Annotated in this window: 93 protein-coding genes and 1 pseudogene (1 of these 94 running past the window's edge); 58 read left to right on the forward strand and 36 right to left on the reverse strand. The window is 59.1% G+C overall.

What is annotated here, in order from left to right; translation table 11 throughout:
• Nucleotides 1–222: 222 nt before the first annotated feature.
• Nucleotides 223–852 (forward strand): PTS sugar transporter subunit IIB, encoded by a 630-nt coding sequence (locus AB5Z14_RS00005; protein ID WP_368129809.1) that lies wholly within the window; start codon nt 223–225, stop codon nt 850–852.
• 162 nt (nt 853–1,014) lie between these two features.
• Nucleotides 1,015–1,356 (forward strand): sugar phosphate isomerase family, encoded by a 342-nt coding sequence (locus AB5Z14_RS00010; protein ID WP_368129810.1) that lies wholly within the window; start codon nt 1,015–1,017, stop codon nt 1,354–1,356.
• A 37-nt stretch (nt 1,357–1,393) separates the two neighbouring features.
• On the opposite strand, the gene AB5Z14_RS00015 is transcribed toward AB5Z14_RS00010, so the two are convergent.
• The 3 genes from AB5Z14_RS00015 to AB5Z14_RS00025 form a co-directional block, all read right to left on the reverse strand.
• The gene (locus AB5Z14_RS00015) at nt 1,394–2,626 is read right to left on the reverse strand and encodes a Fic family protein (protein ID WP_368129811.1); all 1,233 of its coding nucleotides are present in this window, start codon (nt 2,624–2,626) and stop codon (nt 1,394–1,396) included.
• A gap of 367 nt (nt 2,627–2,993) precedes the next feature.
• Nucleotides 2,994–4,415, reverse strand: coding sequence for a 6-phospho-beta-galactosidase (lacG, locus tag AB5Z14_RS00020; RefSeq protein WP_197032106.1), 1,422 nt, complete (start codon nt 4,413–4,415; stop codon nt 2,994–2,996).
• Between the two features lie 76 nt (nt 4,416–4,491).
• Nucleotides 4,492–6,309: a PTS lactose transporter subunit IIBC gene (locus tag AB5Z14_RS00025; RefSeq protein ID WP_368129812.1), complete on the reverse strand. Its 1,818-nt coding sequence runs from the start codon at nt 6,307–6,309 to the stop codon at nt 4,492–4,494.
• Nucleotides 6,310–6,593: 284 nt separating this feature from the next.
• On the opposite strand from AB5Z14_RS00025, the gene AB5Z14_RS00030 reads away from it, so the two are divergent.
• Nucleotides 6,594–7,595 carry a LacI family DNA-binding transcriptional regulator gene (locus AB5Z14_RS00030; protein WP_195919826.1) on the forward strand — a complete coding sequence of 334 codons (1,002 nt, stop codon included), beginning with the start codon at nt 6,594–6,596 and terminating at the stop codon, nt 7,593–7,595.
• 413 nt (nt 7,596–8,008) lie between these two features.
• Here the strand turns inward: AB5Z14_RS00030 and AB5Z14_RS00035 are convergent, their stop codons facing one another.
• Nucleotides 8,009–9,769 (reverse strand): PTS lactose transporter subunit IIBC, encoded by a 1,761-nt coding sequence (locus AB5Z14_RS00035; RefSeq protein ID WP_006234821.1) that lies wholly within the window; start codon nt 9,767–9,769, stop codon nt 8,009–8,011.
• A 176-nt stretch (nt 9,770–9,945) separates the two neighbouring features.
• Entirely contained in the window at nt 9,946–11,388 is a 1,443-nt protein-coding gene (gene lacG, locus AB5Z14_RS00040) for a 6-phospho-beta-galactosidase (RefSeq protein WP_055310581.1), read from the reverse strand.
• A 350-nt stretch (nt 11,389–11,738) separates the two neighbouring features.
• Between lacG (AB5Z14_RS00040) and AB5Z14_RS00045 the strand changes: the two genes are divergently transcribed.
• A complete protein-coding gene (locus AB5Z14_RS00045) occupies nt 11,739–12,767 on the forward strand; it encodes a LacI family DNA-binding transcriptional regulator (RefSeq protein WP_055310566.1) in 1,029 nt (342 codons plus the stop codon).
• A 264-nt stretch (nt 12,768–13,031) separates the two neighbouring features.
• Here the strand turns inward: AB5Z14_RS00045 and lacG (AB5Z14_RS00050) are convergent, their stop codons facing one another.
• On the reverse strand, nt 13,032–14,471 hold the full coding sequence (gene lacG, locus AB5Z14_RS00050; RefSeq protein WP_368129813.1) for a 6-phospho-beta-galactosidase: 1,440 nt from the start codon (nt 14,469–14,471) through the stop codon (nt 13,032–13,034).
• A 66-nt stretch (nt 14,472–14,537) separates the two neighbouring features.
• Nucleotides 14,538–16,313: a lactose/cellobiose PTS transporter subunit IIB gene (locus AB5Z14_RS00055; protein WP_368129814.1), complete on the reverse strand. Its 1,776-nt coding sequence runs from the start codon at nt 16,311–16,313 to the stop codon at nt 14,538–14,540.
• A gap of 357 nt (nt 16,314–16,670) precedes the next feature.
• Here AB5Z14_RS00055 and AB5Z14_RS00060 point away from each other — a divergent pair, with 357 nt between their 5' ends.
• The 7 genes from AB5Z14_RS00060 to AB5Z14_RS00090 all read left to right on the forward strand — a co-directional run bounded on the left by AB5Z14_RS00060 (nt 16,671) and on the right by AB5Z14_RS00090 (nt 22,858).
• Nucleotides 16,671–17,675, forward strand: a complete 1,005-nt coding sequence (locus tag AB5Z14_RS00060; RefSeq protein WP_368129815.1) for a LacI family DNA-binding transcriptional regulator — start codon at nt 16,671–16,673, stop codon at nt 17,673–17,675.
• 213 nt (nt 17,676–17,888) lie between these two features.
• Entirely contained in the window at nt 17,889–18,227 is a 339-nt protein-coding gene (locus AB5Z14_RS00065; protein WP_055252615.1) for a PTS lactose/cellobiose transporter subunit IIA, read from the forward strand.
• A 282-nt stretch (nt 18,228–18,509) separates the two neighbouring features.
• On the forward strand, nt 18,510–19,523 hold the full coding sequence (locus AB5Z14_RS00070) for a hypothetical protein (protein ID WP_055252625.1): 1,014 nt from the start codon (nt 18,510–18,512) through the stop codon (nt 19,521–19,523).
• Nucleotides 19,524–19,848: 325 nt separating this feature from the next.
• Nucleotides 19,849–20,277 (forward strand): galactose-6-phosphate isomerase subunit LacA, encoded by a 429-nt coding sequence (gene lacA, locus AB5Z14_RS00075; protein ID WP_006234830.1) that lies wholly within the window; start codon nt 19,849–19,851, stop codon nt 20,275–20,277.
• Nucleotides 20,278–20,340: 63 nt separating this feature from the next.
• Nucleotides 20,341–20,865: a galactose-6-phosphate isomerase subunit LacB gene (gene lacB, locus AB5Z14_RS00080; RefSeq protein WP_006234831.1), complete on the forward strand. Its 525-nt coding sequence runs from the start codon at nt 20,341–20,343 to the stop codon at nt 20,863–20,865.
• A 119-nt stretch (nt 20,866–20,984) separates the two neighbouring features.
• Nucleotides 20,985–21,866: an aldose 1-epimerase family protein gene (locus AB5Z14_RS00085; RefSeq protein ID WP_368129816.1), complete on the forward strand. Its 882-nt coding sequence runs from the start codon at nt 20,985–20,987 to the stop codon at nt 21,864–21,866.
• A gap of 56 nt (nt 21,867–21,922) precedes the next feature.
• Nucleotides 21,923–22,858, forward strand: coding sequence for a hexose kinase (locus AB5Z14_RS00090; RefSeq protein WP_368129817.1), 936 nt, complete (start codon nt 21,923–21,925; stop codon nt 22,856–22,858).
• Between the two features lie 108 nt (nt 22,859–22,966).
• Here AB5Z14_RS00090 and AB5Z14_RS00095 read toward each other — a convergent pair whose 3' ends face one another.
• Both AB5Z14_RS00095 and AB5Z14_RS00100 read right to left on the reverse strand, forming a co-directional pair.
• A complete protein-coding gene (locus tag AB5Z14_RS00095; RefSeq protein ID WP_368129818.1) occupies nt 22,967–24,595 on the reverse strand; it encodes a UDP-glucose--hexose-1-phosphate uridylyltransferase in 1,629 nt (542 codons plus the stop codon).
• Entirely contained in the window at nt 24,586–25,791 is a 1,206-nt protein-coding gene (locus AB5Z14_RS00100; RefSeq protein WP_346977188.1) for a galactokinase, read from the reverse strand. Before AB5Z14_RS00100 ends, AB5Z14_RS00095 begins: the two co-directional genes overlap by 10 nt.
• Before the next feature lie 383 nt (nt 25,792–26,174).
• On the opposite strand from AB5Z14_RS00100, the gene AB5Z14_RS00105 reads away from it, so the two are divergent.
• Together AB5Z14_RS00105 and AB5Z14_RS00110 are read left to right on the forward strand one after the other, a co-directional pair.
• Nucleotides 26,175–27,161 carry a LacI family DNA-binding transcriptional regulator gene (locus tag AB5Z14_RS00105; protein ID WP_195521222.1) on the forward strand — a complete coding sequence of 329 codons (987 nt, stop codon included), beginning with the start codon at nt 26,175–26,177 and terminating at the stop codon, nt 27,159–27,161.
• 129 nt (nt 27,162–27,290) lie between these two features.
• On the forward strand, nt 27,291–28,451 hold the full coding sequence (locus AB5Z14_RS00110; protein WP_368129819.1) for an FprA family A-type flavoprotein: 1,161 nt from the start codon (nt 27,291–27,293) through the stop codon (nt 28,449–28,451).
• A 59-nt stretch (nt 28,452–28,510) separates the two neighbouring features.
• Here AB5Z14_RS00110 and AB5Z14_RS00115 read toward each other — a convergent pair whose 3' ends face one another.
• On the reverse strand, nt 28,511–29,314 hold the full coding sequence (locus tag AB5Z14_RS00115) for a DeoR/GlpR family DNA-binding transcription regulator (RefSeq protein WP_368129820.1): 804 nt from the start codon (nt 29,312–29,314) through the stop codon (nt 28,511–28,513).
• Nucleotides 29,315–29,649: 335 nt separating this feature from the next.
• Between AB5Z14_RS00115 and AB5Z14_RS00120 the strand changes: the two genes are divergently transcribed.
• On the forward strand, nt 29,650–30,507 hold the full coding sequence (locus AB5Z14_RS00120) for a class II fructose-bisphosphate aldolase (protein ID WP_195521209.1): 858 nt from the start codon (nt 29,650–29,652) through the stop codon (nt 30,505–30,507).
• Nucleotides 30,508–30,938: 431 nt separating this feature from the next.
• Here the strand turns inward: AB5Z14_RS00120 and AB5Z14_RS00125 are convergent, their stop codons facing one another.
• The 3 genes from AB5Z14_RS00125 to vsr all read right to left on the reverse strand — a co-directional run bounded on the left by AB5Z14_RS00125 (nt 30,939) and on the right by vsr (nt 34,035).
• The gene (locus AB5Z14_RS00125; protein ID WP_368129821.1) at nt 30,939–31,562 is read right to left on the reverse strand and encodes an HAD family hydrolase; all 624 of its coding nucleotides are present in this window, start codon (nt 31,560–31,562) and stop codon (nt 30,939–30,941) included.
• A 56-nt stretch (nt 31,563–31,618) separates the two neighbouring features.
• Nucleotides 31,619–32,548: an AraC family transcriptional regulator gene (locus AB5Z14_RS00130; RefSeq protein ID WP_368129822.1), complete on the reverse strand. Its 930-nt coding sequence runs from the start codon at nt 32,546–32,548 to the stop codon at nt 31,619–31,621.
• A 497-nt stretch (nt 32,549–33,045) separates the two neighbouring features.
• The gene (gene vsr / locus AB5Z14_RS00135) at nt 33,046–34,035 is read right to left on the reverse strand and encodes a DNA mismatch endonuclease Vsr (protein ID WP_368129823.1); all 990 of its coding nucleotides are present in this window, start codon (nt 34,033–34,035) and stop codon (nt 33,046–33,048) included.
• A gap of 148 nt (nt 34,036–34,183) precedes the next feature.
• Here vsr and AB5Z14_RS00140 point away from each other — a divergent pair, with 148 nt between their 5' ends.
• Together AB5Z14_RS00140 and AB5Z14_RS00145 are read left to right on the forward strand one after the other, a co-directional pair.
• Nucleotides 34,184–34,969: an ABC transporter ATP-binding protein gene (locus AB5Z14_RS00140; RefSeq protein ID WP_275689291.1), complete on the forward strand. Its 786-nt coding sequence runs from the start codon at nt 34,184–34,186 to the stop codon at nt 34,967–34,969.
• Nucleotides 34,959–37,196: an FtsX-like permease family protein gene (locus AB5Z14_RS00145; RefSeq protein WP_368129824.1), complete on the forward strand. Its 2,238-nt coding sequence runs from the start codon at nt 34,959–34,961 to the stop codon at nt 37,194–37,196. Before AB5Z14_RS00140 ends, AB5Z14_RS00145 begins: the two co-directional genes overlap by 11 nt.
• Before the next feature lie 765 nt (nt 37,197–37,961).
• Here AB5Z14_RS00145 and AB5Z14_RS00150 read toward each other — a convergent pair.
• From AB5Z14_RS00150 to AB5Z14_RS00165, 4 genes are all read right to left on the reverse strand, one after another.
• Nucleotides 37,962–38,993: a 3-deoxy-7-phosphoheptulonate synthase gene (locus tag AB5Z14_RS00150; RefSeq protein WP_118258846.1), complete on the reverse strand. Its 1,032-nt coding sequence runs from the start codon at nt 38,991–38,993 to the stop codon at nt 37,962–37,964.
• Nucleotides 38,994–39,561: 568 nt separating this feature from the next.
• The gene (locus AB5Z14_RS00155) at nt 39,562–41,418 is read right to left on the reverse strand and encodes an ABC transporter ATP-binding protein (RefSeq protein ID WP_368129825.1); all 1,857 of its coding nucleotides are present in this window, start codon (nt 41,416–41,418) and stop codon (nt 39,562–39,564) included.
• Complete coding sequence (locus tag AB5Z14_RS00160; RefSeq protein ID WP_368129826.1) at nt 41,418–43,784, reverse strand: ABC transporter ATP-binding protein; 2,367 nt, start codon at nt 43,782–43,784, stop codon at nt 41,418–41,420. Before AB5Z14_RS00160 ends, AB5Z14_RS00155 begins: the two co-directional genes overlap by 1 nt.
• Nucleotides 43,781–44,230, reverse strand: a complete 450-nt coding sequence (locus AB5Z14_RS00165) for a MarR family winged helix-turn-helix transcriptional regulator (RefSeq protein WP_089572358.1) — start codon at nt 44,228–44,230, stop codon at nt 43,781–43,783. Before AB5Z14_RS00165 ends, AB5Z14_RS00160 begins: the two co-directional genes overlap by 4 nt.
• A 252-nt stretch (nt 44,231–44,482) precedes the next feature.
• On the opposite strand from AB5Z14_RS00165, the gene AB5Z14_RS00170 reads away from it, so the two are divergent.
• From AB5Z14_RS00170 to yihA, 13 genes are all read left to right on the forward strand, one after another.
• The gene (locus tag AB5Z14_RS00170) at nt 44,483–45,232 is read left to right on the forward strand and encodes an SDR family NAD(P)-dependent oxidoreductase (RefSeq protein WP_368129827.1); all 750 of its coding nucleotides are present in this window, start codon (nt 44,483–44,485) and stop codon (nt 45,230–45,232) included.
• Between the two features lie 108 nt (nt 45,233–45,340).
• The gene (locus AB5Z14_RS00175) at nt 45,341–46,354 is read left to right on the forward strand and encodes a 2-keto-3-deoxygluconate permease (protein WP_117564719.1); all 1,014 of its coding nucleotides are present in this window, start codon (nt 45,341–45,343) and stop codon (nt 46,352–46,354) included.
• A gap of 471 nt (nt 46,355–46,825) precedes the next feature.
• Nucleotides 46,826–48,877: a formate C-acetyltransferase gene (gene pflB / locus AB5Z14_RS00180; protein ID WP_117629918.1), complete on the forward strand. Its 2,052-nt coding sequence runs from the start codon at nt 46,826–46,828 to the stop codon at nt 48,875–48,877.
• Nucleotides 48,878–48,962: 85 nt separating this feature from the next.
• Entirely contained in the window at nt 48,963–49,214 is a 252-nt protein-coding gene (grcA3, locus tag AB5Z14_RS00185; RefSeq protein WP_117583521.1) for an autonomous glycyl radical cofactor GrcA3, read from the forward strand.
• A gap of 298 nt (nt 49,215–49,512) precedes the next feature.
• A complete protein-coding gene (locus AB5Z14_RS00190) occupies nt 49,513–50,523 on the forward strand; it encodes a LacI family DNA-binding transcriptional regulator (protein WP_349089803.1) in 1,011 nt (336 codons plus the stop codon).
• 183 nt (nt 50,524–50,706) lie between these two features.
• The gene (locus AB5Z14_RS00195; protein WP_368129828.1) at nt 50,707–52,089 is read left to right on the forward strand and encodes a family 43 glycosylhydrolase; all 1,383 of its coding nucleotides are present in this window, start codon (nt 50,707–50,709) and stop codon (nt 52,087–52,089) included.
• Between the two features lie 45 nt (nt 52,090–52,134).
• The gene (locus tag AB5Z14_RS00200; protein ID WP_368129829.1) at nt 52,135–53,586 is read left to right on the forward strand and encodes a PTS transporter subunit EIIC; all 1,452 of its coding nucleotides are present in this window, start codon (nt 52,135–52,137) and stop codon (nt 53,584–53,586) included.
• Nucleotides 53,587–53,687: 101 nt separating this feature from the next.
• Nucleotides 53,688–55,130 carry a glycoside hydrolase family 32 protein gene (locus tag AB5Z14_RS00205; protein WP_368129830.1) on the forward strand — a complete coding sequence of 481 codons (1,443 nt, stop codon included), beginning with the start codon at nt 53,688–53,690 and terminating at the stop codon, nt 55,128–55,130.
• Between the two features lie 266 nt (nt 55,131–55,396).
• Nucleotides 55,397–56,251, forward strand: a complete 855-nt coding sequence (locus AB5Z14_RS00210; RefSeq protein ID WP_368129831.1) for a DegV family protein — start codon at nt 55,397–55,399, stop codon at nt 56,249–56,251.
• A 185-nt stretch (nt 56,252–56,436) separates the two neighbouring features.
• Nucleotides 56,437–57,255 (forward strand): pyruvate formate-lyase-activating protein, encoded by an 819-nt coding sequence (gene pflA, locus AB5Z14_RS00215; RefSeq protein ID WP_368129832.1) that lies wholly within the window; start codon nt 56,437–56,439, stop codon nt 57,253–57,255.
• Nucleotides 57,256–57,449: 194 nt separating this feature from the next.
• Complete coding sequence (locus AB5Z14_RS00220; RefSeq protein ID WP_368129833.1) at nt 57,450–58,565, forward strand: serine hydrolase; 1,116 nt, start codon at nt 57,450–57,452, stop codon at nt 58,563–58,565.
• A 137-nt stretch (nt 58,566–58,702) separates the two neighbouring features.
• Nucleotides 58,703–59,461 carry a 5'-methylthioadenosine/S-adenosylhomocysteine nucleosidase gene (gene mtnN / locus AB5Z14_RS00225; protein ID WP_368129834.1) on the forward strand — a complete coding sequence of 253 codons (759 nt, stop codon included), beginning with the start codon at nt 58,703–58,705 and terminating at the stop codon, nt 59,459–59,461.
• Nucleotides 59,462–59,499: 38 nt separating this feature from the next.
• Nucleotides 59,500–60,090 carry a ribosome biogenesis GTP-binding protein YihA/YsxC gene (gene yihA / locus AB5Z14_RS00230; protein WP_195362208.1) on the forward strand — a complete coding sequence of 197 codons (591 nt, stop codon included), beginning with the start codon at nt 59,500–59,502 and terminating at the stop codon, nt 60,088–60,090.
• 258 nt (nt 60,091–60,348) lie between these two features.
• On the opposite strand, the gene thrB is transcribed toward yihA, so the two are convergent.
• Nucleotides 60,349–61,230, reverse strand: a complete 882-nt coding sequence (gene thrB, locus AB5Z14_RS00235) for a homoserine kinase (protein ID WP_368129835.1) — start codon at nt 61,228–61,230, stop codon at nt 60,349–60,351.
• A gap of 201 nt (nt 61,231–61,431) precedes the next feature.
• Nucleotides 61,432–62,949, reverse strand: a complete 1,518-nt coding sequence (thrC, locus tag AB5Z14_RS00240) for a threonine synthase (protein ID WP_368129836.1) — start codon at nt 62,947–62,949, stop codon at nt 61,432–61,434.
• 103 nt (nt 62,950–63,052) lie between these two features.
• Here thrC and AB5Z14_RS00245 point away from each other — a divergent pair, with 103 nt between their 5' ends.
• From AB5Z14_RS00245 to AB5Z14_RS00265, 5 genes are all read left to right on the forward strand, one after another.
• Nucleotides 63,053–64,441: an aspartate kinase gene (locus AB5Z14_RS00245; RefSeq protein ID WP_368129837.1), complete on the forward strand. Its 1,389-nt coding sequence runs from the start codon at nt 63,053–63,055 to the stop codon at nt 64,439–64,441.
• Nucleotides 64,442–64,614: 173 nt separating this feature from the next.
• Complete coding sequence (locus AB5Z14_RS00250; RefSeq protein ID WP_368129838.1) at nt 64,615–65,640, forward strand: aspartate-semialdehyde dehydrogenase; 1,026 nt, start codon at nt 64,615–64,617, stop codon at nt 65,638–65,640.
• A gap of 643 nt (nt 65,641–66,283) precedes the next feature.
• Entirely contained in the window at nt 66,284–66,862 is a 579-nt protein-coding gene (locus AB5Z14_RS00255) for a methylated-DNA--[protein]-cysteine S-methyltransferase (RefSeq protein ID WP_368129839.1), read from the forward strand.
• 229 nt (nt 66,863–67,091) lie between these two features.
• The gene (locus AB5Z14_RS00260) at nt 67,092–67,781 is read left to right on the forward strand and encodes a response regulator transcription factor (protein WP_368129840.1); all 690 of its coding nucleotides are present in this window, start codon (nt 67,092–67,094) and stop codon (nt 67,779–67,781) included.
• Complete coding sequence (locus AB5Z14_RS00265) at nt 67,778–69,151, forward strand: sensor histidine kinase (protein ID WP_368129841.1); 1,374 nt, start codon at nt 67,778–67,780, stop codon at nt 69,149–69,151. The genes AB5Z14_RS00260 and AB5Z14_RS00265 overlap by 4 nt, the downstream gene beginning before the upstream one ends.
• 287 nt (nt 69,152–69,438) lie before the next feature.
• On the opposite strand, the gene AB5Z14_RS00270 is transcribed toward AB5Z14_RS00265, so the two are convergent.
• On the reverse strand, nt 69,439–70,077 hold the full coding sequence (locus AB5Z14_RS00270; protein WP_368129842.1) for a GyrI-like domain-containing protein: 639 nt from the start codon (nt 70,075–70,077) through the stop codon (nt 69,439–69,441).
• 270 nt (nt 70,078–70,347) lie between these two features.
• Between AB5Z14_RS00270 and AB5Z14_RS00275 the strand changes: the two genes are divergently transcribed.
• Together AB5Z14_RS00275 and AB5Z14_RS00280 are read left to right on the forward strand one after the other, a co-directional pair.
• Nucleotides 70,348–71,049, forward strand: a complete 702-nt coding sequence (locus tag AB5Z14_RS00275) for an ABC transporter ATP-binding protein (RefSeq protein WP_099432161.1) — start codon at nt 70,348–70,350, stop codon at nt 71,047–71,049.
• A gap of 5 nt (nt 71,050–71,054) precedes the next feature.
• Nucleotides 71,055–73,820: an FtsX-like permease family protein gene (locus AB5Z14_RS00280; RefSeq protein ID WP_368129843.1), complete on the forward strand. Its 2,766-nt coding sequence runs from the start codon at nt 71,055–71,057 to the stop codon at nt 73,818–73,820.
• A gap of 116 nt (nt 73,821–73,936) precedes the next feature.
• On the opposite strand, the gene AB5Z14_RS00285 is transcribed toward AB5Z14_RS00280, so the two are convergent.
• From AB5Z14_RS00285 to AB5Z14_RS00305, 5 genes are all read right to left on the reverse strand, one after another.
• Entirely contained in the window at nt 73,937–74,188 is a 252-nt protein-coding gene (locus AB5Z14_RS00285) for a hypothetical protein (RefSeq protein ID WP_368129844.1), read from the reverse strand.
• A 168-nt stretch (nt 74,189–74,356) separates the two neighbouring features.
• Nucleotides 74,357–74,734, reverse strand: a complete 378-nt coding sequence (locus tag AB5Z14_RS00290; protein WP_368129845.1) for a MerR family transcriptional regulator — start codon at nt 74,732–74,734, stop codon at nt 74,357–74,359.
• A gap of 489 nt (nt 74,735–75,223) precedes the next feature.
• Nucleotides 75,224–76,126: a helix-turn-helix domain-containing protein gene (locus AB5Z14_RS00295; RefSeq protein WP_368129846.1), complete on the reverse strand. Its 903-nt coding sequence runs from the start codon at nt 76,124–76,126 to the stop codon at nt 75,224–75,226.
• 369 nt (nt 76,127–76,495) lie between these two features.
• Nucleotides 76,496–77,575: a 6-phosphofructokinase gene (locus tag AB5Z14_RS00300; protein WP_368129847.1), complete on the reverse strand. Its 1,080-nt coding sequence runs from the start codon at nt 77,573–77,575 to the stop codon at nt 76,496–76,498.
• A gap of 139 nt (nt 77,576–77,714) precedes the next feature.
• Nucleotides 77,715–78,800 carry a carcinine hydrolase/isopenicillin-N N-acyltransferase family protein gene (locus tag AB5Z14_RS00305; RefSeq protein ID WP_368129848.1) on the reverse strand — a complete coding sequence of 362 codons (1,086 nt, stop codon included), beginning with the start codon at nt 78,798–78,800 and terminating at the stop codon, nt 77,715–77,717.
• 161 nt (nt 78,801–78,961) lie between these two features.
• Here AB5Z14_RS00305 and AB5Z14_RS00310 point away from each other — a divergent pair, with 161 nt between their 5' ends.
• The 3 genes from AB5Z14_RS00310 to AB5Z14_RS00320 all read left to right on the forward strand — a co-directional run bounded on the left by AB5Z14_RS00310 (nt 78,962) and on the right by AB5Z14_RS00320 (nt 81,429).
• Complete coding sequence (locus AB5Z14_RS00310; RefSeq protein ID WP_368129849.1) at nt 78,962–80,347, forward strand: M18 family aminopeptidase; 1,386 nt, start codon at nt 78,962–78,964, stop codon at nt 80,345–80,347.
• A 214-nt stretch (nt 80,348–80,561) separates the two neighbouring features.
• Nucleotides 80,562–80,942, forward strand: coding sequence for a translation repressor RelB (locus AB5Z14_RS00315; RefSeq protein ID WP_117584152.1), 381 nt, complete (start codon nt 80,562–80,564; stop codon nt 80,940–80,942).
• Nucleotides 80,943–80,958: 16 nt separating this feature from the next.
• Nucleotides 80,959–81,429 (forward strand): PIN domain-containing protein, encoded by a 471-nt coding sequence (locus tag AB5Z14_RS00320; RefSeq protein WP_368129850.1) that lies wholly within the window; start codon nt 80,959–80,961, stop codon nt 81,427–81,429.
• Nucleotides 81,430–81,662: 233 nt separating this feature from the next.
• On the opposite strand, the gene AB5Z14_RS00325 is transcribed toward AB5Z14_RS00320, so the two are convergent.
• From AB5Z14_RS00325 to AB5Z14_RS00335, 3 genes are all read right to left on the reverse strand, one after another.
• On the reverse strand, nt 81,663–82,598 hold the full coding sequence (locus tag AB5Z14_RS00325) for a D-2-hydroxyacid dehydrogenase (protein WP_368129851.1): 936 nt from the start codon (nt 82,596–82,598) through the stop codon (nt 81,663–81,665).
• 134 nt (nt 82,599–82,732) lie between these two features.
• Entirely contained in the window at nt 82,733–83,620 is an 888-nt protein-coding gene (map, locus tag AB5Z14_RS00330) for a type I methionyl aminopeptidase (RefSeq protein ID WP_195535546.1), read from the reverse strand.
• A 160-nt stretch (nt 83,621–83,780) separates the two neighbouring features.
• Nucleotides 83,781–84,557 carry a radical SAM protein gene (locus AB5Z14_RS00335; protein ID WP_117766558.1) on the reverse strand — a complete coding sequence of 259 codons (777 nt, stop codon included), beginning with the start codon at nt 84,555–84,557 and terminating at the stop codon, nt 83,781–83,783.
• A gap of 225 nt (nt 84,558–84,782) precedes the next feature.
• On the opposite strand from AB5Z14_RS00335, the gene AB5Z14_RS00340 reads away from it, so the two are divergent.
• The 8 genes from AB5Z14_RS00340 to AB5Z14_RS00375 all read left to right on the forward strand — a co-directional run bounded on the left by AB5Z14_RS00340 (nt 84,783) and on the right by AB5Z14_RS00375 (nt 91,678).
• Nucleotides 84,783–85,580: an alpha/beta fold hydrolase gene (locus tag AB5Z14_RS00340; RefSeq protein WP_368129852.1), complete on the forward strand. Its 798-nt coding sequence runs from the start codon at nt 84,783–84,785 to the stop codon at nt 85,578–85,580.
• 212 nt (nt 85,581–85,792) lie between these two features.
• Nucleotides 85,793–87,673 (forward strand): diguanylate cyclase, encoded by a 1,881-nt coding sequence (locus tag AB5Z14_RS00345; protein ID WP_368129853.1) that lies wholly within the window; start codon nt 85,793–85,795, stop codon nt 87,671–87,673.
• Between the two features lie 24 nt (nt 87,674–87,697).
• Nucleotides 87,698–88,054 (forward strand): Hpt domain-containing protein, encoded by a 357-nt coding sequence (locus AB5Z14_RS00350; protein WP_368129854.1) that lies wholly within the window; start codon nt 87,698–87,700, stop codon nt 88,052–88,054.
• Nucleotides 88,055–88,305: 251 nt separating this feature from the next.
• Nucleotides 88,306–88,845 carry a hypothetical protein gene (locus tag AB5Z14_RS00355; RefSeq protein ID WP_368129855.1) on the forward strand — a complete coding sequence of 180 codons (540 nt, stop codon included), beginning with the start codon at nt 88,306–88,308 and terminating at the stop codon, nt 88,843–88,845.
• An 8-nt stretch (nt 88,846–88,853) separates the two neighbouring features.
• Nucleotides 88,854–89,183, forward strand: a complete 330-nt coding sequence (locus tag AB5Z14_RS00360) for a helix-turn-helix domain-containing protein (protein ID WP_368129856.1) — start codon at nt 88,854–88,856, stop codon at nt 89,181–89,183.
• Nucleotides 89,184–89,329: 146 nt separating this feature from the next.
• Complete coding sequence (locus AB5Z14_RS00365; RefSeq protein ID WP_368129857.1) at nt 89,330–90,055, forward strand: ABC transporter ATP-binding protein; 726 nt, start codon at nt 89,330–89,332, stop codon at nt 90,053–90,055.
• Entirely contained in the window at nt 90,052–90,876 is an 825-nt protein-coding gene (locus AB5Z14_RS00370) for a hypothetical protein (protein ID WP_117584142.1), read from the forward strand. Before AB5Z14_RS00365 ends, AB5Z14_RS00370 begins: the two co-directional genes overlap by 4 nt.
• Nucleotides 90,860–91,678 (forward strand): hypothetical protein, encoded by an 819-nt coding sequence (locus AB5Z14_RS00375; protein WP_368129858.1) that lies wholly within the window; start codon nt 90,860–90,862, stop codon nt 91,676–91,678. Before AB5Z14_RS00370 ends, AB5Z14_RS00375 begins: the two co-directional genes overlap by 17 nt.
• Before the next feature lie 111 nt (nt 91,679–91,789).
• Here the strand turns inward: AB5Z14_RS00375 and AB5Z14_RS00380 are convergent, their stop codons facing one another.
• From AB5Z14_RS00380 to AB5Z14_RS00400, 5 genes are all read right to left on the reverse strand, one after another.
• The gene (locus tag AB5Z14_RS00380; protein ID WP_368129859.1) at nt 91,790–92,599 is read right to left on the reverse strand and encodes a gamma-glutamyl-gamma-aminobutyrate hydrolase family protein; all 810 of its coding nucleotides are present in this window, start codon (nt 92,597–92,599) and stop codon (nt 91,790–91,792) included.
• An 86-nt stretch (nt 92,600–92,685) separates the two neighbouring features.
• Nucleotides 92,686–93,450: an amino acid ABC transporter ATP-binding protein gene (locus AB5Z14_RS00385; RefSeq protein ID WP_368129860.1), complete on the reverse strand. Its 765-nt coding sequence runs from the start codon at nt 93,448–93,450 to the stop codon at nt 92,686–92,688.
• Nucleotides 93,451–93,486: 36 nt separating this feature from the next.
• Nucleotides 93,487–94,320, reverse strand: a complete 834-nt coding sequence (locus AB5Z14_RS00390) for an amino acid ABC transporter permease (protein ID WP_161115083.1) — start codon at nt 94,318–94,320, stop codon at nt 93,487–93,489.
• Nucleotides 94,317–94,976, reverse strand: coding sequence for an amino acid ABC transporter permease (locus tag AB5Z14_RS00395; protein ID WP_368129861.1), 660 nt, complete (start codon nt 94,974–94,976; stop codon nt 94,317–94,319). The genes AB5Z14_RS00390 and AB5Z14_RS00395 overlap by 4 nt, the downstream gene beginning before the upstream one ends.
• Nucleotides 94,977–95,115: 139 nt before the next feature.
• Nucleotides 95,116–96,111 carry a glutamate ABC transporter substrate-binding protein gene (locus AB5Z14_RS00400; RefSeq protein WP_368129862.1) on the reverse strand — a complete coding sequence of 332 codons (996 nt, stop codon included), beginning with the start codon at nt 96,109–96,111 and terminating at the stop codon, nt 95,116–95,118.
• 270 nt (nt 96,112–96,381) lie between these two features.
• Between AB5Z14_RS00400 and AB5Z14_RS00405 the strand changes: the two genes are divergently transcribed.
• On the forward strand, nt 96,382–97,584 hold the full coding sequence (locus tag AB5Z14_RS00405) for an iron-containing alcohol dehydrogenase (RefSeq protein WP_368129863.1): 1,203 nt from the start codon (nt 96,382–96,384) through the stop codon (nt 97,582–97,584).
• 282 nt (nt 97,585–97,866) lie between these two features.
• Here the strand turns inward: AB5Z14_RS00405 and AB5Z14_RS00410 are convergent, their stop codons facing one another.
• Nucleotides 97,867–99,648: a 1-deoxy-D-xylulose-5-phosphate synthase gene (locus tag AB5Z14_RS00410; protein ID WP_368129864.1), complete on the reverse strand. Its 1,782-nt coding sequence runs from the start codon at nt 99,646–99,648 to the stop codon at nt 97,867–97,869.
• Nucleotides 99,649–99,876: 228 nt separating this feature from the next.
• Here AB5Z14_RS00410 and AB5Z14_RS00415 point away from each other — a divergent pair, with 228 nt between their 5' ends.
• The 9 genes and pseudogenes from AB5Z14_RS00415 to AB5Z14_RS00455 form a co-directional block, all read left to right on the forward strand.
• Nucleotides 99,877–100,410 carry an HD domain-containing protein gene (locus tag AB5Z14_RS00415; RefSeq protein WP_368129865.1) on the forward strand — a complete coding sequence of 178 codons (534 nt, stop codon included), beginning with the start codon at nt 99,877–99,879 and terminating at the stop codon, nt 100,408–100,410.
• Between the two features lie 3 nt (nt 100,411–100,413).
• Complete coding sequence (locus tag AB5Z14_RS00420; protein WP_368129866.1) at nt 100,414–101,433, forward strand: putative ABC transporter permease; 1,020 nt, start codon at nt 100,414–100,416, stop codon at nt 101,431–101,433.
• 198 nt (nt 101,434–101,631) lie between these two features.
• Nucleotides 101,632–102,909 carry an ammonium transporter gene (locus AB5Z14_RS00425; protein WP_368129867.1) on the forward strand — a complete coding sequence of 426 codons (1,278 nt, stop codon included), beginning with the start codon at nt 101,632–101,634 and terminating at the stop codon, nt 102,907–102,909.
• A gap of 48 nt (nt 102,910–102,957) precedes the next feature.
• Nucleotides 102,958–103,296 carry a P-II family nitrogen regulator gene (locus tag AB5Z14_RS00430; RefSeq protein WP_117629936.1) on the forward strand — a complete coding sequence of 113 codons (339 nt, stop codon included), beginning with the start codon at nt 102,958–102,960 and terminating at the stop codon, nt 103,294–103,296.
• Between the two features lie 99 nt (nt 103,297–103,395).
• Nucleotides 103,396–104,253, forward strand: coding sequence for an HAD family hydrolase (locus AB5Z14_RS00435; RefSeq protein WP_368129868.1), 858 nt, complete (start codon nt 103,396–103,398; stop codon nt 104,251–104,253).
• A gap of 121 nt (nt 104,254–104,374) precedes the next feature.
• Nucleotides 104,375–105,085 carry a TetR/AcrR family transcriptional regulator gene (locus AB5Z14_RS00440; protein ID WP_117785895.1) on the forward strand — a complete coding sequence of 237 codons (711 nt, stop codon included), beginning with the start codon at nt 104,375–104,377 and terminating at the stop codon, nt 105,083–105,085.
• Between the two features lie 11 nt (nt 105,086–105,096).
• Nucleotides 105,097–109,878, forward strand: a complete 4,782-nt coding sequence (locus AB5Z14_RS00445) for an acyl-CoA dehydratase activase-related protein (protein ID WP_368129869.1) — start codon at nt 105,097–105,099, stop codon at nt 109,876–109,878.
• Nucleotides 109,879–110,294: 416 nt separating this feature from the next.
• Complete coding sequence (locus AB5Z14_RS00450) at nt 110,295–111,254, forward strand: 3-hydroxyacyl-CoA dehydrogenase (protein ID WP_368129870.1); 960 nt, start codon at nt 110,295–110,297, stop codon at nt 111,252–111,254.
• Nucleotides 111,255–111,351: 97 nt separating this feature from the next.
• Nucleotides 111,352–111,813: pseudogene (locus AB5Z14_RS00455) on the forward strand (aryl-sulfate sulfotransferase); the annotation flags it as partial.
• Between the two features lie 12 nt (nt 111,814–111,825).
• Here AB5Z14_RS00455 and AB5Z14_RS00460 read toward each other — a convergent pair.
• Nucleotides 111,826–112,965 (reverse strand): DUF389 domain-containing protein, encoded by a 1,140-nt coding sequence (locus AB5Z14_RS00460; protein ID WP_368129871.1) that lies wholly within the window; start codon nt 112,963–112,965, stop codon nt 111,826–111,828.
• Nucleotides 112,966–113,180: 215 nt separating this feature from the next.
• Nucleotides 113,181–114,884 carry an OPT/YSL family transporter gene (locus tag AB5Z14_RS00465; protein WP_368129872.1) on the reverse strand — a complete coding sequence of 568 codons (1,704 nt, stop codon included), beginning with the start codon at nt 114,882–114,884 and terminating at the stop codon, nt 113,181–113,183.
• 215 nt (nt 114,885–115,099) lie between these two features.
• Here AB5Z14_RS00465 and AB5Z14_RS00470 point away from each other — a divergent pair, with 215 nt between their 5' ends.
• Nucleotides 115,100–115,343 carry the beginning of a type III pantothenate kinase gene (locus tag AB5Z14_RS00470; protein WP_368129873.1) on the forward strand. The gene runs 608 nt beyond the window's last position, so the window shows 244 of its 852 coding nt (coding positions 1–244); the start codon lies at nt 115,100–115,102; its stop codon lies beyond the right edge, outside the window.

Consider the following 115,343-nt stretch of genomic DNA (forward strand, 5'->3'; position numbering starts at 1 on the left):
GCCGGCCCCGACGGAGGGGAGGCGCCGCGCGCTCGGGCGGCGCGCCAGGGAGATAGTGGACGAGATAGTCGAGAAGCACGGCCTCAAGAAGGAGTAACATCGGGACTTGCAGCGACGGACCTCAGGACGCTCTTACACCACGTCTGCGCGCGCGACCCCGTTATCTTCGGTATGCCGATTGTTCTCAATCCCTATATGTTCGTGCCCTTCCTAGTGGCTCCTATGGTCAACGCCATTATCGGTAAATTTTTCATTGACGTCATTGGAATGAACGCCCCCATGTATACCATGCCGTGGGCGCTTCCCGGCCCAATTGGTGCGTTCCTCACCACGGGTCTCGATCTGCGTTCTCTCGTATTGATGGCAGTGCTGTTGGTCGTCGACTTTGTGATTTACTATCCGTTCTGCAAGGCGTATGACCATCAGCTTTGTTTGGAAGAGTCTGCAAAGGAGACTGCAGGAACCTCGGATGCAGATGCTATTGCCGCACAGGAAAATGTCGCAAAAGCTCTCGAGGCGGTAAAGGACAAGGCGGAGCAGATCCGCGTGCTTGTGCTTTGCCAGGGTGCCGGCACTTCGACTCTCTTGGCAAATGCTCTTCGCGAAGGTGCCGCTGCTAAGGGTATCGATCTGGTTTCTCAGTCCGGTGCGTACGGAAGCCACTATGAGACGATGGATCAGTACAACGTGATTGTTCTGGCGCCCCAGGCACGCATGTACTATGACGCTATGAAGGCCGATACCGATCGCCTTGGAATTAAACTGCTCACCACAAGGGGCAAGGAGTATATCGACCTTACCAACGATCCCGAAGGTGCAATTGACTGGATCGTTCAGGAGCTGGCCAAATAGTGGATGCACTTCGTCGTTGATTCGTCGGTGTATGGTACGGCCCCGCAGCTTATTGAGCTGCGGGGCCGTATTTCGTTGAGTATCTAATTGAGACAATGCGCGCAACCGTCGTGAGATCGCATTGGCGCTCTCCGAGTCACCGACAAACTGTCTTCCATCTATGTGACCAATTCGCTTTCGGCCTTTAGCCTGCTCGAGGCGCGCGAGGATTGCGAGCTGTGCCCGGTGGGCGGCATGTACCGTCGCCGCACCGCCGCCTTTGTGGGCCCCATGGCCGAGGATACCCTGCGCGCACTGGGGATCGACGCAGCCTTTATCGGCGCAAACGGCATTTTGGACGGCGACGTGTCTACGTCCAACATGGACGAGGGCCGCATCCAGCAGCTCGCCTTTAGCAAGGCCGACTCGCGCTATCTGATCGCCGATTCCAGCAAGATCGGCAGGCGATACTTCTGCCCCCCCCTGCCGGCGCAGGGGTACCGCTTTAAAATGACGCGTAAATGACTTTGGGCAACAAGGATGAGGCTATTCTGAGATATGACTAGACTCCGTATTTCGTCTTTATGTCCATTGAGAATGAATCGTAGTCTTCATAGAGCCCTTCTCTGCTTTCATCCTCGGCGTGGTTTACACGTTCAAGGAGTTTATCCTTTGGAGCCTCTTTTGTTATTGCGGCCTCGCCATCGGGTATTGTGGCTTGTAAGAATAGTTCTAGAGCATGGGCGTCTTTGAGTATGTAGCCCGTCGAACGACCAGCTCCTGTTTTTTCGATTGCGCTGCAACTAACAAGCTGACCGAGGGTTCGTTTAACGGTTACCTCGCTGATATCGGGGCAGTTGGACCGGATGTCGGATTTCTTAATGACGCCGGGTCTCTGTTGAAATAGAACAGCGATGCGCGCTTGCTTCGACATGGGACGAGTGCTTGATTCAATTAAGGTACGCTGCTCGAGCTGTCGGTAGGCGGCCAGGGTTGTTCCGAGCATGAAACGGATAAAGGGTACTTCGGTGTTTTGATTTTCATTCCATCCAGTGGAGCTTGCAGCGAGGGCGTTGTAGTAAAGCGCTTTGTTGTCTTCAATAAGTCGCTCGATGCTGATGTAACGCGCAACGTCGTATCCAGTCTTTTCGAGCAGCAGCGTTGTAAGGAGCCGACTCATCCTGCCATTGCCATCGTTGAAGGGATGAATGCTAACAAAATCGAAGATAAAGCGGAGCGATATAAGGAGGGGATCGCAAACTTGGCGAGATAAAGCATCGTTGAGGGACTGGCAGGCTTCTTTAATAAGTCCCGGGGTTGCTAGAGCCGAAGGGGGCCTAAAGCGCACAAATCGATTACCTTGATCGCCAATGGAGACGATTTCGTTATCGCCATCTTTCCAATGGCCTCCATACGAGATTGCCGTGTGCGCCATGAGGTCACGATGCAACTGCAGAATGACCGATGGCGATACGGGAATGGAATCGTGTTGCTCGTGAATAAGCGACAGCACATCTCGGTATCCAGCGATTTCTTCCTCTGCGCGGGAGCTTGGCTTGGCGGAATACGCCATGATCGCTTTGAGTCTTTTTTGGGTGGTAACAATTCCTTCAAGTCCGTTGGAGGATCGGGTGCTTTGGATCTTAGCCTCCTCCATTAGGGACGATAGAAGCTCGGGTTTGACTTGACTCAGAGCAAGCTGACGGCCTTTATGCTCGCGTATCGAGAGGAGGAGGTTGGTGATTGGAGTTGCTTCGAGTTCCGCTGGGACTGTGGTGTAATCGAACTGGCGCATGCGGCTCCTTTCGGTATCACGAACACACTTTCGATATCATAATACCATTAAATGATACCGAAAGTATGTTCGTGATACCGAAAACTAGAAACCATGCTTCATAACTGCTTGGAAAGTTTGGATTTGACTATCTTATTGTCTCGATCTGTAACAGTTAGACGGTTAAAAGTGGGCTACGTGTTACAGATTGAGATCTTTCAGCCCTGGTCGCCCGTTCGTCTAAATCTATAACAGTTAGGATTGAAAATCCCTGCTAGATGTTACAGATCGAGATAAACGGCCTGCTCGGGCTCACCAAAAACAAAAAGGCCGCATGCGAACCCGTGGAGGGATTCGTATGCGGCCGACAGGGGATACGCGGCTGAAGTTAGGCCATGAGCAGGCCGGTCTCCGCGACGTTCTTGTACCAGTACGCGCTCGCCTTGGGATAGCGCTTCTGGGTCTCAAAGTCGATGTAGAACAGGCCATAGCGCTTGTTGTAGCCGTTGGTCCAGGAGAACTGGTCCTGCAGCGACCACACAAAGTAACCGTCGACGTTCACGCCGCCGTCGATTGCCTTGAGGATCCACGCGAGATGCTGACGCATGTAGTCGATACGAGGGGCGTCGTCGATAAAGCCATCCTCGAAGTCGTCCTTATAGCCCATGCCGTTCTCGGTGATGTAGATCTTCTTGTAGTTGGGGTAATCGTTTTTAATGCGGAGCAGTAGGTCGTAGAGACCCTCGGGATAGATGATCCAGTCCCAATCGGTGGTGGGTACGCCTTCGCGCACGCATGACTCGCCCACGCCCTTGAGGAACCAGCGCGAGGAGCCCTTGTCGCCGGTGCCATTGTGGTTGATGTCGTTTTCGCCCTCGGCGGCACGCAGGAACTGGCACTTGTAGGTATTGACGCCCAGACAATCGTTGTAGGGGAGCGCGGCGGTCAGCGCGGCGATGTCCTCGTCGCGGACGTCGAGCTCGCCGCCGGCGATATGGGCCAGCTTGGTTGCGGCTTCCATGGTGTCGGCTGCATAGTGGCCGCGGAAAGTGGCGTCGAGCACCCAGCGGTTGTTGATGACATCGGCCATGCGAGCTGCCTCGCAGTCGGCAGCACTGTTGGGATCGAGGGGATACTTGGGCTCCAGGTTCTGGACAATGCCGATCTCGCCCTCAAAGCCGCCCTCATGGAAGGCGACGACAGCCTTGGCGTGGGCCACCATCATGTTGTGCATGAGCTGGAAGGCCTTGTCCAGGCGATACTTCTCGCCGTGCGGCCAGTTGCCGACGATAAAGCTGCCCTCGGCGGTCGCGGGAATCTCGTTAAAGGTAAACCAGTGCTTGACCTCGGTGAACTCGGCAAAGCAGAACTTGGCGTACTCGACAAAGGCGTCGATCGTCGTGCGCGTCAGGAAGCCCTCGCCGCCGTTCTGGTAAAAGGCCTCGGGCGTATCGAAGTGATCGAGCGTGACATAGGGGATAACGCCAGCTTTGTTGCAGGTGGCGAAAAGCTCGTGATAGAAGGCGACGCCCTCGGGGTTAATCTCACCAGTGCCGCTGGGGAAGATGCGGCTCCAAGCGATGGAGACGCGGATACCGTTGATGCCGAAACGCTGGCACAGGTCGATATCGACCGGGTACTTGTTGTAGAAGTCGCTCGCGGGATCGGGGGAGAAGCGACCCTGAGCAGCCAGGAAATCGTCCCAGGGCACTTTGCCCTTGCCGTGCGTACGGGTCTCGCCCTCAACCTGGTAAGCAGCGGTGGCGCCGCCAAACACAAAGCCGTCGGGGAACTGCATGGGGTTGGTCATGAGTCATCCTTTCTGTGGGATACGAATAGGGAGCGGTGCCCGAACTGGGGATCCGGGCACCAACAGAGGGAGGAACCTAGTCGAGGTTCTCGCGGAGCCATTTAATGGCGCCAGCGGGGTCGCGGGTAAGGTCGATATATTCCTTGCCGCGGGGAGCGAGCAGCTTAATGCCCAGACGATCGGTGTCGGCCTTCATGTCGTTGTAGTAGCTACGAACCTGCGGGGCGAGCACGATGACGTCGTACTGATCCATGATGGCAGTGTGCTGACCATAGGCGCCTGCGGAGGAAGCGATGTTCTCTCCGGTCTGCGCAGCACCTTCCTTGATGGCATTGGCAAGCATGGCAGAGGTGCCGGCGCCGGCGCACAGGACGAGGACCTTCAGACCGTCGACGTCCTTCTTAGCGGATGCGTCGGCGGCGGGCTCGGGCTGATCGGCGACAGGCTTGCTGTCGGCGGCAGCGGCGGTCGGCTCGACGGAAGCGGTGACAGCGGCGGTCGGCTCGACGGAAGCGGTGACAGCGGCGGTCTGCTCGACAGCGGGCGCAGGGGCGTTGGCAGCGATGGTGGCAGCACCATCGGATTCGAGACCCAGCTCGGCGGCGCGCTCGGCCTCCTGGTCGCAGAGCAGCTTATCGTATGCCTTCAAGAACGGCAGGTAGATGATAGCGTCCAGCAAGATGATGATTGCAACAAACACCAGGGCGATAAGCTGGAAGTTTGTGGTGATGAAGATGCCGATGGGGGCAGGGGTAGCCCAAGGCACCACGAAGGAGAAGCCGTTCATGCCCACATTGTCGATAAAGAACTTGGCAACACTCACGTTGACGCAGCCGGCGGCAACAAAGGGGATGAGCATGTAGGGGTTAAGGATCATCGGCGCGCCAAAGAGCAGCGGCTCGTTGACAGCAAAGGCAACAGGAACAATCGAGGCCTTACCGACGGCTTTGAGCTGCTTGGACTTCATAAAGAGAATCAGCAGAAGCGGCACGATGAACGTAGCGCCAGTGCCGCCGAACTCACCCACGAGCGACATGTTAAAGGTGAGGGAGTGGGCGGGGTGGCCACCGGCCAGCAGAACCTGCAGGTTCTCGGCCTGGTTGGCAAGACGGATGGGGTCGATGCCCGGCTGGACAATCGAAGGGCCGTGGACGCCGATGAACCAGAAGAACGCGGTGGCTGCCTGGATAAGGATGAGGCCAGGATAGGTTTCTGCCGCAGTGAAGAGCGGGGAGAGCAGCTTGATGAGCAGCTCGGAGAACGGAACGCCCATGAGGTTGCGCACAACCACATCGATGATGCCGCAGATAATGACAGCGCCGCCAAAGGGGATAATGTCGCGGAAGTTCTGAGCGATGGCGCCCGGGACCTCCTTGGGCAGCTTAATGGTCAGATCGCGCGAGACGCAGAATTTGTAGACCCACACGGTGATGAACGCGGCGATATAGGCCGAGAACAGACCGCGCGTACCCATGCTGGTGCAGTCGAAGACCGAAAGCTCGGAGCCGTTGAACTTGGTGGTGAACTGCGTAACGGCGAGCAAAAGCATACTGCACTGGGCGGCCACCATGGTGGAGCCGTCGTTGAGCACCTTGCCGGCGGGCATGCGACGGTTCATGGAAGCCGTAAAGTTCTTGGCAGTGGTGCCGGCAACCATGATGCCCATGACGCCCATGGTGAAGTTGTACAGCTTGTTGCACCAGTCGATGAGCGGCTGGGGCAGCGTGATACCGACTACGCCGGGAAGGGTGGCAATGAGCAGAAAGATCGAAGAGGTGAGGACGATGGGCATGCACCCAAGGAATCCGTCCTTAATAGCCTGGAGGTAGATGTTCCTCGAGATCTTCTCAAAGAACGGCTGATGCTTTTCGAGCATCTTTACGATGGCGTCCATAGAGCTCCTTTGCTACTTGATGCGCGATGCATGTGGATGGAACTGGTCGTCGATGGATGGTCAGGACTGCCCGGAAACCTTCCTGCTCAAGGAAGGCATTGCGAAATGACAACGTTGTCATTTCGTTAATGACAACGTAAGACATTTTTGGAAGAGCAACAAGGATATACGGGTGAGTGGTCGATATTGTCCGGTAAACGGTTGATTTATCAGTCAGGCAGGTAGTATATGCTAGAACACAAAAAACAAGCGATAGAGAACCGAGCGGAGAAGCAGTGGCAACGATGGACAAGAAAAATGTCTCGATGAACGATGTGGCAGTTGCCGCGGGTGTTTCTCTCAAGACGGTTTCGCGTGTGATCAACGAGCCCGATAGCGTGCGAGAGTCGACACGCGATAAGGTTCATTCGGCCATGGAGGCGCTCGGGTTTCGAGCCAACTTTGCCGCGCGTTCGCTCAAGTTGGGCCGTTACGGGTGCATCGGCGTCGTGCTGTTCCACTTGTCGGGCGGTGCCGTGGACATGATCGACGGTATCGCCGATGCCGCCGAAGAGCGAGGCTTTGCTCTTACGATGATCAAAAAGCGGGCGGGGGAGAAGATGACCCTTGCCGAAGCGGCGCGTAGGATGTCGCAGCTCCCCGTCGACGGCATGATTTTCAACCTGCGCCAGATGGTCGATGACTTTGATACCTTTGAGGCGCCGAAAGACCTCAAGACGGTGATTATCACACCGATGGAACATCCTACCTGCTCTACCGTCAGTGACGACCAAGAGGGCGGCGCGCGCATGGCGTGCGAGTACTTCTTGAACCACGGGCACAAGAACGTGTACTTCGTCTCTGGTAAGAAAGAGTCACTGTCGAGCCAGTGCCGTATGAAAGGTTGGCGAGCGGCACTCGAGGCACGTGGCATTGAGCCGCCCGAGCCTCTGCAAGGCGATTGGAATGCGGATAGTGGCTATGCCGCGGGCCTTGTGCTTGCCGATAAGCCCGATTGCACGGCGGTCCTCGCTGCTAACGACTGCATGGCAAACGGCGTGATGATGGCTCTACGTGACAAAGGGCTCAATGTGCCCGACGACGTGTCCGTGATCGGCTTCGACGATGAGCTCTACAAGACGATTCCCAACTCGATTCTGACGTCGGTGAAGTTTCGCCACCGCGAACTGGGCATCCGTGCGCTTAACGAGGTCGTCGCAGGTCTGGAAGCCCCGAGCTCCAGAAGCCGTACGCTCGTCTCGGGCGTGTTGGTCGAGCGTTCCAGCGTAAGGGATCTGCGGGCGTAGACGTGCTCGGCCTGCTCGTCTAAATCTGTAACAGGTGGGACCCGAAAACTCGGCTAGATGTTACAGATTTAGACAATTCGGCCCGGCTTATTCCGTTTGTCTCGATCTGTAACAGTTAGGAGTGAAATGACCAGCCAGGTGTTACAGATCTAGATTGATTGGATTGACCCATCTGTTTGTCTCGATCTGTAACATCTAAGCGGTCAAAAGCGGTCTACATGTTACAGATTGAGATTTTTGGCTTGGCCTGTGCGTTCACCTCGATCTGTAACAGCTAGGATCCAAAAACTCGGCTAGATGTTACAGATTGAGATGAACAGGAGGGCGGGTGCGGTCTAAACAAAATGGCCCGCGCATCACGCATCGATGCATGGGCCATTTTTTGTCTGCGAGCGGCAGGTGGCGTCAGCGTCTTATGCCTTGAGGTTTTCCTCGATCCAGGCGACGGCACCCTTGGGATCCTTAGTGAGGTCGATGTACTGTTTGCCCTTGGGCGACAGCAGCGTGATGCCCAGGCGGTCGGTGTCGGCCTTCATCTCGTTGTAATAGGTGCGAACCTGCGGAGCCAGGACGATGACGTTGTACTGGTCCATGATGGCGTAGTGGCTGCCGTAGGCACCGGCGTTGGCGGTAATGTCGATGCCCAGCTCGTCGGCGCCTTCCTTAAGCGCGTTGGCGAGCAGTGCAGAGGTGCCGGCGCCAGCGCACAGAACCAGAACCCTCAGATCCTTGCCCTTAAGGGCGGACGGAGCTGCGGAGGCCTCGGTGGCAGAAGCGGTCTCGACAACAGGAGCCTCAACGGCGGGGGCGGCAGCGGTCTTGACGGCCTTGGTCTCCTCGGCCTCTTCTTCGGCCAGGGTCTCGGCCTCCTGCTTGCACAGGACGTTGTCGTAGGCCTTGCAGAACGGGTAGTAGATTAAGAAGTCAACGACCAGCAGGACGACAACCAGGACCAGAGAGATCGGCTGGAAGTTGGTGTCGATGAAGGTGCCGATCGGTCCGGGGAGTGCCCACGGCATGGCATAGATAAAGCCGTTCATGCCCAAAAAGTCGATGAAGAACTTACCAATGAGGACGTTGGCCACGGGGGCAAACAGGAACGGGATCAGGAAGTACGGGTTGAGGATGATGGGCGCGGCGAACAGCAGCGGTTCGTTGACGGCGAACATCACGGGTACGACAGAGGCTTTGCCGACGGCCTTGAGCTGCTTGGAGCGCATAAAGAGCAGGAAGATGATCGGGACAATGAACGTGGCGCCGGTGCCGCCGAGTTCGCCGATGTAGTTACCGAAGTTCTCGGTCAGGGCGAGGGCGGGGTGACCGCCGGCCTGCAGCGTGGCGAGGTTGGTGGTGATGTTGCCAAACAGCGCGGCGTTGAGGGCAGGCTTAACGACCGAGGGGCCGTGGATGCCCATGAACCAGAACAGCGGGATCATGAACCAGATGAGGGCGAGGCCGGCGTAGGAATCGGCAGCGGCGAACAGCGGGCTCACCAGCGTGGAGATGACGTTGGCAAACGGGACGGCCAAGCAGGTGCGGCAGATAACGTCGATGACGGCGACAAACAGGATGGAGAAGCTGAAGGCGAAGATGTCGCGGAAGTTCTGGGCGATGGCGCCGGGGACTTCTTTGGGCAGCTTGATGGTGATGTCTCGCTTAATGCAGAAGGCATAGATGTTGACCGTGGCAAATGCGGCGACAAAGGAGCTCAGTAGGCCCTTGGTGCCCATGTTGTCGGTAAAGAACACCGAGACATCGGCGCCGTCGATCTTGGCACTCGTCTGGGTAACGGCCAAGATGAGCATAGCGCACATGGCGGCGACCATGGTGCTCGTGGCGTTGATGGCCTTGCCGGCAGGCATGCGGCGGTTCTTGGAGCCGGTCAGCGCGCTTGCGGTGGTGCCGGCGACCATGATGCCCACGACGCCCATCGTGAAGTTGTAAACCTTGTTGCAGAAGTTCACGACGTCGACGTTCCACCAGTCGGGCAGCGTAAAGCCGCCGACCGTGGCGACAACGCCCGGCAGGGTCGAAATAAGCAGGAAGACAGAAGAAGACAGGATGATGGGCATTGCTGCCAAAAAGCCGTCTTTAATGGCCTGAAGGTAGATGTTCTTAGAGACCTTGTCGAAGTACGGCTGACCTTTCTCCAAGAACTTAACGATCGATTCCATAGTTCACGCTCCTCTTTGCATGAAATCTTAATGGCATGGACGTTGAAAACCTATATGGTCTCCCGCTTGCTAAAAGCCCGGGTGCAGGCGGGGTCGGTCCCAGGGGGAGAGAGGGGAGCGGCTGGGTTTGTATCGCATAGGGCCGCTCCCTTCTCGGGGGAAAGCGAGGCGATGCGCTACTGCGCGTCCGCCATAGTGTCGGCGAGCTCCTTGTACCAGAGTGCCGACTGCTTGATGTAGCGTTTTTGCGTGTCGAAGTCGATGTAGAACAGGCCGTAGCGCTTGTTATAGCCGTTGGCCCACGAGAACTGGTCCTGCAGGCTCCAGATAAAGTAGCCCTGGACGTCGACGCCCTCGGCGCGCGCCCGGAGCACCTTCTCCATGTGCTGGTCGACAAAGTCGATGCGCTCGGGATCGGCGACGATGCCGTTTGCGTCGGGCTCGGGGTCCTTGTGGCCCAGGCCGTTTTCGGTGATATAGATGACGGGGAGGTTGGGATAGGTGGCGCTGATGTGCTTGAGCGTGTCGTAGAGGCCTTGCGGGTAGATGAGCCAATCCCAGTCGGTGGTGGGGATACCCGGCATATCGACCTGCTGCCCGACGCCCTTAAACTTAAAGCACGAGGTGCCCTTGTCTCCGGTGCCGTTAAAGCTGTTGGTGGACTCGCCATCGTAGGCGGCGATAAACGCCGACTGATAGTAGTTGAGGCCGAACATATCGTTGCGGGGCGCCGCCTTGGCGAGCTCCTCCATGTCGCTGTCCTCAACCGTAAGCGTGGCGTTGTTGGCACGCAGAATCTCGTTGATGAGTGAGAGGGTGCGCGCGGAGTAGTGACCCAGGAAGGCGCCGTCCATGATGAAGTCGGTGTAGAAGGCGTTGTACAGGTCGGCGGCGTGCTGGTCGGCGGGCGAGTCTGTGGCAGGATATGCCGGCGTCAGGACGTTGACCATGCCAATGCGTCCGCCCAGGTGCTCGGTCTCGTCAAGATCCTTATACAGGTTGACGGCGCGGGCGTGGGCAACGAGCTCGTTGTGCTGGCTCTGGATGCCGCTCGTCACATCAAAGTGATGGTTGGGCGGGAAGTTGCCTTGGATGTATTGGGAGTGCGAGAGACTGATGAGCTCGTTGATGGTGAACCAATTCTTGACCTCGCGGAACTCGCGGAAGCAGAACTCGGCATAGCGCACATAGGCGTCGACGGTCTTGCGGTTGAGCCAGTCGCCCTGGTTGAACAGGGCGGCGGGGGAGTCAAAGTGATGCAGGGACACATAGGGCTCGACGCCATACTTTTTGCAGCAGGCGAACAGCTCGTGGTAGTGCTTAACGCCCTCGGCGAGGGGCTCGGCATCGTCGCCGTTGGGGAAGATGCGGGTCCAGGCGATGGACACACGGATGGCGTTGAGTCCATGCTCGGCAGAAAGGCGGATATCCTCCTCGTAGCGGTTGTAGAAATCACTGGCCGGGTCGGGCAAAAAGCGACCCTGGGCGACAAGGTAATCGTCCCACATGGTCTTACCCTTGCCTGCCACCTTCGTGGAACCTTCCGTTTGGTACGCGGCGGTTGCGGCGCCCCAAACAAAGCCCTTCGGCAGCTGCTGTACGCGGTTTAGCAAAGACATATGCATACACCCTCTCGTCTCGCTGTTCGATATTGTGCGTTTGCGCTCAGGAGGCTCCCTGGTTAGCGTTCAGCGGTGAAAAAGCCCGATAAACACTATCTTAAAATGATTAGAACCAAAATGAGCACGTGAACATTTGACAATGAGCACGTTAACATCCGGCTGGGATGTATAGAAACAAAACAACTTCAAACAGCCGCGAACGGTTGTATTTGTTCGGTAAGCGGTTTTGATTGACAGAAGTTTTCATGTTGTGGTATATGGCTCGGGTATCATGAGCACGTTATCGATGTATGTACGATGCGCCATGGGCGCGGGGAATAGTTGGGAAGCAGGTTAGCGTGGAAGGCATGGCTCAGCAGACAAGGAATGGTCATTCGGCGAGCGCGGCAGAGGTTGCGGCGCTCGCTGGCGTGAGCCGCCAGACTGTGTCTCGCGTGGTCAACGGTATGCCCAACGTGACGGAAAAGACGCGCAAGCGTGTGCTGGCCGCCATGGAAGAGCTGGGCTTTCGTCCCAATTTTGCTGGAGCGGCGTTGCGCGGCGGGTCGTATCGTTCTATTGGCCTGTGCATGTACAACATCACACGTGTCGGTAACCTGGCGACGCTCGAGGGTATCATGCAAGCGGCGCGCGAGCACGATTTTGCCGTCACTATGATCGAGATGGGCGGCGACAAGCCCTATACACTTGCCGATGCCTCGCGCCGCATGGTCGAGCGACCCGTCGACGGCATGATTCTCAACATGAACCGCATGGCTCCCGATTTTGAGGAGTTTGTTCCCCAGCCGGGAGTGCGAACGGTCATCCTGTCCATGTATGCGCATCCGCGCTGCACGACGATCGACTCCGACCAGTATGGTTCGTGCGAGCTGTTGACCAATTATCTGCTGGAACATGGTCACTCGAATATGCGGTTTGTGGCGGGTCCGGAAAACTCGATTTCCTCGCGTTTTCGTGAGGCCGGTTGGCGCGATACGCTGGGTCGTGCTCATGTCGATGCCGCTCCGATGCTGCGTGGCGATTGGAGTGCGGACAGTGGGTACGCCATGGGCGAGCGGATTGCGGCCGAGGTGCTTGCCGGCGGGTCGCAGGCGCCGACTGCCGTGCTTGCGGCAAATGACCAGATGGCGCTGGGCGTTATCGCCGCGCTCGAGAACGCGGGCCTGTCCGTGCCCGACGACGTGAGCGTGGTTGGTATCGACGACGCACTCGAGGGACTTGTTCCTCACAATCGACTGACGACGCTGCGATTTGATTTGCGCGGTGTCGGTAAGCTTGCGTTTGAGGCGGCGATTGGAGAGAGCTCGTCTATCGAGGCGATTCATGTGCCGAGTACGCTGGTCGAACGCTCGACTGTTAGGGACATACGGGGTTAGGTCCTACTCCGTTTGTCTCGATTTGTAACAGGTAGACGGTCAAAAGCGGGCTACGTGTTACAGATTTAGATTCTTCGGAAAGAGCAATTCTGTTCGTCTCAATCTGTAACAGCTAGGACCAAAAAACTCGGCTAGATGTTACAGATCGAGACAAACGTGCGACACGGTCCGCCCAAAAAAGACCGGGGGCGGCGCGCCGTGTGACGTGCCGCCCCCGGCTGAGAAATGGGGACAGGTTATGTGGGCAGGCGACCCCGCCAGCCGCTAGTCCAGACGACGGGTCTGCGCCACGTGCTTATACCAGTATGCGCTTGCCTTGGGCGTGCGCTTCTGGGTTTCAAAGTCAACGTAGAAGAAGCCGTAACGCTTGTTGTAGCCATTGGTCCAGGAGAACTGATCCTGCAGGCTCCACAGGAAGTAGCCGCCCACGTTGACGCCCACCTCCATGGCCTTGAGCAACCAGCGCAGGTGCTGCTCGATGTAGTCGATGCGCGGCTGGTCGTCCACAAAACCGTCCTTGCAGGGGTCCTTGTAGCCCATGCCGTTCTCGGTGATGAAAATCTGCTTGTAGTTGGGGTAGCGCTGCTTAATGTAGACGAGCAGATCGAACAGGCCCTCGGGATAGATGATCCAGTCCCAGTCGGTGGTGGGGATACCAGGCTTGTTCACATGCTCGCCAATACCCTTAACGCGCCAGCGGCCGGTGCCCTTCTCGCCCGTACCGTTGTGGTGCAGGTCGTTCTCGCCATCGTAAGCCTTCAAAAAACGGCACTGGTAGTTGTTAACGCCCAGGTAGTCGTTGTAGAGCGCTGCCTCGCGCATAATCTCGAGGTCCTCGTCCAAGATCTCGATGGTGCCGCCCGAGACGGCAGCCAGGCGGTTGGCGCACTCGAGGGTGTCGGGGGCATACTCGCCGCGGAACGTCGCGTCGAGCAAAAACTGGTTTTGCAGCACGTGCTCGTTGTTGGCGGCTTTGATGTCGGCGGGGTCGTTCTCGTTGAGCGGGTACTTAAACTCCAGCGACTGGATGACGCCGATTTTGCCCTTAAAGCCGCCGTTGTGGAAGGCCAGCACGGCCTTGGCGTGGGCGAGCATCATGTTGTGCTCGCACTGGAAGGCCTCGGCCAGATGCGCCTTGACGCCACCGGGGAAGGTGCCCTCGATGTAGGTGTTGGAGGCGTCGGCCCAGATCTCGTTAAAGGTGAACCAGTAGGTCACCTGGTCGGCGTACTCCTTAAAGCAGAAAGTGGCAAAGTCCACAAAGGCGTCGATGGTCTCGCGGTTGAGGAAGTCGCCCTTCTCAAAGAGGGGAAGCGGCGTGTCAAAGTGATGCAGCGTGACGAACGGCTCAACGTGGTGCTTGTGGCACTCGGCGAAGAGATCGTGGTAGAACTGGACGCCCTCGGGGTTGATTTCGCCGGTGCCGTTGGGGAAGATGCGGCTCCAGGCGATGGAGAGGCGAATGCCGTTGATGCCGAACTCCTCGCACAGCTCCAGGTCGACGGGGTACTGGTTGTAGAAGTCCGAAGCGGGATCGGGGGAGAAGCGCCCCTGGGCCTCCAGAAAGTCGTCCCAGGCAACCTTGCCCTTACCGTGAGTGCGGGTCTCGCCCTCTACCTGGTAGGCAGCGGTGGCGCCGCCAAAGACAAAGTCCTCGGGAAACTGCGCGGGCGGGTTGGTGACGCTAGCAGGATTAACGGACATGATGATCCAATCGTCTAAATCGAAGGGCCAGCCGGTCTTGGATGGTCGGCTGGCCCTGGGCGTTACTTACTTCGAAAGTTGCTCACTCACGAAGGCGAGAGACTTGTCGCCGTTCTGGGAGAGCTCGATGTACTGCTTGCCACGGCAGGCGACGCACTTGTTGCCCACGCGCTCACAGTCCTTCTGCAGGTCGGCCAGGTAGCTTGCGGCCTGCGGGGCCAGGACGACCAGGTCAAAGTCGGGGAGCATGTCCACGTGGTTGCCATAGGCCTCGGCAGCGGTCTCGAGGTTAATGCCGCGCTCCTTGGCGGCCTTGGCCAGCGCGTTGGCGAGCAGGCCCGAGGTTCCGCCGCCCTGGCAGAGCACGAGCACGCGCTTGCCGTTGAGGTCGCTGGCGGTCGTTGTCTCGGCAGCGGGTGCTGCGGAAGCGGCGGGGGAGTCGGCCTTCACGGCCTCGGCAGCAGCGCCGGCGGCAACGCTCTTGGCGTCAGCCTTGCCCTGGAAGGCATCGTTGAGCTTGGCGGCCTTCTCGGTGTTCTTGGCGGCGAGCTCCTCCTGGGAGATCTCGGCCTCCTCGGCGCACTTCTGGGCGTCATAGGCACGGAAGAACGGGTAGTACAGAACGAAGTCGACGACCAGGATAAGGGCGAGCATCACAAAAGCGAGCGGCTGGAAGCCCAGGCCCATGATGGTGCCGATGGGGCCGGGGACGGTCCAAGGCAGGGTGTACATAAAGCCGTTCATGCCCAAGAAGTCGATAAAGATCTTGAGGATCCAGATGTTGGCGATCGGGGCAAAGACAAACGGGACAAAGAAGACGGGGTTGAGCACGATGGGCGCGGCGAACAGCAGCGGCTCGTTGACGGCAAAGCAGACGGGGACGATGGCGGCCTTACCGACGGCGCGCATCTCCTGAGACTTGGCCAGGAAGCAGAACATAAAGACCAGGACGAGCGTGGCGCCGGTGCCGCCCATGCAGACGACGAAGTACTGGGCACCCTGGGTTAGGACAGCGGAAGCGTGCTGGCCGGCCTGGAACGCAGCCAGGTTGTCGGTCATGTTGGCAACGAGGGCGGCGGCGATGGCGGGCTCGACGATCGAGGGGCCGTGGACGCCCACGAACCAGAACAGGCTCATAGCGCCGTAGATCACAGCGAGGCCGATGTAGCCGTCGGCAGCGGTGAACAGGGGCTGGAACACCTGGATGACGCCCTGGGCAAAGCAGAAGCCAAAAGCAGCGCGGAAGGCTATGTCAAAGACCCAAAAGACGGTGATGCAGACGGAGAAGGGGATGATGTCCTTAAAGGTCTGCGAGATGTTGGGCGGAACCTGCTCGGGCATCTTGACGGTGATGTTGCGCTTAATGAAGAACTTGTAGATGATGCCGGTCACAAACGCAGCGATAAAGGCGGTCAGCAGGCCTTTGGAACCAAGGTAGGTGGTGTTGAAGCCGCTGGCAGCGTCCGTGGCGATCGTGTCGCTCGAAAGGAGCAAGAAGCCGATGATGGCCGCGCACATGCACGAGATGAAGTTGATCTGGTTGTTCTTGGGCAGATCGCGGTTCTGAGCGTCGGCGAAGTGCTTGGCCGTGGTGGCGGCACAGGCGATGGCCAGGATGCCCATGGAGTAGTTGTAGCACTTCCATAGGGCGTTGTTGATGTCATCGGGCCAGTAGAAACCCCAGATATTGGGAACCGAGGCTACCAGGCAGAAGATGGACGAGAAGATGATGATGGGGATGACGGAGATAAAACCGTCGCGGATCGCCTTGAGGTACTTGTTGCGGGCGATCGCGTTGAAAAAGGGCTGGCCCTTTTCGATGATGGCGATGAGTTGCTCCATGCAATGCTCCTAAGAGTCGGTGGGTTAGCAACGATGGTAGCTTTTGGCGTTCAGTTGCCAAAATGTTGACGTTGCCATTTTGCGACACAAAAAAAGACGCGAACCGGTGGTTCCTGTGCCTGCGAACCGTCGATTCCCTATGCGTAAACGTTTGAGCCGCCCGGTGGCTCTGTGTTTGCGCAATGGCAACGTTAACATTTGGGCGTCAAAAGCCGTTTGGGGAAGCAAAAATGTCGGTGAACGGTAGGTTTTGGGTGGTGAGCGTATGGTGGGGGAGGCGTTGGATATACTTGAAGGCGTTAAAAATGACTGCGTAGGGTGCCACCAATGGCATCGTCTACATAGAAAGATCGACCTATGGCCGCTGTTAAAAAATCGGTTTCCGTTAAGGATGTGGCGCGTCTCGCGGGCGTCTCGGAGCAGACAGTCTCGCGTACGGTGCACGATTCGCCCAGTGTGCGCCCCGAGACCAAGGAGCGCGTGCGTGCCGCCATGCGCGAGCTGGGGTATCGCCCCAATTTTGCCGGTCGATCGTTGCGCCGCGGTAAGTTTAAGACCGTCGGCGTCGCCATGTTCAACATTACCGGCACCGGCAACCTCGACCGTATGGAGGGCTTTGCCGCCGCCGCCGACAAACACGGCTACGCCATCACCCTCACTAAAGTAGATGGACACCCCTATACCCTCGAGAGCGCATCGTCGCGTATGAGCGCACTGCCGGTGGACGGTATTGTCGTGATTATGAACCGCATGCCGGCGGACTTTGGCACTTTTGAGCCGCTGCCCGGCATGCAGACGGTGCTCGTTACGATGTTGGAGCACCCGCTCTGTTCAACGGTCGATAACGACCAGTTCGATTGTTCGCGCCAGGTGGTCGAGTACTTGCTGGGGCGGGGGCACAAAACCGTGCACTTTATCTCGTGTCCCGAGCGCTCGCTTTCGGGCATGCGGCGCGAGGAAGGCTGGCGCGAGACATTGCGTGCGCATGGCATTGAGCCCCCGCAGCTCGTGCGCGGCGATTGGACGGCACAGAGCGGGTATGCTGCCGGTCAGGCTCTGGCGGACGATCCGACCTGTACGGCCATTTATGCCTCCAACGATGCCATGGCATATGGCTGCATCCGTGGGCTCGAGTCGCGCGGGAAGCGCGTGCCCCAGGACGTGAGCGTGGTGGGTGTTGACGACAGCCTGGGCGATATCGTGCCCGACCGTCGCCTGACCACGGTGCGCTTTGACAACAAGCGCGTCGGCATGTGGGCGGTCGACAAGATTGCCGGCGCCGATGGGGGTGCGTCTGGCGTGGAGCACATGCTGATTCCCGGTGTGCTCGTAGAGGGCGATACGGTGCGCGATTTGCGTTAGGGTGCGGTCCTGTTTGGGTTGCCGCTAACTGTGTTCGATATTGTTAAATTTGTTTAAAAACCGTTCACGGGCGAAAAGTGACCGTTCATAGCTCGAAATTACGTTTTGAGCTGTTCTATTTTGTTTGAATGTTATTGTTTCTGTCATATACAACGCAGCGCGTATGCCCGGACGCGATGCTCTCCATTGGTTCATATGTGAAAGGAACGCAACATGGCAACCAAAGAAGAAATCTCGATGGTTGGATTCGAGATTGTCGCATACGCAGGTGACGCCCAGACCGATCTGCTTGCAGCGCTCGATGCTGCTCGCGAGGGTGACTTTGAGAAGGCCGAGCAGCTGCACAAGGATGCCAGCGATGCGCTCATCGGTGCCCACGACACGCAGACCAAGCTGCTTTCGCAGGAGGCCGGCGGTGGCGAGATGGAGATGACCTTCATCATGGCTCACGCTCAGGACACTCTCATGACCACTATGATCCTGGAGAAGCAGGCCCGCTTTACCATCGATGCCTACAAGCGCATCGCTGAGCTCGAGGCCAAGCTCGCCTAACGAGCCCTCACAACCAAGTTCCCTTCCAAAAGCCCTGCCGCACCCGCGACAGGGCTTTTTCTGTCCTCCTCCAAGTTGCGGTGAAATAGGGACTGAATAGGGGCCGGCGGGCGCAAAACAATCCCTATTCCACCGCAACTCATCCCGAGATAGTCGTTGGACGTTCTTAAACGACTGGTCATTGGGGACAGTCTTGGTGCGCTCCGTTCGTCCTCCCGTTCGATTTTTGCTCGGTGGGTATACTTCCATCCGCAATACAGGCCGGAATGAGGAGGTATCCAAATGCCGGACAACGGATTGATTCAAAAGAAAGATGCGCACGAGATGGCTCATGGGCGTCCTGTCCAGATAACCGAGCACACGGCGGTAACCGAGCTGCAGCCCAGTCTGTCCGATGTCGTGTGCGCAAACAAAAAGCTGCAGATTGGCTTTATCGTTGCGCTCGTGGTCCTGGCGCTGCTGTCGGGCTTTGTAGCTCGTCCGCATTTCGCCGATACCAAAACTTGGGACTCCACCATCGAGGTCATCGACCAAAAGAAGGGTAACGTACTGGCGCTCACGACCTCGTGCGTGGCGCTATCTGCGGGCATTACCGCGCTACCTGGTGATACGGGAACGCCGGTTGCCGAACAGCTCGCGCAGCTTTCAGGCAACCTTGGTATCGTGCTTGCCGTGCTATACCTGGAGAAATATTTGCTCACGATTTTGTGGTCGGTTGGCTTGGGCATCTTAATCCCGTTTGCGTTGGTGCTCTTTGCGGTGTCGCTCGGCATTCACGGGCGCTGGAGCACGAGCGCTGTCCTGCGCCGTGTGGCGACACGCGTGCTGGTAGTTGCCGTGATCGGCATGGCGTTGGTGCCTGCAAGCGTTTGGGTGTCGCAGAAGGTCGATGAAACGTATCGCGTAAGTATTGAGCAAGCTGAGCAAAAGGCTGCGGACGCTGCGGACGCGGCCGACACCACGGACAAGTCAGCCGAGACCAGCTCAAAATCGAATAAGAAAAAATCCGAGGCCACAGAGTCCAAAAACGTGCTCGAGCAGTTGACTGATGGGGCCTCGAGCCTTGTTACGTCGGTGACCAGCGGTGCCAAGCAGATGACCGACGAGATCGTGCAGCAGGTGACCGACCTCATCGAAGGCGTCATCGTGATGATCGTGACTTCGTGCGTTATCCCGCTGCTGGTGCTCGTGGCGTTCCTGTGGCTGGGACACGTACTGCTAGGGATCGATATTTCCGGCCCGGCGAACTATTTGACGGGCCGCTTTCTGAGTGCTCCGTCCAAGCACGCCAAATAGGGTGGGCAGTCCGAGTAGCTAAAACAGCTGTATATACCGGGGAATACCGCCGAAGGGCGGCCGAGACACGTTCTTGGCCGCCCTTTTGTTTGTTGAACACGTGGTCGCTACGTCCGCGCCCGGCTCAAACGGTCAGCAATCATCCGTGAACGATATTTGTTCAAAAAAGAACAAAGATAAACAAATAGTTGTTGCAGTTACTGTTCGAATGTGTTCAAATAAACATGAACAGTGAAGAACCGCACATTCAGATGCCCGGACCTGAACGCGATTCAACACTTCCAAACAGAAACTACGCACCTGCGTATCTCTCAAGGAGGATGTCATGAGGGTTGTAATCGCTTCCGATGCCGACGGTATGTCGATGAAGGAGTCTATCAAGGAGATGCTCATCGCCGACGGTCACGAGGTCGTCGACTATTCCGAGACCCCTGCCGCGGACTTTGTCGATTCCGCGACCGCCGTTGCCAAGGACCTGCTGGAGCACAAGGATTCCCAGGGCTTCGCATTCGATAAGTACGGCGTCGGCTCCTATATGGCCGCCGTCAAGATCAAGGGCATGGTCGTCGCCAACATTTCCGACGAGCGTTCCGCTTACATGACCCGCGAGCACAACGGCTCGCGCATGGTCACCATGGGCCCGGGCGTTGTGGGCACCGAGGTCGCCAAGAAGATCGCCCGCGAGTTCCTGCGTGCACAGTACGCCGGCGGCCGTCACCAGATCCGTGTCGACATGCTCAACAAGATGGCCTAACGAGAGCCACCGAGAACTCGAACTTCTACCTCAACTTGTGAATTCAGACGAAAGGACGTTCTGATGAAGAAGACCATCGCAATCGGTTGCGACCATATCGTTACGGACGAGAAGATCTATCTGGCCGACCGCCTGGAGCAGGCTGGTTACAAGGTGCTCGACTGCGGCACCTACAGCCACACCCGTACGCACTATCCCATCTACGGTAAGGCCGTGGGCGAGGCTGTTGCCAGCGGCAAGGCCGACTTTGGCGTGGCCCTGTGCGGCACCGGCATCGGCATCACCAACGCCGTCAACAAGGTTCCCGGCGCCCGCTGCGCCCTGGTCCGCGACATGACCTCTGCCCTGTATGCCCGTCGCGAGCTCAACGCCAACATCGTGGGCTTTGGCGGCAAGATTACCGGCGAGTTCCTGATGGCCGATATCATGCTTGCCTTCCTGGAGGAGCCCTACGAGAAGACCCCCGAGCACGATGCCCTGATCGCCAAGATCGATGCCTGCAATAAGGCCGACGCCGAGGCTCAGGCTGACCCGCACTTCTTTGACGAGTTCCTCGAGAAGTGGGACCGCGGCGAATACCACGATTAGCGGGTATCCGGCGTAATTAACTAGTCCGTTGACGGCTCGCGTTTCTGTGATGGGGCGCGGGCCGGTTTGCTATCAGCCCCACTGACTTGGCGGGCTGTCGTAAGAAAGGGAAGGCTCCTATGGAGTTTGTTCTTGATAACGGCTCTGTCCGCATTGCGTTGAGCACGGCTGGCGGATCGTTCACTTCTATTGCGGCCAACGGCCGTGAGTACCTGTGGCAGGGCGACCCGGCGGTGTGGTCGGGCCAGGCACCCATTTGTTTCCCGATCTGCGGCGGCCTTCGCGACGGTCACGCAATGACCATGGGCGGCCGCGAGGTTAAGCTCGCCCGCCACGGCTTTGCGCGCAAACAGGAGTGGAAGCTCGAGGAGCAGAGCGACAACATGGTTGCGCTGAGCCTAAGCTCTGCCGACCATGCCGAGTTGCTCGAGCAGTACCCGTATCCGTTTAAGATCGTTGCTCGTTACATGATCGATTCGGAAAAGGTGGCCGTGTCGTACGAGGTGACCAATGAGGGCACCGAGGACATGCCGTTCTTTGTGGGCGGTCACCCTGGCTTTAAGTGCCCGCTTGACGAGGGCGAGTCCTATGACGACTACGAGCTCCGTTTTGAGCAGCGCGAGGCCGCCGAGCTCTGTACTGCCGTTCCCTCAACGGGCCTGATTGATGTTGAGCATCGCAGCAAGAACCCGATGGTTGGCCATGACCTGCCGCTGACCCACGAACTCTTTGACTTCGCGGAGACCATCTTTGACGTGCTCGAGAGCCGCGTGGTTACGCTGACCAAGAAGACCGAGGACAAGGGCGTGCGCCTGACGTTCCCCGATATGCCGTACCTGATTGTGTGGAGCAAGCCCGAGGGCGACTTTGTGGCCGTGGAACCGTGGGGCGGCCTCTCCACCTGTTCCGACGAGGACGATATTCTGGAGCACAAGCGCGGCTGCCTGGTGGTCAAGCCGGGGGAGACCGTTACCCGCGGCTTTGAGATCGAGATCCTTTAACGAGCTATCGTATGTTTGGGGCCGCGCGTGTCGTGCCCCGGAAACAGGAGTTCAATATGATTCTGACCGTTACCATGAACCCGTCGATTGATACGCGCTATCAGCTCGACAAGTTGATCATCGACGATGTTAACCGTGTGACGCCCGAAAAGACCGCTGGCGGCAAGGGCCTCAACGTGAGCCGCGTGCTGCTGCAGTTGGGCGACGATGTGCTCGCGACCGGTCTGCTCGGCGGCCATATGGGTGCCTATATGGCCGAGCTCATGGATGCCGATGGCGTCAAGAACGACTTTGTGCCCATTGCCGGTGAGACGCGCATTTGCCTGAATATTCTGCACGAGGGCAATCAGACCGAGCTGCTGGAGAGCGGCCCGCAGATCGCCCCGGCCGAGCTCGAGGCCTTTACGGCCAAGTTTGCCGAGCTTGCAGCGAAAGCGGACGTTGTGACGCTTTCGGGCTCGCTGCCGCGTGGTGTCGATGCCGGCTACTATGCCGAGCTCGTTAAGATCGCCGAAGAGGCGGGCGCCAAGGTGCTGCTCGACACCTCGGGTGCATCGCTGGAGGCCGCGCTGGAGTCCGACGCTAAGCCTGAGCTCGTAAAGCCCAACCTGACCGAGATTAACGGCCTGCTGGGTACGTCCTTTACGACCGATGATGTCGATGCCCTGCGCGAGGCGCTCGCCGCTGATGGCCGCTTTGCCGGTATCCCCTGGGTTGTCGTTTCGATGGGCGCTGCCGGTTCGGTGGGCTTCCATGAGGGTCGCGCGTTCCGCGCCAAGACGCCCGCGATTGCGGCTGTGAACGCGACGGGTTCCGGCGACTCGACCATCGCCGGCTTTGCGCATGCCATCGCTGCCGGTGCCGACGACGTCACGGTGCTCAAGACCGCCAATACCTGCGGCAAGCTCAATGCCATGGATCCCAAGACCGGCCACCTGGTCATGGACTGCTGGGACGAGGTCTACAACAGTGTTGTCGTGACTGAACTCTAGGAGTCGCGACGCCGAACACTCAAAAACGGCGCCCGTCGGCGATGTTGCCGGCGGGCGCCGTTGCCTTGAGGACGAAATGATCCGTTTTCCTCCGTCCCCAAGGGATCATTACAGTGAGTCGATAAAGCGCTGTTGGGCGGCGCGGCCGGCTTCGTCCCACTTAAAGACGCCGGCGTTGTCGAGCACGTGGCCAAACACCACGCCGACCTCCTCGTGCAGGATGTCGATGGCGTTGTCTACCGTAAGCTCGTCGGCGCGGCGGGCAAAGACATCCTTGGCCCATGCGGCGTGGCTGCGGCAAAGGTCGTCGCCCTCGAGCGCGCCGGCAAGGTCGTAGCTGGCATCGGCCTTGGCTGCCAGCAAGTGCTCGCGGACGGCGCCGAGCTCGGGAACCAGGCGCGGCGGCAAGATCGCCAGACCCATAACCTCGATCAGGCCGATGTTCTCCTTCTTAATGTGGTGATACTCGGCATGCGGATGGAACACGCCCAGCGGATGCTCGTCGGTTGTGATGTTGCAACGAAGCGCAAGGTAGGCCTCGTAGATTTCGCCGCCGGCATTGCCGCGGGAGTCTACGCGGCGAATGACGGGCGTCACGGTGTTGTGCGCCACGCCGTCGGCTGTGTGCGCGATGACGCCCACGGACTCGTCGGTCCACTCGCGCCAGGCGAGGATAATCTTCTCGGCAGCGTCGAGCAGCTGAGCGCGGTCATGCGAGCGCAGGCGCAGCACCGAGAGCGGCCACTGCAGCACGGTACCGCTGACCTGGTCAAAGCCGGGCACGCTGAACTGCGAGACTTCGGCGGCATGCATCATGGGAAACTCGTGTGCGCCGCCCTGGAAGTGGTCGTGCGACAGAATCGAGCCGCCCACGATGGGTAGGTCGGCGTTGGAGCCGATGAAGTAATGCGGGAACAGGTCGACAAAGTCGAGCAAGCAGGTCAAGCCCTTGCGGTCGACGTGCATCGGACGATGCGCGGAGCTCATGGCAATGCAGTGTTCGTTAAAGTACGCGTACGGGCTGTACTGGAAGCCCCAGCGCTCGCCGTCGAGCTGGATGGGGATAACGCGCAGATTCTGGCGGGCGGGGTGAGCGCCGCCGTCGGCTGCAGCGGAGCGTCCGGGATAGCCCTCGTTTTCGATGCAGAGCTGGCAGGCGGGATACTTCTCGCCCGTGTTCTTGGCTGCACCTGCCGCGGCGATATCGCGTGGGTCCTTCTCAGGCTTGGACAGATTGATAGTGATCTCCAGGTCACCCCAGTTGGTGGAAGTGCTCCATTTGATGTTGCGCGCGATGGCGGCGCGGCGCACGTAACCGGCGTCACAGCACAGGCCGTAGAACCAGTCGGTCGCGGCGTGGGGCTCGTGGACGCCCATACGTCCGTTGAACTCCTCGTTTACAACCGAAGGCCTCGGCATGAGCCCGCCCATGATGCGCATGGCGATCCGGTCGCGGCCCGACGCCGTGTCCTCGGCAGCACCGTTGGCCACGGCGGCCTCGGAAAGCACGGCAAGCGTGCCCTCCAGGTCAAAGTCGGGGAGTGTATCGGGGTGCAAGAGAGAAATCTTCTCGGTCTTGAGCGCCCAAGCCATGTCGAGTGCGGGACCCGTGGCGCCGATGCACTCCAAAATGGTGTTGTATGCCCAGATGCGATCGTCCTGGCCGATCATCGATCGGTGAATAGCGTACTCGATCAGGTTCTGCGCGGCCTCGCGCACGTCAGTCATTACAGCCATGCCGCGTAAGCCCCCTTGTCAGAGATGGCATAGTGACGGGCAGAGCCCTCGCCCAGCCAGCTGTTCATCTTGGTGATGAAGGTGTCGACCAGATCGAGCGGCACGAAGGCCTGGATGGTACCGCCAAAGCCGCCGCCGTGAATACGAACGGCGCCACGGCCGTCTAGCACATGCTCGGCAAGAGCAAGCGCGTACATGGAAGGCTGCTCGGCACCCAGTTTGGCAACAACATTCTGCAGGTACATGGCAGAGCTGGCGCCGGACTCGCGCGTCAGGACCAGGAACTGGTCAATGTCGCCGGCGTTCAGGGCCGCCCAGCGCTTATCGACCAGGCCGTTCTCGTACCAGTAGTGAACGGCGCGCAGGCAGGCACGGTCGCCCAGCTTGGCGCGCAGCTCGGGGAGCTTGGCGTCAAAATCGGCAACGTTTACCTCGCACAGGCGTGCCTTGCCAAACTCGGCGGCGACGTCTTGCATCTCGCGCGGAACGGCGGCGTAGTCGTCGGTGGCTGCCACGTGGTCGGCGCCGACCTTAACGAGCACGAGCGCATAGCCGTGATCCTCAAAGTTGAGCTCGAGCTTCTGGGTCTTAGGCTGAGCCTGGTCCTCAAAGTCCATGTAGGCAAGGCCGCCCAAGCAAACGGCGGCCTGGTCCATAAGACCGCAGGGCTTGCCATAGTAGTTGTTCTCGGTGCGCTGGCTCATCTGGGCGAGTGCGACGGGCTCAATTGCGGGTGAGCCCCAGAGGGTTTCCATGGCGCGGCCGTATGCCGCCTCGACAGCAGCAGAACTCGAAAGACCGCCGCCCGAAGGGACGGAGCAGGTAAAGGCAAAGTCGAAGCCCTTGGGCTCAACACCAAGCGCTGCGACCTCGTGGGCCATACCACGCACGAGGCTTGCGGACGTGCCCTTCTCGGACTCCTGAACATCCAGCGTGTCGAGCGTGATCTCAAACGTAGGATAGCCCTCGTCGGCGACACGGACCTTGTTGGAGTCGGTTGCCACGGCGATGCCGTCGACGGCGACATCGAGCGAGCCGGCGATAACGTGACCGCCCTCGTGATCGGTGTGATTGCCGCTGATCTCGGAACGCCCGGGCGCGTGTACGTAGAGCACCTGGCGGTCGCCGATGGGGCCAAACTCCTCCTCGAACAGCCTGGTGAGCGTGGTGAGTGTCTTTTCGTCGGGGGCGGTCATATGGGTCCTTTCCTTGACGCGGGAGAGATTGGTCCGTGTCATTATGAGTACGTTAATAATTTTGAGCACCACAAACCAGACGGTCGCAGCGCTGCACGTTAATGGGTATGTTAACGTACTCATAACACAACGCATATCTATTTCTGAGAATCTGGTAATCGGTAGATTTTCGGCCGTGAACGGTGTAGCCGTATGGACATATGGAGCAAAAGAACCGCTGATAGAAAAAGTAGAGTACGTTAACATGCGTCCGACGATAGCGGGCCTCGGTGCGGGGCGTGCTTCCGCTCGGGCCGACATTCACGCTATTCAGATCTTGCGAGAGCGAAGGTGATTTTGTGGCAAGGCGCCCTTCCAACGATACAGGTACGCGCCCGGTTTCCATGGCCGACGTTGCCCGCGCTGCCGGTGTTTCGCAGCAGACGGTTTCGCGCGTTGCCAACGGCCTTCCTAACGTCAACGAGCAGACGCGCCAGCGCGTGCAGGCCGCTATGCAAGAGCTCGGATTTCGTCCGAGTTATGCCGGTCGCTCGCTGCGCGACGGCCGTTACCATTCGGTCGGTCTGTGCGTCAACGATGTCACCAAGTTTGGCAACCTCTCAATGATCGACGGGATCGCCAGCGCTGCTCGCGAGCATAATTGCGCCATCACGCTGGTCGAGATGTCCAAGACCGAGGAGTTTTCGCTTGCCGAGGCCACGCGTCGTATGGCCGCGCTGCCCGTGGACGGCATCATTATCGGCATGAGCCGTATGGCTCCCGATTTTGAGACGTTCAATCCACTGCCGGGCATTGGCACGGTTATCGTCACCATGTACGCGCATCCGCGCGTGACCACGGTCGATTCCGACCATTACGGCTGCTCGCTATTGCTTATGGATCACCTGTTTGAGCTGGGACACGAGCAGATTCGCTATATCGGTGGCCCGTCGTTCTCGGTCGACGAGCAATTTCGTCGCGCCGGTTGGCAGGATGCACTCGAGCGTAAACACATCGAGCCGGCAGAGCCGCTCGAGGGCGACTGGTCTGCCAACAGCGGTTACGAGGCCGGCAGATATCTGGCCGAGAACGACCGCACCATGACGGCGATCTATGCGGCAAACGACCAGATGGCAAATGGCGCGATTGCAGCGCTGCGCGATAGCGGTCTGCGCGTGCCCGAGGACGTGAGCGTGGTGGGCGTCGATGACTCGCTCGACGACTTTGTCGCGCATAACGAGCTCACGACTGTGCGATTCGATCTGCATCAGCGCGGACGCGAGGTATTCGAGCATGCGGTTCCCGAGGCAGGTACGGCGGGCAAAACCGTTGCTATTCGTATTCCCGGCCAGCTCATCGTTCGACATACCACGGCAGCTCATCGCGTATAGTTTTTGCAGGTCAACGGCGGTATATTCCGCCTAAATAACAATCGGTAAGGTTGCCGGCAGATAGCTGTGGCTCTAAAGACGAGTGCTATGATAGACGGGCTCTTTTGTCTATCTAGGAGGCTTTGCCTGATGGAGATCACCAAGGATATCCGCTACGTTGGCGTCGACGATCACGACATTGACCTGTTCGAGGGCCAGTACGATGTGTCCGAGAACGGTATGGCATACAACAGCTACGTTATCGTGGGCGAAAAGATCGCTGTCGCCGATTCGGTCGACGGCGGTTTTGTTGACGAGTGGCTCGGTAACATCGAGGCCGCGCTCGATGGCCGTACGCCCGACTACCTGGTCGTCCATCACATGGAGCCCGATCACTCCGCCGGTATCGCTGCCTTTATGGAGCGCTATCCCCAGGCGCAGATCGTGGCCAGCATGGGTGCTTTCCGCATGATGGTCAACTACTTTGGCACCGACTTCCCCGAGCGCAAAATGGTCGTCAAAGAGGGCGATGTGCTCGATCTGGGCGGCCACAGCCTGACCTTTATCGGCGCCCCCAACGTTCACTGGCCCGAGGTGCTCTTCTCCTACGAGTCCACCGACAAGGTGCTTTTTAGTGCCGACGGCTTTGGCAAGTTCGGCGCCAACGACATCGAGGACCCGGAAGGCTGGGCTTGCGAAGCGCGCCGCTACTACTTTGGCATCGTCGGTAAGTTCGGCAAGTTCGTGCAAACTGTGCTCAAGAAGGCCGCCGACCTGGACATCCAGATCATCTGCCCGCTTCACGGCCCCGTACTGACCGAGAACCTGGGCTATTACCTCGATACCTACAACACCTGGTCGAGCTATCAGCCCGAGGACGAGGGTATCACCATTGCCTATGCGAGCGTGTATGGCCATCTGAAGGCTGCCGTTAAGGAGCTCGCCGCAGCACTCGAGGCTCGCGGCCAGAAGGTTTCCGTCTTTGACCTGGCTCGCGACGACATGGCCGAGGCGGTTGAGGATGCGTTCCGCTATGACCGTCTGGTGCTCGCTTCCATTACCTATCAGGGCGAGATCTTCCCGTTCGTGAGCACCTTTATCCATACGCTTGCCGAGCACGCCTATCAGAACCGTACGGTGGCACTCGTCGAGGCCGGCTCCTGGGCGCCCACCGCTGCCAAGGTTATGACCAAGGAGCTCGAGGGCATGAAGGACATCACCCTGGCGCAGAACAAGGTGACCGTGCTGGGTTCGCTCAACGACGCCTCGCGCGCTCAGATCGAGGTCCTTGCTGACGAGCTGTCCAAGTAGCGATATCTCGCTTTTAACGAGCAAAACCACCACAAAGGTACCTTTGTGGTGGTTTTTGTTTAAGCGCCGGCGATGACGAGATTCGGGCGGGCGTCGTCGGCGGTCTCGGCGATTGAGGTGGCGACGGCGCCATCGGGATCACAGTCCATCACGATGGTGTCGACGTCGGCAAGCTCGGCAAAACGATACATACCGCGTCCGTTAACCTTGCTGGCGTCCATGAGGGCGACGCTTTGATGGGCTGCGGCGATCATAGCCGTTTTGGTCTCGGCCATCTGGGGAAAGTCGGTCGTAAAGCCGCAGCCGGGAACAAAAGCTCCAGGGCACATGACGGCAAGATCGGCGTGGACCATTTGGAGCGCCTGCATAGTGAGCGGTCCGTACAGATAACGATGGCCTTTGCGCAGCGCCCCGCCCGGCATGACGACATCGACTGAGGGCATGCTCTCGTCGATGTAATCGGCAATGGTAATGTCGGCCGTGATGACGGTGATACCGTCGCGCTGATCGAGGAGCCGGACGAACTCGAGCGCCGTGGTGCCCGAGTCGACGAGCAACGTGTCGCCGTCACTGACGAGCTCGATGGCGCTTTGCGCGATGGCCTGCTTGGCGGCGACGTTGACATTGATGCGGCGATCCTGCGTGGAGACGGTTAGGCGTTTGTGGAGCGACACAGCGCCGCCATGTGTGCGGCGCAGCTTGCCGGACTCGGCGAGGGCGTCCAAGTCGGCGCGCGCCGTGACGGAGGACACGCCAAAGGTCTGGGCGATTTCTGCTACCTGCACCGAGGCGTTGTGCTCGAGCATCTCCATGATGGCGGCACGACGCTCATCGGCGAAAGCGCGGTTTGTTGCGTGGGTCATTGCTGCTCCATCCTGAACCGAAATTTGCAGGAATTATGTTGAAACTATTTTCGTTCATTTTCTTTTTTAGTAAGAAAACGCCTTTCGATTACTTATCTTTTCTATAAAAGAAAGATGATTCGCTTGAAAACTGCAATGTCGTATAGAGGAATCCGGTGCGAATCTCTTCCGTTTGCTTTTCAAAAACGAGCGTCTTGACCTGTGTGCCGGTGATATCTCATGCGTGCGACACCATCGATTTTCATACAATGAGCGCAGCAAAACGCAAGGTAAAACGCCTTGTGAACAACTACGCCCGATGTCCAGATGCGGGCGAGGGAGAGGAGCAAACGCTCATGGCACTTGTTACCACCGAAAAGATGCTCAAGGACGCTCAGGCCGGCCACTACGCCGTAGGCGCGTTCAACGTCGAGAACCTCGAGTTTGTTATGGCCGTTCTGGCTGCTGCCGAGGAGACCAAGTCCCCCGTCATCATGCAGACCACCCCGGGCACCATCAAGACCGCTGGTCTGGACTACTTCTACGGTATGGTCAAGGCTGCCGCCGAGCGCGCTTCCGTGCCCGTCGCTCTGCACCTCGATCACGGCGATGGCTATGACCGCTGCATGCAGGCTTTCCGCACGGGCTACACCTCTGTCATGATCGACGGTTCGCACGAGTCCTTCGAGGACAACATCGCCCTGACCAAGTCCGTCGCCGACGCTGGCTGCGCCATGGGCGTGCCCGTCGAGGCCGAGCTCGGTAAGGTTGGCGGCAAGGAGGACGACGGTCCCGCGGTTGAGGGCGAGAGCCCCTACACCGATCCTGCCGAGGCTAAGGAGTTCGTCGAGCGCACTGGCTGCACCTCCCTCGCTATTGGCGTTGGCACCAGCCACGGTGTGTACACGAGCGATCCGCACATCGAGCAGTCCGTGGTCAAGGCCATCCGCGACGCCGTTGACGTGCCGCTGGTTCTGCATGGCACCTCCGGTGTGCCCGATGAGCAGGTCGCCGAGGCCGTGAAGAACGGCATCTGCAAGGTCAACTACGCCACCGAGCTGCGTCAGGCCTACACCAAGGGCTTCATGGCCTACATGGCCGAGAACCCTGCCTGCTTCGATCCCAAGAAGCCGGCCAAGGAGGGTATGCGTGAGATCACCGAGCTGGTTAAGATCCGCATGACCAACCTCAACTCCGTGGGCAAAGCAGAGTAACAGCAAGGGTACTCCGGCTCGCTACATATCCCGGGGAGGGACGAGGGCTTAGTCCCCCAATCGTCCTCGGGCATGCAAAAAGCCTCGCTGCGCACTTCGTGCGGCGAGGCTTTTTGCCCCCTGCGGAAAGATTGGGGGACTAAGCCCTCGTCCCTCCCAAGTTGACCTTCTCGAGGTCGTCGCCCTTGTGGCGTTAGGGCGGAAAAATAATAAGAAGCCTTCGCGCTGCGGAATGATTTTGGAAACTAAGTACGGGACCCGCCCAAACCGTCCTGCTCAATCGCCCTTGTGGCGTTAGTGTCGGAAAAATAAGACGTTGCTTTTTGCCCCCTGCGGAAAGATTGGGGAGCTAAGCCCTCGTCCCTCCCAGGTTGACCTACTCGAGGTCGTCGCCCTTGTGGTGTTGGGGCTGAAAGGGTGGGGCGCGGGGGTTACTTGGTTGTTAGGGTTAGCAGGTCGTTGGGGGTTTCGAGGTTGTAGGTGGCATTTGGGATGTCTTGGTGTGATCCCCATGCCGCTCTGGCAAAACTGACCCCTGCCGAAGTTGCGCATTGTTCGTCGTAGACGGTGTCGCCAACGTAGACGACGTTGCCAGGATTCGCGCCCGTACGCCGGAGATATTCGAGCATGGGAGCGGGTGCGGGTTTATGTTCGGTTGTGTCTTCGACAAGGATGATGTGCTCAAAATACCTATCGAAACCAAGGGGTGCAATTTCTTTTGCGTATTCGTCGCGCGCACGTGAGGAGACGATGCCAAGTTTGCAGCCGCTATCGGCGAGTGTTGCGATGACTTCAAGCAAACCTGGAAACACGCTGATGGTGCTTTTAAAGCTGGCGGCAACTTGGCACCAGCGATCCAACGTTGCCTGCGAGTAGATCCCAAGTTTCTCAAGGGCATCCTTGCCGGGTATGCCGAGGGCAAAGTCAAGCTCGTGTCGGGGAAGCGTTTTGCCGGTTTCTTCTTGGACAATCTGGCCAAGCGATGACAGCACGCTTTCTTCTGTATCTGCCAATGTCCCATCAACGTCAAACACGATATAGTCAAAGTACTTCATATAGTAGCTCCTATCCGTTGTTTGCCTGCAAGTTTGATGCAGTGACAGAAAAAGGGCTAGCGGGATTTCTGCCTGGTACTATCGAGATTCTGCCTCGCTGCTCGATAGCTCGAAGGAGTGCATCCCATTTGTTCTTTAAATACCTGGCCAAGATGGCTTGCTGTCGCAAAGCCGCATTGGCGCGCGACTGTCTGGACCGTTCGCGTGGTGTGTGCCAAAAGTTCGCAAGCACGGTTTACGCGGTATGTGCGCAGATATGCCGCCGGGGTCGTTCCTGCGCAAGCTTCGATAATGCGGTAACACTCTCTTTCGCTTACGCCGGCTGCAGATGCCATCTGGGGCACATCTATAGCGGCTGCATAGTTTGCGCGGATATAGTCCAGGATTGCCTTGAACTGTACGTCGCGGCTGGTCATCCAAGAGGCGTTGTCGGAGGAAAAGAGCGGTTCGGCCTTGGCGTAAATCTGAATCCAGAGCTCTGACAAGCTATTCCGAAGCGCCATCTCGTTCTGCGGCCGTTGAAGGTCGTGGCTAAAGGAGCTCTTCAGCAAATCGATAAAGGGCATATCGTCGGGGTTGGTGGGCGACCATTTGAGCACATCGACGCCTCGACATTGCAGCAAAGGATTGATATAGCGCTTTTGAAGGCGTCCCGCGGGATCGCCGAGCATCGACGGCTGAAAGATATGCAGCATTTGAATGGCTGGCGCCGAATTGGGTGATTGCAGCGTGCTGTGCAAAACGCCGCCGTTGATAAAGCCGGCGGACCCTTCCTCAAAGCGTACGTGCTCATGAGCCGCGCGCGTTCGATAGTCAATCGCTCCCTGCTCCATGTAGAAAAGCTCAACTTCGGAATGCCAGTGCCAGGGGACGGAATTGCCCGGATAGCGAGCGAATTCTGCGCGTTCGGCAACATAGGGCCAGTCTTCGGCGGTCTCGGGAAACGCTTCCTCGCGTCCTCCGCGGTGCAATTCTATGTGATCCATGTTTCGCATGGCATCAGTATAAAGCGCGATGGGCTTAGATTGCTCTTGCCTGTTCGGGGAACGCCTTGTCTAGGGATGCTTGGAGCTTTTCGAACGATGCTCGTAAGTTGAGGCTCTGATCGGCTGAGCGCTTAGTTTTTGTGGTGGGGGAGTCGAGGAGACCGTTTCTCTGTGTCGGGGGGAAGGGGAAAAGGTTTGCATGTTTTAGGGATGGCTGCTGTGCTGCGTCATTGGAAGAATGCATGCTTATGCGGCCTCCTCGATGTCCACCAAAAGGTTGCGCACAGGGTGTGCTGCTAGGTCCCGTGCGTTGGCAGTATTATGCAGCGGACCGTTCAAAGAAGCGCTAAAGAAAGGCTTAACCTGGTTTGGTGTTACGATGAAACCGCAGGTCAGAGGTATTGAGTAACACTCTTGAAAGGTTTTGGGCTTAAGGGCTTTCTAAGGTTTGTGACGTGGATGTGGCGCGGACGTACGGAGCGTGTGAATGCACGCTGTTAGCGCTGCAGCTCTGCGGCGCGCACCTGCTCGATGACCTTTTCCATCGTGGCGTCGATGCGGTCTTTTTTGAGCTCGCATTCCCAGATGGTTATGGGTGTCCAGCCCATTTGAGTGAGTGCTGCCACGGCAGCGCGGTCGCGCTCGACGTTGCGACGGAACTTTGCCTCCCAAAACTCAACGTTGCGCTTGGGCTGGCTAGGGTTGCACTTGGGGCAGCGGTGCCAAAAGCAGCCGTTGACGAAGATGGCGATCTTGCGCCCGGGAAAGGCGATGTCGGGCTTGCCGGGAACCTTCCATTCCAAGCGATAGCCCGTAAGGCCCGCTGCCCGCAGGCGCTGGCGAACGAGCAGCTCGGGCTTGGTGTTGGCGCGCTTGTTGCCCTTCATGGACTTTTTGATGGCGGCGCGACGGCGCACGAGCTCACGCTCGTCGGCGGAAAGGTCCGAGGTATCGATGCCGTCGAGCAGGCCGGGCTTGGGACGCTTCTTGCTGCGGCGCTTAGGTGCGCGCTTGGGCTTGGTGGAGGGCTCGTCGGTCGCGGTGGCGTCGGCGTAGTTGGCAGTGCCGTTGGCCTCAAGCCGATCTTCCCTCAACTCAATCAGAGCATCGATAAGCCCTTTGTCGGCGGGCATCCACTCAACGGTGGCAAGCGAGGTGCGCGGAATCCAGCGGATATCGAGCTGGCGGTCGTGCTTCTGGGGCTCATCGGATTCATCGGCGAGCGAGCAGTAGTAGCACTCCATGGAGAGATGGAAATCGGGGTAGTCGTACTCAACGGTATAGAAATCGCGCAGGTTGGTGACTTTTACCTGCAGCTCTTCCATGAGCTCGCGGCGTACGGCGTCCTCGGGTGTCTCGCCGCGCATGAGCTTGCCGCCGGGAAACTCCCAAAGTCCCTGCATGTCGCCATAGCCGCGCTGCACGGCAAGCAGCTCGTCGGATCCTTCCTTGCGAATGATCCCAGCGGCAACATGAACAGTCTTCAACAGGAGTCCTCTCTCAACATCAACACGTGACAGGGTAGCTACCCCTACCTTACACAACGGTAAGGCAAGCGTAAGCCATATCGATGGTAGCCGACTCGTCTTCTTGCGACTATAGATGCCGTAGACTAATTGCAAGAAAGGACTCGGTATGCAAACCACGCACATGGCGACCCCGGTACTGGAGGTCGCGCATCTCGAAAAGGTATATGGAGCGCTGGGCAACGTGACCCGTGCGCTCAACGACGTCAGCTTTACCGTCAACCGCGGCGAATTCGTTGGCATCATGGGTGCCTCGGGCTCGGGCAAGTCGACGTTGCTCAACTGCGTGTCGACCATCGATAGCGCCACAAGTGGCACGATCCGCATCAACGGCCAGGACGTGACGCGCATGAAGCAGGCCAAGCTTTCGCAGTTCCGCCGCGAGGAGCTCGGCTTTATCTTCCAGGATTCCAACCTGCTCGATACGCTCACGGCACGCGAGAACATCGCCCTGCCGCTCACCATCGCCCGCGTGAATTCGGCCGAAATCTCGACCCGCGTGCAGGATGTGGCCGCGCGCCTGTCCATCAGTCAGGTGCTCGACAAGTATCCCTACCAGATGTCCGGCGGTCAGCAGCAGCGCGTTGCCGCGGCCCGCGCACTCGTCACCGACCCCACCATGATCATGGCCGACGAGCCCACCGGCGCCCTCGATTCCAAGAGCGCCCGTCTGCTGCTCGAGAGCCTGGAGGCCCTGAATCGCCGCTTGCGCGCCACGGTGCTCATGGTCACGCACGACAGCTTTGCCGCCAGCTACACGAGCCGTGTGCTGTTTATTCGTGACGGCAAGATCTTCACCGAGCTGCGCCGCGGCGACACCGACCGCCGAGAGTTCTTCGACCGCATTATGGAGGTCGTTGCCATGATGGGCGGTGAGGGCTCCGATGCTCTGTAAACTCGCTTGGGGCAACGTCCGCCGCGCCGGCCGCGACTACCTCGTCTACCTTTTGACGCTCACCCTGGGCGTCACGGTCTTCTATGCCTTTAACACCATTTCGATGCAGGTCGACATCGCCGGCATCGATGAAGAGGGCTTGGCACAGGTTATGGGCAGCATGCTCGGCTACCTGACGTACTTTTTGGCCGGCGTCATGGCCTTTTTGATGGTGTATGCCAATAACTTCATCATGAAACGCCGCAAAAAGGAGTTTGGCCTGTACCAGGTGCTCGGCATGGGCCGCGGGCGCGTCGCCACGATCATGGCGCTCGAGACGGTGATCGTCTCGGTCGTGGCCTTTGTCGCCGGCATTGTGCTGGGTGTGGGACTCTCCCAGCTCATGACATTCTTTACGGCCTCGCTCTTTAAGACACAGATCGCCAATTTTCACTTCTTCTTCTCAGTGCATGCGTTCAACCTGACCCTTGCCTGCATGCTCGTGATGTTCGTACTCACGTTACTGCTGAACCTGCGCGCCGTTCGTCGCACTAAGCTCATCGAGCTTATGGGTGCCGAGCGTCGCAACGAGAGCATCAAGACACGCAACCCCTGGATCGCGATTGCCATCTTTGCCGTGGGCGTGGCGCTTGTGGGCGTGGCCTATTACCGTCTGCTACGTGATGGGCTCCCGCTAACCGCGACGGACAGCAAGCTGCAAGAGGCCATGAGTCAGTTCGGCATTACGACCGCTATGGTTACAGTGGGCACCTTTGCCCTGTTCTGGGGACTCTCGGGCATGCTTATCAAGCTGTTGCAGAGCCTGCGCGGCGTGTATTGGCGCGGCCTCAATATGTTTACCGTGCGTCAGCTTTCGGCCAAGGTCAATACGGTGTGCTTTTCGATGGGCGTCATCGCGATGATTCTGTTTTTGGCCATTACCTCGGTGACCTGCGGTATGTCGATTGCCAATGTGATGAACGAGAATCTGGAGCGCTATAACCCTGTTGACGTGTCTCAGACGTATGTCTATTACACGCCCGAAACGCTCGACTACTACAAGGAGTATGTCAATCCGTCTGAGGCCGATCGCATGGTGCTGGCCGATGCAACGGTCGATTTGTACGCTGCATGGCATGGCGATCGTAAAGATCCCGATAACGTTGCAGACGGTATTAAGGGCAAGTCGGCGGACAACAACGACGAGACCGGCAAAAAGGTCAATATCGCCGATGTTGCCGGTGAGCATGTGCAGATCGATTCGTATCTGAGTTACCCGCTTGGCGGCTCGGGCCCCTCGGTGGTGGCGGGTGAGATGTGCAAGGCCATGGGCGAAAAGCTTCCCAAGGCGCTCGAGGGAAGCAACGCCGATGCGATGGGTCTGTATGTGACGCCGGCGAGCCAGTACAACAAACTGCGCCAGATGATGGGCGAGGAGCCGGTGCACATTGGCCGGGACCAGTACTTGCTTACGTGTGATATGGGCGGTGAGCTGGGCGACCTGTACACCAAATACATGGCCGGCGGCCATACCCTCACCTTGGGCGGGCATGAGCTCAAGCCCGCAACCGATAAGTCGGACGAGGACACGGCGGCCATCGCCAACTCGGCGATGGGCAGCAATCCCGGTACCGTGGTCGTAGCCGATGAGCTGCTGTCCCAGCTTAATCTGCAGCCGTATTCCAGTAATCTGCTCGTTAACTACAAGCAGGGGATGGATGTGACCAAGGCAGACGAGAGCATTAAATACACCATGCTCGACATTCTGCTCGTTGACGGCAAGGAGCCGGGGGGATGGGGAGTCTTCATCACGCGTTCCGAGATGTATACGCAGGCAGCGCAGATGAACGGCATGATTAGCTATCTAGCCATCTACATTGGCTTTGTGCTGGTCGTTGCATGTGCGGCGATTCTGTCGATCCAGCAGCTCTCCAATGTGGCCGACGGCAGCCGCAGCTATCGTGTGCTGGCACAGATCGGCTGTGACGACCGTCAGATCCGGCATTCGGTGATGGCGCAGCAAGCGGTGTTCTTCCTGTTCCCGCTGGCAGTGGGCTTGGCGCACTCCTTTGTGGCGCTCAAGGTGATCATCGAGCTGGTGAGCGTATTCGGCGATATGAGCATCGCCGGCACCGTGGGCCTCACCTGCGCGATTTTCCTGGCGGCCTATGGTGGCTACTTCCTGGTGACGTACCTCATGAGCGCCGGCATGGTGCAAGCTGCCATCGCCACCCGCTACAGCGAGTAACAAGCGAGCAAAACAGTCGCAAAACCAGAGCAAATAACCGCCGCGAAGGGGGCCAGGCGCCTTTCGCGGCGGTATTTTTTGCCTATCTGGTGCGTCTCGGATGCAAGTGAGTAGACTTATTTAGATATGCTGAGCACATCGCGACAAATGATCAATAAAACCGCAGGTCAGAGCCGTGGTGTTTTGGGGTGTGCTTGGCTTCCTGCTAAAAGCCTACTCACTTGGTTTTTCTGCTAGAAGACCGCCGCGAGGGAAGGCAGCTCCCTTACGGCGGTTTTAACGTTTGCCCAGATAAAACCTACCTAAATAAACTTGTCCCTTTTTGGCAGGTGGTTTCAGCTGAACGGCGGGCCGTGCGCCCTGGGCGTGCGGGCTCACAATCTGGGGAAACCGAACAGATTGGGGGCTTGTATGATCGATTCGAAGGGAACCGTGCGACCCGAGGGCATGTTTAACAGGGTGCGCCTGGCCCCCGAAGCCCGGCGCGCATACGATACGCAAGGGGTAGTCGTTGGGGACGTTCTTAAACGACTAGTCAAACAAGAACGTCCCCAATGACTACCCCAAAAGGAACGTCCCCAAGTGCCAGCTCTGGCAACGACGCAGGTAGAAAAACATCAGCGAAAACCCGCCAGAGCGAGCAAGGTGCCTTGAAGCGAGGCGGCATTGACCTTTTGGTCATGCCGTCGAAGCTGAAAGGCAGATTGCCGCTCTGGCGGGCTTGCAGCGTCGAGCCGTTACGCGGTTTGGTAAAACCGCGTAACTCTAAATACGTTCCGCGATCTCGTGGATGAGGTAGTCGGTCTTTTCCCAGCCCAGGCACGGGTCGGTGATCGACTTACCAAAGACACCGCCATCGACCGGCTGGTTGCCGTCCTCGAGGTAGGACTCGATCATAAAGCCCTTGACCAGCTTGGAGATGGACTCGTTGCGGCGGCAGCTGTCGAGCACCTCCTTGCAAATGCGGTACTGCTCCAGCGGGCGCTTGCCCGAGTTGTCGTGGTTGCAGTCGATGACCGCCGCCGGGTTGGCGTAACCGGCATGCTCGGTGTAGCGCTCGGCCAGGCGCTCCAGGTGCTCGTAGTGGTAATTGGGGTAGGTACGACCGTCGAGACCGATGTAGCCACGCATAACGGCGTGCGCGAGCGGGTTGCCGTCGCACTCGACCTCCCAGTTGCGGAAGATAAAGCTCTGATGTGCCTGGGCGGCGTAGATGGAGTTGAGCATAACGGTGGTGGAACCGGCGGTGGGGTTTTTCATGCCCACAGGCACCGAAATGCCGCTCGACACCAGACGATGCTCCTGGTTCTCGACCGAGCGCGCGCCCACGGCGACGTAGCTCAGCAGGTCGACGAGGTACTGGTAGTTGGACGGGTAGAGCATCTCGTCGGCGGTAAAGAAGCCAGTCTCCTCGATGACGCGCAGGTGCATGTGGCGGATGGCCTTAACGCCTTCAAGCAGGTCATCGGGCGCCTCGGGGTCGGGGTTGTGCAGCAGCCCCTTGTAGCCGGTGCCCTTGGTGCGCGGCTTGTTGGTGTAGACACGCGGAATGATGATGAGCTTGTCCTTGACCTCTTCGGCGACCTTGGCCAGTCGGTTCATGTACTCAAGCACCGAGTCCTCGCGGTCGGCAGAGCACGGGCCGATGATGAGCACCTTGCGTGCGTCCTCGCCGGTAAAGACCTTGGCGACCTCGGCGTCGAATGCCTGCTTTTTGGCGGTAAGCTCGGCGGAAAGCGGCATTTCCTCGCGGATCTCCATGGGGATCGGCAGCCTGCGCTTGAATTCCATGGCCATAGGGGCCTCCTTTATCAATTAACGGCAACAATTGGCGAATTCTCGAATGCTCGGCATTATCCGCTGTCGCACGCTAAAGTGCAAGTGAAACCTGCCGAAAAGGGACAGGTTTATTTTGGTCGGTTTTATCTGGGGAAATGTCGGCGCTCGCCGGAAGGGGAGGGCCAACGTACGGCACGCTGGAGCAAGTTGGATCTTCTGCGGCATACCCTGTGGACAAAAAATGGCAAATATGAGTACTGTTGCTAGCGTAATATCATATCGATCTTACAAGATAATAGACACAACAGTAAATATGTTCATTAACGTTGGCACACAGAAGCATGCTACCGGGCATTTTGATCAATTTGAAGGCATATCTAGGCCGCAATGAGGTCGTTTGGGGCAGTTTTGGCTGTTACTAAAAAGGTGACAGTACTCATATTTGCCATTTTTTGTCCACGGGGCCTTGAGGGAGGGCGTCAATCAGGTCCCAGGGGAGGCGGTTCGAGGGCTGCAAAACAAAAACGGGGACGCAGATTGTCCTGCGTCCCCGTTCTCGGGCGTTATTCGTTCCCTGCGGCAGAATTTACGCCGCTTCGTCGAACTGCGAATTGTACAGGTCGGCGTAGAAGCCGCCTTGGGCGAGCAGCTCGTCGTGCGTGCCCTTCTCGACGATGTCGCCGTCGCGAATCACCAAGATCACGTCGGCGTTGCGGATCGTGGACAGGCGATGCGCGATGACAAAGCTCGTGCGGCCCTGCATCAGCGCATCCATGGCGCGCTGAATAAGCTCCTCGGTACGGGTATCGACGTTGGAAGTCGCCTCGTCCAAAATCAGCGCCGGACGGTCGGCCAAAATGGCACGGGCGATGGTCACGAGCTGGCGCTGACCCTGCGACAGGTTGGTGCCCTCCTCGTTGATCATAAAGTCGTAACCGCCGGCGAGCGTGTGGATAAAGTGGTCGCAGCGTGCGGCGCGTGCGGCGGCCTCGACTTCGGCATCGCTCGCATCGGGGCGTCCGTAGCGGATGTTCTCGCGGATGGTGCCGTTAAACAGCCAGGTATCCTGTAGCACCATGGCAAACTCGCCGCGCAGCGCCGCGCGGTCCCAGTCACGCACGTCGATGCCCTCGACGCGCAGCGAGCCGCCGTCGACGTCGTAGAAGCGCTGCAGCAGCTTGATGAGCGTGGTCTTGCCGGCGCCGGTGGGACCGACGATGGCAATGGTCTGGCCGGGTTTAGCCTCGCAGCTAAAGTCGTGGATGATGGTCTTGTCGGGCGTGTAGCCAAACTTGACGTGGTCGAACTCCACGTGACCGGGGCGCTTCTCGGGGATCTGCGCGTCTGCCTTCTGCTCCTCCTCGGGGGCAGCCAGGAACTCAAAGACGCGCTCGGTGGCAGCAGCCATCGACTGCATCGTGTTGCTCACGTTGCCCAGCTGCTGCACCGGCTGCGTAAAGTTGCGCACGTACTGGATAAAGCTCTGGATGTCGCCGGGCGTGGCGTTTCCGGTCAGCGCGAGCTGCGCGCCCACCACGACAACGCCCACGTAGCCCATGTTGCCCACCAGGCTCATGAGCGGCATCATCAGGCCCGACAGGAACTGCGAGCGCCAACCACTAATAAACAGGCGGTCGTTCTGGCGGTCGAACTCCTCGATCGAGGCCTCGGCGCGGTCGAACACCTGGATGACGTTCTGGCCGGCAAAGTCCTCCTCGATAATGCCGTTGACGGTGCCCAGGACCTGCTGCTGCTCGCGGAAGTACGGCTGCGAGAAATGAATCATCACGGCCAGGATAATCGCGGCGGCCGGCAGCGTGAGCACGGTGACGCCGGTGAGCGGCAGGCTGATCGACAGCATCATGACGAGCACGCCGATAATCTGCGTGACGGACGTAATAAGCTGCGTCACGCTCTGGTTGAGCGACTGACCGAGCGTGTCGACATCGTTGGTGATGCGGCTGAGCACGTCGCCCTTGCTGTGGCCGTTGAAATAGCTCATCGGCACGACGGCAATCTTGGCGGCGATCTCCTTGCGCATGCGGTAGCAGATCTTTTGCGTGACGCCGGTCATGAGCCAGCCCTGGATCAGACTGCAGGCAGAGCTCGCCAGGTACAGGCAGAGCAAAAAGCCGAGCGTCTTGGCGATCCAGTCAAAGTCGACATCGCCGGTACCGTTGACCTTGGCGACCAGGCCCTCGAACAGCTTAGTCGTAACCTGGCCGAGCACCTTGGGCCCCACAATGTTAAAGATGACCGAGCACACGGCAAAGGCGACGGCGGCAAACACGGCAATCTTGTGCTGGCCGATATAGCCGAGCAGCTGCCTCATGGTACCCTTAAAGTCCTTGGCCTTTTCGCCACGGCGCATGCCACCCATGCGGCCCATGGGACCACGCTGGCGGGTGGGCTTGGGAATCTGAGTCTTGGTCTCGTCGGCCATTAGCGCTCGCCTCCTTCCATGACGGCTGCAATTTCTTCTTGGGTAAGCCCCAGCTCCTCGGCGGAAAGCTGCGACTGTGCAATCTCCAGGTACGCCGGGCAGCCGTGCAGCAGCTCCTCGTGCGTGCCGGTGCCCACTACGTGACCGTCGTCGAGCACGATGATCTGGTCGGCGTGCATGATGGTCGCGATGCGTTGGGCCACGACCACGAGTGCGGCGTCGGTGACGTTTTTGGCGAGCTCCTCGCGCAGGCGCGCGTCGGTCTTGTAGTCGAGCGCGCTAAACGAATCATCGAAAACCACGACCTCGGGCTTCTTGGCCAAGGCGCGGGCGATGGCCAGGCGCTGACGCTGACCGCCCGAGACATTGGAGCCGCCCTGGCTGATGGGGGAGTCGTAACCGCCCTCACGTTCGGCGATAAAGTCCTCGGCCTGTGCGATGCGCGCTGCCTGGTGCATGTCATCATCGCTCACCATGTCGCCGGCAAACTTGAGGTTGCTCTCAACGGTGCCCGAGAACAGGCGACCCTGCTGCGGGATGTAACCGATGCGGCGGCGCAGCTCGGAAAGGGTCATGTCGCGCACGTCGATGCCGTCGAGCGAAATGCTGCCGCCCGTGACGTCGTACAGGCGCGGAATCAGCTGCACGAGCGTGGACTTGCCCGAGCCCGTGGAGCCAATGATGCCGAGCATCTGGCCGGCGTGCGTGGTGAAGTTCACACCGCTGATGACATCGGCGCGGGCATCGGGGTACTGGAAGCTCACGTCGCGGAAGGTGAGCTCACCGCGCGGTGCGCTGGCTGCGGGCAGTTTGGGCGAGGCAGGGTCGTTGATGCTCGTGGGGCAGGTGATGACCTCTTCCACGCGCTCGGCTGCGACCTCGGCGCGGGGCAGGATAACCGAAACCATGGTGAGGATCATAAACGCCATGACGATCTGCATGGTATAGGAGATAAACGCCATCATGTTGCCGACCTGCATCACGCCGTCGGACACGCCCTGCGCGCCAAACCAGACGATAAGCACGGTGATGCAGTTCATGACGAGCATCATGAGCGGCATCATAAAGCTCATGGCTCGGTTGGTGTAGAGCTGCGTGGTCATCAGGTCGAGCGAAGCCTTGTCAAAACGCTCGAGCTCATGCTCCTCGCGGTTGAACGAGCGGATAGGCATAAGGCCGTCGAGCAGCTCGCGGGCGGTAAGGTTCACGCGGTCCACAAAGCTCTGCATCTTTTTGAACTTGGGCATGGTGAGGCCCATAAGCACGCCGACGACGGCCGAAACCGCGATGATGGCCACGGCGATGGTCCACTCCAGGCCGGTATGGTTGGCCAGGACGCGCATGACGGCGACGATGCCCATGACGGGGGCCATCAGACACATGCGGATAAACAGGGTTGCCGCCATCTGAATCTGCTGAATGTCGTTGGTGCAGCGGGTGATGAGCGAGGCCTGGCTAAATTTGCCCACCTCGGCCGGCGAAAAGTGCATGACCTTGTTGAAGGTCTCGCGGCGCAGGTCGCGGGCAATGGAGCAGGCGGTGCGCGAAGCCACGGCGCCGGTCAGGATGGTGGCGACAAGCGAGATCAGGCACAGACCAAACATCGTGGTCGCCATGCGGCCCAGGTAGGCGTTCTGCACGTCGGCGGGGGCGATACCCTGCGCCTTGTACTCGTCTTGCACATAGCTCACGGCGCGTTGGGTCACGATGGAGCCCGACATGGAGCCCATTTTGTCCGCCATTTCATTGGCGCCCTCGACGAGCTTGCTTTGGTCTACCAGACCGCCCTCGATGCCCAGACGCAGGCTCTTCATGGTGATCTTACCGCCGTCGGCATCAATCTGCTTTTGCATGTTCTGCGCCGCTGCGGCCTTCTGCTGCATCTCGGCGAGCTGCTCGGGCGTCATCGCTGCCATTTGCTCGGGGGTGGGCATGGCCTGGGCAGCGTTACTGTCTTTCTCGCTGGACGAGCCCATCATGTCGCCCATGGAGTTGGCGTCAATGCCCTGGTTGAGCGAAAGAACGACAGTCTCGGGCAGGCTCATAATGTCGGCAATCTTGCCTCCATCGGCACGCTCTTCCTCGGTGCCCTTGTACGTTCGAATGCCGTTTTTGTCAGCCTTGCTAAACACGGCCTCCACAGCCTTGGCGTCCTTGGCGCTCATAAAGAGTTCGAGGTCGTCGAGCGATTCGGCGCGGATGGTGTCGGGCACGGGCGAGGCGATGCCGCCTTGCTGCACGCCCACGTCGACGATGTCGCTCATATAGGTAGGCAGCGCCAGATCGGCGTTGCAGCTGATTACGATAAGCACGATAGCTGCGAACAGTGCCAGGACATGCTTTTTAAAGAGCTTGAGAATCCTCACTTGGCATTTCTCCTTTCTTGATTGCAGTCGATAATTTCGTTGAGACGCCTTAGAAGGCGCACCATCTCTTGGGTATCTGTTTCGCCGAGCTGCTCGAGGAAGGCCGCGGTGCGCTCCTCGAATTCCCGACGTTTGATTTCGAGATTCTGGAATCCCTTGTCGGTCATCGTGACGTGTACACGACGACGGTCGGTCTTTGAGTGCTCACGCTCGACCCAGCCCTTGGCTTCGAGAGTGCGTAAGATATTGGCGATGCGGGCACTCGAGACCCAGGCGCGATTTGCGAGTTCGCTCGGCGTGAGCGAACCGCCAGCGAGCATGAGGGCGCGCATGACAGCCATCTCGCCGCCAAGGGCTTTGTCCGCAGAGCGTGAAATGCGATGATGCATGCTGCCAAACTCAGTTAAGAGCTGACGCCCAAGCTCATGGAAATCGGTATCTTCCACCGAAAACCCCTAACACTAGAAACTATTTTCGGTGAAAGATGATACCCGCATATTTGGGCCTCATGCAGTGGGCAATATAAAGAGCGCATAAAGACTTAAAATCATTCAATTGCTGAAGCGTTTCAAAGAACTATTATGCCCGCGGTTAGGCGAGGGGTTGTCACCACCATGACGACTGGGACTCATATAATCGCCACGTGCGATGCTCCAACTTCCCGCAAGGAGACACCTTACATAAAGGGGGATGGAGTCATGGCATTTGACTTCACGGGCAAGACCGCGATTGTCACGGGCGGCACTCAGGGCATTGGCCTCGAGATCGCCAAGGGCATCGTCGCGGGCGGCGGACATGTCGCGCTCATCGCAAGGAACGCTGCTAAGGGCGAGGCCGCTGTGGCCGAGCTTGGCGAGGGCAACAAGTTCTATCAGCTCGATGTCGCCGATGCGCCCAAGGCGCGCGAGACCGTCGAGCAGATTTTTACGGACCTGCCGCAAACCAACATCCTGATCAACTGCGCTGGCGTCATCAGCACCAAGAAGTTTGACGAGATCGACGACACCGAGTGGCGCCGTACCATCGACATCAACCTCAACGGCACCTTTACCATGATGAACGCCGCGTACCCGCACTTTAAGGCGGCCCATGCCGGCACTATCGTCAACGTGAGCTCTGTTGCTGGCAAGATCGGTGGTGGCCTGCTCGGCACCGCGGCTTACGCGAGCTCCAAGGCCGGTGTTAACGGTCTAACCAAGGCAGTCGCCAAGGAAGGCGGCAAGTTTGGCGTCCGCTGCAACGCCGTGTGCCCGTCGCTCACCCTTACCGATATGACCTCGATTCTCTCTGACGAGAACTCTCAGCGCATCATCAACGGTATTCCTCTGGGCCGTGCCGCCCAGGCAAGCGAGCCCGCGCAGATGGTGCTCTTCTTTGCCTCCGACCTTGCCAGCTTCGTGAACGGCGAGATCGGTGACTGCGACGGTGGCATCGTTCTGGATGGGTAATACCCCGCGACGATAATTCGGCGACGGCTCCTGCGACTCGGGACCGTCGCCTTCTTTCTGACAAAGGCGCGTGCGGCTACGATTCGCATGCATCCAAAGGAGATATATATGAGTGAATCGACTGCGGTGGAGGCGCCGGCGGCAAAGGAGCCGTTCTTTAAGATGTCCTCCATCCCGGGTGCCAATATTTTGGTGCCGCTTTTGTTGGGCTGCCTGCTCAACACGCTGTTCCCCGACCTGTTCAAAACGCTCGGCAGCTTTACGCTCGGCATGACCCAGCAGGGCGCAGGCCCGCTTGTTGGCGCTTTTTTGCTCATCGTCGGTACGACGATTTCGTTTAAGAGCGCTCCTGCCGCCGCTGCCCGCGGCGCCATCATCATCGCCGTCAAGCAGATCGTGGTCGTTGCCGTGTCGCTGCTCATCCTTTATGTGTTCAACGACAACCTGTTTGGTATCTCGGCCATGGTGATGCTGGCCGCTTGCACGGGTGCCAACAACGCTATGTACGCCGGACTGATGGGTACCATGGGCAACGAGGCCGAGCGTGGCGCTGTCGCCATCACCACGCTGGTTGTCGGCCCTCCGGTCACGATGATCGTGCTCGGCGCTGCCGGTCAGGCTCCGATCGGCTGGTCGCTCGTGGGCGCCATCCTGCCGATCGTCGTCGGCATTATCCTGGGTAACCTCTTCCCCAGCTTTAAGAAGATGATGGCACCGGCACTTTCCGCCATCATCGTGCTCGTCTTCTTTGCCATGGGCTCGACCATGACCTTTGGCCAGCTTATCAACGGTGGTCTTCCCGGCATCTTGCTCGGCGTGATCTGCTCGGTGGTCTTTGCAATTCCCGTCATCGCGGTCGATAAGCTCACGGGCGGTACGGGTGTCGCAGGTGCGGCCATTTCGAGCTGCGCCGGAGCCAATGTGGCCACGCCTGCTGCCATGGCAAGCGTCAACGAGGCCATGTACGGCGGCGCGGTGCTCGCGACGGCTACGGCGCAGGTTGCAGCATGTGCTATCGTGACGGCCATTTTGACCCCGCTGGTCACCAGCTGGTGCTACAAGCATTTTGAGGGTCAGGGCCACAGCAAGGCAACGACCGACAAGGCCGCCGCAGCCGCCTAATGCCAAGCGGCAATCAAAGCTAAATAACTAACCATGCCACAGGGCGGTCCTGGGGGGAAATCCCGTGGCCGCCCTGCAGTTTCTGCGGGGTCTCTGGGGCACTTTACCCTGCTAAAGCTGGCATAACAGCTAGAGTGAACGTCGTACAAAGGCAAGGAAAAATACCAAACAAATCGGTGAACGGTAGTTGTTCGCGCTCGCATTTCCTGCGGATTTGTTAAAAACGCCATAATGGTATAAAAAAAGAAACATATAACAGCACTGATGAAGGGGGTAGCTATGTTATCCTTCTCAAACGGGTGAAATCTTGGGTTTTGGGTTGCAGTTCCAAGGTGGACAAACGTTTTTCCCTGTACCAACGTGTGGTGAAGAACGGAAGAAGCCGGTAGTGCAAGCCGATAATTCAAGAATTCAATAAGCAGCGGTGTGAGAGAGCGCCGCATTACACGTAACTAGGAGCGTGGTTACACAATGCAGGAGGCATGGGAAGGCTTCAAGGAAGGCATCTGGACGGGAGAGGTTGACGTCCGAGACTTCATCCAGAAGAACTACACCCCCTACGAGGGCGACGAGTCGTTCCTCGCCGGCCCGACCGAGCGTACCAAGGAGCTGTGGGGCGAGGTTCTCGACCTGCTGCTCAAGGAGCGCGAGCAGGGCGGCGTCCTCGATATGGACACCAAGACCGTCACGGGTATCGTGAGCCACCCCGCTGGCTACATCGATAACGCCCACCGCGAGAAGGAGACCATCGTTGGCCTCCAGACCGACAAGCCGCTCAAGCGCGCACTGCACGTCAACGGTGGTATCCGCATCGCTTGCCAGGCTGCCAGCCAGCACGGCTACAAGGTCGACGAGAACGTTGTCGAGCGCTACACCTTCGAGCGCAAGACCCACAACGCCGGCGTCTTTGATGTCTACACCCCCGAGATGCGTGCTTGCCGCTCGGCTCACATCATCACCGGTCTGCCCGATGGCTATGGCCGCGGCCGCATCATCGGCGACTACCGTCGTGTCGCCCTGTACGGTGTCGACTACCTGATCAAGGACAAGGAGGCCCAGAAGGCTTCCACCCCGACGGTCATGACCGCCGACAACATCCGTGATCGCGAGGAGCTGCAGGAGCAGATTCGTGCCCTCGGCGAGCTCAAGATGATGGCCGAGACCTATGGTTTCGACATTTCCAACCCTGCTACCAACACGCAGGAGGCCATCCAGTGGATGTACTTCGCCTACCTCGCTGCCGTTAAGGAGCAGAACGGCGCCGCTATGTCCATCGGCCGTACCTCCACGTTCATCGACATCTACGCTGAGCGCGACCTTGCCAACGGTACCTTCACCGAGGAGCAGATCCAGGAGTTCGTGGATCACTTCATCATGAAGCTCCGCATGGTCAAGTTTGCCCGTACCCCCGAGTACCAGGCCCTGTTCACCGGCGATCCGCAGTGGGTCACCGAGTCCATCGGCGGCATGGGTGTTGACGGCCGTACGCTCGTTACCAAGATGAGCTACCGCTACCTGCACACGCTCGAGAACATGGGCACCAGCCCCGAGCCCAACATGACCGTTCTGTGGTCGACCCGTCTGCCCGAGAACTTCAAGAAGTTCTGCGCCAAGACTTCTGTCGCCAGCTCCTCGATCCAGTACGAGAACGACGACCTCATGCGCGTTTACCACGGCGACGACTACGGCATCGCCTGCTGCGTGTCCTCCATGCGCATCGGCAAGGAGATGCAGTTCTTCGGCGCCCGTGCCAACCTGGCCAAGTGCCTGCTCTACGCGCTCAACGGCGGTGTTGACGAGGTCTCCAAGAAGCAGGTCGGCCCCAAGTATCGCGCCGTAGAGGGCGATACGCTCGATTACGACGACGTTGTGGCCAAGTACAACGACATGATGAAGTGGCTCGCTGGCGTGTACGTCAACTCGCTGAACATCATTCACTACATGCACGACAAGTATTGCTACGAGCGCATCCAGATGGCTCTGCACGACAAGCACGTGCACCGCTGGTTCGCTACGGGCATCGCTGGCCTTTCCGTCGTGGCTGACTCCCTGTCCGCCATCAAGTACGCCAAGGTCCACCCCGTCCGCGATGAGAACGGCATCATCGTCGACTTCGAGACCGAGGGCGAGTTCCCCAAGTACGGTAACGACGACGACCGCGTCGACCAGATCGCTCACGACGTTGTGCACCAGTTCATGGAGTACATCCGCATGAACGACACCTACCGCAACTCCGTGCCCACGACCTCGGTTCTGACCATTACCTCCAACGTCGTGTACGGTAAGAAGACCGGTTCCACGCCTGACGGCCGCAAGGCTGGCCAGCCGTTCGCCCCGGGTGCTAACCCCATGCACAAGCGCGATAGCCACGGCGCCATCGCTTCGCTGTCTTCGGTTTCCAAGCTCCCGTTCCGCGATGCTCAGGACGGCATCTCCAACACCTTCTCCATCATCCCGGGTGCGCTCGGCAAGGAGGACCAGGTGTTCTTTGGCGATATCGACCTTGATCAGCTGGGCGAGTAACTATTGTTAGTGCTATACTAACAATAACGATTACTGATTAGCGCGCCGGTTTCGGCCGGCGCCTATCGATCGAAGGAGACACATTATGAAGGTTTCTGAAGTTTCCGAGACTCAGGCCGATAACCTGGTCCACATGCTCGACGCTTACGCCGAGAAGGGTGGCCATCACCTGAACATCAACGTCTTCAACCGTGAGACGTTGCTCGATGCTCAGGCTCACCCCGAGAAGTACCCGCAGCTGACCATCCGCGTTTCCGGCTATGCCGTGAACTTCCACACGCTCACCAAGGAGCAGCAGGACGAGGTCATTTCGCGTACCTTCCACGACAAGTTCTAAAGGGGTTTAACTCCCGCAGGATCGCCGGGCCGCTTTGGGTCACTTTCCAAAACGTCCTCGGACATGAAAGTGCCCCGCCGTGCGCTTCGCGCGGCGGGGCACTTTCGTCCTGCGGAATGTTTTGGAAAGTGACCCAAAGCGGCCCGGCGGGGGTCCTGTGTAGTCACCCTTTAGGCGGAACTCTCCTAATTATTTGGATGAGTCGTTTACTTACTTGTGCTGTTACCGTCTTCCCGCTGTTGTTGGGGTATGCTTTGTTCGTATGTAAACGTATGACATGTTGATGGGTGAGGGTGCTATGGCTCGCGAGGGTGCTCGTTCTAAGGATACGGCTAAGCCTGGTATCAAGGAAGTTGCAGCGGTGGCGGGGGTTTCGCCTACTACGGTATCTCGCGTGCTTAATAATCGCGGCTACATTAGCCAGGAAACCCGCGATAAAGTCCATGCGGCGATGGAGCGCATCAATTACACGCCCAACGATATCGCCCGTGCCATGCTCAATGGCCGCCTGAACCTTATCGGCATGATTGTTCCCTTTGTGAGCAGCCCGTTCCATGCTCAGGTTGTGCAGGCGGTCGAGCGCACGTTAGCGGAAAACGGCTTTAAGATGTTGCTGTGCAACAGCGCCAATCGACCCGATCTTGAGCGTTCCTATATCGACATGCTCCGCCGCAATATGGTCGACGGCGTCATCGTCAACTCCCTCAATATCGGTGCCGAGGCATATGCCGAGATGGGCTTGAGCCTGGTTGGCATCGACTGCGATCTTGGCGAGGGCTCTGTCCAGATTGCAAGTGACAGCTATGGCATCGGCGAGCTCGCCACGCGCCGTCTGATTGATGACGGCTGCAGGCGTATCCTGTGCCTGCGCAGCAATAGCCGCATGCGCATGCCTGCCAATAAGCGTACCGATGCCTACCTCGATGTTGTTGAGCAGGCCGGTTTGTCCGCGCTTGTCCGTGAGGTCGAGTTCGTTAAGCCCGACGACGAAAAGGGCGCGGTCGTTGCGAAGATCCTCGATGAGAACCCCGATATTGACGGCATCTTTGCGGGAGACGATACGATGGCGGCCATCTGTCTCAACGTGATGAAGCAGCGCGGCTTGAGCGCTCCAGACGACATTAAGGTCGTGGGCGCGGATGGTGCCCGCCGCACTATGACGTTTATGCCTGACTTAACAACCGTACGTCAAGATATCGATCGCATCGGAGAGCTCGCGGCGCAATCCATCATCGCTCTTATTAACGGCGATAATCCCGAATCGAATATCAAGCTCCCCGTTGAACTCATTGAGGGCAAAACCGCGTAGTTCATTCCGTGCCAAAAGAATTCCTCAAACGCCTCTGATGACCGTTCGCCGGCATATGTCAACCGTTTACCGACGACTGGAACTGCGAAAAGACGTATTGGTGTGAAAACGTTTGACATATGAAAACGATTAACATATCTTGCCATTGTACCGAGTTAGTATGTCGTGGAAAGGAAGTCTCGGATGCACAAGGTGTATTACCAGCCTGAGGGAATTTGGGTAGGCGACATCATGCCGTACGGCGAGGACGGCACGTTCTATCTCTATCATCAGCGTGACACGCGTAACCCCGAACCTTTCGGAGAGCCGTTTGGCTGGGCACTCGCTACGACCAAGGATTTCGTCAACTACAAGGACTTTGGCGAGAGCCTTGAGCGCGGCGGCGACGAGGAAGTCGACCAGTACATTTATGCCGGCACGGTGTTTAAGGTGGGCGACAAGTACCATGCGCTCTACACTGGTTGCAATCGCGATAAGGTCCGCGCACGTTTGATGAAGCAGGTTCTTCTTCACGCAACGAGCGACGACGCCGTCAAGTGGGAGAAGAACATCGCCGAGACGCTGCTTCCGCCCCAGGAGGGCTACGACGACCGTAACTGGCGCGATCCCTTTGTGCTTTGGGATGAGGAGAACGAAGAGTACATGCTCATCCTCGGCACGCGTGTGGGCGAGGACAAGCGTCTGATGACCGGTCGTCTGGTCAAGTTCACCTCCAAGGACCTGGATACCTGGGAGTTCCAGGGCGACTGGTGGAATCCGGGCCTGTACACCATGTTCGAGATGCCTGATCTCTTTAAGATGGGCGACTGGTGGTACCTCGTCTTTTCCGAGTACAGCGACGGCAACAAGACCCGTTACCGCATGTCCAAGTCCATCAACGGTCCTTGGATTACCCCCGCTGACGACTCCTTCGACGGCCGCGCGTACTACGCCGCTCGCACCGCATTCGATGGCGAGCGTCGCGTTCTCTTTGGTTGGGTTCCTACGCGTGACGAGGGCGGCGACCCCAGCTCTTACCTATGGGGTGGCACCTTTATGCCCCTCGAGATCGTTCAGCGTGCCGACGGAACGCTCGGCACCAAGCTCCCCGACAGCATGCTTGGCGCCTTTGGCGAGGCTAAGGCAGTCGAGACCTTTGAGCTTTCCTGCGAGTCGGGCAAGGTCGAGCAGGTGCTCGCCGCAGATGCCGGCTCCACCTACTTGCTCGATGCCGACATTGAGCTCGGCGGTAACGCTGCCGGCTTCTCGGTCAAGTTCGCCGAGGACGCCGAGACCGGTCTTGCCTATGAGTTCCGCGCCAACCTGCGCGAGGGCAAGCTCGAGTTCACGCCGGCTCCCCAGTACCCGTGGTTCCAGGTCAACAACATGGGCCTCGAGCGTCCGTTGTTCTTTAAGGGCGAGGGCACTCACCATGTGCGTCTGGTCGTCGACGACGACATCGCGACCATCTTTGTCGATGATGTTGCGCTCAACGCGCGCTTCTGCAATAAGCAGGGCCAGGGTGTGGCGCTGACGGTCACCGACGGTACGCTCAAGTGCGCAAATGCAACGATCGCGTCTCTGTAATGGCCACAAAACGTCTTATGATTTCGTAAGGGAATGGAGAGGAACATGGACTACAAAGTAGTGTCTCAGCAAGTCGTCGATAACGTCGGCGGTCTGGAGAACATCGAGGGTGCCACGCATTGCGTTACGCGTCTGCGTCTGGTGCTCAAGGATACGAGCAAGTACAACAAGGCCGAGCTCGAAAACATCGATGGCGTCAAGGGCGTGCTGTACAACAGCGGCCAGCTCATGATTATCTTCGGTACCGGCACCGTCAACAAGGTCTACGATGAGTTTATGGCTCTGACGGGCGTTAAGGAGATCAGCGCTTCCGAGGTCAAGGGCGCCGAGGCGGACAAGAAGGGCAAGTTCTTCTCGGTCCTCAAGGTATTCTCGGACATCTTTATCCCCATCATTCCCGCCTTCGTCGGCGCTGCTATCATCATCGGCCTTAAGTCGCTGATCGTTGCCAACGGCCTCTTTGGCATGGAGGGCAGCCTCGCCGATCACAGCGAGTTCCTCAAGAACCTCGCAAGCTTCTTTGCCATTATCGCCACCACGTTCGACTACCTGCCTGTCCTGGTTATGTACAGCGCGGTCAAGCGTTTTGGCGGTAACCCGATCCTGGGCATCCTCGTCGGTATCGTCATGGTTCATCCGAGCCTTATGAACCGCAACGCGTTTGTTATGGACCCGACGGGTGCTGAGTATTGGAACTTTGGTCCGCTCTCCATTCCCATGGTTGCTTTCCAGGGCGGCGTGTTCCCTGCAATCCTGACTGCCTGGTTTATGGCCAAGGTCGAGAAGATTGCCCAGAAGTACATTCCCGAGGTCGTCTCGTTTGTCTTTGTCCCGACCGTCACCCTGATTCTTGCCAACGTTGCCCTGTTCACCGTGTTTGGCCCGCTCGGCAACCTGATCGGCGACGTCCTTGCCGGCGTAATCGATGTCCTGTACAACAGGATGGGCGTCTTTGGTGCCTTTGTCTTCGCTGCGTTCCTGCAACCGCTCGTCGTTACCGGTACGCATCAGTTCATCCAGGGTATCGAGGCTAATCTCGTTGCCACGACCGGCTTCAACTACATTCAGGCTATCTGGTCTGTTTCCATCATCGCCCAGGGCGGCGGCGCCATCGGCATGTATCTCATTCACAAGAAGCATTCCAAAGAGCGCAACATCTGCATGTCGTCCTTTATCCCGACGCTGGTCGGAATCTCCGAGCCCGCTATCTTTGCTGCAAACATGCGCTACTCGATCATTCCGTTCATCTGCGCTTGCATCGGTGCAGGCTGCGGCGGTGCCTTCGTGAAACTCTTTGAGGTACGCGCTATCGGTCAGGGTCTGACCGGCGTGCTTGGCCTGCTCATCGTCACGCCCGAGACCCTCGTGTGGTATGTGGCTGGCAATCTCATCGCCTTTATTGTGCCGATCGTTTTGATCTTTGCCTACAACAAGGCAAAGGGCGTGCCGACCACCGATGAAGAGGGCGCTGGCGCTGGCTTCGACGTTAGCTTCTAGTTGAGCCGTTCAGTGCAATCTGCGGATAAGTCCATTTGAGGAAGGGCGTTCGGCTCGTGTGAGTCGAGCGTCCTTCCCTATAGACGAGAAGGTCAATGGCGATGTTTAATCAAAAAAATAAGGTGACACGCGCGGACTATGAGCAGTGGCGAGCCGGACAGGATGAGACGGCGGCTCGCATCGCGTCCGACCCCGATAGACTCCTGTTTCATGTGGAGCCTGAGCTCGGCTGGCTCAACGACCCCAACGGTTTGGTTCAGATTGGTGATACATATCACATCTATCATCAATACGATCCGTTTGATGCTGCGCATGGCGGTCCAGTGCTTTGGAACCATCTGACGACAAAGGATTTTGTGACGTACGAGAATCACGGTCCCGTGCTGTTCCCCGATTCCGATTTGGATTCAAGTGGAGCGTATTCTGGTTCTGCCTTTGTGCGTGATGGCAAGATTCACTACTTCTATACCGGCAACGTCAAGCTTTTTGACCGCGATGATTACGACTACGTGTTGACGGGTCGTGAGCAAAACCAGATTCATATGGTTGCCGAGAACCCCGACGAATTGGGCGAGAAGCGCATAGCTGTTGGGCCGGTCGATTACCCCGACGATATCGGTACGCACGTGCGCGACCCCAAGATCCTTGAACACGACGGTATCTACTACATGGTTCTCGGCGCTCGTACGAAAGATGACCGTGGCTGCGTGCTTGTCTATACCTCGCGCGATCTAGAGGACTGGAGCTATGCGACGCGCATTGAGCTGGGCGAGAAGTTTGGCTTTATGTGGGAGTGCCCCGATCTGTTTGAGCTCGATGGTGAGCTTATTCTCGTTTGCTGTCCGCAGGGCGTGCCCGCCAATGGCTGGCGTTACCGCAATCCGCATCAGTGCGTGTGGTTTCCCATCGAGGCCGATTGGGAGGCGCCGAGCTTTAAAATCGTCGGGCAGGGCATGCCCCCGATGGTCGATGCGGGTTTTGACTTCTATGCCCCTCAATCATTTGCAGATGCCGACGGTCGACGGATTATGATCGGTTGGGCCGGCTGCCCCGATGCAACGGCTCAAAACCCGACGGTGGAACGCGGATGGCAGTGCGCGCTTACCGTGCCGAGGGTGCTGAATATGCGCGACGGTAAGCTCTGTCAGTGGCCCGCGCGCGAGGTTGAGCAACTGCGCAAGGAGCGTGTTTCGGTGACCGCCGGAGAGACCGTCGGCTCTCCTGGTCGACTGTTTGATGCCGTCGTGTCGTGCCGGGGGACGAAGTCCATTGAGCTGGAAGTTCGTGAGGGCGTTGTCGTGTGCTTTGCCAACGGAATGCTCACACTTGATATGGGCGATGAGGGCTATGGACGCGACAAGAGGTCGGTTGAGCTCGACGAGCTTTACTGCCTGCGAGTCCTTTCGGATGCCACGATGCTCGAGGTATTTGTCAACGACGGCGAGGTTGCGCTTACGAGCCGCACCTATTCGTCTGCGGCGCCGGCGATGCAGTTGCGCGCCGAGGGCGACGCCTCGATGGAGTTTTACCGTCTGGCTCGCTAGCCGCATTGTGAGTGACCATGGCGTTTTGGATACACGGGCTTTCTTGGTGGCTACCGTTTATCGCATATAGCTACCGTTTGCGGAGTAAGTAACACTCATTACTAAACCGTGTAGAATCTCATGCAAGCACGGAGTATTTCAGGGAGACGCTGTCCTTTGTTGTGGCGAAGGGCGGCGTCTCTCTGGTGCTTGGGAGTCGTTGTTCAATTGGGCGACGGGCGTGCGCGCGTAATAAATAACCAACGTCGAGATGGGTCGTGATGATAATGGGCAAGTACGTAATCGTGGTTGAGTCTGGTTCGGATGTGACGCCGGAGCTCTGCGAACGCTATGGCATCGTGCGTGTACCCATGCATGTCACGATTGGCGACGAGACCGTCGAGGATGGCTCCATCGATCCGCTTGAGATTTACTCGCGCTGCAACGAGTTAGGTGTGATGCCCAAGACCAGTGGCTGTTCGCCAGCGGATTTTGCGCATGTGTACGACCGCATTCATGCCGAGCAGCCCGACGCGACCATTTTGCATCTTGCATATTCCGAGGCCACGACCTGTTCGCATCAGTCTTCAAAGATTGCGGCCCAGGGGCGCGACTACGTGTTCTCCATGGACACGCGCTTTGTCTCGGTGGGCCAGTCACTCGTTGTCGTCGAGACCGCCAAGTATATTGAGGCTCATCCCGATGCCACCGTCGACGAAATATTCTCCTTCACCAATTCGGTGATGGACCGCGTGCTGTTGGGCTTTGTTCCTACCGACCTTGCCTTCCTTAAGGCAGGTGGTCGTTTGTCCAACGTGGCATTCCTCGGTGCCCATCTGCTCAAGATTAAGCCCTGCATTGAGGTGACGGGTGGCAAGTTCGTGGCAACTAAGAAGTTCCGCGGCTCTATGCTCAAGTGCGCTCGCGCCTTTATCGATCACATGGTTGAGAAGGGCGAGATTGACTACTCGCACATTGGCCTGGCGTATTCGGTGGGTCTTTCCGAGGAGCTGCGCGACGACATGGAAGTCTATGCGCACGATCTGGGCTTTAAGGACGTTACCTGGACTCAGGTTGGCGGTGTGATCTCGAGCCATTGCGGCCCGACCGCCTTTGGTGCGGTACTCACGCTCAAGGCATAAAGGCCGGCGTCATCGATATCTATTGCCACGGCGGCGGGCGGGTTGCGATAACCTTCCCGCCGCTTTTGCGTACGTCTAAATAGGGCGGCCCAATTGAGCGCTAAACCGTTTCAGCATCATATGTATGGGCTAGAATGGCTCTGGCATGTATGTAGCAAAAACTAAAGAGAGGCAAGGTAGCGGGAATGGCTGAGATGACGCTCGAGGGTGTGGACGCTCGTCCCGAGGACTCCGCATTTTCCCTGGGCCGCGTGCATTCGATCGAAACGATGGGAACGGTCGACGGACCCGGCATCCGCTTTGTGGTGTTTGTCCAGGGCTGTCCTATGCGTTGTGCATATTGCCACAATCCCGATACCTGGTCGGTCAATGGCGGCACTATGGTGACCGTCGAGCACCTGATGGACGAGTTCCAGAGCAACCATGAGTTCTATCGCAGTGGCGGCATTACCGTTTCGGGCGGCGAACCGCTTCTGCAGCCCGAGTTTTTGGCCGACCTGTTCCGCGCCATGCACAACAACCCCGATGGCCGCGTGCATACCTGCCTGGATAGCTGCGGTTATGCGTTTGATCCCAACCGCCCCGAGAAGTTCGATGCCGTTCTCAACGAGACCGATATGGTGCTGCTCGACATCAAGCATGCCGATCCAGTTGAGCATAAAAAGCTGACCGGTTGCGATCCCGCACGCATTCTGGCGTTTGGCGATGAGCTTTCCCGTCGCAAGATTAAGGTCGTTATCCGTCACGTGGTGGTGCCGGGCATTACCGACACGGTGGAGGAGTGCGAGGCGCTCGGTCGCCTGATCGCCCCGTGGCATAACGTGGTCGGCCTGGAGATGCTGCCGTATCACACCATGGGTATCGTCAAATACGAGCAGCTGGGGATTCCCTATAAGCTCGATGGCGTGCCCCAGATGGACACCGCGCGCATGCCCGAGCTGCGCAACGCCGTCATGGCCGGCATGAAAAAACGCCGCGCCGAGCTCAGGTCGGCTATCGGCTAAGGGCAGCTAAAAGGGCTCCCGTCCCAAAAAACTGGTTAAAGCTGCGGTGAAATACGCAACAGATTTGTTTGATGTGCATAGAAACACCTGTGGTTTCTTTAGAATCACCTTAAACCTTGCTGAATATTTTGGGAAAGAAATACCTGCTCGCTATTATGCTTCCTGTATATAAATGGCGGCAGTCAGGAGGCCACGTGCGAAACAACGCATCGCGGAGCGGATATGCGCCCCGGCATGGCGATAAACAGGAAGTGCCGGGCGCGTCATGTTGTGGCCTTAGCGTTATTCGTTCCCGCGTGGCAAGGCTTGCTATTGCCGGAGTTGCTGTTCTGACGGTCATTATCCTCGCAATGACCGCCAAGACCTATGCATCGCAGCGGGCGACCTTATCCGGCGACGCGACAGTACAAGCGCAAAATGAAAAAGCCTCAAAGTCAAAGTGTGAGGCAAAGCAGGCTCTATCGACGGTTGGTCTGCAGGCCGGCTTATCGATGGCAGACTTTAACGACATTCCCGCGAGTGACGCGATTCAGGCCTTTTCGCTTGTGGGCGGCAAGGCGCCCGCATGCTCAAACGTTCAGCTTGCGGCGCTCGAAGATGCCGTCGCAAAAGCCGAGGAATTGGGAGAGGTCGGCTTTGTGTTCTACGACCTGACAAGCGGTGAGGGCGTTGCGTACCACAGCAATCTTGAGATATACGGCGCCAGTAGCTATAAGGCACCGTACGCGCTCTATATTTGCGAATCATTGGTCGAGACGGGGCAGGTGTCGCTTGATGATCCCTTGGGCACCTATGGCAGCTCTAGCATGGGTTGGCAGACGGTGCGAGACCTGATTGAGGCGGCGGTTGTTAATTCGGATAATGATTCGTATATCGCATTGCGCAGCGCGTTCGACCAAGATGGTTATGAGGATTGGGTGGCAAGCCTCGATATCGATGACGTCCCGCTCGATGTCATGAGCGATTTTCCCACCTATTGCCCATGTTCCTCGGCAAAGCTGTGGCACGAGATGAGCGAGTATCTTAACGGGGACACCGAAACCTCGCAGTGGCTGTCGGGACTCCTTGCCGCTACGACGAGATCGTTTATTCGTGACGGCATCGCGGACAATCAGGTTTTGGTGCGCAACAAAGGCGGCTGGATCTGCGAGGACGGTTACTATTCGACCTGTGATGCGGGGCTTATCGATGCGGACGATCATGCCTACGTCATGAGCATCATGGCGTCTATGCCTTGGAGTGATCAGTCGGGTGCCTTGGTTTCGCAGATAGCCTCTGCGCTATATGACATGCGTGCCGTATTGTCCTAGCCCTTGGTGACCGAAACGTTCTAGTCTTGGAATCACAAAGCTTGCCGTGTTCATATGCTCCTAAATGGCATCGAGTGTGATGTGACGGCTTCGAATAGCTCTTAATTGCTGGTACCATACGTGGATACGAGTTGTTTATGGGTTTGGGGGACGGTATGGCCACCATCGCGATTATCGGGGCACTTGAAAAAGAGGTCGCGCAGATTAAAGAGGAGCTTGACGGTGCGCAGGTAGCACAGGAGGCCGGTCTGACAGTCGTAAGCGGCGAGCTTGACGGCCTGACGGTCGTTGCCACGACTGCTGGCATGGGTACCGTGAATGCTGCCGCTGCAACGCAGCACCTCATTAGCAAATATGCCCCGCAGGCTGTTGTGTTTTCGGGTATTGCGGGTGGTTTAAACCCTAAACTTCATATTAACGACGTGGTTATAGGCAGGTGCCTGCGCTATCTGGATACCGATACGGCACTCATCGCAGAGTCTGCTCCGGAACTTGAGGAGTTTGCTTCAACGGGTGCCCTCGTGCAGATTGCCGGTGCCGTGCTCAAAGATCATGGTTTTGTCGATGCCGGGGTTCTCGATACCGCTGCGGGCGATGACCCCAAGCAGTTCCTGTGCGGAACCATTGCCACGGGCGACCGCTTTGTGACGGGCGATGTTATGCGCAATGCCGCCATCGAGGCGACGCACGCCGATTGTGTCGAGATGGAGGGCGCGGCAATCGCCCATATCGCGACCAAGAACGGTGTCGATTGCTTGGTGCTGCGCGCCATCAGCGATAATTGTGACGAGGCATACGATGCATTTTGCGAGCGTGAGTTTGATCTGGATGAGTATGCCCACACCGCGAGTAGCATCACGCTCGATATCGTTCGCCGCATTGCTGCAGCGTGCTAACCCGTTTGTTGTAAGTGACCTACGACCAAGGAGTGTCCATGGCCGATTCCATTAACTACCAGCTTGCCAAGTTCGTCGCCAGCTACGGCAAGGTTTCACAGATTCCCGAGTCCACCTGTCCCGAGGTAAGTTTTGTCGGCCGCTCCAACGTAGGCAAGTCGTCGATTATGAACAAGCTCTTTGGCCGCAAGAATCTGGTCAAGGTTTCGAGTACGCCGGGCAAGACGAGTAACATCAACTTCTTTGAGGCCGATGATGTGCACTTTGTCGACCTGCCGGGTTACGGTTTCGCCCGTCGCTCCAAAGCTGAGCGCGATCGCTGGGCCGAGCTCATCGGCGACTTCTTCGACTCCGAGCGCAGCTTTAACCTGGTTGTGTCGCTGGTGGATATCCGCCACGACCCCAGTAAGCTCGACCACGACATGATCGACTATCTGCAGGGCAACGAGTTCAACTTTATCGTCTGCCTTACCAAGGCCGACAAGCTCAGCCGCACCCAGCAGGCCCGCCAAGCAGCAGCTATCAAAAAGCAGCTCAACGTCCCGGCCGAGAATGTGATCATCACGAGCTCCCAGACCGGCGTGGGTATCGACGAGCTCAAAAAGCGCATCGCCGAGGCCTGCCTCTAATAAGCGCTCCAGCCTAGCAAGAGCCCCTATCAATAAAAGGCCATAATTTCAGCCCGGCGCCCCTTCAAAGCGTGGGTCCCTGTAGACATCGCTAGTAACGTTACCATAGGGCCATCCGGGGGCTTCCCCTTAAAAACATTCCGCAGCACGAGGCCCGCTTATCCGCAGCTCCGAAGGAGCAGGATAAGCGGGCCTCAAGTGCGAGGACGTTTTTAAGGGGAAGCCCCCGGATGGCCCGGACAGACCGATCGGCGATGTCTACAGGTACTCGATTTGAGCGCCTTCCGTGTCGCACGTCAGAATATGCGTCTCACACTTGGGGAATTGCTCGCGCAGCTTGACCTGCAGGAACTTTGCCACGATGGTATCGTCGGTTACAGCCATGAGGGTCGAGCCCGAGCCACTAATCCAGATGGTCTTAGCGCCGCCGTTAAGGCAGGTGTCGCGCACGGCGTTGTAGTCGGGAATCAGGCGGCGACGATAGGGCTCCTGAATGCGGTCGTCATTAGCGGCGGCAATCAGGTTCAGGTCACCAGTCTCCAAGCCGCGCGTCATGCCGGCGATGCGGCCCATCTGCCACACGGCGGTGGAGAGCGGAATCTCCTGCGGCACGACCTTGCGTGCCTCACTCGTGTGCACCTCGTAAGGTGGAATCACGGTAATAAAACGCAAACGATCGCTCACCTCGTAGCGCAGGCACTGGGGGAGCGAATCGGTCGGCGTAAAGGAGCAGACGGCGCCGCCCAGGATGGCGGGGGCGACGTTATCGGGATGGCCCTCGACCTCGGTGGCAATGCGGACGAGCTCGGCGCGGTCGACGGTGTGGCCTGTCAGTGCGGCGGCGGCCATAATGCCGGCGACGACGCAGGTGGAGCTGGAGCCCAGGCCGCGGGCGACGGGAACGTCAGTCTGAATGTCAATGGCGACGGGGAAGGCCGGCTCGCCCCATGCAGCCAGTGCATCCACAAAGCTCACGTAGACTAGGTTGTTCTCGTTTTGGAACTCCTCGGGGCAACCCGTGATGGTGAGCTTGTCGGCGTGCTCGAAGGTAAAGTGCGAGTAGAGGCTGACGGCCATGCCAAGGGTGTCGTAGCCGATGCCTAGGTTTGCGCTGGTTGCTGGGACGGTGATTTTGATCATGGGAATCTCCTGGGCGGTCTGCCTGTTTAGTTCGCTGCTCGGGCGGTCCTGGCTCGCTCGGAAAGCACATTAAGTGCTTTCCGGCTCGTGCGGAACTCGCGACGAACTAAACAGGCAGACCCGCATGTCAGTTCGTCATCATCCCGGTGGGTATCTGATAAAAGAAAGTGCGCCGGCTTTCGCCGGCGCTTAATAAGGGGTTTAGTTGGTGCTCATTCGTTTTGCTGCGGACTCGACGTAGCTTGCCATCTCGTCGACGTCGCAGACGTCTTCGAAGCGGACGGGCTTGGACTCGAGTTCGGCGAGCTGGGTCGGGGCGACCGTGTTGGTGGCCTGCTCGAGTACGCGCATAGCCTCAAAATCATCCTCGGGAACGTCGAGGCCCAGGGCGTCGCAGCAAGCGCGCGGGAACTTGTAGGGGCTGGCGGTCGAAAGCAGCACGCGGGCCTTGGCGCCCTCGGCGGGAGCGACCTGCTCAAAGACGTGATAGCCGCAAGCGGTGTGCGGGTCGATCACGTAGCCGTTCGCGTCCCAGCAGCTCTTGATGGCAGTGCGGACCTCGTCCTCGCTGGCCCAACCACAGCCAAAGACGCTCTGAATCTTGGCCAGCAGCTCGGCGGGCACCTCGTAGCGACCAGTCTGCGCCAGCTGCTCCATAAGGCCGGCAACGAGCTCACAGTCGCCATCGGACAGGAAGTACAGCATGCGCTCCAGGTTGGAGCTGATGAGGATGTCCATCGACGGCGAGATGGTCGTGAAGAACGGGCGGTTACGGTCGTAAACGCCGGTGGTCAGGAAGTCGGCAAGCACGTTGTTCTTGTCGCTCGCCACGACGAGCTTGGCGACGGGCAGACCCATGCGCTTGGCGTAGTAGCCGGCCAGGATATCGCCAAAGTTGCCGGTGGGCACACAGAACTCAACGGCGTCGCCGGCCTCGATGGCGCCGGCGCGCAGCAGCTGCGCATAGGCGGCAAAGTAGTAGACGACCTGCGGTACCAGGCGGCCGACGTTGATGGAGTTGGCGCTCGAAAGCACCGTGCCGGCAGCCTCCAGACGCTCGGCAAGCTCCTTATCGGCAAAGATGCGCTTGACGGCGCTCTGGGCGTCGTCAAAGTTGCCGCGGATGCCGCAGACGGCGACGTTATCGCCCTCCTGCGTGGACATCTGCAGATTCTGCACGCGGCTGACCTTGCCCTCGGGATAAAAGACGGTGATGCCCGTGCCCGGCGCGTCGGCAAAACCGGCGAGTGCGGCCTTGCCCGTGTCGCCCGACGTGGCGGTGACGATCATGATGCGCTCGGCGCCGCCGTCCTTGGCGGAAGTGCGGGCCATCAGACGGGGGAGCATCTGCAGGGCGACGTCCTTGAAGGCGCTCGTGGGGCCGCCAAAGAGCTCCATCACATAGGTCTGAGGGGCGTCAGCGCCCGGCGCAGCGTCGAGTTTGACGAGCGGCGTAACCTCTTCACTCGCGAACGTGCCGCGGTATGCCTCGTCGACACACGCCGAAATTTCTTCGGCCGTGTAATCATTCAGTAACATTCCCAACACATCTTGAGCGATTTCAAAGTACGATTTATCTGCAAGCGAGCTGATATCGAGCTGCTGGGTGCCGAGCTCGTCCGAGACAAACAAACCCCCGTCGGGAGCGATGCCGGTGCGGATTGCCACCTTACTTGAGCACGATAAAGTGCGTCCTCGTGTACTATGATAAGTTCCCATATAACACTGCTCCTCGGATGCCTTGGTCCCAATCGGTGAAACCATGGTATCAGAGCGCGCAAAACAGGTTTGCAGAGGCTTTTAGAAAGGTAACCTCAAGCCCATGATTAAGATTGCCAAGTTTGGCGGCTCGTCGGTCGCCGACGCCGAACACTTCAAAAAGATCAAGGCCATCGTCGATGCCGACCCTGCCCGCCGTTTTGTGGTGGTTTCCGCCTGCGGCCGCCGCTTTAAGGGCGACACCAAGGTGACCGACCTGCTCTACCTGGTTAACGCGCACGTTAAGTATCACGTGTCGTGCGAGGAACTGCTCGAGGACATTGGCCAGCGCTATTTTGATATCGCTGACGAGCTGGAGCTCACCTATCCCATCCGCGAGGAGTTCGCGGCCTTTGCCGAGCGCGCCCGCTCGGGCGGCTACTCTACCGAGGAGCTCGTGAGCCGCGGCGAGTACTTCACCGCTCGCTTGATGGCCGAGTACCTGGGCCTGCCGTTCCTGGACGCCGCGACGGTTGTGGCGTTCCATCACGACGGTACGCTCAGCATGAACCGCACCTCCGAGCTGGTGCAGGAGTACGGCCAGCAGGGCGGCTTTGTTATGCCTGGCTTCTACGGCGCGACGCGTGAGGGCCAGATCAAGCTGCTCGATCGTGGCGGCGGCGATATCTCGGGCTCGATCCTGGCCAAGTGCCTGGGCGCCGACCTGTACGAGAACTGGACCGACGTCTCGGGCTTCTATTCTGCCGATCCGCGTATTGTTCCCGAGGCTCAGCCCATTGCGCGCGTTACCTACGAGGAGCTGCGCGAGCTTTCGTACATGGGCGCAAGCGTCCTGCACGAGGAGGCCGTGTTCCCCGTGCGCGAGGCGGGTATTCCGCTGGTCATCAAGAACACCAATGCGCCGCAGGACCCCGGCACCATCATTAGCGAGACGGCTGATGAGGGCGAGGCCGAGCCCATCATTACCGGCGTGACCGGCAAGCGCGGTTTTGTCGCCATCAACGTCGCCCGCGACCGCACCAAGCCCCGCGTTGGCTTTATGCGCCGCGCACTTTCGGTCTTCGAGCGCTATGACGTTTCCGTCGAGCACATGCCCACCGGTGTCGACCGCTTTGGCGCCGTGGTGCAGGAGAAGGATGTGCACGATTCGCTGTACTCGCTTGTGGGCGACATTCAACAGGAGGTAGAGCCGCTCGAGATCGAGGTTGTCGAGGGCCTGGCGCTCATCGCTACCGTCGGCCGTAACCTGCGCGGCCGCGCAGGTATCTCGGGCCATCTGTTTGGTATGCTTGGCCAGGCCGGCGTGAGCGTGCGTATGATTTCGCAGAGCTGCGACGAGATCAACATCATTATCGGTGTCGAGGAGAAGGACTTCGACCTGGCGATTCGGACCATTTACCGTGCCTTCTCCGATGAGAACGGCATTGTGAAGGTCTCCGACCTGGAGGCTTCCGCGCCGGTCGATCCCGCTCTGGTTGCGCTCCACAAGTAGCTGCTATCTCGCTAGATTTTTGAGTCATGTCTCAAAATCTACGGCGGGGCGTTTCGTTTCGGTTTCGTTTCGACGGGGCGGGTTTCGTGCCCGCCCCGTTCTTGTATACACTGGCAACAATAATTGGCCTGCTCGGCGTGCGGGCAAAAGCCACAACCTTTAAAGGGGGAAGCATGAAACAGTACACGGTTGCTATTTTGGGCGCGACGGGAGCCGTGGGCACCCAGATGCTTGAGTGCCTCAACGAGCAGAAGTTTCCGGTCGGTAAGCTCAAGCTGCTGGCGAGCGCGCGCTCTGCGGGCAAGACCGTTGAGTTCCGCGGCGAGCAGATCGTAATCGAAGAGGCTTGCCCCGAGGCCTTTGAGGGCTGCGACATTGTGCTTGGCGCCGCTGGCGACGACATCGCCAAGGAGCTGCTGCCCGAGGCCGTCAAGCGTGGCGCCGTCGTGGTCGACAACAGCCATGCCTTCCGCATGGATCCCGAGGTGCCGCTCGTCGTGCCCGAGATCAATGCCGACGACATCAAGTGGCATCACGGCCTTATCGCCAATCCCAACTGCGCGACCATCATCGGCCTGGTTCCCACGTGGCCGCTGCATCAGCTCGCCGGCGTGAAGCGCATGATTGTCTCGACGTACCAGGCGGCTTCGGGCGCCGGTGCCCCCGGTATGGCCGAGCTCGAAGCACAGCTTGCCGCCCTGGGCCGTGGCGAGGAGATTCCCGAGCCGCGCGCCTTTGCCGCTCAGCTGGCGAGCAACCTGATTCCGCAGATCGGTGGCGTCAAGGAGGAGGGCTTTACTTCCGAGGAGATGAAGCTGCAAAACGAGGGCCGCAAGATCATGCACCTGCCCGAGCTGCGTGTGAACTGCACCTGCGTGCGCGTGCCGGTGCTGCGTTCGCATTCCGAGAGCATTACGCTCGAGTTTGAGCGCGACATCACGGTCGAGGAAGCCCGTGCTGCGCTGGCTGCCGCTCCGGGCGTGAAGCTGGTTGACGACATGAGCGCCGAGGATGCGCACGACCGCTTCCCCATGCCGATGGATACGTCCGACCAGGACCTGATCTGGGTCGGTCGCGTGCGCCGCGACATCTCGAACCCCGAGGCTGCGCGTGGTATCACCTTCTGGTGCTGCGGCGACCAAATCCGTAAGGGCGCGGCAACCAACGCCGTCCAGATTGCTAAGCTGCTCTGCGAGTAGTGCGACCTGTCCGGCGGGGGCCGGGCTTGGTTTTCAGAACGTCCTCGATCATGTGTGGCGCCTTGTCCTGCTCCTTCGGAGCCGCGGACAAGGCGCCACACTGGTCTGCGGAGTGTTCTGAAAACCAAGCCCGGCCCCCGCCTGCGGTGACGCTGCTGCAAGCGGCCTGCGATGGGGCCGTTGTTGGTTGGGGCCGCTGGGCTGATGTGGGGGCGCGCGGCTGTTGCGGGCCCTGGTCCCGGCGGCGGCCTCGGCGCTTCGCGCCTGCCGCCTGAGGTGACTTTGGGGTTGGGACGAATCGGGGTCTAATACTTTTCCCGAGAAGTGAACGACCTTATTTGGACCCCCGAGGCATTGGCATATTTTGACCGCTATTTCCTGCGGTTTTGTTGTGCGAATCCTGCGGTTTTGCGGTCTAAAGGTGTGGATGCTCCGGGGCTTCGTTTTTACTCGTTCACTTCTCGGGAAAAGTATTAGAACTCAGCTGGTAGGGGTACTGCTTTGGCGTCGAAGCTCTGCGTCTTCTTCGCTTGATTGGGGAAAGCGCCCTCGCTTAAGCAATTGCGAGCCCGCCCAGACGTATCTGCGGGGTTGTCTGCACAATTCGCGGTATTATGTTGCGGAGTTTTGAAAGGAGCCGCTGGTGGTCACGACGACGTTTGCTTCGCCTTTGGGCGAAATCCTGCTTGCCGCTGATGGCCGCGGTTTGACAGGGCTTTGGTTTGAGGGGCAGGAGCATTTTGGCTCTACGCTGCTCAAAGAAGATGCGGAGCACGTTGAAGGTGTCGATGCGGTTTCCGGTGCTGGTGGTATGTCGTCGGTGAGTCCGGCTCATGGTGCGGCTTCTTCGGTGCTTGAGCGTTCCTGGGCTTGGCTGAATGCTTATTTTGCAGGGCAGGAGCCTCGGTATACGCCGCCGTTGCATATGATCGGTACGGCGTTTCAGCGTGAAGTTTGGTATGAACTGCTTTCTATTCCGCGTGGCGAGGTCGCCACGTATGGCGAGATTGCGGCTCGTGTCGCCGCCCGCCATCGGGTGCCGGGGAACGAGAATCCCGTTGTGTCTCCTCGTGCGGTAGGGGCTGCGGTCGCTCGCAACCCTATTTCGATTATCGTGCCGTGCCATCGCGTGGTGGCGGCCGACGGATCGCTCAATGGATATGCCGGTGGCCTCGACCGCAAGGAGCGGCTGCTGCGGCTTGAGGGCGCGTACGAGGACTAGCGCTCGAACACTTTGCGTAAACTAGGACGCCGCAAAAGGACGAGTCGCTGTTCCTTCGCGTCTGGCATGCGTCAAAGCGCTCGGCATTTGCGCCTTAAGTTTGGCTAAGCCATATCCTGCGCATTTAAAAACGCGCCGGTTGAGCAGCTAAGGCTGCGCTAAGGCAGCTTTTGGTGCGCTATCATCGGCAGTATCGAAACCTGTAGAGCCGTGCGCCAAAGGAACAACTATGAAGCTGATGCTTGCCGAGGACGAACCCGGCCTCTCCCGTGCCCTTACCGCGATTCTTCAACATAGCGACTACGAGGTCGACACCGCCCTCGACGGTCTGACGGCGCTCGAGTATCTGCTTGCCAACGACTATGACGCCGCGATCCTGGATATCATGATGCCCGGCATGGATGGCATCGAGGTGCTCAAGCGCACGCGTGAGGCCGGCAAACGCCTGCCCATCATCATGCTTACGGCAAAAAGCGAGGTGTCCGATAAGGTCGAGGGCTTGGACGCCGGTGCCAACGATTACCTGACCAAGCCGTTTGCCGCCAAGGAACTGCTCGCTCGCATTCGAGCCATGACGCGTGCCGCGACGGCAATTGACGCCACGACGCTCAGCGTGGGCAACGTGCGCCTCGACACGGCATCGTGCACGCTTGTGGGCCCCTTGGGCGAGGAACACCTGGCCAATCGTGAGTTTCAGCTTATGGAGCTCTTTATGCGCAACGCCGGCACGCGTATGCCCACCGAACGTCTGATGCTCGAGGTTTGGGGTGAGGACGCGCCCGAGGGTGCCAACGTGGTGTGGGTCTACATCTCGTACCTGCGCAAAAAGTTGACAGCTCTGGGTGCCAACGTGGCTATCCGAGCGTCGCGCAATCAGGGATATTCGCTCGAGGTTGTCGAGGAAGGCGAGCAGGCGTGAGCGTGCGCACGTGGTGGAATCGCATGACGGAGCAGTTTCGTGCCGCCTCGAACAGTACGGGGCGGGCAAATGCTGCTGACGCATTGGGCCGCCGCCTGCGTCGTAAGTTTATCCTGGTTGCCATGGGCGCCGTGACCGTGGTGCTCACGCTCATCATTGCTGGTATCAACATCGTTAATTATTCGCATGTCTGTAAAATGGCCGATGCGCGCCTGGGCTACATCGTGGCGGGCAAGGGCGGCATTGATTGGGAGGATGAGCCCGCGAACGATCCCAGCCAGGATATGTGTGCCGGTAAAGTTGCTGCCGGTAACCGAGAGGGCGTTCGCGTGGGGCATTTTGAAGGTATGACGGCGGAGTCTCCCTTCGACACGCGCTACTTTACGGTGGCGCTTGTCGATGGGCAGGTGATCGATGTCAATACCGCCCGCATTGCCGCAGTGGGCGCCAAGCGTGCTGCCCGTATTGCTGCGGGACTGGATTCCAAAGGCATGACCTCTGGGTTTTCTGGCAACTACCGCTATGCGATTACAGCTCAAGACGACGAGACCACCTATGTGTTCGTGGACTGCTCGCGCGAGCTTGCAAGCTTTCATTCGTTTTTGAGTGCGAGCGTGGCAATCAGTTGCATTGGCTGGTTGGCGGTGCTGGCAATTGTAGCGGGTGCCTCGGGCGCGGTGATTCGACCGATGGTCGAGAGCTACAGCAAGCAAAAGCGTTTTATTACCGATGCAAGCCACGAGATCAAGACGCCGCTAGCTGTGATCGACGCCGCTAACGAGGTGCAGGAAATTGAGAGCGGCGAGAGCGAGTGGACGCAGAGCATTCACGAACAGGTTGCACGGTTGACGGCGCTCACGGAGCGTCTGGTATTTTTGGCTCGCATGGACGAGGGCTCGGCGGGCTTTACTATGACATCGATCGATCTTTCGGAGGCAGTGGACAAGGCGGCGGCGCCGTTTGAATCGGTGGCGGTTTCGCGCGGAAAGCGGCTGTCGACGTCGATCGCGAGCGGTGTGCGGGCCTATGCCGATGCCGCAGCAGTGGCGCAGGTTGTTGAGCTACTGCTGGACAACGCCACACGCTACGCAAGCGAGGGCAGCGTGATTGAGCTGAGCCTGCGCGCAGCCTTGCGCGGTCAGGGTAAGGGCACCGCCGAGCTTGTCGTATCGAACGCCGTGGACGAGCTGCCCGAAGGCGACCTGGACCGATTGTTCGACCGCTTCTATCGTGCGGACGTGTCGCGCAGCTCCAAGACGGGCGGCTCGGGCGTGGGCCTATCCGTGGTGCGTGCCATCGCCGAAGCCCATGGCGGGAGCGCTTCTGTCTGCGGCCACGGCAACCAGATCACCTTTACCGTCCGCCTCTAAAACCTGCCAAAAAGGGACAGGTTTATTTTGGTCGGTTTTATCTGGGGAAACGCCGGCGGGAGAGGGCGTGGGCGGAAACTGCATCCTGCTTTGATCCACGACTTCTGGTATTTCATTTAAGCCTCTTGATATAAAAAGAGCTGGAGTTGCGCATCGTTGAGAGGCTTTCCAGCTTTAGCAAAACAAATTAATAAGATGTGACGGGCCGCGTCAAGATAATTACCGGACGGCCTAGGAGGCGGCTGGTTGGTTGGCTTAAAACCTAGCGCGTGAAATGACGCCCCACGCTATTCAGCGCGCTTGATGGGATGACGAACCACGGTCTTAAGTTTCTCCGGTGCACATTTGCGTGGATCGGAGAGATAGATTTCGTGATGTAAACGGGTGTCTGAGAAGTCGGGGACATAGCCCTGCTCGGTCGCGTATTTATGCATAGCGTCTACGGTCGCCGGTTCGTTGTCGTAGGGCCCGGTGTGCATGCATTGAACGCAGAGACCCTCGTCAACTTTAAGCAGCTCAACGGCGGAAAAGTCAAGTTTCTTTTTGGTCGTGGCCTCCGCGACTGCCCAGTCAAAGTCATCTCGGGTGACGAAATCGGGCAGGCGGATGCACGAGATAAAGTTGAAATCGTCCTTGCGTACATAATCGATGTCGCCGCTCGGGGAGTCTTGCCACCAGAATCCCTCGAGCGGCGGCACCACAAAATCGAAATAGCCCTCGATACTCCTTGAGCCTTTCTTCGACATCTTGACGGTATAGGCGATGCCGTAAAGTAGCGGCAGGGCGTTTTGATACTCGCCACCTTCGGTATTTGGGTTGCCCTTTCCGCGAACGGCAACGTAGCTCATAGGCGGGACGGTTACGATACTCGGCTTGCTTGCAGGTTTGTAGAGCTCCTTGCATTCCTTCTTAAAGTCGAACGCCATGTTGGCCGCCTTTCTGCGTATTGGCCTACTTAGATAGCGGGATCATATCATAGAAACGAACAGCTGTTCGAATGATTCGGCTGACAGATAGAGATGCGTGCGTTGTGTTTGGCGGTCGGCCTGACCCCGTCGATGATTTCTCTGTTTTCCCGGCGCCCGCCTGCGCTCCCCGTTTCCCCATATAAAACCTGCCAAAATAAACCTGTCCCTTTTTGGTCGGTGCGAAATGGGTAATACTAAAGAGTTATCCGACCAGATTGGAAGCGATCGATGGCCTATATCGAATTCAAAGACGTCATCAAGGCGTACGGCGAGGGCGACGCCCGCATTCACGCGCTCGACGGCGCGAGTTTTACGGTCGAGCGCGGCGAGCTCGCCATCATTCTGGGCGCTTCTGGTGCCGGCAAGACCACGGCGCTCAACATCCTGGGCGGTATGGACACGGTAACCTCCGGCACCGTAACGGTGGACGGGCGCGACGTGAGCTCCGCCAACGAGGCGCAGCTCGTGGAATACCGCCGCGCCGACGTCGGCTTTGTCTTCCAGTTCTACAATCTGGTCCCCAACCTGACGGCGCTCGAAAACGTTGAGCTCGCGGCGCAAATCTGCCCCGATTCGCTCGATGCCGAGCAAACGCTTCGTCAGGTTGGCCTGGGCGAGCGCCTGGGCAACTTTCCGGCGCAGCTTTCGGGCGGCGAGCAGCAGCGTGTGTCCATCGCCCGCGCGCTGGCCAAAAACCCCAAGTTGCTCCTGTGCGACGAGCCCACGGGCGCACTCGACTATAAAACCGGCAAGCAGATCTTGCAGCTGCTGCAGGATACCTGCCGCAAGCAGGGCATTACGGTCATCATCATCACGCACAACTCCGCGCTCGCGCCCATGGCCGATCGCCTGATCCGCTTTAAGAGTGGTCGCGTGGAGAGCGAGACGGTCCAGCAAAATCCCGTGCCGATCGAGACAATCGAGTGGTAGCGCCCATGAATCAGGACCGCCAAAACAGCCTACGCCGCGACGCGCAGAACGCGGAGCGAGAGCAGGATTTTACGACCTACCGCACTGCCCAAAGCTCAAACGATATGGTGCCGGCGGTGTTTCGCCGTGGCATCTACCGCACAATCCGAGGCAGTCTTAAGCGCTTCTTGTCCATCGTGGTCATCACCGCGCTCGGCGTGAGTGTGATGTGCGGTCTTAAGGCGGGCTGCGATGATCTGTGCGATTCGGTCGACGCCTATTTTGACCAGCAGAATGTCTATGACATTAACGTGCAGTCGACCTATGGCCTTACGCGCGACGATCTTGCGGCTATCCAAGAGGTCGACGGCGTCGAGACGGCCGAGGGTATCTACACCGAGACCGCCTACACCGCCGTGGGCACAACGCGCGAGCGCGTGGTCGTGCAGAGTCTTTCCAAGGAGAATATCGATCAACCGGTGCTGGTGAGCGGCGATTTGCCCGAGAGCGCCGGTGAGGTCGCGGTGACTTCGAAGTTCCTTAAGGCTTCGGGCAAAAAGCTCGGCGATACGGTGAGTTTTGCCGCCAATGATGCGAGCTCGTCGAACCAAAGCGCCAAGGACCAGTTTGCTGCGGGCGATTACACCATTACGGCCGAGGTTCTCGATCCTACTGATGTGAGCTCCGACTCGACAGTCAACGCCTTCCGTGCCGCTTCGGCTGCCGACTACAAGTTCTATGTGAGCGAGGACGCCGCGACGTCTTCGTCCTATTCTGCAATCCACGTGGTCGTTGAGGGGGCCAAGGACCTTAACTCCTATTCCGATACCTATACGGCAAAGATTAATGAGGCCAAGGGCAATATCGAGAAGATCCGCGAGGAGCGTGAGAAGGCACGCGCTCAGGAGCTGACGGTCGACACGCCGGCAAGCTTGGATGCGGCCGAGCGCCAGGCGAATATGCTCTTTGGGATCGAGCAGGATAACATCAACCGCATGGCAGAGGGCAGCGAGGAGCGCGTACAAGCGCAGTCCGACCTGGACCAGCGTCGCGCCGCCGCCGACCAACAGTTTGCCGATGCCCGCGCCGAGCTTTCCGATCTAGGCGAATGCACGTGGTACATCCAGGACCGCGGCAATATCGCAAGCTACTCGAGCGTGGAGAGCGATAGCTCGTCAATTGAGGCCATCGCCACGGTGTTCCCGTTCATCTTCTTTATCGTCGCCGTGCTCATCAGTCTCACCACCGCCACGCGTATGGTCGAGGAGGAACGCACGCTCATCGGCCTGTATAAGGCGCTCGGTTATTCGCGCGGGCGCATCCTGTCCAAATACGTGGACTACTCGCTGTGGGCTTGTCTGATTGGCGGCGTGCTCGGCAACATCATCGGATTCGTGGGCCTGCCGCTGTTCCTGTTTACGGTGTTTGACGACATGTACTCACTGCCCCAGATGCTGCTTTCGTACGACATCGTGTCCTCAATCGTCTCGGTGGCGCTGTTTGCCGTGGGCGTGGTGGGCGCCACGATTATCGCCTGTCGTCACGAGATGGCCGAGACCCCAGCCTCGCTCATGCGTCCCAAGGCCCCGCGCGCCGGCTCGCGCATCTTGCTTGAGCGTATCGGCCTTATCTGGCACCGCATGGGCTTTTTGAACAAGGTGGCAGCGCGTAACCTGTTCCGCTACAAAAAGCGTGCCTTTATGACCATCTTTGGCATCGCGGGCTGCACGGCGCTCGTGATCTGCGGTATGGGCATCCGCGACACGTCGGTCGCGCTGTCGCCCAAGCAGTACGGCCACATCACACGCTACGACCTGCTGGCGGTCGCCAATCCCGACGATTTTTCGCAGACGTGCGCGGCATTGGATGGGCGCAGCGCGGCCAATGATTCCAACGTGACCGTGACTTCGACGCTGCCGATTATGACCGACAACGTTACCTTTACATTCGGCGGAAAGAGCGAGACCGTGCAGCTGATCGTGGTGCCCGATGACCGCACGGGTGACTTGGGCGATTACGTGCGCCTGGAGGATGAGTCCAAAGAACCGCTGTTTTTGCGTGACGGAGACGTGTATCTGAGCAAAAGTTCACAGCTGGTGCTGGGGATTCAGCCGGGCGATACGGCTCACGTCCAGGATTCGTCGCTCAATGTTGCCAAGGTCAAAGTCAGCGACATTTCGCTTAACTATCTGGGCAACACGCTTTACATGACGCAGGGCACCTATGAGCGTGCGTTCGGTCGAAGCGCACGCCTCAACGGCATCTTTGTGCTGCTTAAGGGCTCATCTTCTGACCAGATTGCGTTTAGCAAGAAGATTAAGAGCGATGGTTGGCTCACCATCTCGAGCACGGCCGAACATTGGCAGAACTACGAGGCGAACTTTACGATTATCAATTCTGTCGTGGTGCTCGTGACCTTTATGGCAGCGTGCCTGTCGTTTGTGGTGGTGTTTACGCTGTCCAACACGAATATCTCCGAGCGCGAGCGCGAGCTGGCGACCATTAAGGTGCTGGGCTTCCGCCGCGGCGAGGTGCACCACTACGTCAACAAGGAGACGTTAATCCTCACGGCGATTGGCACCGTACTGGGCGAGCCACTGGGTGGCCTGCTTGCCGAGAGCTTTACCTACATTTTGCAGATGCCGTCGCTGTACTTTGACGTCGAGGTCGAGCCGCTGAGCTTCGTGCTCGCCGTGGTGCTTTCCTTTGGCTTTACGTTTATCGTCAACCTCGCTACCAATCGTACCCTCAACAAGATCGACATGGTCGGCGCCCTCAAGAGTGCCGAGTAACCTGCCAAAAAGGGACAGGTTAATTTTGGCAGGTTTTACCTGGCCAAACGCCGGGCGCCTACGGGCGACCCGACGTTTGGCCCGTTTTTGCTGGGGATGTCTGTCGTTCAGTGCTCTTACTGGGCAAGCCAGTGTTGCGCACAGCTCTTAATGTCCTCGGTAAAACCGTCAAGATCGTCGAGGGTTATTACGTTGTCGATAAGTAAGTTGGCTATCTCGCGATGCATTGTGCTGCGGCGAATGTCGTTCGCCAGCACTCCTGAGGACAGCTTATCCCTATTGATACGCTCTTCTAGCGCCCAAAACCTATTGGAGGCTTCGCCGCTGCCGTTCAGTATCTCGATGTACTGGTCGATGAGCTCCTCCATATGGCGCTCTTGCCATTCAGGGAGTAGCTTCTTATACAGTTTCCAGTCGCTTTCGGCTACGTCTCGCATATTTCCTCCGCTCGTCAAACCTGTCAAAAAGGGACAGGTTTATTTTGGCAGGTTTTATCTGGGAAAACGCCGGGCAGCTTATGGGCGGTCTGGCGTTTGCTACTTTGCTATCTTCTGCTCGCAGGCGTGGATGAGGTCGTCGTAGTGGGCAATCTTGTAATTGAGGCGATCGAGACCGGCCTGCATTTCGGCAATGCGCTCGGTGACCTGGTCGCGCTGTTCTTCGAGAATGGCTCTGCGCGCCGCCATGGTGCCGTCGCCCTGTTCCAAGAGCTGCATATATTCGATGAGCGCTTCGATTGAGACGCTTGCGCCACGCATACACTTGACGAACTTGATGCGCGCGCAGTTTTGTTCATCGTAGTCGCGAATGCCATTTTCGTTGCGGTGTACACGAGGCAACAAGCCAATGCGCTCGTAATAGCGCAGCGTATCGGCGGAAATGCCATACTCCTTTGAAACCTCGGCGATCCTCATGCCAGCTCCTTGGATGTCTTGCTAAGTTGCGGTGGAATAGTTCCTAGATGGGTCATTTGGGCCTTAAATAGGAACTATATCACCGCAACTTTCTGGTAATCGTGCTGTTCGGCGTGGATGAGGGGAACCTCGACCTTTGCCGCCGATTTTAAATAGGTCGTATGCCGCAAAATGGGCCTATCTACTACGTTTAGTTGAATGCCCTCGACCATGCCGGGAAAATGAAAAATAAAACCACAGGTAGACGGCTTGTCGATTTTCGAAACAGGCGGTCATGGTTGACCCTCTTGAGGTAAACGTAGTAAATAGGCCCTTTTCTTGGCAAGCCATTGACCCGATGCCATTTTCCGTGTTGCGACTGCCCCCGTCTGTCGTGAGTTGCGGTGGAATAGTTCCTGAATAGCCTCATCAAAGGCGAAAACAGGAACTATTCCACCGCAACTTAGGGGGAGGGTCGTCGGCTGGGGCTTGCCGGCGGGACGGGGCAAACTAGGCCTGCTTGTGGTGCTTCCATTGTTTGCGGCACCAGTGCATGAGTGCTCCCACGACGGGGATGGTGACGAGGATTACCCACGCAGGATGGGGTTGTCCCAGGCAGAGCCACATGTAGAGGAACCAGGCAATGGCAGTTGCCGGATAGACACTGCCGATGAGCTTAGACAGGCGGCGCCGGTCGATAAAGTCGCCAATGGCGTAGTAGACGGGAATCAAAAAGACGAGGAAGAGCCCCATGCCCCACGTGCCGTAGACAATGCCGAGCACCAGATAGGCGAGGGCGATAAGCGCGGGGAAGGGAAACTTGTTCCACGCGCGTCCAAGCTTGGTGTGGAAGCGCTTGCCATGATGGTCGAGCTTGTCGTGCGCCTCCTTCCAGCTGGAAAACGTCTCGCCGTCGATAGTGACGGTGCCGTCGGCATTGGTGTGCACGCTATGCCCATCATCTTCGAGCGTATCGACGTGCACGCCGCCCGGCCCCACATGGACCTCTTCGCCCTTGCGGTCATTGGTTACGTGGATGCCGTTCCAGCCAACATGAACCTCTTCGCCTTTTTCGGGATCGATAACGTGGATACCGCGCGCAAGGGAAATGTCGACAAGCGGCTTGTCACCACAGTGGGCATTGTCAGTGGAGTTCTCAGTCTCTTCGGTTTCATCCGAAGCCTCGGTGCCGCCGTTGCCGTCTCCAGCTGTCTCCCCATACAGCAGCTCATCGAGCGACACGCCATACAGCGCGGCGAGCGCAATAAGGTTATCGGTATCGGGCGAGGATTCGCTGCGTTCCCATTTGCTGACAGCCTGGCGGCTCACACCCAATTGGGCAGCAAGTGCTTCCTGAGAAAGCCCGGCAGCTTTGCGGCGATCGACGAGCCGCTGCGCCATTGCAAGATCCATGGCAGTTCCTTTCGCATGATGATCGAATCGAATGGCTCGAGTATGTCGAGAACAACCGGTAGCGACCACCATTTCTAGTTAGAATCTGCCCCAACCCTACCGCAACTATAGGTGGCAACCCCCAACGACCAGCCATTTCATGACAAATGTCAGTGCTCGCAACAGCCAGGAGCCCCCATCATTCCAAAATTTCAGACCAGGCACCCGCAGCAAGAAGACGAATAGCCTCGGCGAGTATGTAAACGCAGGGCCCTCCGGCCTCCGCCTGACGATTTCGATTGGCGACCTTTGACGGAGTCAAGGGAGGAGCCAAATCGAAATACGTCAGGCGGAGGCCGGAGGGCCCGATGGGAGCAGTTCCTGCCGAGGCTATTCGTCGCCGAAGCTGATGCCCAACGCCTTGGCCTCGCGCACCAGATCGCTCTGGGGGTCGACATATTTGAGCTTGCCGGCGACCTCCTCGAGCGGCATGTGGCACATCTTGCCGTCACGCAGGGCAATCATGTAGCCAAACTCGCCGCGTAGGCAGCCGAGCGCTGCCTCGACGCCGCACTGGGTCGCAAAGATGCGGTCCTGGGCGTCGGGCTGGCCGCCGCGCTGCGTGTGACCGGGGATGGCGACGCGGGTCTCGCGACCGGTCTTGGCCTCGATTTCCTTGGCGATGTCGTAGACGATCGACGGGCTCGTGCGCTCGGCGAGCTTCTTCTTGTACTCCTTCTTGGACAGCGCCGCGTCCTCCTTGGAGATAGCGCCCTCGGCGACGGCCACGATGGTAAAGCGGCTGCCGGTCTCCATGCGATGCTCGATGGTCTTGATGACGTTATCCATGTCGTAGGGGATCTCGGGGATCAGGATAACATCCGCACCGCCCGCGACGCCGGCATACAGCGGGATCCAGCCGACCTTGTGGCCCATGATCTCGATGACGAACACGCGCCCATGGCTCGAAGCGGTGGTGTGGATGTCGTCGATGCACTTGGTGGCGACGTCGATGGCGCTCGTAAAGCCAAACGTCATCTCGGTGCCCCAGGTGTCGTTATCGATGGTCTTGGGCAGGGCGATAACGTTGAGGCCCTCTTCGCGCAGGCGGTTAGCGGTCTTGGTGGAACCGTTGCCGCCCAGCATAAATAGGCAGTCGAGCTGCAGCTTGTGATAGGTGTGGACCATCGCGGGCACCTTCTCGACGCCGTCGGCCTCGGGAATGTCCAGACGTTTGAACGGCGTGCGGCTCGTGCCCAGGATTGTGCCGCCGCGGGTGAGGATGCCGCTAAAATCGGCGGGCGTCATGACGCGGAACCTGCTGTAGATAAGGCCCTGGTAGCCGTCCTCAAAACCATAGATCTCGATAGGCTCTTCGCTATTGGTCATGAGCGTTTTGACGATGCCGCGCATGGTGGCGTTGAGCGCCTGGCAGTCGCCGCCACTGGTAAGAAGACCGATCCTGAGCATTATGAATCCTTCCGGGCAAGTTATAACATGCGCATAAGTTTACCCCCGCACACTGTTGATACGGGGGTAAAACGTGTTAGCTCAAGCGTATGGAAATGTAAGCAACGTCAGGGAACGTAAGGTCGACGGGCCTGGCTCCTTACAGTGCGAAGGCATCGACGTTGCCCCAGTGGCGGCGCAGCGTGATGGCGGCAGCGGGCTCGGTATTGTCGAAGACGACCGACCATTGCGTATTGCTGGTGATGTCTTCCGGATTGGGCTCTTGCGCTGCGGCTCGCAGGGCTTCCCAGGCAATCGTTTCGTCTTGGGCACCGACATGGGCGTCGAGGACATCGGCGATGGCGATGGCGCGTTCCTTGCCATGGCCCAGCTCGCCGTTCTTTTGGTTGGGGAGCACTTCGTCGCCATAGCAGGCGTAGAAGTTCGTAACCTGGCGTACAGGAGTCGCTTTGAAAGCGCGGTCCGGATCGCGCGGGTCCCACTCTACTACGCGCGCGTCACCGGCGGCGTCGTTGATAAAGAAGTGGTAATCGCGCCCTGCCATGGCGTGCATGTCGTAGGCGGAAAGCAGGTCGACAGCTTCTTGCGTGGTGGCGGCACGGTCGAGCACCAGACGGATGGCGAGCGAGGTATTGATGACGGGGCGTTGCGTGTCCTGGTCACAGGGCTTGGAATCCAGGGTGAGTACGGCAACGGACACGCCGCATTCGTTAACACCGTCGAGCTGGGCAAACGGGCCCATGAGTGCGGCGACGCGTCCGGCGACGGAGTCAAGCGGAGTGTTATCGCCCAGGTTGTTGAGGGCGGCAAATCCGATGGAGGCATAGCCGCCGCGTGGGTGATTGCGCACCAGCAGCGCCGAGGTGTCGTCCTTAAAGTCGTAATTGCGACCGGTGCGCACGCGGCGTTCGGCATCTACAGCGACAAAAGCGCTGCAGGCAAACTGGGGCGCCTGGACATGTGCCGGCACACCGGGCAGCACCTGCGCCACCACGGCATCGATGTAGGCCTGGTCGTCGCGTACGCCGGCGGCGATGATGCGATCAAGATCGTAGTCGTAGGCGATGTCGATTGCGTACAGGTCATAGCCATCCGCGTAGCCGGTCAAGCGTTTGAGCGACGCGGCGGACTTGATTTGCTTGTGATAAACGATACCGGTGGCAGCGGCAAGGCCGACGGCGACACCCGCGACACCGCAGGCGATGGCAATGTTACGTGGCTTCATGACGGCTCCTCTCGTCCTGTTAGCGCAATTGTCGCAAAAGGAGCGCGGGCATGATGGCTCAACTTGGTGAGCGGCGCGGAATTAAGCACGGAATGAAGAGTGCGGCGCTGGCGTGGCGGGGTATGCTGGAGGGGACCATCAACCCAGCGAAAGGGGAGAGCATGACGGATCAGGAAACGATCGAGCGCGTGCACGTGACGGCCGACGATATCGAGGCCTCCAACGACCTTATCGACTTTATCGAGGCATGCCCCAGCATGTTCCATACGGCAGCGACCATTATGGCCGAACTCGACGAGGCGGGCTTTACCTACCTGCCCGAGAACGCAGCGTGGGACATCGAGCCGGGCGGGCGTTATTACACGCAGCGCAACACCTCGAGCGTCGTTGCCTTTAAGGTGGGCGAAGACCTGGCCGCTACGTGGGGCGAGGACGGCGTTGCCGGCGACTATCATTTTCAACTCACGGCGTCACACAGCGATTCGCCGACGTTTAAGGTTAAGGCCGTGCCCGAGCTTGACGGCGCGGGCGAAACGCTGCGCCTGAACACCGAGGCTTACGGCGGCATGATCGACTACACCTGGTTTGATCGTCCGCTCGCGCTGGCCGGACGCGTGCTGGTGCGCGAGGGCGACCGTATTGAGAGCCGCCTGCTTGCCACCGAGCGCGAGGTCGCTATTATCCCGAGCCTTGCCATCCACATGAACCGCGGCGTTAACGAGGACTTTGCTCCCAACCGAGCCATTGATCTGTGCCCGCTCATCAGCGCCGGTGACCTTAAGCAGGGAGATTTTGACGCCCTGATCGCTGACGAACTGGACGTTGAGCCCGAGCAGATCCTGGGCCGCGATCTGTTCCTGGTCAATCGTCAGGATGCGCGCATTTGGGGCTGGGCCGACGAGTTCATCTCGACGCCCAAGCTCGACGACCTGGCCTGCGCCTACACCTCACTGCAGGCATTTTTGGGTGCCGAGAACGCGCACGACGTTTCGGTCTTCTGCTGCTTTGATAATGAGGAGGTTGGCTCCGAGACCAAGCAGGGCGCCATGTCGACGTTCTTGGCCGACGCGCTGCGCCGCATCAACGGATCGTTGGGCTTTGACGACGAGTCGTACCACCGCGCACTTGCCGCCTCGATGCTTGTAAGCTGCGACAATGCACATGCCGTGCACCCCAACCATGCCGAGAAGTGCGATGCCCGCAATCAGGTGGTACTCAACGGCGGCATCGTCATCAAGGAGGCCGCCAACCAGCACTACTGCACCGACGCCTTTAGCCGCGCGGTGTTCCAGGCCATTTGCGATGACGCCGACGTGCCCACGCAGGCCTTTGCCAACAAGAGCGATATGGCCGGCGGTTCTACCCTGGGCAATCTGTCCAATATGCAGGCGAGCATGCATGCCGTGGACGTGGGCCTGCCGCAGCTTGCCATGCACTCGAGCTACGAGACCGGCGGCGTGCGCGACGTGATGTACGCTATCCGCGCCCTCACCGCCTTCTACGAGCGCAACCTAACCATCAACGGCGCCGAAAGTGTGGAGCTCTAAAACCTGCCAAAAAGGGATGTTAATTTTGGCAGGTTTTATCTGGGCGAATGCAAAGGGTGAAACCGAACTGGATTGGTGATGCGTAGCCGCCGAGGTGCAGTGTGCCTCGGCGGCTTTTTGTGTACAGAGTACGGCTAATGCTTATAAATGCTATACATGCTTTACGTATCTACCATAGAGTTTTATGATAGTTTTGAAGTATTAAGGAGGGGTTATGACCACAACAGCCGCTCAGATCAACGTACGTCTCGATGCCGATCTTAAAAGGAGTGGGGACGCCGCTCTCTCCAAGGCCGGTATGACGCCGAGCCAAGCGGTGCGAGCGCTCTGGCAGCTTGCAGCGTCGCTGGCCGATCGCCCCGGTGCGCTCGAGGATATCCTGCTGCCCAGTCGTGCCCGGGCGGAACAGCGCGAGCGCGAAAAGGCCGCCAAACGTAAGCTCGAGCTCATGGATCAGGGGTCGAAGCTGTTCGCTGCCGCTTGCTGTGAGTCGGGAATCGATATGGTCAAGGCTCAGCCATCGGACGACGAAGAGCTCAAACGGAATGCCTATGCGGATCGCTATGGCGAGGAGATGAGCTGGCTCTATGAGTGAGACTCCAAAGCGCATCTTGGTTGACACCAACGTGTGGCTCGATTACTTCATTCCCTCACGACGTGGTCGTTCGGTGGCGATTGAGTTTTTACGCGATGCATGCACGGCGCAGGTTGATTTGCTGTACGCGGCGACATCGTCCAAAGACCTGTTTTATTTGATTTCAAGCGAACATAAGGCATGGTATCGGCGCGAGCATGGTTCGCTTTCCCAGTATGCCGCTACGGTAGCGACTTCGCTTGCATGGGATTGTCTTAGCGTGCTGTCGCAGCTTGCCACGCCAGTGCCCTGTGACCTGAGCGATATATGGATGGCGAGCAGGCAGCGTGAGCTCCATAGCGATTACGAAGACGATTTAATCATTGCGGCAGCGATACGCGCAAAGGCAGATCTCCTGGTCACCAACGATGTCAAGCTCTCTTCGCATGCGCCCGTCGCAGCAATGAACGTCGAAAACGCAAGAAAGTACTTGGCAACGCTCAAATAGCTCTAGACCTCACTGGCCGAACAAAAGTCAGCGAGGGCCCACAGATAGAGCCAACGCCAGCCAGACCCCGCAGGTTGAACAAAAGTCAGCGAGAGCCCGTCTGGGCGAGCAAGGTGCCTTGAAACAAGGCGGCATTGACCTTCTGGTCATGCCGCCGAAGTTGAAAGGCAGATTGCCGTCCAGACGGGCTCGCAGCGTCGGCTCATTACGCCGTTTGTAAAACGGCGTAATTCTTAGTGCTCGATCCAGCAGCGCAGGGTCTCGCCGGCCTGCAGGTGACGCAGATTCTCCGCGGCGATGTCGACCACGTTGTTGAGCGTGGCGGCCAAGTGGAACCAGCCGGAGATGTGCGGCGTGATGAGCATGTTGGGCGCATCCCACAACGGGCTTGTCTCGGGCAGCGGCTCGGGGTCGGTGACGTCGACCGCGGCGCCGGCGAGATGTCCTGATTCCAGGGCGGCAACTAGGTCGTCGGCAACCACAAGATCGCCGCGGCCGCCGTTGGCAAAGAAGGCGCCCGGCTTCATCGCGGCGAAGAACTCGGCGTTTGCCAGGCCGCGGGTCTCGGGTGTGCTGGGCATAAAGGATGCGACGACGTCTGCCTCGGCCAGGCGCTCGGGCAGGGCATCCATGCCGTCCATGTCCTCAAACACAATGGGGTAGACGAGCGGATGGCGCTTGATGCCGCGGACGTGTGCGCCCATGCTGCGGCAGAGCGTGGCAAAGTGGCCGCCGATATCGCCCGCGCCCAGCACCAGCACGTTGGCATTTTTGAGCGAGGTAACCGGCCCCAAATCCTCCCAGCGATGCTCGCGCTGCAAGTCGTGATAGCCGGGCAGGCGCTTCATCATGGAAAGGACCATGGCAAACATGTGCTCGCTCACGGCCTGGCCGTAGGCGCCCACCGAGCAAGACAGTTTGGCGTCGGCTGGCACGGTGCCGGCGGCAAGGTAGTCGTCATAGCCGGCGGTCTGCAATTGCAACAGCTGGAGATGCTCGCATGCCGTGAGCATGTCAGGGTCGATGTTGCCCAGGATCACGTCGGCATCGGCGACCTGCTTGCGCGCGGTGGCGTCGGCGCTCGTGTAGATAAAGTCCTCGCCCGGAGCGCTCGACTCAAGAATTGCGCGATGACGGTCGTTGACGGGCAGCAAAACCAGGATGTTCACAGGCAGTCCTCTCCGCTCAACCTGCCAAAAAAGGGACAGGTTTATTTTGGCAGGTTTTATCAGGCAAAACGCTATAAAAACGCCGGGCTTCGCGATGGTTAACATATCCATCGTGAAGCCCGGCGCATCCACGGCTACCAGCTCAGCAGCTCGTAGCCGTCCTCGGTCACCACGAGCTGTACCTCGCACTGGGCCGAATCGCTGCCGTCCTTGGTGCGCACGCACCAGCCGTCGCCCTTGCTGATCTTGATGTCGGGCGCTCCGGCGTTGACCATGGGCTCGATGGTAAAGACCATGCCCGGAGCCATGATGGTGTCCACATCGGGCGCTTCGGTGGTAAAGCCCACAAACGGGTCCTCGTGGAACTCCTTACCGATGCCGTGTCCGCCGTACTCGCGCACCACGCTAAAACCGGCGTCCTCGACCGTCTTTTGCACGGCCTCGGCCATGACGGAGAGCGGCAGCCATGGCTTGACGGCCGCCAGACCCGCCTCCACGCTGGCGCGGGTGACATCGACCAGGCGCTGGCGCTCGGCCGAGACCTCGCCGATGCAGAACATACGGCTCGAGTCGCTAAAGTAGCCGTCTAGGATCGTGGAGCAGTCCACGTTGATGATGTCGCCCTTGTGCAGCACGTCCGTATCGCAGGGGATACCGTGGCAGACCACGTCGTTGATCGAGGTGCACACGCTCTTGGGATAGCCCTCGTAGTTGAGATCGGCCGGCGTGCCACCGTGCTCGACGGTGTAGTCGTAGATCATCTGGTCGATCTGGTTGGTGGTCATGCCTGCGGCGATATGCTCGCCTACGTAGTCGAGCACGCCCACGTTGATGGCAGCGGAGCGCTTGATGCCCTCGATGTCGGCGGGCGTCTTGTAGAGTGTGCGGGGCAGAACCTCCCAGCCCTCTTCCCACAAGCGCTCGAGGCGCTCATCAAAGGCACTGTGGCATTTCTTGTATTTTTTGCCGCTGCCGCACCAGCAAGCGTCGTTGCGGCCAGGCACGGGTCCTTTGTCATACATGGCTAACTTCCTTTCATCCGCAGCTAGTATAGCCCACCCACGCGGCCATAAAAGTTGCGGTGATATAGTTCCGATTTAAGCGGTTTAACAGCACAAATAGGAACTATATCACCGCAACTGATGGGGCGGGATGGCGGGCACTAGCTGCTGCGTGGTTTTGCTAGTAGCTCACCTGGCAGGGAATACCGAGGGCGCGCACGCGCGCGGCAATGGCGTCGAGTACCTCGGGCACTGCTTTGGCAAGGCCGGCGATCGGTGTTTCGCGCGCCACCGTGTAGATGGTCGCCTCCTGCGGGCGAATGCGCTCAAGCGCCGCGAGCCAGGGGGCAACGTACTCCTCGCCGGTGTTGTCGATGGGCTTGCCCCGGTACTCACCGCTCAAAAACATCGTCTGGATAATAACGTGACCGTTAAAGCTTGCGAACGTCTCGATCTGGTGCTTGACGTCGTAGGGGCCAACGGGCTGGTCGAGCAGCTGGATAAACGCCGGGTCGACGGTATCGAGCTTAAGAATGTTGTCGTCGACCATCATGAGCGCGTCGTGCACCTCGGGGCGGTCGGCGCGCGTGCCGTTGGAGAGCACGGCGATCTTGGAGTTTGGGGCAAGCTCGTCGCGCAGCGCGACGGCGCCGGCAATGGCCTGCGGAAACTCCGGTGCGGCGGTGGGCTCGCCGTTGCCTGCGAAGGTGATCACATCGGGGAGCTCGCCCTCGGCTGCCATCTCGCGCAGCTTTGCCTCGAGTGCATCGAGCACCACGGCAGCCGTGTTATACGGCTCGTGGCAGGGGCGCTCGGCGTTGAGGCCGTTTTCGCAGTAAATGCAGTCGAACGTGCAGATTTTGCCGCTGGCCGGCATCATGTTGACGCCGAGCGAGAGACCAAGGCGACGGCTGCGAACGGGCCCAAAGATGGGGCTGGCATTCAAAAACGTAGACATAGGCATATGCTCCTCAAGACAATTGTGCCTAAGCATAGCATCGGCTCCAAAGCAAGGTGTGGGCTCTTGCTTTACAAGTTTCGTTTTTTCACGTCGCTCATGATGCCGTGCCATGAAAAGCCTCGGGTCGGGTACAGTTAATCTGTTAACAAGGCGTAAAGCAATGCGGGTCCATCCAACCGTGCTGACGTGCAACTGGATGAGCATTGATGATGGGGGCACAACATGGATTTTACGGTCGAGAATGCGGGCACCACGATTGCCTGTCGCGAATATGCCGGCCCGGATGTGTCGCCTGATACTCCTGCCTTGGTGTGCGTGCACGGCGCTTGTGTTGACGGCACATTTTTCGACGGCATCGCTTGTGAGCTCAGCCGCAACTACCGCGTAATTGCCTACGACCGCCGCGGCTGTGGTGGCAGCAGCGAAGCGGCAGACGGCAGCTATGATCTTGCCGCTCAGGCCGCCGACCTGCAGGCCGTGATCGAACACGTCGGCGCTCCGACAAATGTGCTTGCGCACAGCGCCGGTACGTTGGTGGCGCTGGAGCTTCTTCGTACCGAACCCCATCTCGTCGACCGTGCGATTCTGCATGAGCCGGCTGTGTCGGCCGAAGGCGTCGGCATGGGCGCAGCTCCGGTTTTGCTCGATATGATTGCGGCTGGAAAGGTTTCAAGGGCGCTCCGGCTTTTCTTGGGAGCCCTCGGCGACTTGGACCCCGAGGCTCCTGGAACGACCGAAGCGGAAGCCAAGCATGCCCTGCGCAACGGCCGCAGTTTCATGGCAAACGAATACGGGATTACTATGACCTGCGTTCCCGATTGGGATAGCGTTCGCGCGTCAAAAACGGTGGCCGCCGTGCTCCTGGGCGAGCTCTCGATTGGCACGCCCCGCGAGGCTGGCACGCGAGCGGCTGCCGAATATCTCGATTGCCCTCTCGTGACGATCCCGGGCGCGCATAACGGTCTGCGCGATCGCCCCGTTACGGCGGCAAACGCCGTTCGCGATGTCTTGGAGCGTTAGCACGCTCGATGACCTGCGGGGAGGGGGGACTGCTAGCGTTTCGTCATTGTTAACGAATGCGCCCATAACCGCGCGCCCGCGGCTCCATTACCGCCGTTTGCCAGGTCATAAAAATGTAACAGCGTTCACGTGCTTACCTGCATCGGCAAGGTGTTACCCTTGTAGCATTTGGAACCCACCGCTACTATGCGAAACTATCGAAAGGGCCCCATATGCTCAATAATCACGAGGCCAATCTAACCGACGAGGAGGCTGCCGCTGAGGTCGCCCGCGTCGCGAAGACCTACCCCGTGGTGCGTTTGCTGTCGGCCGATCAGATTAAGAGCGAGCCTAACTGCCTGCTCGCCGGCAATCGGTGCCCTTGTCTGCGCCAGTCAAGTCTTGAGGCCTTGGCAGGTTCCGATGATGTATCGGAGCAGCTGCTCAATGATGGTACCGAGTACCGCGCTCGCCTGCGCCCTCTGAAGGTCGAGGGCGAGCCTCACGTCCTGCTGATGGTGCGTCCGATCGATGAGCAAGAGGCTGCAGAAGAGGACCTTGTCTACACCGACGTGCTGACGAGTGTGCGCAATCGCCGATATTACGAGGAAAAGCTCCGCAACGCCCGCATGAATGCCGGCGTTGCGGTGATCGACCTTGATGATTTTAGGGTCTTCAACGATACGTGTGGCCGCCATGCCGGCGACCTTGCGCTCGGTGCTGTGGCGACAGCCATACGCAGCGGAATTCGTTCGACTGACGAGCTTGTGCGCTATGGCTGCGACAAGTTTGTGGTTGTCATGCCCAATATTCCCTCCGATGACTTCACCCGTCGCCTGCATCAGGTGTCCGATGCCGTTCATGCCACGATTGTTCCGGGCCATGAGTACGTGAGCTTGACGGCATGTGTTGGTGGCGTTCGCATTCATGGCGAGACGGTTGATGAGGGCGTTGGCCGCGCTGTCCAGTTACTGAGCCGTGCTAAGGCAAAAGCCGGTACGGTCGTGACCGATGGCGATTTCATCGAGGCCTTCCAAAACGAAAAGCCTTTGGTGCTTATCATCGATGACTCCGAGATGAACCGAGCCATTCTCAACGAGATGCTCAAGGACGAGTATTGCATCCTCGAGGCTGATAACGGTCGTACGGCGCTCGATATGGTCGACCGCTATGGCGATGAGTTGTCGCTCGTGCTACTGGACATTGTCATGCCGGACGTGAGCGGCTTTGAGGTGCTGGCCGATCTGTCGCGCCGATCGGTTGTTGACAAACTACCTGTCATCATGATCTCGAGCGAAGATTCCGACGATGTGGTTCTGCGCGCGTACGAGCTGGGCGCCTCGGACTATATCAGCCGCCCGTTTGACTCCCGTGTCGTGCGCCGCCGTGTAAGCAACACCATCCGTCTGTACGCCAAACAGCGCCGCCTGACGAGCCTGCTGTCCCAGCAGTACAACGAGCGCGTCAAGAACAGTCGCATGCTCATCGACATCATGGCCGGCGTCATGGAGCTTCGCAACGGCGAGAGCGGCAGGCACGTTACGAACATCGAGAAGCTGACCGAGCTGCTGCTTGGCTGTCTGGTCCAGCGTAGCGGCACGGTCTCCCTCGACAATGAGGAACGCTCTACGATCGCCCTGGCTTCGGCGCTGCACGATATCGGCAAGATGTCGATTGACGATGCGATCCTCAACAAGCCCGGGCGCCTCACGCCCGAGGAATTCGAGATTATGAAGACGCATACCACGATTGGCGCCAACATGCTGCTCGAGCTGGGCAGCCATCACGCCGGCAATGCGCTTATGGAATATGCGTACCAGATTGCGCGTTGGCATCACGAGCGCTGGGACGGCAAGGGTTATCCCGATGGCCTTAAGGGCGACGAAATTCCCATCGCCGCGCAGGTGGTTTCGGTGGCTGACGTGTACGATGCACTGACGAGCGTGCGCGTGTACAAGGACGCTATCCCGCACGAGGAGGCGATCCAGATGATCCTGGACGGTAAGTGCGGCACCTTTAACCCGCTGCTGCTCGATTGCCTGCTCGAGGTGCAAGACCAAATTGCCGAGACGTTGGCACGCCCTGCCGACGTCGTCGCGTTTCCCACGATTTAGTTTGACCAAAGGAGTTTTTAATCCATGATTTCCATGCGTGAGGCGTATGAGAAGATCGGCGCTAATTATGATGACGCGTGCGCTCGGCTGATGGGCGGGGAAATGCTTGCCCGCTTTGCCCTCAAGTTTTTGGATGACGAGAGCATGGGCAAGCTGGAGGCCGCCATGGCGGCAGGAGACGCCGAAGGTGCGTTTATGGCAGCGCACACGCTCAAGGGCGTGAGCCAGAACCTGGGATTCGATAATCTGTACGAGCCGGCGGTCGTGGTGACCGAGGCGCTGCGTGGCGCCGATGCCGTTGACGGCGCCCGTGATGGGATACATGCGCTGCGACAGCAGTATGCGGCAACGATGTCGGCCCTGCGCGAGGCGGCTGAATAAGAGCTTGCGAGCCTTGATGACTATGAGAGTGGATAATCTCCCGTTTTAGGCCCGGTGGCGGCCTCAAAGTGGGAGATTATCCACTCTCGTTCGATACGTGTCCAAAAATCCACTCTCACCCCTTCTGATTAGTGAATGGCCTATGCGCACTGGCCGGACTTTCCATATGCAACTCATATCGTTGTTCGATAAACTATTCGGAAAACGATAGATTCGATGAGGGTGAGTGTATGTCCAACAGCGTTCAGCGTATGGCCAAGGCGCGCGAAAATATCAGGAAGCTTGGTTTTTGCATGACGGTCGTTTTCGCTGGAATGCTCGTCGCTTTTGCCGCGTTGGTTGTTTACGTGATCTGGTATGCGATTGCAAACGTTGCTTCCGTCGATTCTTTCGGTGTCGTGACGCTTCTCGACGGCGGGCGCATCGTTATCCCAAGCGGACTGTGCATGGCGCTTGTCGCGGGTGTCTCGCTTGTCGTTTTGTGCGGAATCAGCCGTAACATCTCGCGGGGCGTCTCGCCCTTTACCAAGGCGCATGTGTGGCTTATCCGTGTTCTTGCACTTGCCTTTGCTGTTAACGCCGTGGTTTCGCTTGTTGGTGCCTATGGATCGGTCAGTCTCGCCATTGGCGGACTGGAGCTTTACATCGTGCCTCATTCCTTCGTTATTGAGATTTGCCAAGGCGCTACCTTTGATGCGGGGTCGTTTATCGGCGCGGTTGTCTGTTTGTTTATCTCGGCGATCTGGAGTTATGCCTCGCTGCTCCAAGAGCAGTCTGACGAGCTTGTGTAGGAGGAAACATGAGCTATCTCATCATCGAGCTTGAGACGCAGCTGCTTAAGACCGGAAAGACCAGTGCCGATCTGATCCGGGCGACGGGGCATACTCCGGCTAATATTTCAAAGCTGAGAAACGGAAAGATAAAAGCTATTCGCCTAAAGACGCTTCTCGATATCTGTGATGAACTTGATTGTCAGCCGGGAGATATTATTCAGCGCGTGAGCGAGAAAGAGCTCGAGGAACTTATTGTCGAGCGCGCAAAAAATGTCGTAAGGCAACTGCGGGATGGCGGAGGCAACGAGGTGTCGCTTCCGACATCAGTCTTTGCTGTCGATTTGAGCGACGAGTAGCATAAAGCGAACAGTTAAAACGAAATATCAGCGCAAAGGGACCCGTGTCTAACACGGGTCCCTTCATTATTAATTATCTTGACAAATATAAGTTATCGATAAACAATAACTAAAAATAAATACGATATGAGAAGGGGGGGAACGATATGAGCGCACCAGCGGTAAAGCTATCAAAGGTGTCAAAGCGCTATGGGAAACGGCGCGTTTTGCATGACGTTTCCTTCGAGGTGCATCAGTCTGAGCTTTGCGCCCTTGTTGGTGCAAACGGAGCGGGCAAAAGCACGCTCATTAAAATCGTATTGGGCCTCTGCGAGCCATCGTCGGGGAGCGTGGAACTCTTTGGAGGCAAGTCAAAAAGGGAGCTCAGCCTGATGCGGGCGCGTGTCGGCTACGTGCCAGATTCCAGCGGAGCATACCAGTCCCTCAGTGCGGCTGAGAATCTTCGGATCCGATGTGCGGAATGGGGGCTTGATGAGAGCCGTGAGGTTCCTCGCGTTTTGAGTCTGGTTGGACTGGACATCGAAGAGAAAAAGAGCGTGAGCAGTTTTTCTCTGGGAATGAAACGGCGGCTGGATATAGCTACGGCTTTGTTGGGTGACACTGACTTGCTTATTTTTGATGAGCCGGCAAATGGGTTGGACCCGCTGGGCATCGAGAGTATATGGGCCCTTATCGGTCGATTGAATCGGGAGCAGGGCAAAACCATGCTTATCTCTAGCCACGACTTGGATGAGCTGGCATCGGTTGCAACAAGCTGCCTGTTTCTTCATGACGGTGAACTGCTAAAAAAGGAATCGATGGACGTCATAAGGGATGAGGCGCCATCCCTAAAAGAGTATTACAGGCGCTTGATGAAGGCGGTCTCGCTATGAAGCGGGCGATCCATCCCATAAAGGCAGATATGATGCGTTTGCACAGGATATTTCCGGCGAAGTTTGGTCTTGCGCTTATGCTGGCGTTCGGCCTTCTCTTCGGCATCTTTCTAAAAAACGGAACAACGTTGCTCGCCTTTGGCTATGGCGTTTGTGGGGAGGATATTGGTTTCCTCTGGAATGCAATCGATCCTTCTGCGCCTGATGAGTCCCTTGCGCGCAGCGCTTTTGCCGGTACATCCCTGTTCGTTCCACTCATCGTTTGTTTGGTGCTTTTACAGGAGCATGGCTATAAAGAGGGGCACCGAATTTCTTCGGCAAGAGGTCTCAACCGCTTTTATGGGGCTCTAGCCCATGCATTTTCGTCTGCTTTAATAATTGGCGCAGCGTATAGCGCGCTTTGCCTTCTTCTTTTTGCAATAGCCATAATACGTGGAGGGCATAACTACTCGCACAACATACTAACTGTATTTTTGCCTGCAATGATAGTCAACGCCGTATTGGTGATATCGGTTGCGCTGGAGACGGTGACCATCTATCGGATAACGGGCAGCGCTGTATTGAGTGGGGCCGTGGTGATAGTCGGATTTGTCATGAGCTTGACGCTCTACGGAGCCTTCCTTCAGGCACCTATACCATCCTTGCGATGGATCTTCTTCCTTCCGGGGCCGTACCTTGGAGTCGGATGTGCCCTTGGGTATAGCGATATGGGGCAGCTGACGCTTCTGGGATATGGCGTGGCAGCCAGCTGTCTATCGGTATTGATTTACGCTCTCTTGAGCTTTCGCGCTGGGGGTGTGCTCAATGGCTCGTCAGATTAAAAGACTTCTCCAGTCAGAATTGAAGCGTGTGAGCAAATGGGCGTACGCCTTAATCCTGGTAATTTATGCGTACATGGTGATATTGCAGCTTAATTCTTTCCCGATGTGGTTCTGTAGCCTCCGTGAGAACAGTTTCTTGGGTTTTTTCCCAGACCCGACGCTTCGGCTATCGGCGGAGGATGTCCTTCTATTTGGCAATGCAGAGGTTTTTCGCGGTCTGCTGTTCAACGTAGCCCCGTTGGCCCATGCATTGTTCTTTCCGTTCATCGCGGCTTGCATTGTGCCGCGCTTTGTCAGTTCGGGCTTTGTCGAGGAACCGTGGGGGTTGTCGGAGGCTCGGGGAGGGAAGCGTGTGTGCGCTATCGTTGCGCGAGTGGTGCTATCTTCTTTTGCCCTTTTGGGCGCGTTTGTCCTGTCGAGTGTCGTTTTGTACTGTCTTAACTGCGCAATCGTTTCGGATGCTCAGCAGTATTTCAACCTGCATGTATTTTGCTATCGACTTCTTCTGGCGAGTGCCGTCTGTCTTGCATATGTGGTCTCTTGCGTGATTGCTGTTTCCTATTTTGGGGCCGGCTTCGGTCCGATTGGCATGCTGTTGCTTGTCAACGTCGTAGCGATCTACATACAGATCGGGGCCAATTCCATGCTTCCGCTTCCAGCCTCGATGCTCATGTGGATTTGCGGCGTGACCCCGTTGGGGAATGGTCAATGCATCTCGATTTTAATTAACTGCCTAATAAACGTAGCAAGCGTTTTTACCATTTGCTTAACTGTCGACCGATTGCGGTCGAGATTTCTTTGACTGTTTGCGAGGGATGATCATACCGAGCATACCAAATACAGCGGGGGCGGGCACCGTGGCTGGTGTCCGCCCCCGCTGGCTTAGGAGGCTTTAACCTGAGTGGTTCGCGAGCTAACGGGCCTGCTTAACCTTGGCCGCTGCCTCGACAAACGACTTCCACAGGTTAAAGTCGGTCTCGAGCGTCTGCCAGGTGTACTCGGGGTGCCATTGCACGCCCAGGCAGAAGGGCTGGCCCTCGACCTCGATGCACTCGGGCACGCCATCGGTTGCCTGCGCGACCAGGCGCGTATGCTTGCCCAGGCGGTCGACGCAGCAATGGTGCGCCGAGTTGGTCTGGATCAGCCTGTGCCCGCCAACCGCGCGCTCCAGCAGCGAGCCCGGCACGACCTCGACGGGGTGCACGGGATCATTGAGTACGTGGGTATGACGCCACTGCGTGCGGCCCTCGCGCGCGCCCAGACTCGGCACGTCCATGCACAGGGTGCCGCCGGTGGCGACGTTTAACAGCTGTGTGCCGCGACAGGTGGTAAAGAGCGGCTTTTTGGCACGAAGCACCTCGTTGACCAGCTTGAACTCAAAGCGGTCACGAATCTCGCAGCATAGCGTAGGGTCGTAGGGACGCTCGTCGCCCCAGCGCTTGGGATTGACGTCGGGGCCGCCGGGAATGGCGATGCCGTCGGCGATGTCGACGTAATGGCGGATGACCTCGATGTCCTCGGTGATGGACATCTGCAGCGGCAGGCCGCCGGCGGCAAGGATGGCGTCGACAAAGACGCTGGCGATCTCCTCGTTGGGGGAGAGCGTCTCGCTCAAAAACGGCTTCGCTTCTTCCCAGCGCGGCGCGACGAGGATAAGCGGGCGGTCGGCAGGGGCGACGTCGACGTGTGGGGTGTAGGACGATGAAGTGCGAGTTCCGATCATAGGGGTGGCTTTCGATCTGAAGGTGACAGGGCGCATGGGAGATGTGGGACAACACTTCCGATGAATTTGTCCCACGGGGTGGCTGGTTAGTGGCCCTTGATGGAGTTGAGGAAGTCCTGGGCGCGCTTGGTCTGGGGATGGTCGAAGAACTCGTCGGGCGTGCCGGTTTCCACGATCTGGCCATCGGCCATAAACACGACGCGGTCGGCCACGCGACGGGCGAAGTTCATCTCGTGCGTAATGACGATCATCGTCATGCCCTGCTGGGCCAGACGGACCATGACCTCGAGCACCTCGTTGATCATTTCGGGATCGAGGGCGCTCGTGGGCTCGTCAAAGAGCATGGCCTTGGGCTGCATGGCAAGTGAACGGGCAATGGCCACGCGCTGTTGCTGGCCGCCCGAGAGCTGTGCGGGTACCTTATCGGCCTGCTCGGCAACACCTACGCGACTCAGCAGGTCCATGGCATGCTCACGCGCCTCATCCTTGGAGACGCCCAGCACGTCGACCGGTCCCAGCATGACGTTCTGGAGGACCGTCATGTGTGCAAACAGGTTGAACTGTTGGAACACCATGCCCAGTTCGGCGCGCATGCGGGCGAGGTCCTTGCCTTCCTGTGGCAGGGGCTCGCCCTCGATGAGGATCTCGCCCGAGTCGATGGTCTCTAGGCGGTTGATGGTGCGGCACATGGTCGACTTGCCCGAACCCGAGGGACCAATCACGACGACGACTTCGCCGCGATCGACCGACAGATTGATGTCGTTGAGGACATGCAGATCGCCATAGTGCTTATCGACATGCTTGAGCTCGATCAGCGGCCGCTTGTCGAAAGAAGTAGTGCTCTGTGCCATGATGCTCGGCTCCTTATGCCTTAAAAACGTGGGTACTTAGCGGATGATGGTCGCGCCGGTCTTGTGCGAAACGTAGACGGCGGCCTTGTTGATGGCGACGTTGATGAGAATGTAGATGACCGCAATCACCAGATAAACCGACACGAGAGCGTCGTAGTTGGTGATAAGCACGCGGGCGTTTTGCATGAGGTCGGGATAGCTCACCACGTAGGCGACGGTGGTGTCCTTGACCACGACCACGAGCTGCGAGATCAACGACGGGATAATAAAGCGAATTGCCTGGGGCAACACGATTTTAAAGGTGATTTTAGCTTTGGAGAGGCCGAGTGCCTGGGCGGCTTCGACCTGGCCGCGCGGCACGGCGTTAACGCCGGCACGGAAGATCTCGGCAAGTACGCCGGCTGCAGCGAGCGCGACGGGAAGCGTGAGCATCCAAAACGACGGCAGCGCGATCTTGTACTGGGGCAGCACCAAAAAGAAGAAGTAGATGAACAGCAGACTCGGCACGCCGCGGAAGAAATCGGTGAGCACGCGGCAGACCAGCTGCAGCGGCTTAATGTCGCTGGTACGGCCGAGCATAAGGGCTAAGCCCAGCACCAGCGCGATGGCGCCAGCGGTGAGTGCGACTTTGACGGTGCCCTCAAAGCCGGCAAGCAGGAACTTCCAGGTAGTGAGGTGCGTAAAGAAATACCAATAGTGGACCGAAAGCTGACCGGTCACATAAAAGCGCTGCAGTACCAGAGCGATGAGCGCGGCCACGGCAACAAGCGAGATGGCGGTGCCGATGCGAATCTTGGCGCGCATCTTGGGGCCGGGAGCCTCGTAGAGCGCATCGCGCATGGTAAGCGCAGGGGAGGAATGCTTGCTCATCGGAGGATCCTCACCTTCTTGTCGATGTAGTTGCCAATGTGGCTCACCACAAAGGCCGTGCCCAGGTAGCCGAGCGCCGAGATAAAGAACGCGGCGACGCCACCGAGCGAGCGCGTGTTGATATAGCTCACCACGCCGGTGAGCTCCTGCGGTTTAAGCGGCACCTGACTGCCGAGCGCGGTGGTGAGCATGACGGCGATAAAGAGGTTGGTCATGGGCAGCACGCTCGAACGCAGTGCCTGCGGAATCACAATTTTGGCGAGGATACGGTTGAAGTTCATGCCGAGCGAACGGGCTGCCTCGACCTGGCCCACGCCCACGGTGTTGATGCCGCTCATAAAGTTCTCGGAACCAAAGGCAGAGCCCAGCAGCACCGTGGCGACGATGACGCAGGTGCGATAGGGCAGAACGATCTTGAGCGGCGGCAGCGCGTAGACGACGATGATGAGCAGCGCGATGCCGGGGATGTTACGGAAGACCTGGACATACAGGTCGCCAAAGACGCGCAGCGGCTTGAGTGGCGACACGCGCATTACGGTGGCAGCGACGGCCAGCACCATGGCGATGGCAAACGACTCAAGCGTCATGCCCCAGGTTGCGAGTAGCGCGTCGATATAGTTCTGGCCATAGAGCGACCAGAGCTCGGAGAGACTCATGCGGACCTCCTGCCGATAAGGAAAGGGGCTCCCGTGTGTACGGAAGCCCCGACAACTCAGTGAGGAAACAGTTTAGCGCAATAAAGCACATCGTGCGTTTCCGTATGGTTTCGTAGCGGCTGTTGCCCAGCTTACGAGCCTAGGCGCCGACCTCGGGCAGCTCGGGAACATTGGTGTCGCCCGTACGGTCGCCGATGCAGATCTGCCACAGCTCGGTCCAGGTGCCGTCGTCCTCGATCTTCTTAAGGAAGTCGTTGACGAAGGCGACGCCGTCGGAATCGAGCGGCAGGCCGATGCCGTAGGGCTCCTTGCTGCCGAAGGGCTTGCCGGCGATCTTGTACTTGCCGGGCTCGCGCACCAGGGCGCTCTGCTGCATGTTGTTGTCGATGACATAGGCGTCAACGCGACCCTGCAGGAGTGCCTGACGGGCCTCCTCGTCGGTCTTGAACTCCTGCTGGCTGGCCTTGGGAGCGAACTCCTCCAGGATGGCGGGGCCGTTGGAGCCGGACTGGACGGCGACGTTCTTGTCGGCCAGGTCGTCGACGCTCTTGATGTCGTCGTTATCGGCGAGCACCAGGATGGCCTGCTGGGTGTAGTAGTAGGGACCGGCAAAGGAGACGAGCTTCTTGCGCTCATCGGTGATGGTGTAGGTGGCGAACACAGCGTCGACCTGGCCGTTCTGCAGTACGGACTCGCGCGTGTCGGAGGTCACCTGCGTGATCTCGACTTTGTTCTCGCCCAGGATGTAGTTGGACAGGAGCTGTGCGATACCGGCGTCGAAGCCGCGGGTTTGGCCGTCCTTCTCGTTAAGGAGGGAGAAGAGCGTGGAAGTCTGAACGCTACCGATCTTAAAGACGCCGGCGTCCTTGACGGCCGTGGCCCAGGTGCTGGCGGCGATGGTGTCGTCATCGGCCTTGGGGCCGTCGTTGACGAGCTTGTCGAATGCCTTGGCGTCGAGCGTGGTGGAAGCCTCGGTATCTTCGGAGCTCTTGGAGGAGCCGGCGGCGGAACCCTTGTCGGCCTCGGCGCTGGTGTCGGAGCAGCCGGCAAGACCAAGGCCGGCGACGGTTGCGAAGGTGGCGGCAACGAAGCCGCGGCGGTCGAGAACGACCTGCTGGGAGAGGTTCTTGCTCATAGGAGAACACCTTTCTCAATAAAATCCCTAGCGGTTGAGTAGAGTTATACCCTATCGCGCTCAAATGGGTCAACACGAAATAACTCAGAAACATACTTGCCTTATGGGTTATTGTATCTACCAAAAAGGGACAGGTTTATTTTGGTAGGTTTTATCTGGGAAAACGTCGGTTGTTGCAGCTGAGATGACGCTTTGCGGCCGGGGCGGCTGCGCGCGGCGGTCGCTATAATGGCGGCAGCACGACACATATATACGTGAGGAGATCGTTGCATGAACGGCTATACATTCTTCGCGCCGACTAAGGTGCTGTTTGGCGCGGGCAAGCTGAGCGAGCTGGGCGCACAGAAGCTCCCCGGCGCCAAGGCGCTCATCGTCACAACGGGCGGCAACTCGGTCAAGCGCTTTGGATATCTGCATCGCGTGGAGGCCGAGCTCGACCGCGCCGGCGTGGCACACGAGCTGTTCGACCGCATTGAGCCCAACCCGCTGCGCGAGACCGTCAACGCAGGTGGCTGGATGGCCCGCACTCATGGCTGTGACTTTGTGCTGGCGCTCGGCGGCGGCTCGGTCATGGACGGCAGCAAGGGCATCTGTGCGGTGGCGGCAAACCCGCACACAGATGCCGAGGGTAACGAGTGCCCCGGCGACATCTGGGACTTCGTTGTCGGCGGCACCGCGCTTGGACTGCCCATTCCTAACGACCCGCTGCCGCTGGTGTGCGTGACCACCACGGCTGGCACCGGCTCGGAGGCCGATGCGGGCGGCGTGATCTCGTGCGAGGAGAACGACGAGAAACTCCGCCTGGGCGACCCTCGTCTGTTCCCGGTGCTCTCGGTCGTCGACCCCGAGCTTATGGTGAGCGTTCCGGCGCGTCTGACCGCCTACCAGGGATTCGATGCCCTGTTCCATAACGTTGAGTGCTATATCGCCAACACCAACACGCCCATGGGTGACATGGTTTGCCGCGAGGGTATTCGACGCGCCGCGGCTTCGCTGGCTGCGTGCGTGAACAGCGGCGATGACCTGGATGCGCGTGCCGAGCTCGCTTTTGCCAACACGCTCGGCGGTTATGCCATGGTGTGCTCGGGCTGTGCGGGATGCCACGGCCTTGAGCATGGCATGAGTGCGCATCATCATGACCTGCCGCACGGTGCCGGCCTCATTATGATCGCGCGCGCCTATCACACGTGGATGATCGATCACGGTGCCGCGCCCGAGCGTTATATCGACATGGCACGCCTGATGGGGAATGCCGAGGCGAGCGACCCGCACGATTTTGTCGCTGAGCTCACGCGTCTGATGGAAGCCTGCCACGTGGCCGACCTCGCCATGAGCGAGTGGGGGATTACCGCCGATGAGCTGCCCGCCATCGCGCACAATGCCCTAACGACCAACGACGCCCTGTTCGGCCACGATCCCATTGCCCTAACCGAGCCCGACGTCGTCGAGATCCTCAAACAAAGCTACCGCTAGCTGTTTTATCTCAATCTGTAACATCTGCAGCCGTTTTTGACGAGTAACTGTTACAGATTGAGATTTTCTCTTCACGGGAATTCGAATGTCTCGATCTGTAACAGTTAGACGAGGATTTGGCCCCTAACTGTTACAGATTGAGATAAACATCAGGGGCTTAAGCGTCTCGTCTCAATCTGTAACATCTAGATGCAAATTCTGCCTCTAGATGTTACAGATCGAGATAGTCGATTCGTGAAAACAAAAACCTCCGCAAGGGCGCTTGCCGTTGCGGAGGTTTTTCTACTCGTTTAGTAGCCTTACGGCCTCTGCGGCCATGTTTTCGACTGTCATACCGTTCTGCGCGAGTAGCTCGTTGGGATCATAGCGGTCCGGGAAGCCCTTGGCGATGCCAAAGGTGCGGGTGCGCAGCGGCGTGCAAGCCAGATAACATGCCACGCGCTCGCCCCAGCCGCCGTCCAAGATACCGTCCTCGATGGTCACGACAACGCGGTGCTCGGCGGCAAGACTGTCGAGGAACTCGCGGTCGAGCTCGGTCGCGAAGCGTGGGTTGACGAGCGTGGCCTCGATACCGTATTCGGCGGCCAAGCGGTTTGCCACGCGCTCGCCCAGCTCATAGAAATCGCCGAGCGCGAGCACGGCCACATCGCGGCCCTGGCGCACCACGTTGTAGCGGGCAACGCTGTAGTCGGCGTCCTCGGCAGGCGCCAGATCGAGGCGGCTTACCAGGCCAATGCCCGGCACGCGAATCGCCACGGGATGCTCGCGGTGATCGAGTGACCAGCTCAGCATGGACAGATATTCCTCCATGCAGGCCGGCGCCAGGTAACGCATGTTGGGAAGAGCGCCCAGCATGGAAATATCAAAGAACGAAAGGTGCGTCTCGGATGTGGTGCCAAAGATCGACGCGCCAAATACCAGGATGGTCGCCGGGGCGTCGTTGAGGCACAGGTCATGCCACAGTTCGTCGTAGGCGCGCTGCAAAAACGTGCCGTACACGCCAAAGACCGGCTTGGCGCCCGAGCGTGCAAGCGCGGTGGCAAAGGTCACGGCGTGCTCCTCGGCAATGCCCACATCGACGAACTGTTTGCCGGCGGCAGCGCGAAGCTCGGGTGTAAAGCCCATGATGTAGGGCGTGGCGGCCGTGATGCCCACGACTTGCGGATCGCGCTCGATGGCGGCGCTGAGCGCCTCGCCCGTAATGTCGGCATAGGTGCGCGGCGCAGGCTCGCTCGGATGGCCCGGGCAGAGCTTGCGTCCAGTCGCCATGTCAAACGGACCCACGTGGTGCCAGCGTTCCGGGTCGCTCTGGGCTGGCTCAAAGCCCTTGCCCTTGGCGGTGGAGACGTGTAGCACGATGGGATGATCGATATTGCGCAGATCCTGCAGCGCGTCGACGAGGGCCAACACATCGTTACCGGCGTCCAGATAGCGGTAGTCGAGCCCCATCGCGCGGAAAACGTTGCGCTCGCAGGTGCCGTTGCTGGCGCGCAGCTCGGCCAGATTGCGATAGAGGCCACCGTGGTTCTCGGCGATGGACTGGTCGTTATCGTTGACGATGATGATCAGGTTGCTATCGAGTTCGGCGGCATTGTTAAAGCCTTCAAACGCCAGGCCGCCCGAAAGCGAGCCGTCGCCAATGATGGTGATGACGTTGTACGCATCGCCCGCCAGGTCACGAGCGTGCGCCAGGCCGCAGCCCAGGCTCACCGACGTGGAGGTGTGACCCATGGCGAACAAGTCGTGCTCGGACTCGTTGGGATTGGCAAAGCCAGAAGCCTCACCATAACGCTCCGGATCGATATAGGTATACGCGCGCCCAGTCAGCGCCTTGTGGGCGTAGGTCTGGTGCGAAACGTCAAAGACAATCTTGTCGATGGGGGAGTTAAACACGCGATGAAGCGCAACCGTAAGCTCAACGACGCCCAAGTTGGGGGCAACGTGCCCGCCGACGGCGGCGGAGCTTTCGAGGATTGCCTGACGGATCTCGCCGCAGAGCAGCGGGAGCTCGGCGCGGTCGAGAGCCTTGACGTCCTCGGGCGTTGTCGTTTGCGTAAGCAGCATCGTTGTGGGTTACTCCATGCGAATCGAGCACCGGCGCTCCCTCGGCCGGCACAATTGCACAAAACAGTCTCGCACATTTTGGCGTTTGATATGTGACGGCGGCGCGGTAATTCGCCAACTGGCGGGGCAAAACGTTTTGTCCGATGCCATACTGATGTGTTCCATGATGTTTTTATCGATTGTGCGCAGGCCGTGGCTTGTCGCCGTGAGTCGCTGGAAGGAGGCAGCATGTCCGATGTCGTTCGTGCCGAGAAAATCGCGTGCGAAGTAGACCATGCTGCCCGTCAACTGGCACAGGCGGGCCGTCTGGACCTGACGCGCGAGTTTATCCAGCATGGCGATGTGACGGTGTACGCGCATGTGACCTCGGTGGCACGGGCGAGCCTGTCCTTTGCCGAGCGTCTGGACCGTGTCGGCGTTTCGGTCGACCGCGCCGCGCTGCTGCGTGGGGCTCTGCTGCACGATTACTTTCTCTACGACTGGCACGATCCCGACCCGAGTCATCGCCTGCACGGGTTTCGGCATCCGTTTTTTGCCCTGGCGCGTGCCGAGGAAGATTTTGAGTTGACGCCGCGCGAGCGGAATATCATTGCGCGCCATATGTTTCCGCTGGTACCGGTGCCGCCGACGTGTCGCGAGGCCTGGATTGTGTGCCTGGCGGATAAGTGGTGCGCGTTGTGCGAGACGGTTGCCGGTCGTCTGCCGCGCAGGGGCAGCACAGATGATTTGAACGAGGGCTCGAGCGAGAAGAGGAGAGGGTAGACGGTGGGGACCGCGATCGACATGGCATTTGGCGGTGCGACGCTTGCCGCCTGTCCGCTCTCGGCGCTGGTGCTCTCGTTTGCCTTCTACGGTTTTTGTGGCTGGGCATGGGAGTCGACGGTCTGCGCCATGCTCAACCACGGACGCTTTGCCAACAGCGGCTTTTTGCTGGGACCGTGCTGTCCCATCTATGGCGCGGGCGGCATTGCCTGCTGGCTGCTGCTGCGCGGGATTCCGGATGCCTCGAGCCAGTTTGTCGCTGCGGCACTCGTGTGCAGCGTGATCGAATATAGCGTGGGCGTGCTGCTCGAAAAAACGACGGGCGCCCGGTTTTGGGACTATTCGCACCTGCCGTTTAACCTGCACGGACGCATCTGTCTGTACTGGGCATGCGCGTTTGGCTTGGGTGCGCTGTGCATTTGCCGTTTAGTGGAGCCGGCATTGCTGGGGCTGCTTGGCCATCTGCCGGTTCTGATTGTGCGGCTGTCCGCCTTTATCGTCGCGGTCGCGATGATGGTCGACGCGGTGTGCTCTTTGGCCAGCTGGCGCCGCCTGTCCGATCAGCTGGAGCGTGTGCGCGCCGACCTTGCCGACCGTATCAATGAGTCTCTTGCCGATGCGTCCGACTCCATGCTCGAACGTATTCCCGATTCGGCGATCGACTCGGTGGCACAGACGCATATCCGCAGCCGCGCCGTTAACGCGTGGCTGGCGGAGCTGGGCGACGCGACGCTCGATGCCCTTCGTGAGAAGGCTTCGATGCCGACGTTTATCTCGGATGGTGCTCGCGGCCTGGCGCTTGTCGCCCGCCGCGTGGCCGATGCCGCGCCGAGCATGCCGCGTCCGTCGCTCAGCCGTCGCCTTGCCGGTAAGCGCATGAGCCGTCCGGTACCGAGCGTGTCACTCAGTCGTCGTGACCTGCGCTTTTTCAATGCCTTCCCGCGTCTGCGCATCAATCGCTACGAAGGTGTCATTCGAGCAACTAATCTCCGCGACCGCGCCCACGAGCTGTTTCGGCGCTAGCCGGGATGGGCGCGCTCACGGCTCCCTTGCTCGCGTATTTCCCGTTCGTTTCGCGTCCGTTGCCGCGCCGTTTCCAAGATTGCGGCACCGTTTCCATTCGACAACGCAGCGTTTAACAACGCCGTATCTGGTCTACACCAGTTGCCCCTCGGCCGCATTATGGGCGCCGACAACGTTCATGCGATCAAGGGGGAGCGAATGTACGATACGGGATCGACAACGTTTATGCTCATCTGCACCATGCTCGTGTTTTTAATGACACCGGGTCTGGCGTTTTTCTATGGCGGCCTGTCCAGGCGCAAAAATGTCATCAACACCATGCTCATGTGCTTTGGCGCCATTGGCCTGGTCGGCGTGCTGTGGATTGTTGCCGGCTGGTCGCTGGCCTACGGCGGCGACGGTTCCAGCCCGTTTATTGGAGGCCTTGACCAGCTGCTGTGCCTGCCGGCGCTCAACCAGGTGCTGCAGGCGGCCGAGGGCAATGCCGCGGACGGTGCCGTCTACCCTCAGATCATTAACATCGCCTTCCAGATGGCGTTTGCCATGATCACGGCCGCTATCGTCACGGGCAGCCTGGCCGGCCGCGTTAAGTTTGGTGCCATGACGGCCTTCCTGGGCATTTGGCTGCTCGTGGTCTATGCGCCACTCGCCCACATGGTCTGGGGCGGCGAGGGCTCCTTTATCGGCGACATGATCGGCGCGCTCGACTTTGCCGGCGGCGACGTAGTACACATTTCGTCCGGTCTCACGGGCCTGATTCTCTGCTTAATGCTTGGCCGTCGTCGCGGCTTTGGCATGGTGAGCTATCGCCCGCATAACGTGCCGTTTGTGGCGTTGGGCGCCGGCCTGCTTTGGTTTGGTTGGTTTGGCTTTAACGGCGGCAGCGAGTTCAAGGCCGACGCCGTGGCGGCGCTCGCCATCCTCAACACCGTGACGGCCAGCGCGGCGGGTATGGTCTCGTGGCTTGCCGTCGAGCGCGTGCACACCGGTCGCCCCACGCTGGTGGGTGCCAGCACCGGTCTGGTTGCGGGCCTTGTGGTGGTCACGCCGGGTGCGGGCTTTGTCGAGCCGTGGGCAGCGCTGGTTATGGGTTTGATTGTATCGCCCGTCTGTTACTTGGCCATTAGCCATCTCAAGACCAAGTTTGGCTACGACGATGCGCTCGACGCGTTTGGCTGCCACGGCATTGGCGGCATCTTGGGCGGCGTGCTCACGGGCCTGTTCTGCGTGCCGGAGCTCTCGTGGACCGGCAAGGGCGGCCTGTTCTACACGGGCGACGTGTCGCTGCTCATCTCGCAGATTCTGGGCATTGTGGTGACGGTCGTTATTGTGCTGGTGCTCGACCTGGTGATTGCTGCGGTGGTCAAGGCGCTCTTCCACGGAAGCCTGCGCGTGGACGAGGCCGACGAGGCGCTGGGCTTGGATGCGAGTCAGCACGGAGAAAGTGCGTATCCTTCGTTCAGCGGCTTAGATTAACGGCTTCAAATGTTCTGCCAGACCCGCTCTTGAAGAGAGGAATTCACTATGAAGAAGATCACGGCGATCGTTCGTGCTGAGAAGCTTGAGGTTCTTAAGGACGCGCTGTTTGCTGCCGATGTTCGCGGCATGACGATTAACCAGGTGCAGGGCTGCGGTGCGCAGCACGGCTGGAAGGAGTACGTGCGCGGCAACGAACTGCTCGTCAACACGATCCCCAAGGTGCAGTTCACTCTCATCTGTGCCGACGAGCACGTCGACGGCATTGTCGACATCATTTGCAACGCCGCACGCACCGGCGCCGTCGGCGACGGCAAGATCTGGGTCGAGCCGGTTGAGGAAGTCATCCGCATCCGCACCGGCGAACACGGCCCTGCTGCGGTGTAGAGCTGTCGATAAAGCTATCTTTCGTCTGATGGGCGCGTCTCTCTTGGGGTGCGCCCGCTCTCGTCTACAATATCGTGCAGACGAAGGAGAGGCATGCCCATGATCAAGATGTTCGCGAGTGACTTAGACGGAACGCTGCTTAACGCCCTGCACGAGGCCGACGGAACCATCCGCCGCGCCATTCGCGAGCTGACCGAAGCTGGGCTGCACGTGGTTCCCGCAACGGGTCGCTCGACGCTGCCGATTGGCGAGCATGGCTTTACAGGTTTGGCGCTCGACGCCTGCTGCTCCAACGGGTCCATCGTTCGCGACAGCCACGGCGAGGTGCTCAAGACCTGGACCATCGACCCGCAGGTTACCGAGGAGCTGCTCAAGGCGTTCCCGGACATTTGCTTCGACTGCTCCACGCCCGATGGCATGTTTTCGAGCGGTTCGTTCGAGATGCACCAAGCGGGCTTTAAAAAGGACAGCCCTATCAAGCGTATCGTGATGCGTGGCATGCGTGCACGTGGCGGGTATCACGAGGAACAATATTTCGACCAGTCGATCGGTGACATCCTGCGCCACGATGTGTGCAAGATCAACTGCCGCGTGACCTCGCCCGAGCTGGAGCGCGACCTTAAGGCGTATTTGGTCGAGCGCTCGGACCGCGTGGTCAACGCGCCGTTTGACCCGGTGATGTTTGAGATTACGGACGTAGCGTGCAACAAGGGCGAGAGCGTGGCCTGGCTGGCGGGCTACTACGGTATTGCCGAGGACGAGGTCGCGGTTTACGGCGACGGCGGCAACGACATTGCCATGCTCAAGCGTTTCCGCCACAGCTACGCGACCAAAAACGCAAGCGATGCAGCCAAGGCCGCCGCGAGCGCGACCATCGGCAGCTGCATGATCCACGCCGTCCCCAAACACATGCTCGCTACCATGCATAAGCAGAATTCCCGCACCGTTATCGAATAATGTGACAAAGGGACTGCCACTTTGTCACATCCAAATTATTGCCTTTACGTGTTGATGCACACGGTGTGCAATAATACTCGCACTGTGCAATAGCGCACAGGCTGAGTAACAAGGAGGACGCTTGTCCCAGCTCGAGAAATGCGATCGCCGGTCCCTTCGCTCGCAGCGTGCCCTTCGCCAGGCGCTTGCCAGCGAGCTTGCCGAAAGCGGCGACCTTTCGCGCATTAATGTCGCGTCGCTCACCGAGCGCGCTGGCCTTACGCGCCGCACGTTCTATTCGCACTACCGCGATATCCCCGACTTTATCAATCAAATCGAGGACGGCTTGCTGGCCGAGATCCGTGAGCGCATTGAGCTCATCACCGCAGCTCAGCTGCCCGATCTCTATCACAATATCGACGAGCTCGAGCCGGCGCCCGGTTCGGTTGAGCTGCTGCGTTATCTTGCGGCCAACCGCGACTTAATCGGTGCGCTGCTGGGTCCGGGCGGCGACCAGGCCTTTATTAAAAGGATTATCGACACCGCGCGTGAGGCTGTGGTGCCGCGTGCGCAGACGGGCATTTTGGGCCTAGCGCTGGGCACGTTCTTTGACTACTACGTCACCTACGTCGTGAGTGCCGAGGTCGGCCTGATTCAGCGCTGGTTTGAGCGTGGGCTCACCGAATCGCCCGAGGCCATGGCGCGCATTATGACGGTGCTCGCTTTTGTGCGCCCCGGCGACCTGTATGGCCAACCCATCGATATCAACGTGCCGGAATACGGCATGAAGCTATTGAACTTGCAGCTCGAGGACGCGGCCGACACCGCTGCAACCGTCGAGTCCAACAACTAAGAGGAGAGACAATGAGCAAACTCGTCGAGGGCATCAAGGACCGCATGGTTGCTGCCGCACGCGAGGCCGCGCCCACCGTGATGGACGCTGCGCAGAAGGCCGCGACCGCGGCTGTCGAGAAAGTTGCCGAGGCAGTTGCCGATGCCAAGAACGTGGCAGGGGAGACGTCCGTCGCCGCCGAGCCCGCTACCGCTACTGAGCCCGTAGCCGCCGCCCACGCCCCCGAAGGCGCGATTTTCAACCCCGAGAACGCTCGTGGCAACCTGCACCTGGGCATCGACGTGGGCTCTACCACCGTCAAGCTTGCCGTGCTCAACGACGACAACCAGATCGTCTACGCCAAGTACCAGCGTCACCACACCGACGTCCGTGCCTGCGCCCGCGACCTGTTCGAGGGCGCTGCGACCGTGCTGCCGACGGCCCAGATGACCTGCGCCATTACCGGCTCGGGCGGTCTGCTGCTTTCCCAATGGCTCGACCTAGAGTTTGTCCAGGAAGTCATCGCCAGCAAGCGCGCCGTCGAGACCCTCATCCCGGCCACCGACGTCGCCATCGAGTTGGGCGGCGAGGACGCCAAGATCATCTACTTCGATAACGGCATCGAGCAGCGCATGAACGGCACCTGCGCCGGCGGTACGGGCGCGTTCATCGACCAGATGGCAACCCTGCTGCACACCGACGCGAGCGGCCTCAACGAGCTCGCGGCCAACGCCACCACCATCTATCCCATCGCCAGTCGCTGCGGCGTATTTGCCAAGACCGACGTGCAGCCGCTGCTCAACGAGGGCGCCCGTCCCGAGGACGTGGCCGCCTCCATCTTCCAGGCCGTCGTGACCCAGACCATCTCAGGCCTGGCGTGCGGCCGTCCCATCCGCGGCAACGTCGCCTTCCTGGGCGGCCCGCTGCAGTACCTCTCCGAGCTGCGCCACCGCTTCTACCTCACGCTCAATCTGGACGAGGAGCACCGTATCGTGCCCCAAAACGCTCACCTGTTTGTGGCGAGCGGCGCCGCCATGGCGCACGAGTCCAACAAGCTCAGCACGTTCCCGCAGCTCATCGGGGCCATCGATGCCCTGGGTGACACGCAGGGTGCCGAGGTTGAGCGTCTGGATCCGCTCTTTGCCACCGACGAGGACTTTGCCGAGTTCAAGGGCCGCCACGACACCGAGGTCGTCCCCAAGGGCAAGCTCGAAGGCTACACCGGCCGCGTGTTCATCGGCATCGATGCCGGCTCCACCACCATGAAGGCCGCGCTCGTGGGCGAGGACGGCCAGCTGCTGCACACCTGGTACGGCAACAACAACGGTGACATCCTGGGCACGGCCAAGGTCATCATGGCCGATTTCTACAACCACATTCCCGCCGGCTGCACCATCGGCCACGTGACCACCACCGGTTATGGCGAGGCTCTGCTCATCGAGGCCCTCAAGGCCGACTCCGGCGAGATCGAGACCGTCGCGCACCTGCGCGGCGCCAAGGCGTTCCTGCCGGGCGTCGAGTTTATCCTGGATATTGGCGGCCAGGACATGAAGTGCCTGCGCGTCAAGGACGGCGTGATTGAGCACATCATGCTCAACGAGGCCTGCTCGTCGGGCTGCGGCAGCTTTATCGAGAGTTTCGCCGTGTCTATGAACATGGACGTGCGCGCATTTGCCGACGCCGCCATCCACGCCAAGGCCCCCGTCGACCTGGGCAGCCGCTGCACCGTCTTTATGAACTCGCGCGTCAAGCAGGCGCAAAAGGAAGGCGCCACGGTGGGCGACATCGCGGCCGGCCTGTCCTACTCTGTCATCAAAAACGCCCTGTTCAAGGTCATTAAGCTGCGCGATCCCAAGGAGATCGGCAGTCAGGTGATCGTTCAGGGCGGCACCTTTATGTCCGACGCCACGCTGCGTGCGTTTGAGCAGCTCACCGGCGTTCATGCCGTGCGTCCCGACATCGCCGGCTGCATGGGCGCCTACGGTGCGGCCCTGCTCGCCCGCGATCGCGCCGGTGCCGACGGCACCTCGACCATTCTTTCTGCCGAGGACATCGCACACCTTACCGTGACGCAAAAGCACGTCCGTTGCGGCCGTTGCTCCAACAACTGCCAGCTCACTGTCAACGACTTTGGCGGCGGTAGGCGCTTCATTACCGGCAATCGCTGCGAGAAGGGCGCTGGCCACAAAAAGCAGAAGACCGAGGCCCCCAACCTCTTCAAAAGGAAAAACGAGCTGCTCTTTAACCGCGAGGTACTGAGCCCGGACGAGGCCCCGCGCGGAACCGTCGGCATCCCGCGCGCGCTCAACATGTACGAAAACTACCCCTTCTGGCATGCGTTCTTTACGCGCCTGGGCTTTAGCGTGCAGCTGTCCGAGCAGTCGAGCAAAAAGACCTATCAGGCGGGCATTGAGTCCATGCCGTCCGAGAGCGTATGCTACCCGGCCAAAATGAGCCACGGCCACGTGATGAACCTCATCGACCGCGATGTCGACTTCATTTGGATGCCGTGCGTGCGTTGGGAACGCAAGGAGGATCCGACCGCCGGCAACTGCTACAACTGCCCCATCGTCATGAGCTACCCCACGGCGCTGGCGCTCAACATTGACGAGATCCGCGAGCAGAACATCGAGTTCCTGTACCCGTTTGTGCCGTATCACGACAAGACCGAGCTCAAGCGCCGCCTGTACCAGGTGCTCGCCGTCGATCGCGTGGCCGACGCCAAGGCTGGTCGCGGTCGCGTGCGCGGACCCAAGATCACGCGCTCCGAGGTCGACGCCGCCGTCAACGCCGCCTTTGAGGCCGATGCTCGTTTCCACGAGGACATCCAGACCATGGGCGAGGAAGCCCTTAAGTGGGTCGAGGACCACGGCGGCCACGGCATCGTGCTCGCTGGTCGTCCCTATCACAACGACCCCGAGATCAACCACGCCCTGCCCGAGCTTATCTCGAGCTTTGGCTTTGCGGTCTTTACCGAGGATTCGCTCGCGCATCTGGTAAAGCCCGAGCGCCCCATCCGCGTCGTCGACCAGTGGATGTACCACAGCCGCCTGTACGCCGTCGCCCGTTTTGTGACGATGCGCAACGACCTGGACCTGATTCAGCTCAACTCCTTCGGCTGCGGCTTGGACGCCCTGACCACCGACCAGGTGCAGGAAATCCTTGAGGCCAGCGGCAAGATCTATACCGTGCTCAAGATCGACGAGGTGTCCAACCTGGGTGCCGCGCGCATCCGCATCCGCTCGCTCATGGCCGCGCTTAAGGACCAGGAGGCCGAGCGTTTGGCCGAGGCCACGGCAGCGGGCGAGGCCTACGAGCAGGGCGACGCCGCACCGGTGGCGCCCTCCACGGATGCCCCCGCGTTCGCGAGCCGCAAGTACACGTTTGAGGCTCAGCGCGAGAGTGCTTCGACCGCGTGGCCCAAGGTGCCCTTTACCGAGCAGATGCGCGAGGAGGGCTACACCATCCTGTGCCCGCAGATGGCGCCGATCCACTTTGACCTGGTTAAAGAGGTGTTCCGCGGTGCCGGCTACAACTTGGAGCTGCTGCCCTCGACCGATCACGATGCCGTCGAGGCCGGTCTGCGCTATGTGAACAATGACATCTGCTACCCGTCAATTCTGGTGACGGGCCAGATCATGGAGGCCATCGAAAGCGGTCGCTACGACCTGTCCAAGACGGCCGTGGTCATCAGCCAGACCGGCGGCGGCTGCCGCGCCACCAACTACATCGCGCTCATCCGCAAGGCCCTGCGCGAGAGCGGCCACCCCGAGATTCCGGTGATCTCTCTGTCGGCCGTGGCGCTCGGCGAGGACAACCCCGGCTTTAAGCTGACGCCGGCGCTGCTTAAGCAGGCCGTGTACGCTGTGCTCTTTGGCGACGTGATGATGCAGATGCTCTACCGCTGCCGTCCGTACGAGGCCACGACCGGTGCCGCCAATGCGCTCTACGAGGAGTATATGGCGCGCGCTCGCAAGCTGGCGCCTAAGTTCAATAGGCATAACTACACCAAGCTTGCTCGTGAGGCCATCCGCGCGTTCGACACCATGCCGCTCGTGGGCGAGGGTACCAAGCCACGCGTGGGCGTGGTCGGCGAGATCCTGGTCAAGTTCCACCCCACGGCCAACAACCACGTGGTCGATGTCATCGAGCGCGAGGGCTGCGAGGCCGTGGTGCCGGGCTTGCTCGACTTTTTCCTGTACTCCATGAGCAACGCCGAGCTTCAAAAAGACGAGCTGGGAAGCTCTGCCACTACGCGCGCTAGCATGCAGGCGCTCATTAAGCTGGTGGACTGGATGCGCACGCCGGTGGAGGAGATGCTCGAAAAGTCCCGCCGCTTCGAGGCGCCCGAGCGCATTGGCACCATGGCGGACAAGGCCCGTACGGTGCTTTCGGTGTGCAACAACATGGGCGAAGGCTGGCTGCTCACGGCCGAGATGCTCGACCTGATCGACCACGGTGCGCCCAACATCATCTGCACGCAGCCCTTCGCGTGCCTGCCCAACCACGTAGTGGGTAAGGCTGTGATCAAGGAGCTGCGCCGTCAGCATCCCGAGAGCAACATCGTCGCGGTGGACTACGACCCCGGCGCGTCCGAGGTCAACCAGCTCAACCGCATTAAGCTCATGATCAGCGTGGCCAAGGAGAACATGCGCGCCGGTAAGGGCTTTAAGCTTGAGAAGGTGGCGCCGCTCGCGATGGACGAGGTCACCGGCCAGATGCGTGCCCATGACGGCTGCGTGAGCTGCGGCTCGGTCGACGAGAGTGCCGTGGCGTCGGTCGCTGAGCGCCTGGGACGCGGCATTAAGAAGTAGTTGGCCTACTTCGAGCCAGATATAAGACAAACGGGTGGCGGCCGTATCGGCTACCACCCGTTTTGCTGGACATATGTTGCGTAAACGCCCCAGCTATCACCCCTTGCGAACTTAGATTTCGGAAGTATGCGGCAAAATCTGAATAGGCCGAGCACACCGGATATGTCCAAGCTCTGTACCTGCGGTTTTATTAACGGAAAACGGGGGTGTGCTCGAGAGTTTCAAAATTTGCCGCATACTTCCGAAAACGGCCTCTCGGTGGCACAAAAAATTGCCCTCGGAACCCTGAGATAATGAACAGGTGTAGCCGTTCGCCGCAAAATACCGTCCGTTTATAGAACCAACCCCCGGCTCGTAGCCTCCATACGGTTGAATAAATACACATCTATGGAATTACGTAAGAGAGGACTGTTCCTATGAGCTACAAGACCGTTTGCGTTGCCGGCGGCGGCGTGCTGGGAAGCCAGATTGCCTTTCAGGCTGCCTACTGCGGCTTCGATGTAACGATTTGGCTGCGCAGCGAGGGCAGCATCGGCCGCACCCAGCCCAAGATCGACCATGTTCGCGAGGAGTACATCGCTGCCATCGAGGGCATGGCGGACGGTACGGGCGAGTGGTGTGCCGGCATCGCCGACAGCGACCAGCCCTTCGACAAGGAAGCGGCACTCGCCGCCGTTGAGCGTGCTTACTCCACGCTCAAGCTGGAGCTCGATCTTGCCAAGGCCGTGGTTGACGCCGACCTGGTCATCGAGTCTATGGCCGAGGACACCCAGGCAAAAATCGACTTCTACAAGAAGCTCGCCCCGGTTCTCCCGCAAAAGACCGTCATCGTCACCAACTCCTCCACGCTGCTGCCGAGCACCTTTGCCAAGTACACCGGCCGCCCCGAGAAGTACCTGTCGCTGCACTTTGCCAATTCCATCTGGAAGAACAACATGACCGAGGTCATGGCCCAGAGCCAAACTGACAAGCGCTACTTCGACGAGCTTGTCGACTTTGCCAACGACATCCGCATGCTGGCGCTTCCCGTCAACAAGGAAAAGAACGGCTACCTGCTCAACTCCATGTTAGTGCCGTGGCTGCTCTCGGGCCTTGATCTGTATGTCTCGGGTGTGAGTGACCCCAAGAGCATCGACCTCGCATGGACGCGCGGCACTGGCGCGCCCAAAGGTCCGTTCCGCGTGTTCGACACGGTGGGCATCCAGACGGCCTACAACATCGTCATGCAGTATCAGAAGGTCCCGGGCCTGGTGAGCCCGTTGCTCAAAAAGATGATGATGCCCTACAACTTTAAGGCCATGGCCTCCGTCCTCAAGAAAATGCTCGACGAAGGTAAGCTGGGCGAAAGCTCGGGCGAGGGCTTCTTCAAGTACTAAAAAATGATCCCTCGGGGACGGAGGAAAACGGATCATTTTCGGCCGCCAACAGTGAGAAGATGGACCCAGAAATAGAAAGGAGTGGCAATGGGCCGGCTCGGGCTTTGAGGACAAGTTGCTGCAGGCCCAGGGCGATTTTTCGCTCAACGCGGGCCAGCACGGCGTGACGTATCTGCCGAGTTCTGACACGGCAACGACCGGTTGCTACCAGGTGCTGCTGTACGACAACAACTTTGGTGCGGCCGAAAGCTATCCCAAGTTCGACTGGGGCCAGCTGGGCGCCGCGGTGGTGACCGACTACAACAAGGGCACGCATTCGTTTGGGCGCATCTTTACGGTGGACGAGACCGCGCGCACCTACGAGCTTGTGGACCAGATCGCCGTGCCGTTTTCGGGCTATGTGAGCAGTGCGCAGCGCGTCGGCAATTCGAACAGCATGCTCGTGGCATCGGGCATGGCCAAGACCTTTATCGAGTACGACCGCTACGGACTGCCCATCGCCACCTACGAGATGGAAGCCGAAAAGCACATCTACCGCGTGTACAAGTACGAGCTGTAGGGCCGCCCCGCATCACTTCACGTCAAACTCCACGCGATCGAGTTCGGGCACGTTGAGGTCGATGAGCTTGCGAGCGACGTGGCGGTCGTGTGCCCCGAGCGCCTCGCTTGTCGTCACATGGGCGACAATCTCGCGCTCGACGATGCCCCTCTCGTCGCCTTCGGTGGCCGAGGTCTCGACGGCGACGGTGTAATCCTTAAAGCCCGGCAGTACCGCGGCAAGCTCGCGCGTGGTTTCGGTGACGCCGTAGCCGTCCTGCACGCCGGCTTGCGCCGAGCCAATAGACCCCGCCGTCATAACGATGCAGGGGATGGCAAAGACTACCGTGCCCACAATGATGCGGCGGCGCACCTTGCGTGACAGCTCGTCGACCTCGGCGTTTTCTTCAGCAGTCACAATACCGTCGCCGTTCAGGTCGCGCTTGAGCGGCACGCGCAAAAGAAGCAGCACGGCCTCGGCGGCCAGTGCGATAAAGACCACGTTGATGCCAAACTCGTAAAGCGCCGAGAGAAACAGCGACCCGCTTGCGATGGCGATGCCATAGCCCGCCGCGCACAGGGGCGGCATGAGCGCGGTCGCCACGGCCACGCCGGCGATGAGCGTGGCGGGTTCCTGGTCGCGCGAGTTGCCCAGGCCACCAGCAAAGCCGCCCGCGAGCGCGACGGCAAGGTCCCACACGGTCGGTGTCGAATTGTCGATGATGGCGGCCGTGGTGGTGCCAAGGGGCGAGAGCTTAAAGTACAACGTGGACGTGACCAGGCAAAAGGCCATCTGCAGCGCGAGGCTGGCGACGGCCTCGACGGCAATCTCGCGGTCGAGCGTGGCGATGCCGTATGCCATGGCAAGGACCGAGCCCATGAGCGGGCAGATGAGCATGGCGCCTACAATGGCGATAGCCGAGTCGATATCGAGGCCGATGCTCGCGATCAACATGGCAATGATCAGGATGCACAGGTGAGAGCCAGTCAGGCGCGCCCCGTTTACGAAGCGCTTGCGAATCACGTGATAGGGCGCACGACCCTCGCGAATGTTGAATGCCTGCTTTAGAAAGCGGCTTGCGTTCTCCATGGCCTCGCTGTGGGCGGGGCGGATGCCATGGCGCCGATGATGGCGCTCGCGCAGTCGCTTGAGCTGTTGTTTATCGAGTTCCATGTTCACCTCGTATTGCCGCAGGAACGCGGGTGTGTTCGCAGCATGTACTCTACACCGTGGCGCCCGTGGCGGTCATCTTGACATGGAACTTAGGCGAGCAGGCAAAGGAAGACACGCCACATGCGAGTACTGCCGAGGGTTTCGGCAGATACAAAAAAGCGCGGAGCCGGATAGATTCCGACCCCGCGCTTTGCGTTGATGCGTTGTGGTTCGGCTTAGCCCAGCAGGCTCAGGCCAACAGAGACAAACGCCAGGATAACGCCGACGATGGACTCGCCGCCGAGCAGGCCGCTGGCGACGACTAGGCCCTGCTCCTGGAAGGCGGCGTCCTTGGCAGCTTTCTCCTCGTCCGAAAGACCGGCCGTGGCATCGCGGTGAGCGGCCCACTTGTCGTAGGCGAGCTTGACGCAGGAGCCCAGGAAAGCCGTGAGCGACATGTAGAACGGCAGGTACACACCCAGGCCGATCATCATGGCCGGAATACCGAGCCAGTACATGACGATGCCGGCGATAAAGCCGCCGACGAACCACGGCACGCTCGGGATGCCCGAGACCATGGTGGCGACGACGCTGGCCTGAGCGGCAACGAAGCTCTTGTCGGGGCCAAAGGCGTCCGGACCATAGGCGGTGACGAGCGCAACCATGACGGCGGCGGCGACCAGGGCGCCCACGATGCCGCCGATGGCCTGACCGATCCACTGCGCGCGCGGGTTGGTGCCCAGCACGGCGCCGGCCTTAAAGTCGTTCATGACGTCGCCCGCAAGGCCGCACGCCACGGCAACGATGCCGGCGATAAAGAACAGCTTGACCTGGGCGATCTGGGCGAAAGCGGCCACGATGAGCATGACGATGAGGCCAAAGATCTCCATGGGGTCGATGCCCGTCTGGCCGCAGCTCTGCGCGCTCATGATGGTGGTGACAAAGGTGAACAGCGTGACGATGACGGCCGGAACAGGACCAAGGTCGAGCGCGATGGCGATGACGACGGCGATGGCAGCGGCGCCCAGGCCGATGATGCCGGCGTCGAGCTTAAGGGAGCCCGAGATGAGCGACTGCTCGTCGGTATCGGTGGAGCTGTCGGCGGCTAGACCGCGGACGATGCCGGCGACCTGCGGCAGAATGTCCTTGAGGACGACAGCGACGCCAAAGCCCATCATGAGGCCCATACCCAGGGACTTGACGATGCCCTGTGCGGTCATAACGTCGAACAGGCCAGCAGCGGTGCCACCGACGATGATGCCAAAGTTGCCCAGCAATGCGCCGGCAAACCAGAAGGCGACCGGGGCGAAGCCCACGAGGAAGCCGACGGAGAGCAGCATGGGCGAGTTGTAGATACCAAAGGTCACGCCGGGGATATTGAGCGTGCACAGCATGCTGGGCACAATGCCCAGGGCGTCGCGCAGCACGCTGTAGATGCCGGCGAGGGCCATGGAGCCAAAGAGCTGTTTGCCGGTCTTGCCGCCGGCCTCGGTTGCGCGCAGGGTCTGAGCTGCGGCGTTGCCGGTGGGGAACTCAAGGGCGGCGTCCACGATAAAGTGACGGTGGATGAGAGCCGTTGCCAGCAGGCCCAGGATGGTGCCGGCGAGTGCCACGATAAACATGTCGAGCCAGCTGATCTGGTCGGCATAGCCCAGCATCCAGGCGCCCGGGATGGTAAACGCCAAGCCGCCGGCGACCATGGCGCCCGCGGACATGATGGTGTGGGTGACGTTGGCCTCGTTGAGGCTGGCGTTGCCCATGAGCTTAAGGAAGAACAGCGAGATGACGGCAGCGAAGACGATCGGCCAGGGGAGTGCGCCCATCTTGAGCGCCGTGTAGGCCGAGCTTGCCGTGATAATCACGCAGCCAAGGACGCCGATGACGACGCCGCGCAGCGTGAGTTGCCCGCGCATCGAGGCGCGGTTCGAGGGATTGCTCATATATAACTCCTTTGCGTATATCCGCTTCCCCCGGGAGCGCCGCTACGGATGCGGCGCGGGAAGTCGGGTTACCAAGGGCCGCCGCGTGAGCTCGCAAACGACCGCGAACCAGTATAGCGGCAAGGTGGCTCATTTGGGACGGGGCTTTTTTAGCTGCCTTGGTAGTCAATTTGGGTAGGCGATATACTGCTGGGCAGACGAAAGGAGCGCCGACGATGCTTAATGGGTGCGCATATATATTGACGGTCGACGTGGGCAACACGTTCATTCGCTTTGGCCTGTTTGCCGAGGACTCGGCCGCGGCACAGGAATGCCCGCTTGCGACGTGCGAGATCACAACGCCGGCGCGCATCACAGCAGACGAAGCGCGCATGCGTCTCGTGCAGGTCATGGGCGCCCTTGCGGCCGATGCGGGCATACCGGGTGCACTTGTGCCCGCGGCTGCTGTGCTGAGCTGCG

It is taken from the genome of Collinsella aerofaciens, assembly GCF_040910265.1.
Taxonomy (GTDB): domain Bacteria; phylum Actinomycetota; class Coriobacteriia; order Coriobacteriales; family Coriobacteriaceae; genus Collinsella; species Collinsella aerofaciens_BK.

What these genes read in the sequence shown, in the direction of transcription:
- pflA (WP_368129832.1), top strand. Translation starts at nt 56,437, where the DNA reads ATGGCTGAGATGACGCTCGAGGGTGTGGACGCTCGTCCCGAGGACTCC.
- AB5Z14_RS00140 (WP_275689291.1), top strand. Translation starts at nt 34,184, where the DNA reads ATGCAAACCACGCACATGGCGACCCCGGTACTGGAGGTCGCGCATCTC.
- AB5Z14_RS00190 (WP_349089803.1), top strand. Translation starts at nt 49,513, where the DNA reads ATGGCTCGCGAGGGTGCTCGTTCTAAGGATACGGCTAAGCCTGGTATC.
- AB5Z14_RS00305 (WP_368129848.1), bottom strand. Translation starts at nt 78,800, where the DNA reads ATGAAGCCACGTAACATTGCCATCGCCTGCGGTGTCGCGGGTGTCGCC.
- map (WP_195535546.1), bottom strand. Translation starts at nt 83,620, where the DNA reads ATGTATGACAAAGGACCCGTGCCTGGCCGCAACGACGCTTGCTGGTGC.
- AB5Z14_RS00105 (WP_195521222.1), top strand. Translation starts at nt 26,175, where the DNA reads ATGGCCGACGTTGCCCGCGCTGCCGGTGTTTCGCAGCAGACGGTTTCG.
- AB5Z14_RS00210 (WP_368129831.1), top strand. Translation starts at nt 55,397, where the DNA reads ATGGGCAAGTACGTAATCGTGGTTGAGTCTGGTTCGGATGTGACGCCG.
- AB5Z14_RS00195 (WP_368129828.1), top strand. Translation starts at nt 50,707, where the DNA reads ATGCACAAGGTGTATTACCAGCCTGAGGGAATTTGGGTAGGCGACATC.
- AB5Z14_RS00115 (WP_368129820.1), bottom strand. Translation starts at nt 29,314, where the DNA reads ATGACCCACGCAACAAACCGCGCTTTCGCCGATGAGCGTCGTGCCGCC.
- AB5Z14_RS00035 (WP_006234821.1), bottom strand. Translation starts at nt 9,769, where the DNA reads ATGGAATCGATCGTTAAGTTCTTGGAGAAAGGTCAGCCGTACTTCGAC.
- AB5Z14_RS00175 (WP_117564719.1), top strand. Translation starts at nt 45,341, where the DNA reads ATGAGTGAATCGACTGCGGTGGAGGCGCCGGCGGCAAAGGAGCCGTTC.
- AB5Z14_RS00045 (WP_055310566.1), top strand. Translation starts at nt 11,739, where the DNA reads ATGGCTCAGCAGACAAGGAATGGTCATTCGGCGAGCGCGGCAGAGGTT.
- AB5Z14_RS00370 (WP_117584142.1), top strand. Translation starts at nt 90,052, where the DNA reads ATGAAGCGGGCGATCCATCCCATAAAGGCAGATATGATGCGTTTGCAC.
- AB5Z14_RS00405 (WP_368129863.1), top strand. Translation starts at nt 96,382, where the DNA reads ATGAACGGCTATACATTCTTCGCGCCGACTAAGGTGCTGTTTGGCGCG.
- AB5Z14_RS00100 (WP_346977188.1), bottom strand. Translation starts at nt 25,791, where the DNA reads ATGACCGCCCCCGACGAAAAGACACTCACCACGCTCACCAGGCTGTTC.
- AB5Z14_RS00375 (WP_368129858.1), top strand. Translation starts at nt 90,860, where the DNA reads ATGGCTCGTCAGATTAAAAGACTTCTCCAGTCAGAATTGAAGCGTGTG.
- yihA (WP_195362208.1), top strand. Translation starts at nt 59,500, where the DNA reads ATGGCCGATTCCATTAACTACCAGCTTGCCAAGTTCGTCGCCAGCTAC.
- AB5Z14_RS00095 (WP_368129818.1), bottom strand. Translation starts at nt 24,595, where the DNA reads ATGGCTGTAATGACTGACGTGCGCGAGGCCGCGCAGAACCTGATCGAG.
- AB5Z14_RS00365 (WP_368129857.1), top strand. Translation starts at nt 89,330, where the DNA reads ATGAGCGCACCAGCGGTAAAGCTATCAAAGGTGTCAAAGCGCTATGGG.
- AB5Z14_RS00125 (WP_368129821.1), bottom strand. Translation starts at nt 31,562, where the DNA reads ATGAAGTACTTTGACTATATCGTGTTTGACGTTGATGGGACATTGGCA.
- AB5Z14_RS00070 (WP_055252625.1), top strand. Translation starts at nt 18,510, where the DNA reads ATGCCGGACAACGGATTGATTCAAAAGAAAGATGCGCACGAGATGGCT.
- thrB (WP_368129835.1), bottom strand. Translation starts at nt 61,230, where the DNA reads ATGATCAAAATCACCGTCCCAGCAACCAGCGCAAACCTAGGCATCGGC.
- AB5Z14_RS00085 (WP_368129816.1), top strand. Translation starts at nt 20,985, where the DNA reads ATGGAGTTTGTTCTTGATAACGGCTCTGTCCGCATTGCGTTGAGCACG.
- AB5Z14_RS00250 (WP_368129838.1), top strand. Translation starts at nt 64,615, where the DNA reads ATGAAACAGTACACGGTTGCTATTTTGGGCGCGACGGGAGCCGTGGGC.
- mtnN (WP_368129834.1), top strand. Translation starts at nt 58,703, where the DNA reads ATGGGTTTGGGGGACGGTATGGCCACCATCGCGATTATCGGGGCACTT.
- AB5Z14_RS00275 (WP_099432161.1), top strand. Translation starts at nt 70,348, where the DNA reads ATGGCCTATATCGAATTCAAAGACGTCATCAAGGCGTACGGCGAGGGC.
- AB5Z14_RS00435 (WP_368129868.1), top strand. Translation starts at nt 103,396, where the DNA reads ATGATCAAGATGTTCGCGAGTGACTTAGACGGAACGCTGCTTAACGCC.
- lacG (WP_055310581.1), bottom strand. Translation starts at nt 11,388, where the DNA reads ATGTCTTTGCTAAACCGCGTACAGCAGCTGCCGAAGGGCTTTGTTTGG.
- AB5Z14_RS00290 (WP_368129845.1), bottom strand. Translation starts at nt 74,734, where the DNA reads ATGAGGATCGCCGAGGTTTCAAAGGAGTATGGCATTTCCGCCGATACG.
- AB5Z14_RS00355 (WP_368129855.1), top strand. Translation starts at nt 88,306, where the DNA reads ATGGCCAAGGCGCGCGAAAATATCAGGAAGCTTGGTTTTTGCATGACG.
- AB5Z14_RS00285 (WP_368129844.1), bottom strand. Translation starts at nt 74,188, where the DNA reads ATGGAGGAGCTCATCGACCAGTACATCGAGATACTGAACGGCAGCGGC.
- grcA3 (WP_117583521.1), top strand. Translation starts at nt 48,963, where the DNA reads ATGAAGGTTTCTGAAGTTTCCGAGACTCAGGCCGATAACCTGGTCCAC.
- AB5Z14_RS00385 (WP_368129860.1), bottom strand. Translation starts at nt 93,450, where the DNA reads ATGGCACAGAGCACTACTTCTTTCGACAAGCGGCCGCTGATCGAGCTC.
- lacG (WP_368129813.1), bottom strand. Translation starts at nt 14,471, where the DNA reads ATGTCCGTTAATCCTGCTAGCGTCACCAACCCGCCCGCGCAGTTTCCC.
- AB5Z14_RS00315 (WP_117584152.1), top strand. Translation starts at nt 80,562, where the DNA reads ATGACCACAACAGCCGCTCAGATCAACGTACGTCTCGATGCCGATCTT.
- AB5Z14_RS00360 (WP_368129856.1), top strand. Translation starts at nt 88,854, where the DNA reads ATGAGCTATCTCATCATCGAGCTTGAGACGCAGCTGCTTAAGACCGGA.
- AB5Z14_RS00120 (WP_195521209.1), top strand. Translation starts at nt 29,650, where the DNA reads ATGGCACTTGTTACCACCGAAAAGATGCTCAAGGACGCTCAGGCCGGC.
- AB5Z14_RS00345 (WP_368129853.1), top strand. Translation starts at nt 85,793, where the DNA reads ATGCTCAATAATCACGAGGCCAATCTAACCGACGAGGAGGCTGCCGCT.
- AB5Z14_RS00300 (WP_368129847.1), bottom strand. Translation starts at nt 77,575, where the DNA reads ATGCTCAGGATCGGTCTTCTTACCAGTGGCGGCGACTGCCAGGCGCTC.
- AB5Z14_RS00460 (WP_368129871.1), bottom strand. Translation starts at nt 112,965, where the DNA reads ATGGAACTCGATAAACAACAGCTCAAGCGACTGCGCGAGCGCCATCAT.
- AB5Z14_RS00170 (WP_368129827.1), top strand. Translation starts at nt 44,483, where the DNA reads ATGGCATTTGACTTCACGGGCAAGACCGCGATTGTCACGGGCGGCACT.
- AB5Z14_RS00145 (WP_368129824.1), top strand. Translation starts at nt 34,959, where the DNA reads ATGCTCTGTAAACTCGCTTGGGGCAACGTCCGCCGCGCCGGCCGCGAC.
- AB5Z14_RS00155 (WP_368129825.1), bottom strand. Translation starts at nt 41,418, where the DNA reads ATGGCCGACGAGACCAAGACTCAGATTCCCAAGCCCACCCGCCAGCGT.
- AB5Z14_RS00090 (WP_368129817.1), top strand. Translation starts at nt 21,923, where the DNA reads ATGATTCTGACCGTTACCATGAACCCGTCGATTGATACGCGCTATCAG.
- AB5Z14_RS00390 (WP_161115083.1), bottom strand. Translation starts at nt 94,320, where the DNA reads ATGAGCAAGCATTCCTCCCCTGCGCTTACCATGCGCGATGCGCTCTAC.
- AB5Z14_RS00400 (WP_368129862.1), bottom strand. Translation starts at nt 96,111, where the DNA reads ATGAGCAAGAACCTCTCCCAGCAGGTCGTTCTCGACCGCCGCGGCTTC.
- AB5Z14_RS00340 (WP_368129852.1), top strand. Translation starts at nt 84,783, where the DNA reads ATGGATTTTACGGTCGAGAATGCGGGCACCACGATTGCCTGTCGCGAA.
- AB5Z14_RS00310 (WP_368129849.1), top strand. Translation starts at nt 78,962, where the DNA reads ATGACGGATCAGGAAACGATCGAGCGCGTGCACGTGACGGCCGACGAT.
- AB5Z14_RS00395 (WP_368129861.1), bottom strand. Translation starts at nt 94,976, where the DNA reads ATGAGTCTCTCCGAGCTCTGGTCGCTCTATGGCCAGAACTATATCGAC.
- AB5Z14_RS00465 (WP_368129872.1), bottom strand. Translation starts at nt 114,884, where the DNA reads ATGAGCAATCCCTCGAACCGCGCCTCGATGCGCGGGCAACTCACGCTG.
- AB5Z14_RS00280 (WP_368129843.1), top strand. Translation starts at nt 71,055, where the DNA reads ATGAATCAGGACCGCCAAAACAGCCTACGCCGCGACGCGCAGAACGCG.
- AB5Z14_RS00430 (WP_117629936.1), top strand. Translation starts at nt 102,958, where the DNA reads ATGAAGAAGATCACGGCGATCGTTCGTGCTGAGAAGCTTGAGGTTCTT.
- AB5Z14_RS00450 (WP_368129870.1), top strand. Translation starts at nt 110,295, where the DNA reads ATGAGCTACAAGACCGTTTGCGTTGCCGGCGGCGGCGTGCTGGGAAGC.
- AB5Z14_RS00200 (WP_368129829.1), top strand. Translation starts at nt 52,135, where the DNA reads ATGGACTACAAAGTAGTGTCTCAGCAAGTCGTCGATAACGTCGGCGGT.
- AB5Z14_RS00030 (WP_195919826.1), top strand. Translation starts at nt 6,594, where the DNA reads ATGGACAAGAAAAATGTCTCGATGAACGATGTGGCAGTTGCCGCGGGT.
- AB5Z14_RS00065 (WP_055252615.1), top strand. Translation starts at nt 17,889, where the DNA reads ATGGCAACCAAAGAAGAAATCTCGATGGTTGGATTCGAGATTGTCGCA.
- AB5Z14_RS00055 (WP_368129814.1), bottom strand. Translation starts at nt 16,313, where the DNA reads ATGGAGCAACTCATCGCCATCATCGAAAAGGGCCAGCCCTTTTTCAAC.
- AB5Z14_RS00445 (WP_368129869.1), top strand. Translation starts at nt 105,097, where the DNA reads ATGAGCAAACTCGTCGAGGGCATCAAGGACCGCATGGTTGCTGCCGCA.
- AB5Z14_RS00150 (WP_118258846.1), bottom strand. Translation starts at nt 38,993, where the DNA reads ATGGCCATGGAATTCAAGCGCAGGCTGCCGATCCCCATGGAGATCCGC.
- AB5Z14_RS00130 (WP_368129822.1), bottom strand. Translation starts at nt 32,548, where the DNA reads ATGGATCACATAGAATTGCACCGCGGAGGACGCGAGGAAGCGTTTCCC.
- AB5Z14_RS00270 (WP_368129842.1), bottom strand. Translation starts at nt 70,077, where the DNA reads ATGGCGTTCGACTTTAAGAAGGAATGCAAGGAGCTCTACAAACCTGCA.
- pflB (WP_117629918.1), top strand. Translation starts at nt 46,826, where the DNA reads ATGCAGGAGGCATGGGAAGGCTTCAAGGAAGGCATCTGGACGGGAGAG.
- AB5Z14_RS00110 (WP_368129819.1), top strand. Translation starts at nt 27,291, where the DNA reads ATGGAGATCACCAAGGATATCCGCTACGTTGGCGTCGACGATCACGAC.
- AB5Z14_RS00425 (WP_368129867.1), top strand. Translation starts at nt 101,632, where the DNA reads ATGTACGATACGGGATCGACAACGTTTATGCTCATCTGCACCATGCTC.
- lacA (WP_006234830.1), top strand. Translation starts at nt 19,849, where the DNA reads ATGAGGGTTGTAATCGCTTCCGATGCCGACGGTATGTCGATGAAGGAG.
- lacB (WP_006234831.1), top strand. Translation starts at nt 20,341, where the DNA reads ATGAAGAAGACCATCGCAATCGGTTGCGACCATATCGTTACGGACGAG.
- AB5Z14_RS00025 (WP_368129812.1), bottom strand. Translation starts at nt 6,309, where the DNA reads ATGGACGCCATCGTAAAGATGCTCGAAAAGCATCAGCCGTTCTTTGAG.
- AB5Z14_RS00205 (WP_368129830.1), top strand. Translation starts at nt 53,688, where the DNA reads ATGTTTAATCAAAAAAATAAGGTGACACGCGCGGACTATGAGCAGTGG.
- AB5Z14_RS00245 (WP_368129837.1), top strand. Translation starts at nt 63,053, where the DNA reads ATGATTAAGATTGCCAAGTTTGGCGGCTCGTCGGTCGCCGACGCCGAA.
- thrC (WP_368129836.1), bottom strand. Translation starts at nt 62,949, where the DNA reads ATGGGAACTTATCATAGTACACGAGGACGCACTTTATCGTGCTCAAGT.
- AB5Z14_RS00335 (WP_117766558.1), bottom strand. Translation starts at nt 84,557, where the DNA reads ATGTCTACGTTTTTGAATGCCAGCCCCATCTTTGGGCCCGTTCGCAGC.
- AB5Z14_RS00350 (WP_368129854.1), top strand. Translation starts at nt 87,698, where the DNA reads ATGATTTCCATGCGTGAGGCGTATGAGAAGATCGGCGCTAATTATGAT.
- lacG (WP_197032106.1), bottom strand. Translation starts at nt 4,415, where the DNA reads ATGACCAACCCCATGCAGTTCCCCGACGGCTTTGTGTTTGGCGGCGCC.
- AB5Z14_RS00060 (WP_368129815.1), top strand. Translation starts at nt 16,671, where the DNA reads ATGGCCGCTGTTAAAAAATCGGTTTCCGTTAAGGATGTGGCGCGTCTC.
- AB5Z14_RS00015 (WP_368129811.1), bottom strand. Translation starts at nt 2,626, where the DNA reads ATGCGCCAGTTCGATTACACCACAGTCCCAGCGGAACTCGAAGCAACT.
- AB5Z14_RS00410 (WP_368129864.1), bottom strand. Translation starts at nt 99,648, where the DNA reads ATGCTGCTTACGCAAACGACAACGCCCGAGGACGTCAAGGCTCTCGAC.
- AB5Z14_RS00380 (WP_368129859.1), bottom strand. Translation starts at nt 92,599, where the DNA reads ATGATCGGAACTCGCACTTCATCGTCCTACACCCCACACGTCGACGTC.
- AB5Z14_RS00415 (WP_368129865.1), top strand. Translation starts at nt 99,877, where the DNA reads ATGTCCGATGTCGTTCGTGCCGAGAAAATCGCGTGCGAAGTAGACCAT.
- AB5Z14_RS00295 (WP_368129846.1), bottom strand. Translation starts at nt 76,126, where the DNA reads ATGGATCTTGCAATGGCGCAGCGGCTCGTCGATCGCCGCAAAGCTGCC.
- AB5Z14_RS00005 (WP_368129809.1), top strand. Translation starts at nt 223, where the DNA reads ATGGTCAACGCCATTATCGGTAAATTTTTCATTGACGTCATTGGAATG.
- AB5Z14_RS00260 (WP_368129840.1), top strand. Translation starts at nt 67,092, where the DNA reads ATGAAGCTGATGCTTGCCGAGGACGAACCCGGCCTCTCCCGTGCCCTT.